Here is a 115,343-nt window from a genome sequence, read left to right on the forward strand (position 1 = left end):
CGGACCGTGCGCCGAGGGCGGCTGCGCGCAGTGGACGGGCGAGGCGTGCGGGGTGATCGACCGGGCGCTGGACGCCCCGGCGAGCGGTGCGGAGTGCGAGGTCCGGCCGGTCGGCGCGCTGGAGCGGCCGTTCCCCGACTGCGGCATCCGCGGCGACTGCCGGTGGTTCGCGCAGCGCGGGGCGGCGGCGTGCGGCGTCTGCCCGGGCATCGCGGGATGGCGGCCGGGCGACCCCGAGGTGGGGTGAGCCGGCGAGTGCGTCCCGGAACTCCCGCCCAGGCGGATCGGCGGTCGGCGGTCGGCGGTCAGCGGTCAGCGGTCAGCGGGAGCGTCGCGGAGGGCGGCGAGCAGCCGCTGCGGGGTCCAGTGGCCGCCGGCGCCGGGGCGGCCCGCGAGGTAGCCGGCGGCGCGCTCCGCGCTCCAGCCGTGGCTCTCGGCGAGGCCGGCGGCGAGGACACGGAGGTAGGCGGTGCTGGGGGCGTTGAGTTCGGCGTCCCGGAGGTCCCAGGGGGCCGTGAACCCGAGCACCGGGATGCCGTCGATCGCCCCCGCGCAGACCACCGTCTCGTACCGGCCCGGCCCGAGGCGCTGGCGCCCGGTGGCCAGGGCCGTGCTGAGGTCGAGGTCGGCGTACGGCTCGCGGTGCATCTCCTGCGCGGCGAGGTCGGCGAACTGCCCGGCGGTCAGCAGGTAGGCGCGGGCGGGCATCCGGCCCGCCTGCGCCGTGTCGTGGAACGCCATGCCGCCGCCCCAGACGTGCGAGGTCAGCGCGAAGTAGAGGGTGCCAGGCAGCAGCACCGGCAGCGAGCGCTCGGGAAGCCGCTTGTCCCGGCAGCCCGGGTAGACGTGGCCGCCGTTCGGCGCGCGGCCACCGCGGAGGTAGAGGGCGAGGCGGGCGGCGTGCATGTTGGAGCCGTACGCCGCGTACCAGACGTGCGAGGGGGGCGCGGCCCGGCTGCCGAGCGGCTCGGGGCGGAACGGCGCGCGGCCGGGGGCGGGCCGGTCGGCGTCCTGCGGCCGGTCGTCCATGCGTGGTGACGGTAGCCGCCGGGGCCGCGGATGTCGGCTGCGCGCCGGGCCGGCAGGCGCCGTTCGGGCGAACGGGATCACCCGGGCGGCGCCCCGCCGGACGGACCGGTCGGAGCTTGCGGTGTGTTGACGGGGCGTGCGGCGGGGCGGTCGGGATGCTGGGTCGGTGGACGGACCGCAGCGGGGCCGGCTCCGGATCGAGATCGTGCTGACGGTCCTGACGGTCACCACCGGGGCGGTCGACGCGCTGACCTTCCTGGGGTTGGGCCGGGCCTTCGCGGCGCTCGCCACCGGCAACGTCCTGCTGCTGAGTTTCGCCGTGGCGGGGGAGCCGTCCACGCCGGTCGCCCGGCCGGCCTTTGCGCTGCTGGCGTTCGTCCTCGGGGCGGCGGCCGCGTACCGGCTGATCACGGTGCTGGCCGAGCGGGGCCGTCGCTGGTTCGCACTCGCCATGGTGGTGGAGGCGACGCTGGTGGGCGCGGCCGGGATCTACTGCGTGGCGGTCGCCGGGACAGCGGATCCGACGGCGGACGAGGCGCTGGTGGTCATCGTGCTGGTGGCGCTCGCGATGGGCTGGCGCAACCGGGTCGGCCTGGAGGCCGGGGTGCCCGACATGCCGACCACGGTCGTCCAGATGGCGCTGGTCAAGCTGGCGGTCGACGTGCTCCCGTTCCGAACGGCGGAACCGGCGGCGCCGGTCGACGCCCGGCTGCGACGGCTGGGCACGGTGGCCGGGATGTTCGTCGGCGGCTGCCTCGGCGCGCTGCTGCTCGTCCTCGGCATCGGGGTCGGCCCGGGCCTGATCGGGGTCGCCGCATGCGCTGCGGTGGTCGCGCTCGGGTCGGCCCGGGACCCTCGCCTGCAACCGCTCGCCCGGTAGGACGGCTCTCGCACTACGGCCAGAAGCCCGGTCGCCCCGGGACCCCCGCCTGCAACCGCTTGCCCGTACCACCCTTCCTTCAGCCGCCACCGCCGCCGTCGGGCAGGCGGAACCGGCTCAGCACCTGCGCCGCGGTGTCCGGCTCCTCGCGCTGGAACGTCTCGAGAGCCCTGAGCTTCGCGGTCTCTTCGAGCGCCTGCCGCCGCATCTGCCATTCCGGGTGGAACGGCAGATGGTCCTGTTCCTGGCGCAGGTACTTCGAGTTGGCCCCGCCGAAGATGGTGTCTATCGCTGCCATGCCGTCACGGCGGTCGTCGAAGTAGTCCGCTCCGAGGACGAGGAAGCTCGGGACCAGGTGGATCGTCATGGTGTCGGCGAGGAACTCGTCGGTGCCTCCGGACTCGTCGATCACGCGCCGCTCGTAGACACGCACGTCCAGGATCGCTCCATCCCTGCACCGTTCTGGGTCGAGGTTGCGTACGGTGACGTCGGTGTGCCCGACGAACGGCTGGTCGGGGCTGGTGAGATCGGCGCTGAAGGAGACGTCGACCGCGAAGGCGACCGGACCCTGGCGTTCGTTGAGGAACAGTCGCTCGGGCTTGACGAAGGGCCAGCCGTGCACGAGCGCCAGCGCTTCCTTCGGGCCGATGACGTCGCCGCCCTCGAACTGGTCCTCGTCCCACGACGTGAAGATCTCCGACTGGTAGACGTCGTAGACCGTTCCCTCCGGGTGCTGGACCTCGACCGAGACCGGCTGGGTCGGGAAACGGTCCGCGTGACCCTCGGGGGGAGTCACCGAGTAGGTCGTCAGGGGGATGTTCTGCCCGTCGATCTCCATCCGGTAGCCGAGCTGGATGAGCGAGCGGTCGGTTCTCAGTGGCATGTCGAAGCGGAAGTGCTTCTCGAAGGTCTGCGTGTAGCGCAGCCCCTCGTACTTGCGGCCGGGATGCTTGCTGTACGTGCCGACGAAGCCGAGGTCGACGGTCTCCATCACCGGGGCCGGCCCTTGGAGGTCGACAAGCGTGAAGGTGGGATCGGGCAGGTTGACGAAGTCCGATCCGACCGAAGTCCAGGCCAGGAGGTCCTGGAGCCGGGCCCGCAGTTCCTTCAGACGACCGATGCCGCTGGCCGCCAGCGCGCCGCGGGTCAGCTGGGACTGGAGATCGACGGCGCGCGCGAGGGCGACCGCGGGGTCGGCAGCCTTTGTCTCGTCCGGCTGTCCCTTCGCGAGGATCGAGCCGTGCCATATCGTGGTGACGGGGAAACCGGCCCAATAGGGCTCGTAGAAGGCCACCCCGACGACGGGTTCGACGGCACCGACCACGATGCCGGGAGGCACGCGGTCCAGCGGGTTCAGTAGTTGCCGTCCGCCGTTGATGCCGACTACCGGATCCGCGACGATGATGGCGTTCTGCCAGCGGAGGATGAACTCCCCGAGCTTTGAGATCAGGTTTTTGATCTGGGTGAGGTCGTAGCCCGTCGACCGGAACGCCGGCTCCGTCGTGGCGAGGAGCATGAGTCGGTCGGTCAGGGAATTGAGGAGTACGTCGATGTAGTGGCCGGGGTCCCAGATCTCCGATCGGAGCTCCTGGGCGGGGTCCTTGTAGTTCAGCGGGGTGCCGTCCGTCAGCGTCATGTACGGCGAGGCGCAGCAGTCGATCCAGTGGGACGAGGCGGGGACATAGCCGTACGCGGCGCGCTGGAACGAGATGACGCCGTTCCCGGGGTCGAGCATCAACGCGAGATTGCCGTCGATCTCGCCCTTCAACCGTACGAGCTCGTCCAGGTTCGACGGTGACCGGGAGATCCTGGCGTTGTTGACGGCGTTGCGTACCTTGTCGAGCGTGCCGCGCCATTCCACGGCTTCCCGGTGCAGTCCCTGCCGTTCGGCATGAGCCAGGTAGCCGTAGATCTGGTCGACCCGCTCGCTGATGGATTCCAGCTGTTTCCTGGTGGTGTCCTCCTTGTCGCCGAACACCGTCTTGAGAACGCTGGCGACGGTGAGTACCGCACCCACGCCCCACACAATCCCGGTGGCGAAATTGATGACGGACCCGAGGATTTTGTGATATTTCACCACGTCTTCAGGGTCGAATTTGAGAACCTGTAACGAGGTGCTGAGGGCGGGATAGTCGTCGGCCGCCGGCTTGATGATGTCCAGGAGGTCCTTATCGGCCGGGTCGGCCGGTGGGCCGGCGACGAAAAAGGCAGGCGTCAGGGAGGGGGTCATCAGCGGCGTCGCCAGCCCGTCCTCGGCCAGGAGTAGATCGCCCGGCGTGTAGGTGTGGATCTGCCGAATTCCGGGAAACAGCTGAGCTTTCATGGCGAGGTCTTTCGTGGCGGAGATTCCTATGAGCGGCCGACCTTGCAGGCCACTTACCAGTCTTCGCCGTTGCCCGGACAGAATCAAGACCGTTCGCGGGTGGACGGCGTCGGGTGCAGGACGCCCGCCCCCCCGGGGGGAATTTGTTCGCCATTGCTGACCCAGGGTGGCCGTGGAATGTCGTCGCGGTCGACAGAGTGTCACGGAAGCCCTCGTGGTCGCCCGCGAGTCCGCTGTCGACAGCCGGACGCCGACAGCGGTGCTGCCGGCGGCGGGGAGACGCGACGGTGATGCCGCTGCCGGGTGTTTCGCGTGGATTCGCCGCTATTCGGTTCCGGTCGAAATGATCGCCCGCCGCGGACGTCCGCTGCCAGCATCGCAGGACCGCCGCAGGCCGGGCCGCCCAGCTCGTCCCCTGTTCCGGACTGTCGAAAACCGATCACCAAGGAGCCATCTCCATGAAGTACGCCACCTGGATCAAGGCGGCCGCTGCGGCCACGATCACCGTCACCACCCTGCTCGGCTTCAGCGCGACCACCGCCTCGGCCGTCTCCCGGCCCGCTGCGCCCGCAGGCATCGTGCACCCGGCCGACCTCTGCTGGCACAAGGAGTGCTGGATCCCGGACTGACGATCCCGCCGAGGCCGCCCATCGGGGAGGCCCCGGATCTCGCGCGGGCGCTCCCCGGCACCTCGTACGGGCCTGACGGCCTCGGGCGAGCCCGGACGAACGGCCTTGCCCTGCTCGGCCCTGTCACGGCAAAGCCACTGCCGGAACAGGGCCCGGCCGGCGCCGGGTGGTTCCGCGGCCGGCCTTGAGACAGGAGGCAGGCCGTGTCGTCCTCGTGAGTGCCGGCGAGGGTGAGATCTCCCGGCGCCATGCCCTTGGAGAGCCCACGGCGGCTGGCTACCCTGGCCGAGGTGCTGAACCGTCAGCACGCCACGGGGGAGCAGTGATGGACATCAACGACACTGGACCGGGACCTGAGCGGCCCCGGCTGCAGCCATGCCCGAGCTGTGGTCTCTCGGACCGGGTGACGGGCGTTCCGGCGGTGTACCTCGCCGGGCGGGACCAGGTCACGGAGGTGGTCCCCGCGCGGGGCGACGACCCCAGGAGAACCGTCACCCGCCAGGTGACCTCAGCACTGTCGGCCGCCCTGGCCCCGGCTCCGGCTCGTCGGACCTCACCGTTCTGGGCGCTGAGTGTGCTCGCCGGTCTGGTCTCGATCGCGACCTTCATCGGAGGAGCGGCCGGCGGCCACTGGTTCAGCGACGAGCAGCCGGCGCAGGGAGCCGAGGGGTACTGGACGACAGGGCCCGACGGAAACCCCATGCATGTGACGTACGGGGGTTTCGTCCACGACGCGGTTCAGGCCCGGCCGAACCTCGCCTTCCTCGGCTGGATATCAGCGCTCGCGCTGCTGACGGCGGTGGTGCTCATCGTCGCCGCCGCGCGGCGACGAGCGGAGTTCCAGGAGCTGATGACAGGCCGTCCGGCCGCTGAGCGCCTCTGGGCGCAGGGCTGGTACTGCGAGCGGTGCGGTACCGCCCACTTCCCGGCCGCCGCAGCCGGCGAGCCGTCACGGGCTCTCACCTTGCAGGAGTTCCGAGCGGTGGTCTGGGAGGCCGGAGGCTACGGCGACATGGCGCGACAGCAGCCGGTGGTGTGACAACGGACGTGCGCACGGCGTGACCCGCGGGACGGTGCATTGCCGGAACAACCCCGTTGCGCGAAGCGGTGTTTCGTGGCCTGTTCCGGAGGCGGGTACGGTCCGATCCATGGACTGGAGCTTTCGGACGGCCGAACAACTCGCGGCTGCTCTGCGTACGGGTGAAGTGACCTCGACGGAACTGACCGAGGAGGCGATCGCCAGAATCGAGCGGGACGACAAGACGATCAACGCGATCTGTGTACCGGACTTCGACCGTGCCCGGGCCACCGCGCGCGCGGCCGACCGGGCGCGTGCCGGCGGTGAGGACCGGCCGCTGCTCGGCATTCCGGTGACGGTCAAGGAGTCCTACGACATCGCCGGGCTGCCCACGACCTGGGGCATGCCGCCGCACCGGGACCACATACCGGTCGAGGACGCGGTGCAGGTGTCGCGGCTCAAGGCCGCAGGCGCGGTGGTGCTCGGCAAGACCAATGTGCCCGTGGGGCTGCAGGACGTGCAGAGCTTCAACGAGATCTACGGCACCACCAGGAACCCGTGGGACCACGCCCGCACGCCGGGTGGGTCCTCCGGCGGATCGGCGGCGGCCCTGGCGTCCGGATTCGGCGCGCTGTCCATCGGCTCCGACATCGGCGGTTCGCTGCGCACCCCCGCACACTTCTGCGGTGTCTACGCACACAAGCCGACACTCGGGCTGGCGGCGAGCCGCGGCATGGTCCCGCCGCCCGCGCCTGCCCTGCCGACCGAACTCGACCTCGCCGTCGTCGGCCCGATGGCCCGCAGTGCCCGCGACCTGACGCTGCTGCTCGACGTCATGGCCGGACCGGACCCGCTGACGTTCGGTGTGGCGTACGGCCTGGCGCTGCCTCCCTCGCGCCACGAGCGCCTCAGCGACTTCCGGGTCCTGGTCCTCGACGAGCATCCGCTCATCCCGACCGGAGCCGCCGTGCGGGCGGGTGTGAACCGGGTGGCCGACGCGCTCGTCGACGGCGGCGCCCGCGTCGAACGGCACAGTCCGCTGCTGCCCGACCTGACCGAAGCCGCCGTGCTCTACACGCAGCTGCTGTTCGCGAACTCCGCTGCACGTTTTCCCGCCGAAGCGTACGAGCAACTGCGGACCCGCGCCGCCGGACTGAGCGCAGAGGACCTGAGTCTCGGCGCGGCTCGGCTGCGCGGCATGGTGCTCAGCCACCGCGACTGGATCGGGGCGGACAACCGTCGCGAGCTCCACCGCGACGCCTGGCGGCGACTCTTCGCCGAGTACGACGCCGTGGTGTGTCCCATCACGCCCACTCCCGCGTTCCCGCACGACCACCATCCCGATTCGCTGGCGCGCCGGATCGACATCGACGGTGTTGCGTACCCGTACCTCGACCAGCTGGTCTGGGCCGGCGTGGCCACCATGCCCGGCCTGCCCGCCACCGCCGTACCTGCGGGCCGGTCCCCGGAGGGCCTGCCGGTGGGAGTGCAGCTCATCGGTCCGATGTTCGAGGACCGCACCCCGCTGCGGCTGGCCGAACTGCTCGAGCAGGCGATCGGCGGCTTCCAGGCGCCTGAGTAGCACCTCCTGACGGGTGTTCGGCGAGGACCGGGAGCCGTCCGGCGGCCACCGTCGCCCGCCGCCGATCCCGCCGCCGGTGCTATCGGGGCGGGATCGGGTGCACCGGGTGCTTGCTCAGGATGGACACGCGGTTGAAGGCGTTGATGGTGATCGCCACCCAGACCACCGCCGACAGCTGGTTGTCCGTCAGCACCGCGCGTGCGGCGGCGTACGCGTGCTCCTGGGCGGCGGCGTCCGCCGGACTGGTGGTCGCCTCGGCGAGGGCGAGGGCCGCACGCTCCTGCGACGTGAACAGTTCGGTGTCGCGCCACGCCGGGAGCGTACTCAGGCGCTGAACGGTCTCGCCGGCCCGCACCGCGGCCCTGGTGTGCACATCGAGGCAGTACGCACAGCCGTTGATCTGCGACACCCGCAGGTTGACCAGTTCCACCAGCCTGCGGTCCAGCCCGGCCTCCGCCGCGACCTTCCGGACCGCCTCGGCGGTCGCGAGCAGCGCCTGGTAGGCGTGGGGGCTCTGCTTGTCGACGAACACCCGCTGTTGTTCGTTGCCCGCTGTCGCGTCACTCATCCGAGGCCCTCCCGCAGAAGCACTGTCACCTGTCGCTGTCTCCATGCCATGATAGTTGAATCTAGAACCATTCTGCGAGCGGGGACACCACATCGTGAGCACCATCCAGGCAGATTCCGTCGCGCCGCACGGCGACACTCCGGCAGGCGGAGGGACCGGTCCGCAGGAACCGTACGTGGAGGTCCTGCCCGCACGGGACGTCCCGCTCGGCGGGCCGCGCGCGATGACGGTTCGGCGCACCCTGCCGCAGCGGACCCGGCCCTTGATCGGCGCCTGGTGTTTCGTCGACCACTACGGCCCGGACGACGTCGCCGAGACCGGCGGCATGGACGTCGCCCCGCACCCCCACACCGGACTGCAGACGGTCAGCTGGCTCTTCAGCGGCGAGATCGAGCACCGGGACAGCCTCGGGGTCCACGCCCTCGTCCGGCCCGGCGAGTTGAACATCATGACGGGCGGACACGGCATCAGCCACTCCGAGGTCTCCACCTCCGCGACCACCGTGCTGCACGGCGTCCAGCTCTGGGTGGCCCTGCCGGAGCAGCACCGCCACACCGCGCGCGACTTCCGGCACCATGTCCCGCAACCCGTACTGCTGGACGGCGGCGGCGAAGCACGGGTCTTCCTCGGCAGCCTCGCCGGCGACACCTCGCCCGTCCCCACCTTCACCCCCCTCCTCGGCGCCGAACTCACCCTTCGGCCGCACGCGACCACGACGCTCACCGTCGACCCCGCCTTCGAGCACGGCCTGCTCGTCGACCGCGGCGACATCCGGATGGCGGGGACGCCGCTCCGCTCCGCCGACCTCGGCTACCTCGCCCCCGGCGCCGCCAGCCTGACCCTCACCAATACCACCGACGCCCCGGCCCGGATGGTCCTGCTCGGCGGCCCGCCCTTCGAGGAGCGGATCGTCATGTGGTGGAACTTCATCGGCCGGACCCACCAGGACATCGTCGAAGCCCGTGAGGAGTGGCAGCGCAACTCCGACCGCTTCGGCACCGTCCCGGGCTACCCCGGCAACCGCCTTCCCGCCCCCACCCTCCCCGGCACCGCCCTCAAGCCGCGCGGAAACCCTCGACCGCACGGCACCGGCTGACAGCTCTCGACGCCGACCGAGGTCGACGGGCCGGCCAGTCGGCCAGTCGGTCAGTCGGCCGGTCGGGTGCCGGCGCCGGGCCGGCTGTCACGCTCCGGGTTCCTCGACGATCACCAGGGTGCCGTGGCTACCGGGCCGGACGGCGTGTGGTGCGCCGGCCGGCACCCGGTACATCTCGCCTGCCTGCACGGTGACTTCGGCGCCCGCTATCCGGAGCTCCAGCCGTCCGTCGAGCACCAGCAGAAGCTCGTCGGCCCCGTGGGACTCCTCCGGGACCGGGCTGTCGTCCATGCGGAGGACTTTCACACTGGCCGTTCCCACCCGCCCCAGGGTGCGGGAGTTCCACGCGTCGGGCAGGGCGGCCGCTGTCTTTGCGACGTCGATCGAAGTCATGACACACCTCCTGGCGGAACGCCGCGCGCCAAGGCACGAGCAGCCCGCCGTTCTCGTTCGGGGAATACCGCGAAGCTATCCGAGCCGGGACGGTCGTTGGTCGACCGTTTGGCAAAACCTCGCCCCGGTGCGCAACACGGGGGAAAGCGGCGGGTATGCGACCATTCGCGCCATGTCCAGCAGATATCCACCGGTTCAGGGCCCCGACGGCCCGGCCGACCCGCGGCGCCGCCTCCTGCTCGAACTCGGGGCGGGCCTGTTGAGCGGCGGCCTGCCCGTCCACGACGTGGAAGAGGAGTTGCGCCGGCTCGGACGGGCGCTGGCGGCGCCCGATGCGCGGATCGCCGCGCTGACCACCGGCCTGTTCGTCGCGCTGGACGCAGACGACGCGACGGTCTTCGAGCCCGTCGGCCCGGCGTTGCGGTTCGAGCAGACGGCCGACATCCTCGACCTGGTGCACCGGCTGCGCGCGGGTGGACTCGACGGGCACCGGGCGCTGCGCGACCTGGACTCGATCCGCCGGGCGCCGGCCCGGTGGCCCGCCTGGGTCGCGGACCTCGGGATGCTGCCGGTCGGGGTGGGGCTGTGTCTCTACCTGCAACCCGTGCTTGCGAACGTCGTCGCCGCCGCGATCGGCTCGCTGATCGTGATGGGCCTGACCATGACGGCGCGCCGGCTGCCGCTGCTGCGGCCGCTGCTGCCGGTCACCGCCGGGTTCCTCGTCTCCGTCGTGGTGCTGGGGGCCGCCCGGGCCTCGCTGCTGGACGGGCCGCTGCGCACCATCGTCGCCACTCTGGCCATTCTGCTGCCCGGTGGCCTTCTGGTGACCGGACTGTCGGAGATCGCCGCGGGTGCGGCCAGCGCCGGGACGGCCAGACTGGTGTCCGGCTCCGTCCAGCTGGCGCTCTTCCTCACCGGTGTGGTCGCTGCCGTCACCGCCACCGGATCTCCCCCCTCCGTACTGGCCAACACTGAGGTGGCAAAGCCGGGTTGGTGGGTCATCTGTCTGGGGCTGGCACTCGCCGTGGCCGGGGTCGTCATCAACGTCAACACCCCGCCGCCCGCCATCCCGTGGATCGTTGCGGTGATCACGGTGACGGCCGCCGTCCAGGTCACGGTCGCCGCGGCGAACGGCCCGGCGGTCGGCGGCCTGGCCGGCGCGGTCACCGCCGCCACCGCCGCCACCGTTGCGCACTGGGTGCGGCGCGGCTCGTCCTGGCAGGTGCTCTACCTCCCCGCGTTCTGGATCGTGGTGCCCGGCTCCTTCGGCCTCCTCAACACCGCCCAGATCGAGGTCGGGAACGGGGCGCAGGCCGTCCTCACCGCGGTGTCGGCCCTGTTCGGAGTCTCCGTCGGCACCCTGATCGGCTCGGTGATCAGCCGCATCCCGCGACCCGCGCTCCGGCCGCGCCGAGCCGGGGCACCCGAATAGCGACGGACCGGCACCGCGCCGACCGGACGACCTGCGGGCCGCCTGCCGTGGCCTGCGCCGCGCCGACACGCTCCGGACGGCCGACCCGCTGCTCATCCCGGGTGACCGCTGAGGTCGACTGCGAGCCTTCGTAGGAATGTTGACGCTCAGGCCAGGTCTCGCATGCGGCGGATCGGGCTGGCCAGGAGGATCGCGGGGCTCGCCACCGAGGCCAGGGCGAGCAGGAGGAGAGCTGTGCGGGGGCCGAACGCCGCGGCGGCGGCGCCCGCGGCGAGGGCGCCGACCGGGATGGTGCTCCAGGACACGAAGCGCGCGGTGGCCATCACCCGGGACAGCAGCTCCGGCGGGGTCCGGGTCTGGCGATGGGTGCGGGTGACGATGGCGGTGACCACGACGCCGCCGTAGAAGCCGGCGCTGCCGAGGGCGAAGACCAGCATCGCCCAGCCGGACCCGGCCAGGGGCAGGAGGAGGGCGAAGGCGCTGGCGACGACCGCCGACCAGCACAACGCGCGCCCGCTCCCGATCCGGGCCACCAGGCGCGGGGTGAGGGAGGCGCCGATGACGCTGCCGATGCCGCCGGTGGCCATCAGGGCGCCGACCACCGTGGCCGGAGCGTCGAGGGCGCGGACCAGGAAGACCGGGGTGAGCGGCATCAACCCGCCATAGACGATGTTCACGGCGGTGGCGCCGGCCACGCACGGCCTGATCACCGGATGCCGGGCGACGAACCGCCAGCCCTCGCCGACCTGCCCGAGGAGGCCAGGGCGTTGGGCGGCCGGCGACGGTTCGGCCTGCTCGGCGCGGGGCAGGCTGCGCAGCAGTGCGGCCGAGACGAGGTAGCTGACCGCGTCCAACAGCATCGCGGCCGATCCGCCCGCGAGTTGCACCAGCACGCCGCCCAACGACGGCCCCGCCAGCTCGGTCCCGGCGATGCTGCCGGAGATCAGGCTGTTGCGGGAGGTGAGCTGAGCCTTGGCGACGATCGAGGGCAGGAAGGTCGAGTTGCCCACGTCGAAGAGGACGTTCGCGAAGCCGACCAGCAGCGCCACGACGATCAGCTGCGCAAGCCCGAGCATCCCGAGGGCCGCCGCCAGCGGCACCGAGGCGACCGCGGCGCCGCGGACCAGGTCCGTCGTGACCTGGATGCCGCGCAGCGGCAGCCGCTGGACCAGGACGCCGGCGGGCAGTCCGAGCAGCAGCCAGGCGACATAGGCGGCGGCGGTGATCAGACCGACCTGGATCGCCGACGCGTGCAGGGTGACCACGGCGACCAGCGGCAGCGCCACGGCCGTCACCTGGTCGCCGAGGCGGCTGACCGTCGAGGCGGTCCAGTAGCGCCAGAACACCCCTGCGCGGCTGCCTCGTACCGCCGCCTCCGCCTCCGCCGCTTCCGCGGTCCGTGTCGACACATCCACCTCTCTACAAGTCAATGACGTGGGGAACGTGTGTACGTGGCAGCCGTCCGCACGCCGAAGCGGCTCGCTGCGTTCTCGTGCACGATGGTTCAGGCCACGAGAAGGCGCAGGCCGAGCTCCGCCGCGTCGAGGACGACGAGGTCGCGGTTGCGCTCGGCCCAGCGGCCGGAGGAGAGGTCGTCGCGGAGCATGTTCACCGCTCGCTGCTCGGCCTGCGGTCCGACCCTGGTCCAGACGGACACCGCGCGGCGCACGTGATCGTCCAGGTACGCCTCGGGGCGGCGCCAGTGGGCCTCGAAGAAGCCGTCGGCGCAGTCCCACGGGATGAGCACCGGCTCCGCACGGCCCCCGATCGCCTGGGCCATGTCGGCCAGCGAAGGCCACCCGACGAGAAGGTGGGCGAATTCCGGCAGGTAGTCACGGGTGAGCCAGAACCGCTGGAGCCAGCCGGTCGTACTGGCGTCGTACGTGAACACCACCACGCGCCGGGCCACCCGCTTGAGCTCGCGCAGCCCGGCGATCGGGTCCGGCCAGTGGTGAACGGTGCTGACCGCCATCGCGGCGTCGAAGGACTGGTCCGCGAACGGCAGGCGCTCCGCACTGGCGGCCACGCACGGCGCCGCGCCCGCAGGACGCTGTGCCCGCATGACGGCCGACGGTTCCACCGCCGTGACCTCGCGGTTCGGGGGTTCGTAGGAGCCGGTGCCGGCCCCGACGTTCAAGACTGTCCGGGCGTCCCCGAGCGCCTCCCAGATCCTCGCGGCGATCCGCGGCTCGGTGCGCCGCGTCACCGGGTAGGCGGACCCGATGGCTTCGTACAGCTGTGCGCCGAACACTTTGAGCTGCTCCTCCGGTGTCGGCCTGATCCCCATGGCCCGTGCCGACAGTTCGCGGTCGATGGCCGTCACCGTCGCGGCGGCGTGGTCGCGCCGATCCACCAGCAGACCGCGCAGCCGGTGCAGGTGCGCGACGGCGTCGGTGTTCGGGTCGTCGACCAGATCCGCGACCTCGCGCAGGCCGAAGCCCAGCCGCCGGTAGCCGAGCACCTCCCGCAACCGCTCGACGTCGTCGGGCGAGTAGGCCCGGTACCCGGACGCGGTCCGCGCCGACGGGTGCACGAGGCCGATTTCGTCGTAGTGATGCAGCGTGCGGACGCTCACGCCCGCCAGCTCGGCCACGCGTCCCACGGTCAGGTGCTCTTCCACGCCACCGACAATGCAGCATCACGCCGCGTGAGGGTCAAACAGATCCCGTCGTGGTCCACTGCCGCCTGGCGGTCAGGCACGGGGCCGGCACCGGGCGGTCGGTGGCGGCCGTCGGAGTGACACTCCGTCGAGTCGTGACGGAGTGTCGTCAACCGCGCGCCTAGCGTGACCGGCATGACAGCAGATCGTTCTCTCGGCGCCCCGGGCGGGCCGGGCCTCGCCGGGGCGCCCCGGCGAGGCGGGCTCGCGGCGCTCTTCGTCCTGGTCCTGGCCCTGTTCACCATCGCCGCGGCGATCACTCCGGCCGCAGCCGCCCGCCGAGTGGGCGGTACCGTGTCGGTGCAGTTCGAGAACAAGAGCGATCGCGACCTGACCGGCTTCGCCATCAACGTGCCCGAGGGGTGTGTGATCCCCTTCGCACCCGCGACGATCCAGGCCGGCACCACCGCCACCTGGACGGTGGGGCCGTGCAGCTCCACGTACGGCACGAAGGGGACGCTCGACTACACCGTCCAGGGAGAGAACGGCGCGACCACCCGGATCGGCTGGGACGTGCCCTTCACCGGGGCCAACGCCTACACCGAGTCCGCGCCCACCGGGTACGTGATCAGCCACACCGGCGGCACCGACCAGAACACCCCCGTCCGCTGGACCTTCGACTGCAACTCCAAGACCTGTGACGGCATCCCCGACGCCTGGAAGCTCAACGGCGTCACCCTCGACCCGGGCGACGGCAGCCCCGCCAAGTTCATCGACCTCAAGGCGATGGGCGCCGACGTCAACCGGCCGGACGTCTTCGTCCAGCTCGACTGGATGGCCAACACCGCCCACAGCCACGCGATCGACCCCGCCGCGATCAAGAAGGTCGTGGACGCCTTCAAGAACGCTCCGTACAACAAGCGCGGGCAGACCGGCACCGGCATCAACCTGCACATCGACGCCGGGCCCAACAGCATCATGGACTTCGCCACCAACACCACCTGGGGAACCCTCAGTCGGGCCAAGCAGCTCACCGAGACGACCAACCTCGGCACCAAGGTCAACGGCCTCTACCAGTGGGACGCCTTCACCGCGCTGAAGAACGCCACCGGCGGCTTCCGCAGCACCGCGCGAGGGCCGATCTTCCACTACGCGATCTCCGCGCACAACCTGGAGAGCGGCTCCCGCTCCAGCGGGATCTCCGCCGGCACGCCCGGCAGCGACCTCATCGTCAGCCTGGGCAGCTTCACCAACAGCGTCGGCACCGTCGACGAGCAGGCCGGCACCCTGATGCACGAGCTCGGCCACAACCTCGGCCTGCGGCACAGCGGCAACACCGACGTCCCGAACCACGAGCCGCAGTACTTCAGCGTGATGAACTACAGCTACCAGTTCGGCCTGACCGTGGGGACGACCAAGGGCCTCCTCGACTACTCGCGGCAGAACCTGTCGCTCAACGAGACCGCCCTGGACGAGCGGGTCTACCCGCCGACCACCCCGCTCTACGACGTCAGCCACTTCTGCCCCGGCGTCGACGGGACGGTCGGCAAGTTCGTCACCGTCCAGTCGAACAAGGCCGCCGTGGACTGGAACTGTGACGGCCGGATCTCCGACACCACGGTCGGCGTCGACATCAACGGCGACGGCTTCCAGACCTCGCTCGCCGGGCACGACGACTGGAACGCCCTCGTGCTGCGCGGCGGCGCGGTCGGTCACTCCGGCGGCGAGGCGGCCGGCGTCCCGGCGCCCACCCTCGAGAACGAGGCGACCCCGGAGGACGAGGCGATGGACCTCCCGGTGGACGTCACCCCGCCGGTCACCACCGCCCGGACGAGCGTCCACTCGCACCGGGACAGCGGCGGCCACCAGGGCGAGGGCGGCCACCAGGGCGAGGTGCGGGTCGTCCTTACCGCCACCGACGACCTCTCCGGCGTCGCCATGACCGAGTACAACCTCGACGGCACGGGCTGGCAGACCTACACCGGCCCGATCCCGGTGACCGGCGAGGGCAAGCACCGGCTGCTCTACCGTTCCGTCGACCACGCGCAGAACCAGGAGGCGGACAAGCTCCTCGTCCTGCGGTTCGACCGGAACTCCGAGTGGCACCAGGAGCCGCCCGCCGAGCACTGAGCCCACGCACCCACGACGCCCCGGGACGAGACCCCTCGACCCGGGGCGTCGGCGCGCCCGGGACGGGTTGGTCGACCGACCGGGTACCCGCCGGACGGGAGGCAGCAGCGCGGCACTGGAACGCCCATCTGCGTACCTGCTAACGGGCTCTGTCACTGATCTTGTGACGCGACGCTTCGTCGCTCGTTTCGGATGGGTGTGCGGTTCAGGGGGTTTGCGGGAGGTTCTGCCACATCTGGCGGACGTGGCAGTCGATTCGGTGCACCGGGATGCGGGCGTGGTCGTACTGCGGACCCGTTCCTGTACGCGGTCAGCGCGGTGTCCGGGGTGTGGGAGGCTCTCGGGCCGAATACACGGCCGGTACGTGCGGCGGCTCGGGGACGCGCCGTTGGGCGGGCTACCAGTGGTGATCGTCGTGCTGATGCGACGGTTCAAGTGCCTGACGGCCGAGTGCCCGGCGCGGTCACCTTCGCCGAGCAGACTCCAGGACTGACCCGGCCGCACGCCCGGCATACGCCCGTCCTGCGAGACCTCCTCGGCCGCGTCGCCCGGGCGCCGGCCGGACGGCCCGATACACGGCTCGCCCGAAGGCTGAGCATGACCGCAGCGAAGGACACCCTGCTGAGGTTGCTGCGGACCACCGCTGACCGAACCGGGGCCCGTCCGGGTCCTGGGGATCGACGACTTCGCCCTGCTCAAGGGCCATACCTACGCCACGCTGTCTGTCGACCTGGAGGCCCGCCGGCCCATCGACGTACTGCCCGGCCGCGAGGCCGCACCGGTGGCCCGCTGGCTGGCCGACCACCCCGAGGTCCAGATCATCTGCCGGGATCGCGCCTCCGCCTACGCGGAAGCCGCCAGGACAGCCGCCCCTCAGACCGTCCAGTTCGCCGACGCCTGGCACCTGTGGAACAACCTCGCCAAGGCCATGGAGAAGGCCGTCACCAGCCACTACGGATGCCTCCGCACAGCCCACCAGGCCACGCACCAGCCCGGAGAACCGCAGCACCGGCGGAACCGGACGGCATGCTCGACGACCGCGGCCGGCCCCGCCGAATCGTCGCCACCATCCGCGAACGCCACCGCGCTGTCCGGGAACTCCTTGCCCAGGGCCGGTCCCTTCGCAGGATCAGCCGTGACCTGGACCTCGACTACTACGCCGTCCGCCGATACGCCCGCACTGCCGACGTCGACGAGCCGCTGGTGAAGGTCACCCAGCGCCGGACCCTGCTGGACGACTACAAGCCCTACATCTACCAGCGCTTCACCCAGGGATGCCGCAACGCCGGCCAACTCCATCGGGAGGTACGCGACCAGGGCTTCCCAGGAGACCAGAGCGTGGTCAACTCCTACGTCCGTCTACTGAAGCAGGGCACCGTCACAGCACCACCGCCCCCGGCACTGCCGAAACCCAGGAGAGCCCTGCGCTGGATCATGAACCGCCCCGAGCGCCTTCGCCCCGACGAGGCCGTGGGCCTGAAGGAGATCCGGGCGGCCTGCCCCGAACTCGACGCCGCAGTCGAGCACGTCCGAGCCTTCGGCGCGCTCATGCACGAGCACCGCGGCGAAGACATCGAAGGATGGATCGAGCAGGTCAGACAGCACGATCTGCCCGCCCTGCGGCAGTTCGCCGACGGACTCCTCCACGACCGGGACGCGGTCGTCGCCGGCCTGTCCAGCCCCTGGAGTTCCGGCCAGGTCGAAGGTCAGGTGACCAGGGTCAAGCTTCTCAAACGCGCCGGCTATGGCCGGGCCAAGCTCGACCTCCTCCGCACCCGCATCCTCCTGGAGAACTGACCGGCCGTCCGTTGCCGGCGGGCGGGTCAGACCACGGAAGCGCGCTTGGAATCCACAGGGTCGATCTCGTGCTCGTCGAAGAGCTGCTCAAGTGCTTCGTGGCCGTGTTCGCGACGGAACGCGATCTCGTTCGCCGTCACGGGGAGAGTCCAGAGGATGCGTGCATGGCCGTTCGGCAAAGGGCAGCGTTCGAGGTCCGGCCCATGGAGGTAGGGCAGGCTGACGAGCAGGTGGTCGCAGGAGGACCCGGGGATCCACGGCTCGCCGATGGGCATGCTGTGTTCAAGGTCGAGATGGTGGCCAGCGTGGTAGTACGCGATCTTCGCGAGAAGGTCGACGAAGTGTTCGTCGCCCGCTGGAGCGGTCAGGGCGAACTCCAGTCCGTGTCCGTTCTTCTCAACTGCGGACCAGCAGCCGGCGGTGAGGTATGTCCAGAGGTTGCCGCGCGGGCCCGGGCTGGCCGCGATGATGCGGAGGCCCGGAACGGCCTCACGTCGACCAGGCCCAAGATCGTAGTCATGAGCCTGAACCTCGTGACCGGCGAAGAAGTTGCGGACGTGTGACTCGACGGCCGCAATAGCCCGCCCCCGGCGCTTGGCTTCGAACATGTCGGTGATCATCTCACGCGGTCAAAAGGACTGATGGGCTGACTGGCGGGTATCGAGCCTTGCGTCACAAGATCAGCGACAGAGCCTGCGAACGTCCCCGGCTGTCGGACCAGTTCGGTCTTTCGCGCTCCGGAGGCAGGCGGACCGGCTCCGCGAACAGATTGCCCACCTCATCGACCAGCTGACCGGGGCCGAGCGGGTCCGCGAGTGCCTGCAGATCACCCGCGAGACGCTGCTGGAGATCGCCGGCGAGGACGACCGGGCCTCCGACCTTCTCCCATCGGCCTATCGCCAGATCCTCGCCCTGTTCGCTACGCCGCACCAGTGAGGGAGTGCGTGATGGGCGGGCTGGGTGGGTGCTACTCAGCAGATCGTGTGCTCACCGATGATCTCGGCGCCCACCTGCGCGGCAACCCACACAGCGCGCTCCTCCCCGTCGACATGGACGAAGAGCGTGTGGTCTTCCGTCCATGGGCTGTCGAAGTCAGTGCCGTTGTGGTGCAGGCTCACCTGCAGAGCCGCGTACTTCCAGGTCCGATCCAGCCCGAGCTCCGGAACTTCCGGCCAGCAGAAGGCTTCCCAGTAGACCTCGATCCGATCGCGGACGCCGAGCGCGGCGCGGGCAGCGTTCGGTGCCCGTTCCGGGTCGGGGAGGTCCATGAAGAGCAGGTAGGGTCCGAACGGGAGAGGGGAGTCTCCCGGAGTCGCCGCGTCCTCCTTGGCCCCTTCACCGACCTCGGCCTCGGGAACCGCCTCCAGCAGCCGCCTGACCTCCGCCCGGCTCGACACCCTCGCCGAGATCTCGGTGTCACCCCGTGGGTCCGGCACCGAAAGTGCCAGGAGCCGGTCGGCGAGCGAGAAGATCGCATCAAGGTCGGTCGTCCTCAGCAGCGGAAACGCTGCGGTGTGTCCCATGAGCACCAGTAGTACCGCTCTTCCCCGCCCTGGCACTACCGGTTAACCCGGTTGTCCAGCCGCACCACTCCGATCGTGCGAATCGTAGGTGCGAGCTCTGACCGAGTGCCCATCGAAAGGCCCATCAAAGGCTCGCCAAACGAGGGCTCAGGGCACGTCCAAGACCACACCGGAAAGCTCCGGCATCTCCCGGAGGAAGTCCGGAACACGTGCGAGTTCGTCCAGGCGCAGTTCATATGCCGAGATCCTGCGCGCATAGTCGGCAGCCAGGTCATCGACCCGGTGCCGCAGATCGGCGCGCGACGCCACCATGACCGAGTCGTAGTAGTCGAAATCCGAACCGATCGTCAGGTCCACGAACACCCCTTCTTCCTGCAGGACTTCGGTCAGAGTAGGGGGAGTCGGGCCGCTCAGTGCGCTAACCAGACGCTGGAGACGCTCCGGTCCGGGGGCAACTGCGAACACCGTGGTCTCCGACGAGGCGTCGAAGAGCACCGCGTGCAGCGCGGATACCAGGTCGCGAGGTGTGGACAACCGGAACAAGCCCGCACGACCGGCGTTGCCCAGCTCCGCGGCGGTCGGCTCGGCCCGTAGGGGCTTTGCCGTGCGACCAGGTACGAAGCCCTTGTCCCGTGTGGTGGCAGTCGTCGCTCTGGCGTCGACCTCGTACTCCCAGCTCACCAGCATCGGCGTTTGCTTCAGATAACGCTCGGCGTCGTCGCAGTAGTACGTCGGGATCACATAGCGGTCCAGGCCGGCCGTAAGACGCCACACCAGGCCGACATAGACGGCGACTTCCTCCATGTTGTTGTTGTTCACCGCCCACTCGGTGTACCGCGTCCCCTCCTCAGGCCATTTCTGCCGCAGGCCAGGCCAGTGCCGAGTCACCGCCAGGTCATTGCCGGGGAGGTAGTGGAAGAGATGGACGCCGTCGTCTGTCGTGGCGGCCTCGAAACGGATCGGATGCACCGCGCCAACCTAGCTTTGGGCGGCTCGGCGACGCTCCACAATTTCGTGCCCGAGAGGCCAGACGGCCGGGATCAGCGATCCCGTGACCACGTCACTCCGCACTTGTCTCGATCGGGTGCTCACCGGTTTCGGGAACGCCGGCGACCACGGGGTCCGTGAGCGCCCGCTACCCGACCGACACGTCCGAGGCGGAGCGGGCGGTGGTGCGGCCGCACCCCGTGGTGTTCATCGCCCGCGGCGGCGGGCGTAGATGGGGATCGTGGCTGTCATGGCCCGAGGAAGAGGGGGAGGCGCGGGCGTCAGCGGAGGCAGCCGGTGATGTGGATGGGGATTTCGGTGTGGGTGGTGAGGCCGTTGGTGGGGTCGGTGGCGGTGAAGGTGAGCCGGTAGGTGCCGTCGGGGAGGAGGGGGACGGTGAAGTGGCCGGTGAGGCCGGAGCCGAGGGTGGTGGGGCCGTTGGGTCCGGTGAGCTGCCAGAGGGTGGACTGCGGGTCGGTGAGCGGTCGGTCGCCGGGGCGGGTGCGGGCGGTGGCGGTGAAGTCCTCCTGGCAGCCGCGCCGCAGGGTGCCGTTTGCGGACGGCTGGACGATGGAGACGGCGGGCGGTTGAGGCTGCGGCTGTGCGGAGGGGCTGGTGGAGGCTGAGGGGGACGGGGACGGCGGGCGGGAGCTGCTGCTGGAGGGTCGGGGCGAGGGCGAGGGTGCAATGGAGGGGGACGGCGAAGGCGTGGGGCCGGTGGTGGTGGTTGTGGTGGGTGGCAGGTCGAGGACCGGTGGCAGGTCCGGGTGGGGGAGGGAGGTGGTCGGAGCGGCGCCGGGCCGGGTCGGTTCGCCGTCGACGGTGGCGCACAGGGCGCTGCCGGTGAGTTGTTGGGCGGGCGGTACGGTGCTGCCGCGGAGCAGTTGGTCGTCGGCGCCGCGGGCGTGGGAGTCGAAGTAGCCGTTGCCGGTCAGCTCCTCGCGGCTGCTGTGCTCGATCCACACCGAGTCGACGTACTGGAGGCCGGCGGTCTCCTGGTTGCGTCCGGTCAGGTGCCAGTCCCTGAGCGGGCGTCCGCTGGGGCCGGGCGGCGGGCCGTCGGCCGAGGCGTAGAGCAGGCCGTCGGCGAGGTAGCGCTGCGGCGAGGTGCCGTCGGCGGCGAGCGGGGAGAAGCGGAAGCCGCCGCCGACCGCGAAGGTGCCGCGCGGGCAGTGCACCGTCAGCTCGGCGCTGCCGCCTGCCGGCACGGACACCCGGTCGCTGACCAGGGAGACGTTCTTGAGCTTGGCGCAGATCGCCCGTACCCCGATGTCGTAGTTGGCCTGCGGCGGTTGCGGGTCCTCGATCCGGGTCTGGCGTTCGGCGGCGTCGCTGGTGCGCAGCAGGTGCGGGTGGGGGCTGAGTTCGGTCCCGGCGTCGAGGGCGGCGGTCCACTCCGGGGTTGCGGCCGGGGCGGTGGGCGGGGCGAGGTGTTCCAGCGGGACGGGGGCGACCGGCTGTCCGGCGACGGCGCGGCCGGCCCGGAACTCCATGCCGGTCATGGTGTACCCGGGGATGCAGGTGTCGGTGCCGAGGTAGGCGCGGGAGAAGCCGACCCAGGGGCCGTGCGTGGTGAGGTCGTCGATCGTGCCGTCGTCCGCGGCGCGGTCCTTGTCGATGAATCGGTCGCGGAAGGCGTAGGCGTGCCGGGTGTACTCACCGCGGGGGGCGAACTCCACCGGCGCGTTGACGCAGACCGCGTACGCGGTGAGGGTGACCGAGGTGGACCCCGGGTTGTACGCGGCCGCCAGCCAGGCGGTGGAGCCGAGGAACTCGCTGGTGGTGGCGTACGCGGCGCCGTCGATCGCGTAGCCGCCGCCGAGCGCGGTCTCCCCGGCGGCGCAGCCCGCGACGGTGCTCTGCCGGCCGCCCGGGTCGACCACCACCTGGGTGTTGCGCTGGACCACCTGGAGTTGCGGCGCGCGGGTGGTCCACCAGACGCCCGCGCCCACCGCGCCGGTGACCAGCAGCGCCCCGCCTGCCACGGTGGCGGCCGTTTTTGTGCGGATGGTGCCGCCCACCCTCGAAGCCCGGCCCGTTGAAGCCATCGCCGCCGACCCCTTCCGCCCCCCGCGGCGAGCCGCCGGGGGCGGACCGCGCGTCCTCAGGACCTGCCGTGCGTGCGCACCGCGGCCGCCGAGCCGGACGCGGGTGCCGGGTCAGGGTAGCGGCGTGCGGCACGGCCGCCCAGGGGTCTCGCAGCAGCCGATTCGGTGGTGCGGTCAGTGGTTCTCGTACACGCCGCAGAGGGTGGCCCGGGCCAGCGCGTGGAAGCCCAGGGTGCCGCCGATCGCGGCGGCGGAGGTGTCCGCGTCGAGGCCCAGGCGCTCCACGCCGAGGGCGTGCACGGTGAAGACGTAGCGGTGCGGGCCGTGGCCCTTCGGCGGGGCGGCGCCGCCGAAGTCCCGGGTGCCGTAGTCGTTCCGGGCGTGGATCGCGCCCGCCGGCAGGCCGGGGAAGGCGCCGCTGCCGGCGCCGGCGGGCAGTTCGGTGACGGACGCCGGGAGGTCGAACAGCACCCAGTGCCACCAGCCGCTGCCGGTGGGGGCGTCCGGGTCGAAGCAGGTGACCGCGAAGCTCCGGGTGTCGGCCGGGAAACCGGACCAGCGCAGCTGCGGGGAGACGTTGCCGCCCTCGTACGCCTGGGCCGCAGCGAGCGTGCCGCCCTCGGTCACCTCGTCGCTGCTGACGGTGAACGGCGGTACAGGGCGCAGGAATTGGTGCGGCAGCGGGGGACGGTCCATGGGGGTGCTCCTGAATGTCGGTGGTGATCGGTGATCGATTGCCGTGCGGACACTAGTGGACTCCGCCGCGGACACGCCCACGCCTTTCCGTATACCCGTCGAACGGGTGCTCGGCCGGTAGAGTGTTCGGGCGGGATCTTTTCCGGCGCCCTCGCCGTTCGACTGACGAATGATCAGTTGTTCGATGGGGGAGCGAAGATGAATCGTCCGAACACACCCGCATTCAGCCGCCGGGCGCTGCTGGGCGCCACCGCCGCGGCGGGCGTCGGGGCAGTGGTGCCGAGCCCGGCCGAGGCCGAGGCCGAGGCCGCACACCACCGGCCGCTCGACCAGCACACGATCGACGCCGCCGTCCGCCCGCTGGCGGACGAGCTGGTGGCGCTGCGCCGGGCCCTGCACGAGCACCCCGAGACCTCCGGCCAGGAGCAGTGGACCTCGGCGACGGTCGCCGAGCGGCTGCGGGCGGCCGGCCTGAAGGTCACCACCGGGGTCGGCGGCACCGGCGTGGTCGGCGTGCTGACCGGCGCCCGGCCCGGCCGGACCGTGGCGTACCGGGCCGACATGGACGCGGTTCCGCCGGACGGGATCGTCACCGGCGGCACCGTGCCGGCGCACGTCTGCGGGCATGACCTGCACACCACGATCGGGGTGGGGGTGGCGCAGGTGCTGGCCCGGCTGCGCCACCGGCTCAGCGGGACGGTGGTGTTCCTGTTCCAGCCCGGTGAGGAGGCGCTGGCCGGGGCCCGGGCGATGATCGGGGCCGGGGTGCTGGACGGCACCTGGGCCTCGGCCGAGCCGCCGGCCGAGATCCACGCGCTGCACTGCGGTCCTTTCCCGGTCGGGCGGTTCGCGGTCACGCCCGGGGTCGGACTGCCCGGCCAGGACCAGGCACAGATCACCCTGACCGGCCCGGACGCGGCCGACCAGGCCAAGCGCCTGGTGGCGGACGTCTCCGCGCTGTCCACCGTCGCCTTCCCGCAGACGCCCGCGGACCTGGAGAAGATGGTCGCGGACGTGCAGACGCCCGACGGGCCGCTCGCCCGCTTCACCGTCACCCGGGCCCGGGCGAAGGACGCGGACGCCGAGGGACGGGTGGCCGTCCAGGTGTCGTTCCGGTGCTGGCCCGAGGAGCGGTACACCGAGGTGCGCGAGCAGATCCGCCGGCTGGCGCAGCCGTACCCGGGGGCGCAGACCGTCTTCCCCGGCGAGCCGTTCCCGGCGCTGGTGTGCCCGGCCGAGGACGCGGACGCGCTGGCGCGCCACCTGCGGCGGGCGATCGACCCGGCGGCGGTGACGGTGCTGCACGCGGCGTTCCCGTTCAACGGCGAGGACTTCGCGCTGTTCCTCGACCGGCTGCCGGGTACGTACACCTTCCTCGGCGTCCGCTCGCCCGGGGCCGGGATCACCAGCGCCTACCCGCACTTCGGGGACTTCCACCCCGACGAGCGGGCGATCGGGCTGGGCGTACGGGCGATGGCGGGCTGGCTGTCCGCCCGGACGGCGGCCTGAGCGGCGGGAGGCGGGGCGGCGGGGGTTCGCACTCGGCTCTGACCGGGTTCTGACCGGCCGGTGTTCCCCTGGTTCCACCGCACCGGCCGACCGGTCGGCGCGGAGGGAACACCAGGAGAGGAGGGACCTCATGTCGAAGGTCCTCAAGCTGCAGAAGATGGACACCGTCGAGGGCCACGGCCCGATCGACCAGGAGGCGATCAGCGTGAGCTCCTGCGACTCGCAGAGCTGCTGACCCACCCCTCCCCGGGGGCCCCGGCGGCATTCGTGCCGCCGGGGTCTTGTCGTCTCTCCTCGGCCCACCTCGTCCGGACGGGAACTGTCCATGCTCTCCTGGCAATCGCTCCAGTACTACCTGCAGTTCGACCGGCGCTGGTTCGAGACCGCCGACCGGCACGTGCCCGACCCCGGCCACCTCGCGGTGTTCCGGTCCCTGGTCCCGGACGGGTGGCGGACCCGGCGGCGCGGGCTGTGGTTCATGGCCGACCCGCCCGGTGCGGACACCCCGGCGCAGGGGTGGAAGCTGCACGTCACGGCGGAGTCCGGGCAGGGCGCCGAGGTGCTGCGGCTGGCGCTGCCGGTGCTGTTCGCGAGCGGGACGGCGTTCAAGTTCCTGATCGACCCGTACGCGGTCGACCTCACCAGCGGCAAGAACTTCTCCCGGACCGCGAGCGGCAAGTTCATCACCGTCTACCCGTCCGACGAGCAGGCCTTCCGCGCGATCGGCGCCGCACTGGCCGCCGTACTGGAGGGCCGCGGCGGACCGTACATCCTCTCCGACCGGCGCTGGCCCGGCTCGAAGGCCGTCTACTACCGGTACGGCGGGTTCACCGCGGTCAAGCGGCTGCGGCCGGACGGGATCAGCGACCTGATGATCACCGCGCCGGACGGCACCGCCGTACCGGACGTCCGCGCGCCGTACTACGAGGCGCCCGCCTGGGCGACCGACCCCTTCCCGGCCGAGGCCGAGGAGGAGGACGGCGCGCTGAACGGCCGGTACACCCCGCACACCGCGCTGGCCTTCGGCAACCGCGGCGGGGTCTACATCGCCACCGACGCCCGCACCGGCCGCGACGTGGTGCTCAAGGAAGCCCGGCCCGGCGTCCTGGTCGGGCGGCCCGGACGGCCGGTCACCGAGGTGCTGGAGAAGGAGTACCGGCTGCTCGGCGAACTCGCCGACACCGGCCACTTCGTGCGCCCGGTCGACTTCTTCCACGAGTGGGACCACGCCTTCCTGGTCGAGGAACTGCTGGACGGGCCGCACTACAGCCGGCACTGCATCGTCACCAACCCGGTCGTCCTCGGCCGCCTCGACCCCGAGTCGATCCGCGCCTACTACCTTGCCCAGCGCCCGCTCTGGCGGAAGGTCGCCGAGGCGGTCGCCGCGGCGCACGCCCGCGGGATCCTGCTCGGCGACCTCTCGTACACCAATGTGCACGTCACCGAGGACGGCACCTCGGTGGTGCTGCTCGACCTGGAGGCCGCCGTCCGCGAGGGCGAGGACCCGCACCTGGGCGTGCACACCGTCGGGCTGGCCAGCCCCCGGCTGCGCGCCACCAACCGGTACGACCGGGCGGGCGACTGGCACGCGTTCGGCTCGCTGATCCTCAGCTCGGTGATGGTGGTGAACAACACCACCGGCTTCCACCGGCCCGCCCTGCCCCGCTTCCTGGACGCGCTCGCCGACGACCTCGCCCTGCCCGGCGAGCTGGTCGCGCTGATCCGCGACCTGACCGAACCGGACGCGGTGGACGCCGACTTCGACCCGGCGGAGATCCTCAAGCGGATCGACGCGCTGCCCTTCGAGGACCCGGCGCAATGGTCCGCGCCCGTCCCGCTCGCCCGGCCCGCCACCGAGCGCTACCGGGACCCCGAGCAGGTGCCCGGCCTCGGCGACGCCGACCTGGCCGAGCTCACCGCCCGGGTCGCCGACGAGGTGGTGGCCGCCGCCGACCCGCAGCGCACCGACCGGCTCTTCCCGGCCAACCCGCTGGTGCACCAGACCAACCCGCTCTCCCTGGCGTACGGGGCGATGGGCGTGCTGCACGGCCTGCACCGGCTGCGCGGGGACGTCCCGGCGCCGCTGCTCGGCTGGGCCCTCTCCCGGGACGTCGACCCGGCCGCCTACCCGCCCGGCCTGTACCTCGGCCAGTCCGGCCTGGCCTGGGCGTTCGACGAACTCGGCCACGGCGAGGTGGCCGACGCCCTGATGGACCGCGCCCGGCAGCACCCGCTGCGCTTCGCCGTCTCCGGCGTCCTGCACGGCACGGCCGGCTACGGCCTGGCCTGCCTGCACCTGTGGCGGCGCCGGGCGGACGCCCGGCTGCTCGAGGACGCCCGGGCGGCCGGCGCGGCGCTCTCCGCCGGCGCCGTCCGCGACGCCGAGGGCGCCCGCTGGCCGGAGACCGCGCCCGGCGACGACCGGCCCCGGACCCGGATCGGCTACGGCCACGGCGCCGCCGGCGTCGCCCTGTTCCTGCTCTACCTGCACCTGGCCACCGGCGAGGAAGGCTGGTACCGGCTCGGCCGTGAGGCGCTCGCCTTCGATCTCGGGCAGCGCACCCGGCTGCCCGGCGGCACATGGGGCTTTCCCGGGTACGTCCGCGACGCCGACGACGAGGGCCGCCAGGTGCTGCGCAACTACTGGGACGAGGGCACCGCAGGCGTCACCACCACCGTCCTGCGCTACCTCGCGGCCCGGCCCGACGAGGAACTCGCCGACCTGGTGGAGGACCTGCTCACCGACTCGGCCCGCAAGTACGCCGTGTTCCCGCACCTCTTCCACGGCCTGGCCGGACTCGGCAACGTCCTGCTGGACGCCGGTGAACTGCTCGGCGACGAGCGCTGGTTCGCCGAGGCCCGGCGGGTCGCCGAGGGCATCCTGATCAGCCGGATCGAGCACCCCGGCGGGACCGGCTTCCCCGGCGAGCAGGCGCTGCGCGAGAGCTGCGACCTGGCCACCGGCTCGATCGGCATCGCACTCTTCCTCGACCGGCTGCGCCGGGCCCGGGTCGGCGGGCGGAGCAACTTCAACTTCACCGTCGACGGGCTGCTGCCGTGAGCCGCCTGCTCGCGCGGTTCCGGCTGGTCGGGGCCAATCCGATGTTCCGGCGGCTGTGGGTCGGCCAGTTCACCTCCGAACTCGGCAGCTCGATGACGGTCCTGGCGCTGCCGCTGCTCGCGGTCGCCGTCACCGGATCGCCCGGCCGGGCGAGCGTGCTGGCCACCCTCGGCTTCCTCACCACCTGGCTCACCGCCGTCCCGGCCGGCCAACTGGCCGACCGGGTGGCGCCGCGCCGCCTGATGCTCGCCTGCGACACCGTCCGGCTGGCCGCGGTGACCACGGTCGCGGCCGCCACCCTGCTGGGCGGCCCGCCGCTGTGGCTGCTGGGCGTCACCACCGTGGTCTCCGGCGCCGCGATGATGGCCTTCGGCCCGGCCGCCGCGAAGATGGTGCGCACCGTGGTGCCCGCCGAGCAGCTGCCGGAGGCGGTGTCGGCCAACCAGATCCGCGGCTACACCGCCTCGATCGTCGGCCCCTCGGCGGGCGGCGCCCTGTTCGCGCTCGGCCGGGCCGTGCCGTTCGCCGCGGACGCGGTCAGCTACCTGGTGTCCCTGCTGTGCGTGCGCGGCCTGCCCGCCGGCCGGGACGCCGAGGCCACCGCCCGCACCTGGCCCCGCCTGCGCGAGGGGCTGCGGGTGCTGCGCCGTACGCCGTTCCTGCTCGCCACCCTCGCCTACTCGGTACCGGCCAACCTCGCGGTCTCCATGCTGCTGTACGTCCTGCTGCTGCGGCCCGGGGCGGCGGGCGGCGGGATCGGCGCCTCGCTCAGCGCCGGCGCGGTCTGCGGGCTGCTCGGCTCCACCGTCGCGGCCGCCGCGCACCGGCGGTTCGGCCTGTGGCGGGTGATGGCCGCGACCGGCGCGGTGCGGGCGGCCGCCGCGCTGACCGCCGCCGCGGTCGGCGGACCGGTCGGGATCGGCCTCGCGCTCGCCGCCGTCCTGCTGCTGGCACCCGTGGTGGGGGCCGCGATCTCCACCACGACCCTGCTGGTGGTCGACTACGAGGTGTACGGGCGGGTCAGCGGCACCACCTCGTTCATCGCCGGTGCCCTGCAGCCGCTGGCCCCGGCCGCGGCCGGAGTGCTGCTGCAGACGGCGGGCGCCACCGCGGCACTCGCCGTGGTGGCCGCCCTGTTCGCGCTGTGCGTGCTCGCGGTGCTGGCCGGCCGGCGCGGCCTGGCCGTGACGGTGCCCGCCGCGCCGGACCCCGTACCGGCGTGACCGGACCGCGTACCGGTGTGACCGGACGCCGTCCCGGCGTGAGCGCGGGCCGGCCGCGGGATGCAGTGGTCAGCCCGCCGCGGCCGGCCAGCTGAGGGTGGGGTCGTGCGCCAGCACCCGCTCGGTGATCCGGGCGAGTTCCGGCCCGGGGGAGACCCCGAGCTCCTCGCGCAGCACCCGGCGGGCCGAACCCAGCACCGCCACCGCCTCCGCCTGCCGCCCGCACCGGTACAGCGCCTGCGCCCGCAGTGCCCACCCCGACTCGCGCAGCGGCGCCTCGGCGGTCAGCTCCGCGCTGTCGGCCAGCGTCAGGTGGTGGGCGCCCAGGTCGAGCAGCGCGGCGACCCGGATCTCCCGGGCGGTGGACCGCAGCTCCGCCAGCCGGGCCCGTTCGGCCTGCACGAAGCGCAGCCCGCCGAGGTCCGCGTACGCCGTGCCGCGCCACAGCCGCAGCGCCCGGTCCGCCGCGGCCACCGCCTCCTGCGGGCGGCCCTCGGCGCCGGCCCAGGCCGCCGCGCGGACCGATTCGGCGAACCGGTGGGCGTCCACCACGTCCTGGTCGAGCACCAGCCGGTAGCCGCCCGGGTGGCGGTGCAGCACCGAGGACTCCTGCCGGGCGCCGCGGCCCGGCTCCAGCGCCCGGCGCAGCCCGGCCACGTAGGTGTGCAGGGCCCGGTGCGGACGGTCGGGCAGGTCCTCCTCCCAGACCGCGTCGATGATCTGTTCCTCGGTCACCAGCTCGCCCCGGGCCAGCACCAGCGCGGCCAGCACCGCCCGCGGCCGGGGCCCGCCGAGGCGCGCGCCCGCTCCGTTCACGGTCGCCGTGATCGGCCCGAGCACCCGGACCTCGGTCGCTGTCATGGTCGTCTCCATGGTTCGAGCCTGACGCGGCGGCAGCCCGCATCCCATGGGGGAGCGCCCCCGATTTCCCGCCCCACCCGCACCGTTGCGGCAGGCCGGAGCAGGAATATGGGGGCGGGCCCCCATGTCCCGTCGCGGCCCGGATGGCATGCTCGGCGGCATGACACACCAGGGGGCGGGCGGCGGGGACGGACGGGCGGACGGAGCCTGGTGGGCCGGGGGGCTCAGCCTGGCCGACCGCCTGCCCGCCCCGCCCCCGCCCCCGTTCCGGTCCGAGACCAGCGGACCCGACGCCTCGGCGGTCCGCCGGCTCGACGACTGGCGGCAGGACCACACCGGGGCCGGCTCCGGCCGCCTCGCCGACCGGTTTGCCGACCGGTTCGCCGAACGCCTCGCCGACGCCGGACTGGACGAGTCCGGCCTGTACGCGCTGCTGGTCGAGTCGCCCGCCGCGCTCGCCGCCCGGGTCGGCGAACCGGCCTGGGCCGGGTACGTCCACGAGGCGCTGGCCGCCGCCCCCGCCAAGGGCCGCCCCGCGCGGCCCGGCACCGACTGGTCGGCCGGCTTCGCCGCCGTGCTGGCCCCGTTCACCGCGGTCGCCGTCCGGCGGCTGACCGCCGCGCCCGCCTGGGTCGCCGCCGCCCGGACGGCCGACCCGGACGCCCTGCGCGGCTGCTTCGCCACCGCGCTCGCCGCCGACCTGGTCCGCGCCGCCCGGCGCACCCTGGTCCTGGAACTCAACGTCCTGCGGGTCACCGGCTCCCTCGACGGCGCCACCGGCGAGGAGCGGTTCGCCGACTTCGTCCGCCAGGTCTCCGCCCGGCCCCGGCTCACCGTGCTCACCACCGAGTACCCCGTGCTGGCCCGGCTGCTCGCCCAGACCTGCCTGCACGCCGTCGACGCCTGGACCGAACTGCTCACCCGCTACAGCGAGGACCGCACCGCGCTCGTCGACGCCCTGTTCGACGGCCGCGACCCGGGCCGACTGGTCGAGGTCGAGGTCGGCGCCGGGGACCGGCACCAGCGCGGCCGGTCCGTCGCCGTGCTGCGCTTCGCCGACGGCCGCAGAGCCGTCCACAAACCCCGACCGCCCGCCGTCCACCGCCACTTCAACGACCTGGTCGAGCAGCTCAACACCCTGCTGCCCGGCACCGCCCTGCGCACCCTCGCCCTGCTGACCCGCCCGGCGTACGGCTGGGCCGAGTTCGCCGAGGCACGGCCCTGCGCCGACCGGGCGGCGCTCGACCGGTTCTACCACCGGCTCGGCGTGCTGCTCGCCCTGCTCCACCTCCTCGGCGGCACCGACATCCACTACGAGAACCTGGTCGCCTGCGGGGACCAGCCGGTGCTGGTCGACCTGGAGACCCTCTTCCACCCCGCCACCGGCGGCGCCGAGCAGGCCGGCGGCGACCCGGCGCTGCGGGTGCTCGCCGACTCGGTCCACCGGATCGCGCTGCTGCCCTTCCTGCTGGTCGGCGAGCACGGCGCGGTCGACCTCTCCGGGCTCGGCGGGGACCGGGACGCCGTCCTGCCCACCGACGTGGCCGCCTGGGAGGCCGCCGGCACCGACGAGATGCGCCTGGTCCGCGGCCCGGCCCGGCTGCGCGCCGCCGCCAACCGCCCCCGGGTCGGCGACACCGACGCCGTCCCCGAGGAGCACACCGAGGCCCTGGTCGCCGGGTTCCGGGCCGGCTACCGCGCCCTCGCCGAGCACGCCGCGGAACTCGCCGCCCCCGACGGGCCGCTGGCCCGCTTCGCCGCCGACCCCACCCGGGTGGTGGTCCGCCCCACCCGCCGGTACGCCGCCCTGCTGGAGGAGTCCACCCACCCCGACGCGCTGCGCGACGGCCTCGACCGAGACCGGCTGCTCGACCTGCTGTGGCGCGAGTCCGCCGACGACCCGGCTCGCCGGCCGCTGGTCGCGGCCGAACTGGCCGACCTGTGGGCCGGCGACGTCCCGCTGTTCACCACCACCCCCGCCGCCCGCACGCTCACCCTCGACGGCCGCCCGATCGGCCGGCCCTGGGACGACAGCGGCCTCGACCGGGCCCGGCAGCGGCTCACCGGGATGGACCGGACCGACCTCTACGACCAGGAGTGGATCATCCGGGCCGCGCTCGCCACCCGGCGCGAACGCCACCTGACCGGCCCCGCGGCCGGACCCATTGCCCCCCAGCCGCCCGCCGTCCCCGACCCCGAACGGCTGCTCGCCGCCGCCGGCGACATCGCGGACCGGATCCTCGCCCGCGCCCACGGCGACGGCGACGGCGACGGCGGAGGTGGCGGAGGTGGCGGCCGGGTCAACTGGCTCACCCTGGAACCGGTCACCGACCGCCGCTGGGCCCTGATGCCCCAGGGCGCCGCCCTCGACGGCGGGTACGCCGGCACCGCGCTCTTCCTCGCCCAGCTCGCCGCCCTCACCGGCACCGAGCGGTACGCCGAGGTGGCCCGTCGCGCCGTCCGCCCGCTCCCCGGGCTGCTCGCCGCCCTCGCCGACCACCCGGACCACCTCGCCGCCGTCGGCCCCGGCGCCTTCACCGGCCTCGCCGGTATCGCCTACACCCTCGCCCGGCTTGCCCCACTGCTCGACGACACCCGACTCCTCGACGGCGCGGCCGAGGCCGTCCGCCTCACCGCCCTCGCCGCCGAACAGCGGCCCGCCGTCCTGGACGCCGGCCCGGACGCCCAACTGCTCTCCGGCGACGCCGGCTGCCTGGCCGCCATGCTCGCCGTCCACCGGGCCACCGGCCTCGCAGGGGCGCTCACCACCGCCCACGGCTGCGCCCAGCGCCTCGCCCTCGACCCCGAGGACACCGACCCGCCGGGCACTGACCCGCCGGGCACCGGTGCTCCGGGCACTCCCGGCGCCCCCGGAACCGCGCACCGGGCCGCCGACGCGGCCCACCGCGGCTGGGCGCTGCGCCGCTACGCCGCCGCCACCGGCCGCGGAGCGTACGAACGCCCCGCGCTGCGCCACCTCTACGCCGCCCTCGCCGACCACCCCGAGCAGCTGTCCGGGCCGGCCGCCCTCACCCTCGCCGACAGCGGACTCCCGGCCGGCACCCTCTCCTACGCCCGCTTCCTCGACCGCACCGTCGAACGAGTCGTGGGCCACGGCCCCGCCGCCGACCACAGCCTGCTGCACGGCGAGGCCGGCCTGCTGGAACTCCTCGGCGCCGCCGCACCCTGCGCCACCGTCGCCACCCGGGCCGGCACGCTGCTCGCCGCCCTCGACCGGTACGGGCCGCGCTGCGCCACCCCCGTCCCCACCCCGGGCCTGCTCACCGGCCTGGCCGGCATCGGCTACACCCTGCTGCGCCTCGGATTCCCGTCCCGGACCCCGTCCGTCCTGCTGCTCGACCCACCGGCCACCTTGCCGGTGAACCCCCTGTCGGACCGTCAACCATCAGCCATCCGTGGAGACGCACTATGAACACTCCCACCCTGGTCGGCCTCTGGAAGGACCCCGCCTCCCGGGCGGGCTCCGCCGTACGCCACCCCGCCGGGGAGATCGACCTGCTCGGCGGCGCTCAGCACCCGCTCGCCCGGCGGGCCATGCTGCTCAGCGGCCACACCGCGCCGAGCCTTGGAGGCACCGTGCTGGAGACGGTCGACACCACCACCGTCGAGCAGACCTCCACCTCGCTGTCGTACCACTGACGGTCCGTCAGCGCCCGGGCCGCCCGGTCCGGGCGCCGGTCGGTGCCCCGCTTGTGGTGAGAACGTGTACAACGGGCTAGCCTCCGTGAATGCTCATCACATCGCCCTACGTCGTGGGCCGCGCCGGCGAGCTCGGCGCGCTCCGGACCGGCTTGGCCGCCGCCCGGCGCGGCGAGGGACGTGCCGTATTCCTCGGCGGCGAGGCCGGCATCGGCAAGTCCCGGCTGGCCGCCGACTGCGCGTACCAGGCGATCGCGGAGGGCATGGTGGTGCTGCGCGGCCGGGGCAGCACGGCCGGCGCGCCCGTCCCGTTCCGGCCGATCGCCGAGGCACTGCTCTCGCTGTTCCGGGTCGGCGGACCGCCGCAGGACCCCGGACTCGCGCCCTACCGGCCCGCACTGTCCGCCCTGGTGCCCGAATGGCGCGACCCGGCCGGGCTCGCCACCACCCCGTCCCTCACCGAGACCGCGGAGGCCGTGCTGCGGCTGCTCGCCGCAGTCGGCCGGGACGGCGCCGGCCCCCGCCCGCGAGGCTGCCTGGTGATCGTCGAGGACCTGCACGAGGCGGACGCCGAGACCCTGGCCGTCGTCGACTACCTGGTCGACAACCTCGCCGCCGTCCCCGTCCACCTGGTCTCCACCCTGCGCACCCAGGCCGGACCGGCCACCGACCTCGCCCACGCGGCCGTGGCCCGCCGCTCCGCCACCCTGATCGAACTGCTCCCGCTCGGGCCCGAGGACATCCGGTCACTGGCCGAGGCCTGCCTCTCCGCCCAGCCCGGCCAACTGCCCCAGCCCGTCACCGAACGGCTGGTCCGGGACGCCGCCGGCAACCCCTTCGTGGTCGAGGAACTGCTCAGCGGCATGGTCTCGGCCGGCGCCCTGCGGCGCGACGAGACCGCCGGCTGGCGGATCGGCGGCGACCTCGGCATCGAGGTGCCGACGACGGTGGTGCGCAGCGTCGCCCAGCGGGCTGCCCGGCTCGACCCGGCCGGCCGCGACCTGCTCAACGCCGCCGCGGTCCTCGGCCGCCGCTTCGCCCTGCCGGTGCTGAAGCTGGTGACCGGCCTGGACGACCGCAGCCTGCTGATCCACCTGCGGGCCGGCATCGACGCCCAGCTCATCTCGCCCAGCGGCCCGGTCGCCGACCGGTACGAGTTCCGGCACGCCCTGGTCACCGACGCGCTACTGGCCGGACTGCTGCCCGCCGAACGGGCCGCCATCGCCCGGCGGGCGGCGGAGGCCGTCGAGAAGGCGTACCCCGGCCTGCCCGGCGAGTGGCGCCAACTCGTCGCCGTCCTGCGGCAGACCGCCGGGGAGAGCGCCGCCGCCGGCCTGCTGTTCGCCGACGCGGGCCGGGCCGCCCTGGCCGGCGGCGCCGTTGACTCGGCGGTGTCGCTGCTGGAACGTGCGCACGAACTGGTCGCACCGCCCGCCGGGGCCGGACCGGGCACCGGCGACCCGGCCGGGCGGGGCTCCGGTGCAGCGGGCTTCGGTGTGGCGGGCTCGGGTGCGGTGGGCTCCGGTGCGGCGGGTTCCGGTGCGGCCGGTCTCGGCACCGGGACGGGGGCACCCGGGGACATCATGGCCGGGCTCGCCGACCGGACCGCAGGGGCGGCCGGCGCCGAGCAGGTGACGGCGGTGCTGGAGAGCCTGGTCTACGCCCTGATCGAGGGCGGCCGCCTCGACCGCGCCCTGGAACTGGTCGACACCTTCCCGCTCGGCGGACCCGGCGCGCTCGGCGACGCCCGCGCCGCCGCCCTGCACACCCGGCTCGCCTGGGCCGCCGTCTCCGCCGGCCGCTCCGCCGACGCCGCCGAGCAGGTCGCCCTGGTCCGCCGACTGCTGGACCGCTTCGACAGCGCCGCCCACCTGCCAGCCCTGGAAGTGGTCGAGGCCCACCTCGTCCTGGCCGGCGAGGAGGTGCCCGCCGCGGCCGCGACCGACGCCGCCGACTGCACCTGCGCCGGCGACCGTACCTTGGTCGACCGTGCCTGGGGCGACGACCGTACCGGCGTCGACGACCGTGTCTGCGCCGACGACCGCCGCTGCGTCGACGACCGCACGTGCGCCGCCGAACGGATCGCCCGACAGGCCGCCGAACAGGCCGAGCAGGCCGGCCTTCCGGTCGTCGCCTGCCAGGCCTGGCGGCTGCTGGCCATGGTCGAGCGGCGCCACGGCTTCGACCGCGCCGACCAGTGCCTGGAACGGATCCTCGCCATCGCCGGCCGCCACGAACTGCCCACCTGGCGCGTCGACGCCCTGCTGCGCCTCGGCGTCAACGAGTTCATGCGCCGCGGCCACTCCGCCCAACTGGAACGCGCCCACCGCGCCGCCCTCGACATGGGCGCCCTGGACCTCGCCCACACCGCCGAGGCCACCATGGCGATGCAGGCCGTGCTGTGCGGCGACTACGCGCGGGCCCGGGAACTGACCGACCGATGTCTGGAGGCCGCTGCCGGTCTGCGCAACGTCGACCACCGCCAGTTCGTCCTGCTCACCCGGGCCGCCATCGCCGCCCACCAGGGCCGCCGTCCCGAAATGGAACACGACCTCGCCGAGTTCCACCGCTGGGACGGCGCCCGCTCCCTCCAGCTCCCGCTCGCCTTCGGCAACTGCCGCGCCGTCTGCGCGCTGATGGAGGAGGAACGCGAGTCGGCCATCGAGGAACTCGACCACGCCCGCCGCTGGGAGGAGCGGAACCCGAGCGTCTTCTACCTCAACGGCCGCCACGGACTCGGCCCGCTGCTGCACGCCCTGGCCGGCCGGAACACCCCCGCCGAGCACGTGCGGATCGCCGCCGAGCACGCGGCCCAGCTCGCCTGGAACCGCCAGTTCGAGCGCCTCGCGCACGCCGTCCACGAAGGCCGGGCCGGCCGCCACGAGGAGGCCGCCCGCGCCGTCGAGCAGGCCCAGCACGCCGCCCGACCCTTCGCCATGGGCCGCCACCTGGGCCTGCGGCTGGTCGCCGAGGCCGCCCTCGTCGACGGCTGGGGCGAGCCCGTGACCTGGCTGCGCAGCGCCGAGGAGTACTTCCACGGCGCCTCCGTCCCCGCCGTCGCCAACGCCTGCCGCCGCCTGCTCCGCCAGGCCGGGGCGACCGTACCGCAACGCCGTACCGGCACCGACCTGATGCCCGCCGAACTGCGCCGCCAGGGCGTCACCGTGCGCGAGTACGAGGTGCTGCTGCTGGTCGCCCAGCGCCTGGGCAACCAGGAGATCGCCGCCCGGCTGAACATCTCGGCGCGCACCGTGGAGAAGCACGTGGGCAGCCTCCTCGGCAAGAGCGGGCAGGCGCACCGGGCGGCGCTGTCGGACTTCGCGGCGAGGGTGACGGCAGCCACCGCCCAGCCGGTCCAGGGGAAGGCGTCATGATCGTATGACCGGGCGCGGTGGATAGGATCCGGGCGTCCCTGCCGGCACGCCCCTTCCGGGTCGTCTCGCCGGCCCGTTCCTGCCGGTAGCCCCGGGAAGGAAGCATGATGACCGCACAGCCGACCTACCTCGTCCTGCCCGGCTACGAGGGCTCCGGGCCCGAGCACTGGCAGAGCCGCTGGGAGTCCGCCGACCCCGCCTTCCACCGGGTCGAACAGGCGGACTGGGACCACCCGGAGCTGTCCGCGTGGGTGGAGCGGCTGGACCGGGCGGTGGCCGCCGAGCGGGGCCCGGTGGTGCTGGTGGCCCACAGCCTCGGCTGCATCCTGGTGGCGCACTGGGCGGCCGCGGCCGCGGCAGCGGCTTCGGCTACGGCAGCGGGCGCGGGCACGGGCGTCGCGAAGGTGGCCGGGGCCCTGCTGGTGGCGCCCGCCGACATCGAGCGCGCGGGCGTGGCCGCCCTGGACGGCTTCTGCCCCGTCCCGCTGCAACCCCTGCCCTTCCCGGCCGTCGTGGTCGCCAGCACGGACGACCCGTGGTGCGCCCCGGACCGCTCACGCCACTTCGCCGACGCCTGGGGCGCGCGCCTGGTCGTCCCCGGAGCGTACGGCCACCTCAACACCGCGTCCGGGCTCGGCGACTGGCCGGACGGCCGGAAGGTGCTGGCGGACCTGACGGGCTGAGCCCTCGGGCCCTGAGCCCCCCTGAGCCCCCGCCCTGAGCCCGGCGGCGGTTCAGGAATGCGGGGCGATCAGAAGCAGACCACGTACAGGGCCGCGCCGGCCGCCAGCGCGGGGAGGACGGTCGGCCACAGCGCGGGGCGGGCGTGGGGCGGCTCGCTGCGACGGGTCGAGGCCGGGGCAGTGTCGATCTTGGCGAGCCGGACCTCGGCGGTCCACTCCGACCCGTCGGCGGGCACCACCCTGACGTGCCAGGGCCGCGCCGGGTCGTACTCGACCGGCACCGTGCGACCGGCCCGGAAGCGGTCCAGGTCCATCACGTTCACCCGGGCCGAGGTGTGCACCCGGTAGGCGGACTGACCGGCGGGCACGACGGTGAGGTCCAGGCGGACCTGGTGGTCCGGGCCCTCGCCGGTCGCCTTGGCCGACTCCACCCGGGCGACCGCCGGGGAGAGCGGACCGGTCGGCGTCAGCCCGGCCCGGCGGCGCCGGCCCGCGTGCACCAGCCCCCACGCGGCCATCGCCGTCCACGGCGCCAGGTTGATCCCGATCACGAAGCGGGCCACGCCCGATCCGCTGCCCAGCTCCACCGCCCCGGTCGCGACCGCCGCCAGCTCACCGCCGACCAGCACCCACAGCACCACGCCGATCCAGAACACCACGCCCCCCGACTCCTCGCGGCGCCCCGATCGGGCACGCGTCGGAGCGGATGGTACCGATCCGCGGCGGGTCGCCGTACGCCGGTCCCGTTCTAGGTCCAGGTCCAGGTCGTCCGAGGTGCAGGGGGCTTGCGTGCGGGGGGTGTAGCTGGGTGCACCTCGATTGGGTACCCAGCGGCAATGACCGGGGGAGCGGCGGCCGGGATCGTGGACGGTGTCGGAATCGGAGCCGTTGGATCGGGAGGGCAAGCGGTATGGGGACGTGGAAGGCGGAGGCCGGGGTGTTCGTCACCGTCGCGTTCGTGGCGGCGGGCGCGTGGGGAGCACTCCAACCCGCGACAGGCATACCACCGGAGGTGGTGCAGCTGACGCAGTTCGGGCCCGCCGTGGCGGTGGCGGTGGCGGCCCTGGTGTGGCCGACCAGGGTGCGGGGCCTGCTCGCCGGTGCCCTGCCAGCCCGGCGGCGGCCGGATGCCGCTGCGGGGCGCGGGCGAGGCCCGGCGCTGCTCCTCACCGCGCCGCTGATCGTTGCGTTGGCCGTGGCCGCGTACGCGGCCCTGGAGGGCACCGCCCGGATGACCGATCCGCAGTCGCTGTCGCACCCCTTCGCGCTGATCGTGGCGGCCCAGCTGGTCGGTGCCTGCGGAGAGGAGATCGGTTGGCGCTGCCTGCTCCAGCCGCTGCTGCGGCGGCGGTTCGGCCCGCTGGGCGCGTCGGTGGCGGTCGGTGCGGTGTGGGGCGGGTGGCACGTCCAGGTGTTCGCCCAGACGCCGCTGTACGCGGCCGGGTTCCTGCTGGCCACGGTGGCGATGTCGGTCGTCCTGGGGCTCGGCCTGGAGGGCGTGCGGTCCAACCGCCTGCTGCTGGCGGGCGGGTTCCACACCCTGGTCAACCTCGGCATGCTGCTGTTCCTGGACGAGGAGTCCGGCGCGGTGCTGCCCATGGTGCTGTTCGGTGCCGCGAGCCTGCTAGCCGCCCTGCCCTGGCTGCTGCGGGCACCGACTACGATCATGCCGGTCGCGTACGGGGCGCGCTGACGTGGGGGAACGACAGGTGGTCAGGTCCGAAGGGGGCGGGCGTTGGCCCGTCGGCGGTGCGCCGATCGGTGGTCCGGAGGCCGTCCGAGCACAGGCGAGCACGCAGCCGACCGACACGCGCCGGAGCGGTAGGTGGCGGGCCGGCGACTGGATCGCCGTCGCCCGGTGCCAACTCCTCTCGCTGGCGGCGCTCGCGGCCTGGGCCGTCGGTGCTCTCGTGGTCCTCGCGATCCTCCTGCTCCCGATCGGGGTCGGCTTCGCCCTGCTGCCGTCGTCCGCCGCCGCCCTGCGCCGACTCACCGACCGGCATCGGGCGTGGGCCGCCCGCTGGAGCGGCGTCCGGATCAGCCCGCCCGCGCCGCTCCCCGGCGAGGGCCTCACCCGCCGCCGGAGGGCGGTCGCCCTCCTGGGCGACGAAGGCTTCTGGCGGGACTTCGGTTGGGCGTGGCTGGAGCCGTGGACGGGCGGCCTGCTGGTGGCGGTCCCGCTCGCACTGGTCGAGTACGGGGTCTTCGGCGCCCTGGTGCAGCCGTTCATCTGGCGGCGCATCGACGACGGCAACTGGTACGCCTTCGTCCCCGTCCACTCCACCGCGACCATGCTCGCCGCCCTGCTCCTCGGCATCGCCTTTGTCGCGGCCGGGCTGCGCCTCGCCCCCGTCGTCCTGCGACTCCACACCCGTCTCGGCGGGCGCACGCTGTCCGCCCCGCGCGCCACCGAACTGGTCCGCAGGATCGAGGAGCTCACCGACACCAGGGCCGAGACGCTCGACACCCAGGCCGCCGAGCTCCGCCGCATCGAGCGCGACCTGCACGACGGCGCGCAGGCCCGCCTGGTCGCCCTCGGCCTGACCCTCGACCAGGCGACCCGCCTGCTGGACACCGATCCGCAAGCTGCCCGCGAGCTGCTGGCCGAGGTCCGGGCGACCTCCGGCCGGGCGTTGCAGGACCTGCGCGAGCTGGTCCACGGCATCCACCCGCCGGTCCTCGCCGACCGCGGTCTCGGCGACGCCGTCCGCTCACTCGCCCTCGACAGCTTCCTCGACGTCGTGGTCGCGGTGGAGCTGCCGGAGCGACTGCCCGCGCCAGTGGAGTCCGCCGGTTACTTCGCGGTCGCCGAGCTGCTGGCCAACGCGGGCAAGCACGCCGGTGCCCGCGAGGTGGCGATCCGGCTCGAACACGACCCCGCCCATGGCGCCCTGCGCATCACCGTCACCGACGACGGCCGCGGCGGCGCTGATCCCGCCCGGGGCAGCGGCCTGCGCGGCATCGAACGCCGCCTGTCGGCCTTCGACGGCACCCTCGCCCTGCACAGCCCGCCCGGCGGGCCGACCACCGCGACCCTGGAGATACCGTGCGCGTCGTCATCGCCGAAGACCTCTTCCTGCTCCGGGACGGGCTGACCCGTACCCTCCGGGAGCACGGCTGCGAGGTCGTGGCGGCCGTCGACAACGCCCCGGCCCTGCTGCGGGCCCTGCGCGACGAGGAACCGGACGTCGCCGTGGTCGACATCCGGCTGCCGCCGACGTTCACCGACGAAGGCCTGCAAGCCGCCCTGGAGGCCCGGCGCACCCGCCCCGGCCTGCCGATCCTGATCCTCTCCCAGTACGTCGACCAGCTCTACGCCCAGGAGCTGCTAGCCGGCGGCGAGGGCGCGATCGGTTACCTGCTCAAGGACCGGGTCACCCACACCGCACAGTTCGTCGACGCCGTCCGCACCGTCGCCGGCGGCGGCACGGTGATGGATCCGCAGGTCATCGCCAAGCTGCTCGCCCGCAGTGACGCCCGCGGCACCACCGCGGCGCTGAGCCCGCGCGAGCACGAGGTGCTGGAGCTGATGGCCGAGGGGCGGTCCAACGCCGCCATCATGAACGCCCTGCACATCGGTGAGAGCGCCGTTGCCAAGCACACCGCCGGGATCTTCGCCAAGCTGGGCATCGAGGCGTCCGCCGACGACAACCGCCGCGTTCTCGCGGTGCTGGCATATCTGAAGCGCTGAGCCAGCCCGCGCCAGTACGGCCGACCGCGGCGTCAGGCGTCCGGCATCGGGCGTCGGTCGGGCGAGGCGGAAGGACGGGAATCAGCCGTCGCTGTCGGCGGCGTCGTCGGCGATCGCGCGGAGGCGGGCCTCCTGTTCGGGGGAGAGGTCGGTCTCGATGAGTTCACCGTGCAGCGGGGCGAAGGCCGGCCGGACGCCCTCGAGCACGGCGTGCGAGGTGAGCAGGAACAGGGCCGAGGTCCCGGGGGTGACGCGCTCCCGGACCCGTGCGATGAACGCCGGATCCACCCCGGCACGGGCGAAGTGTCCGGCGGCGGCCCCGGCGGCCGCACCGACCGCCGTACCGACGACCGGCGCGAGGAAGAACGAACCGATCAGCAGACCCCAGAAACCGCCGCCCAGTGCACCCATTCCGGTGAGGCTGCTCGGTTCGCTGGTGGTGGGCTCGTCTGCGTGGGCCGGCCAACTCACCACCACCCCGTTCTCCACGACGATCTGCTTCCGCCGCTGGAGCTCCCGGAGAACGTGCAACGCCTCGGCCGCCCCGTCCGCGGTCGGGAAGCGCCAGACGGTCATCGTTGCCATCGAGGTCTCCGATCGGTTGGGAACAGCGTTGGGGGGACGCGGGACGGGACGGGACCACCCGCTCAGCCGGCGGCGCGGCTCGTCGTCCGCTTGGCGGCGGCCTTCTTGCCGGCCGCCGTCGCCGTCTTCTTGGCGGTCGTGGTCTTGCGGGCGGCCGGAGCCGTCGTCTTCTTGGCAGCGGCCGCGGTCTTCTTCGCCGTGACCGGCTTCGCGGCGACCTTCTTGGCGGTCGCCTTGGTCGCCGTCGCCTTCTTCGCGGCGGAGGTGGTCTTCTTGGCCACTGTCGCCGTGGTCTTCTTGGCGGTCACCTTCTTCGCGGTGACCGGGGCGGTGGTCTTCTTCGCGGTGGTCTTCCTGGCAGTCACCTTCTTCGCCGCCGCAGCCGGGGCGGCCGTTGCCGCGCTCGCGCGCTTGGCGGTGGTCTTCTTGGCGGCCGTCCGCTTGGTCGCTGACGTGGCGGCGGCGCCGGACGCGCCGGGAGTCAGCGAGCCCTTGGGGGCCTTCATGATGGACGGGCCCTCCTTGGGCATCTTCTTGGTGCCCGACACCAGGTCCTTGAAGCCCTGGCCGGGGCGGAAGCGCGGGACGGTGGACTTCTTCACCCGCACCCGCTCGCCGGTCTGCGGGTTGCGCGCGTACCGGGCCGAGCGCTGCACCTTCTCCAGCGTGCCGAAGCCGGTGACCGACACCCGCTCCCCGGCGACCACGGCGCGGACCATGACGTCGAGGACGGCGTCCACGGCGTCCTCCGCGGCGGCGCGGCTGCCGAGCTGTCCGGCGACCGCCTCGACGAGCTGTCCCTTGTTCATGACGATGTCTCCTTGACGAATCCGGGCGCGATATGTGCCATTTCGTCTTCAACGTAGGCTCCTGCGCCGTATCTCGCCTGTCGGCGCGGGCTGTTCGGGCGGGCAAAGGACAACTCGTCCCGCAGGCGTGACAACCATCCGCCCCCTCCCGGGCGTATAGGGACCGTGAGTCGATCAACGAGAGACGCCGACTACGCCGCCTTCGTCCGGGCGGCATGGCCCCGGCACCTGCGCACCGCCACCCTGCTCACCGGCGATCCGCACCGGGCCGAGGAACTGCTCCAGGACTGCCTGGTCAAGCTGTACGTCTGCTGGCCGCGGGTCTCCACCGCCGATCCGCACGCCTACCTGCGGCGGATGCTGGCCAACGGCCACGTCAGCTGGTGGCGTCGGATCCGCCGCGAAGTCCTCAGCGCCGACGCCTTCGAGGCCGCCGACCGGATCGCCGAGCCCACCGGGGCGCCGCGCGAACCCGACGACGAGCTGCGCCGGGCGCTGCTCGCCCTGCCGTACCGGCAGCGGGCGGTGGTCGTGCTGCGGCACATCGAGGACCTGAGCGAGAAGGAGACCGCAGCCGTGCTGGGTTGCACGGTCGGCTCCGTCAAGAGTCAGAACTTCAGGGCCATGGCGCGGTTGCGCGAGGCCCTCCGGGAGTACCAGGAGGCGGCACTGTGACCAGCGGACGCGGAACCGAGCGCGGGAACGGGCACGCAAGCGAGCCCGGAAACGAGGAAGAGTGCGGGCCGGAGCGGGGGGAGGAGGCGGCGGACGTCGTCGACGTGATCCGGACACTGGCCGACCGTCAGACCACGACGGCCCCGGCGCCGGTCGAGGAGCTGCTGCACCGCGGCCGCCGCGCGCGCCGAACGCGGGTGGCCCGACGGGTCGCGGTCGGCACCGGCACGTTGGCGCTGGTGGTCGCGGTGGCGGGCGTCCTCGCCCCGGCGCCCGCCGGGCGGCCCTCCGTCGTGGCACCGGCCTCCGCCACGCCAACGGCCGGGTCCGGCACCGGCTACCAGGTCACCCTCACCTACTCCGTGCAGAGCCAGGGTCGTCCGGAGGCCGACTACGTCGCGACCTACCGCGGTGAAGCCGATCCGACCCAGCACCGGGCCTACCTCACCTCGGACCTGACGCACGAGGAATGGCGGATCATCGACGACCAGGAGTTCCTCCACATCGGCACCGGGAAGTGGAGCAAGGGCCACCCGCCCGTCGGGCCGCTCGGCACCGTGGAGGTGAGCAAACTGATCGCGGTCACCCCCCAGGAACTCCTCGCCCACCTGCGCAGCCTCGGCAGTGTCACCAGGTCCGCCGACGGCGGGACGTACGTCTTCAGCTACGTCGCGAGCGACTCGGCCTACACCCTTGAACCGGCCACGCCGGGCAACACCGTGACCGGCACCGTGGTGCTGGACGGGGACAAATACCGGTCGATCACCCTGGAGACGGTCCTGGTCGCTGCGAGCGACGCCGGGGCCGACCACGACCCGGTCATCCGACGGATGGTCGTCGAGTTCTCCGGCTACGGCATCACGGTGCCGGTCGAGGTACCGGTGGTCGGCGCGCCGTGAGTGACGACCGCCGGATGCGCGGGGGTGGGCGCGGTACCCGTACCGGCGGAACACGCGCTCGGCCCGGCGGAACTGACCGCCGCGGCGCCCCCTCGGCGATACGATCGAAGCATGATCGGACGCGTACTCCCGGGTGGATCAGAGCTCTCGCTCTGGTCGAAGGACTCGTACCTGTCGATCGGCTCGGTCGGATCGGTGCTCTCCATCGGCTCGGTGGGGTCTGTGCTGTCGATCGGCTCGGTCGGCAGCACCCTGTCCGCCGCCTCGATCGGCAGCGCCCTGTCGGCGGTCTCGGCCGGGTCCTGGCTGAGCCTCGGTTCGCTGCTGTCGGCCCAGTCGTGCTGGTCGGTGCTCTCCTGGCGCGGCAATCGCGGCTTCCTGGCCACGGCGGCGACCGCCGGAACCGTGGCGGTGGCCGCCGCTGTGGCCGCGGCCGCGCTGACCGGCCGTCAGCCGGAGACGGGTCGGTCACGTCGGTGAGGGCAGGCGGGCCGGGCGGGCCAGGCCTGATCGGCCGGGCGGTGCGGCCCGGGCGCGCTACCAGAAGCGTGGCTGCCCGGGGATGGTCTCGAGGTCGCTGAGCAGCAGTTCGCGGTCGTCGTCCTCGGCGATGTCCTCGGCGGCGGCCAGTGCCTGCTCGGTCCACGTCCGGGCCTGTTCCCGGTCGCCGGCCACGGCGTGGGCGCGGGCCAGGGACTCGTACGCGTAGGCCAGGTCCCAGTCGCCGATGCCGTGCGCCCGGCAGATCTCCAGGCCGCGCCGGGCGTGGTGCAGGGCGGGTTCGGATCGTCCCAGCACGCTGTAGACGCGCGAGCACTGCCACTCGCCCCGGCTGAGGTTCACCGGCTGCCCGACCTGGCCCCAGTGGTGGCGCGAGGCGTGGGCCATGTGCAACATCCGGTCGTCGTCCTCGGGTGAGCGGTCCTCCCGTTCCAGCAGCCGCCACACGCCGTTGAACAGGTCGACGGCGGTGCGGCGCTCGTCCGCCGCGGTGTCGGCGGGGGAGGGGGCGGCGTCCTGGGCGGTCATGGTCGGGGCTCCGTTCTCGAGGAGGTGGTCGATGCGGTGCAGGTCGCCGCGGACCCGGTCCAGCCGGGCCTGCAGACGGCGGCGGTGGGCGGCCAGAACCTCGGCCAGCACCTGCTCGTCGTCCGGGGCGGCCAGGCAGGTACGGACCTGGTCGAGCGGCAGGTCGACCGAGCGCAACAGCTGCACCAGACGGGCGTGGGCGATCTGCTCGGTGCGGTAGAAGCGGTACCCGGTGTCCGGATCCACCACCGCGGGAGCCAGCAGCCCCACCCGGTCGTAGTGGCGCAGCGCCTTGGCGGTCAGACCGGCGAGGCGTGCCAGCTGACCGACCGTGAGCATGTTCGGGCCGTCGACCATGGCCCCGACCATAGAACTTTCCCGCGCGGGAACCTCAAATCGCCGCCCCGGCCGGTCGCGGTCGCGGGTCGCCCCCGTGGGCCGGCGGCCGCGGGACGGCCGAAAGCGGGTGCACGGATCCGGACACCTGGCGGCAGTTGGTACGGGAGTTGCCCGCGTGGGTACGCACGGCATTGGTTGGCGTGCTATCGGTTGACTCAGGCAACCGTTTCGACGTCGGCCGGGAGCCCGCGACCCGTGGGCACGTACTCCCCGCCCGCAGGCACGTGCTCCCGAGTTCCAGGCAAGTGCACCGCTGTCCAGGCAAGTGCTCCCGACCCCAGGCAACCCTGCCCGCCCCCGCCGGAGGTGCTCGATGAAGGTGACCGTCGACCAGGACCGCTGCTGCGGCTCGGGACAGTGCGTCCTGACCGCGCCCGAGGTCTTCGACCAGTCCGACGACGACGGCCTGGTCCGCCTGCTCCACCCCGGCCCGCCGCCGGAGCAGTACGCCTCCGTCCGGCTCGCCGCCGCCCTGTGCCCCGGCAACGCCATCACCGTCCACGACGCGTGACCACGACGCGTGACCACGACACGTGTCCACGACACGCGACCGCGACGCGTGTCCACGACGCGTGACCACGACGCCCTGCGTGGCAGCACCGGAAGACCCGGAAGGACCGGAATGACCACCGCCGCACACCGCGCCACCCCGACCGACCCCGCCGACCTGGCCGTCCCCGCCTCGCGCGGCGGCTGCCCCTTCGACCCCCCGCCCGCCTACGAACAGGCCCTCCACACCGCCCCCGTCACCCGCGCCGGACTGTGGGACGGCAGCTCCCTGTGGCTGGTCACCGGCCACGCCCAGGTCCGGGCCGTCCTCGCCGACCAGCGCTTCTCGGCCGACGCCCGCCACCCCGGCTTCCCCTTCCTCTCGCCCGGCCGCCGCGAACTGGTCACCCGGGCCACCCCCACCTTCCTGCGCCTCGACGGCGCCGAACACGCCCGGCAACGCCGGATGCTCACCGGTGACTTCATCGTCAAGCGGATCGAGGCCATGCGCCCCGAGATCCAGCGGATCGTCGACGACACCCTCGACCGGATGATCGCCGGCGGCTCGCCCGCCGACCTGGTCAGCGCCTTCGCCCTCCCCGTACCGTCCCTGGTCATCTGCCACCTGCTCGGCGTCCCGTACGAGGACCACACGTTCTTCCAGAGCCGCAGCACCGCCCTGCTCGACCTCGCCGCCCCCGCCGAGGACGTCGGCGTCGCCCAGCGCGAGCTCACCGACTACCTGCGCGAGCTGACCGGCCGCAAGCGCCGCCACCCCGACGAGAGCGTCCTCGGACGCCTCGCCGCCCGACCCGACATCACCCTCGAAGAGGCCGCCGCCATGGGCCTCCTGTTGCTGGTCGCGGGCCACGAGACCACCGCCAACATGACCGCCCTCGGCACCCTCGCCCTGCTCCGCAACCCCGAGCAGGCCGCCCGGCTGCGCGCCGAACCGGGCATCGCCAAGGGCGCCGTCGAGGAACTGCTGCGCTGGCTGAGTATCGTCCACCTCGGCGTTCCGCGCGTCGCCGTCGAGGACGTCGACCTCGACGGCACCCCGATCCGGGCCGGCGAAGGGGTGCTCTGCATGGTCTCCACGGCCAACCGCGACCCGGAGGTGTTCCCCGGCGGCGACCGGCTCGACATCGGCCGCGACGCCCGCCGCCACTTCGCCTTCGGCTTCGGCGTGCACCAGTGCCTCGGCCAGCCGCTCGCCCGTGCCGAGTTGCAGATCGCCCTGGAAACGCTGTTCCGGCGGCTGCCCGAGCTGCGGCTGGCCGTGCCGTACGAGTCGATCCGGTACCGGACCGACATGATCGTGTACGGGGTGCACGAGCTGCCCGTGGCCTGGTAGGACCCTGCCCCGGTGGCGGGATGCGCGGGCGCCGGTCCAGCAGTCAGGCCGGCCGGACCGTGCGCGGGCCGCACACCTCCGCACCGAGCGCGGTGACCCGGGCCCGCAGCCCGCGGTCCGCGGTCACCACCAGGCACTCGCGGTGCGGATGCGTACTCCTGGCGGCGGCGACGAGTTCGGTGATCCGGTCGTCGCCGCTGCCGGGAGCCGCCACCACCGCGACCCCCGTCCCGGGCAGCCCCTCCACCCCGCGGGCGGCGCCCTCCACGACGAGCACCACCTCCACCGGACCGGCCTGCGCCCACCGAGGCGCACCCGGACGGCCCGCCAACCCCCGCGCCGCGACCGGCACCAGCGCATCCCGCAGGCGTTCCGCCGCACCCCGGCGGTCCCGCCACCAGCCGTCCGGCACCGAACCCACCACATTGGCCGCGTCCACCACCAGCAACGGCGGCGGCACCTCAACACCGTCTCCCAGGCTCATGGACGGCAAGCCTGCCACGTCAGGCGGTGTGCGCCAGGTGGGGTCGGGCGGCGGGTGGGACGGCGGGGTGCCCGGTCGGTGGGAGGTCCCGGTCGTACGGCGCCCCGGACACCGCCGGGATCGCGTCAACTCGCGCCCGGGCGGCAGCACCCGAGCCACACCGCCGCGGGTTGTCGGCCCGGACTTCTACGATGATCGCTGCGCGACAGGAAGGAGCAGCGTGGACGAGACGACGGGCGGAGCGGACGGCGGAGCCTGCGGCGAGGTGCCGTACCGGACGGGCGACGTCCTGCGGATGGAGTGCCCGTTCACCAGCGCCACCGTCGCGGCCGTCGGCCGGTACCACGTCGCCGTCCGCTGGCCGTGGTGGGAGGTGGACACCGAGGCCCGAGGGATCGAGTGGAACGGCGACGTCGCACTGCCGACACCGGCCGACCACGGCTGGACGGACTCCTACTTCCGGACCGTGCCGCCCGAGGACCAATTGCGGGCCGGCGACCGGTGCCTGGTCGGGATCGCCCCGACCGTCGTGCACGTCCTGGCGGTGGACCACTTCGACCCGCCGCTGGAGACCGGCTGGCTGCCCCGACCCGCCGCGTACATCGAGTTCCTGCTCCAGGGGCAGTCCTTCGACCCCGAGCTGGAGGAACAGGGGCACACCGTCGACCCCGCGGGCGGTGAACCCGTCAGGTTCGCGCTGCTGTTCCGCCCCTACGCCTTCCTGGAGACCGGCGACGACCTCGTCGACCACGACGGCCGGGCCTGGCGCTTCGACGGCCCCTGGGACTGGCACCCGTACGACGGCGGTCCGGCCGACGCCCCCGCCTGGCCGCTCCACCTGCTCCACCGCGACGGCGACCCCGCCCCCGACGAGATCGCCGCCGTGGCCGCGGCCACCGCCACCGGCAGCCACGCGGACGTTGCGGCGCGGTGGGCCGAACTCACCCACGCGAGCCCGCTGCCGACCCGGAACTGACGGGTCAGGCCTCCTGCGCCGCGGCCGGGGCGAGGTCGGCCACCGGGGCAGCGGCGGCGGAGGGGTGCAGCGGGGACAGGCGGTAGACGACGTACCGCACCGCCGTGGTGAGGGGCTGGAGCCCCAGGTTCGCCACCAGCAGCGAGAGCTGGATGACGAGCGCTATGTTCCCGGAGCCGTCGACAGTGGCGATGACCACCTGCTGCAGCAGCGGGAAGCTCAGGGACGCGAGCAGGACCAGAGCCACCAGTGGTAGCACCACGCGGAGCCCGGTGTGGGACAGTCGCCACGCCCGGCGGATGCCCTGGCCCTCCACCAGGATCGCCATCGGCAGCAGGGATGCGCCGAACGACAGGTACAGAGAACAGAGCCCGACCACGATCGGCATGGGCGAGAACATGAAGTCGCCGAAGGTTCGGTCGTCCAGGACATAGACCAACAGTCCCGACTGGCCGGGCAGGCTCAGGAGGAGCGACCAGCCCCACAGACGTGTGATCCGCCGGACGTCCGGAAGCAGTGCGGTCATAAGGTCCGCGTCACCGTCGAGAATCCGCAGCTGTGTGGACCAGTTCCAGGCGGCGATGAGCCCATTGAGGGCGAGCAACAGCAGGTACCCGGTGGGCGGTGGCATCGTCCAGTCCACCACCGCCTGAAGCAGCCAGCCGGCCACGTACGCCACCGAGAACAGCAGCTGAACCACGAGCAGCCGCAACCAGCAGGCTGCCACCTTCGCCCGGAAGAGTCCCCACCACGGTGAGCCCGGCCTGTTCTCCGATTCGATCACCGGGGGACCCTAGCGCAGCGGTGATCACGACCGCACATCTATTCGGTCGGCGCCGGGCGGGTGAGCAGATCGGTGCCGTAGGTGGCGCACCACTCGCTGTCGCAGCTGGTGAGCGAGTTCGCCCGGCAGTGGGCGGTCGGCCAGTAGCGCGACTCGCACGGTCCGGGGTCGACCGGGCTGCCGTCGGCGGGCAGCGTCCGTACGCACCAGGTGCACACCACGGCGGCCTGCGCGCCGGCCTGCCGCAGGACTTCGGCGGCGCGGGTGGCCGTCTCGAGCGGGACGAGCTCGATGAGCGGCACCGGCGCGTTCGCCAGCGCGTCCTTGCTGCGCCAGAGGCTCAGCCCGGTCAGGGACCGTACCGCCTTGACCGCTTCCATACCGGCCCCGCCGGATCCGGTCAGTGACACAGTGAACTCCGGGTCCTCCACCGGCCCCTCCCTCGACATCCGTTCGCTCGGGCAGGTTCGAGTAGACCGTGCGGGAGCGCTGCCGGGCATCCGAGTTTCGTCCGCGCGCCGGCGCCCGTCGTAGGCTGGCGTGATGTTCGATCGGCTGCGTGTCGAGGTGGTGCCGGAAGGCCAGCGGTGGCCCGGCCAGGTGCGGATCGAGGTCAACGGGCGGGACGTGGCGGTCGAGTCCGTCGGCGAGGATGCCTGCGGGCTCTTCCTGGCGCACCTGTTCCCGGTCGGCGCGCCGAGCCCGTTGCGGGCGACCGTTGAGCCCCGGCGGGTGCGGATGGGCGAGCCGGACTGCACGGGTGGCTGCTGCGGCTACCTGTCGGTGGTCGTGCAGCGGATCGGCGGGATCGTGGAGTGGTCGGAGTGGCAGGTGCCGTACGAGGCGGCGCCGTTGCCGTGGTTCCACCTCGATGCCGACCGGTACGACGCCGTGGTACGGCGGGTGGAGGCGGAGCTGTCCGGGGTCGGCGCACCGGGCTCCTGAGGCCCGGGTCGGGCGCGGTGGGGCCAGAATGGGGCGAACAGGGCGGACAACGGTCGAGCGGGGTCGGGTGAGCCATGGCGGCGGTGCTGGACGGGAAGGTCGCGCTGGTCGCGGGAGCGACCCGCGGGGCGGGACGGGGGATCGCGGTCGAACTCGGCGCGGCCGGGGCGACGGTGTACGTGACCGGGCGGACCACCCGGGAGCGGCGCTCGGAGTACAACCGGCCCGAGACCATCGAGGACACCGCCGACCTGGTGACCGCGGCGGGCGGCCGCGGCATCGCCGTGCCGACCGACCACCTGGTCCCGGCCCAGGTCCAGGCGCTGGTGGAGCGGATCGACAGCGAGCAGGGCCGGTTGGACGTCCTCGTCAACGACGTCTGGGGCGGGGAGAACCTGTTCGGCTGGGACACCCCGGTGTGGGAGCACGACCTCGACAACGGGCTGCGGTTGCTCCGGCTCGGGGTGGACACCCATGCCATCACCAGCCACTTCGCCGTGCCGCTGCTGCTGGCGCACCCCGGCGGGCTGGTGGTCGAGATGACGGACGGCACCGCCGAGTACAACGGGGACCACTACCGCAACTCGCTCTTCTACGACCTCGCCAAGTCCTCCGTGCTGCGGATGGCGTTCGCGCTCGGCCATGAACTCGGCCCGCGCGGCGCCACCGCGGTGGCGCTGACCCCGGGCTGGCTGCGGTCGGAGATGATGCTCGACCACTTCGGCGTCACCGAGGCGAACTGGCGCGACGCACTCGCCCGCCAGCCGCACTTCGGCATCTCCGAGAGCCCCGCGTACGTCGGCCGCGCGGTCGCCGCCCTGGCCGCGGACCCGGGGGTCTCCCGGTGGAACGGCCGGTCGCTCTCCAGCGGCGCGCTCGCCCGGGAGTACGGCTTCACCGACCGCGACGGCAGCAGCCCCGACTGCTGGCGGTACCTGGTCGAGGTCCAGGAGGCCGGGAAGCCCGCCGACGCCACCGGCTACCGCTGAGAGCCGCCGCGTATCGCGGTGCCGCCGGAGCGCCGCGCGGCAGTCCCTGCCGGGGACGGGGCCGCCGAGGCGGTGACGAGGACGAGGAACCCGGAGACGGCGTAGAAGACGGCCGGTCCGGCGGTGAAGATGCGGGCCTGGCCCTTCAACGCCCGGCGGTACTCGCTCTCGGTGAGGTCGACCCGGACACTGTGCGGCGGCTGCGCCTGGCTGTCCCAGTGGCTGTAGAAGTAGCCCGAGGCGTCGGCCTGAGCGTCCTCGGCGCTGCCCGCTCCGGTGGCGAAGCCGAGTGCCGCGAGGCCGAGAACGAGTCCGTAGGCGACCTTGAGGGCGGGCGGCAGCAGCAGGACGTAGCGGAGCAGGAGGTAGCCGTTGCCCCGGCCCGGCAGGCGGGCCACAACGACGCCGCGGAACAGCGCGGTGGCGAAGACCGGGAACACCCCGATGAACAGGGTGGCGACGAGCCACATCGGCACGGTGAAGGCGCCGGGCAGCCAGGTTGACACCAGGCAGAGCAGCGTGGCCGCGCAGAGCACCGCCGCCACCACGAAGTGCACCCGATGGCTGCCGCGCAGCTCATCCATGTCGATTCCCCCCGACGGAACGTGATCAGCTGCACCCTAGACCCGGGCGGACCGCCGGGGAAGGCGATTCGGAGCGTTGTGCAACGGGTGCCCGCCGGGCCGCCGCGTGGCTACGCTGGCCGCATGATCGGTGTGGTGGGGGGACCGGAAGGCCCGGGCGAATGGATCATGATGTTCGCCCTGCTCTGGCCGTTGTACGGAACGTGGATCATGATCGCGCTGGGGATCGCCTGCGGCCGCGGCCCGCGCGGCCGGCGGGCCGCGCTGTACTGGACGCTGTCGTGGCTGCTGCCCGCCCTGCTGGGCTGGGTGCTGCTCGTGCCCAAGCCGTATGGCGGAGGTCCGCACCAACTGGACGACTTCCTGGGCATCCTCTGGTTCTTCTTCGGCCTGTTCGTCCTGCTGCCCTGGGGGACGGCCTTCCTGACGGCGCGTCGCCGCGCCCGGAAGCGCCGGACAACACCTTCGGCACATGCCTAGTGCCCCAAACCGCATAGGTACACCGGGTTGGCGGTGGCACTGTCCCGACCGGTTGGATGCGGGTGGCAATCCGAGATCCGGGGAAACACGGTGGCGGAGCCGGTCAAGGTTCGGAGACTTACCGACCAGGTGCCTGACCACTCAATCCGATGAATCGGTCGGATCAGGTGTCAGGTCCGACTGCAGAGCCGGGGCCGGGATCATGATCGCGGCGGCCGGCAGAAGGACGTCCGCCTCGGTGCCCGGGGCCTCGGAGACGACCACGCCCGCCGCTTCGACCTCGAAGCCGGCCGGCCTGGTGGTGAGGTCGCTCGCCAGCGCGCCTTCCAGTTTCGATCGCCGCAGGTCGGTACCGCTGAGGTCGCAGCCCCGGAGGTCGGCCGTGCGCAGGTCCGCGAACGAACACGGCCCCTGCGGCACGGGCTTTGCGCAAATTCGCCTCTCGTAGGTCAGCGCCGGAGAAGTTCGCTTCACGCAGGTCGGCTTTGAGTAGGCGTGCGCCGCGCAGATCGGCTTCGGTCAGGCGGGCCTGGTAGAGAATCGAGGTCCCGAGTTCGGCGTGGCGCATATTGGCCCTGATCAGCGACGCCCCGCGCAGGTTGACCTTGTACACGCTGTCGGCTCGACGAAGGTCGGTGCAGCTGACGTTGAGCCAACCTGCGTGACACTCCTGCCCGAGCACTCCGAGGCGGGTGAGCGCCACCTGGGCGTCCGCGGCGCGCGTCTGCAGCGGGCGCGCCGAGTTGATGGATGCGTCCGCCGCCGGGGCTCCCGGCTCCTGCGGCGGTCAGGGCAGGTGTGTTCTCAGGTACGGCGCCAACTAGGAGCGGTGAACCTATGTCAGAGCGCTGGCGAGGGGTCCTTCGGCCGGTCCCGCGCCAGGATGAGCATGGTCAGCTCGGCCGGGTGGTTCCCGGTGCGCACGTCCAGCGGCCCCCGGTGAGCGCCGCTACGAGCCCTCCGCCTCACCCGACGAGACTGGGCACTTCTCGATCGAGCAGTGCCTCATTCCAAGAGGTTCGCCCTTCTCATCCTGGCAAGAAGTGCGTTGAAGTCTGCCTTCAGGCCGGCCAGGTCCGCCGCTTGCGAGTCCACCTGGCTTTCCGCGCGCCGAGGAAGCGGTTCAATGACCCATGCATTTTCGGGAGCGTCCATGTCATAGATCGTCTGCCATTCCAGGTCCTTGTCGGGAGTCACGCCGCCGACGATCGGGTTCCAGTTCGGCTCCTGGTCGCCGGAGCGATTGTCCAGGGGGTAGGTCTGGCCGCCGGGGTAGGCGGTCAACCGATACAGGTGGCCGCGCCCGTTGGGATTCGCCGGCCTGATGACATCCCCGATGCGGTAGTGCTTCTGATGCGCCCAGGCGGCGTCTGCGGCGGCCGGTCGCATTCCGCACAGCGCCTTCACCGCCCACCCGATATCGGGTTGACGCTTCCCCTTCTCCGCAGGGACCGGGGTGGCATTGAGCATCAGATCGCCCGGGCTGTAGAAATCGACGCTGCTGCCGCCGTGCGGCACCGTGAAGGGAGATCCGGTGTAGACGACCCCGATCCTCCGCTCACCGAAGGCGTAGCTGCCGATCCAGGCATTGGGAAGCATCAGCCCGCCGGGAACCGGGCCGTTCTCGTACGAGTTCTGATCGTACGTGGGGCAGTCCACCCCGGCCGTGAGAGATGTTCGAATCCTGCCCTTGATCTGCGGCGTACGCGAGTCCGCCTGGGTGCGGAAGAAGGGGGTCTGGCTTCCGGTGTTCGGCTTGTCGTAGCCGTAGTCCTGAATGATCGTGGAGTCCGTATCACTTCCGAGGCAATTGAACGCCGAGACGTTGGGCCGGTACTCGCCCTCGCACAGCCACAGCAGGCCGTCGCGCTCTTCCAGCTTCGCGTCCGCCATCTTCGGGAAGGCGGGAATACCCTTCCTCTCAGGGGGCAGTCTATTCGACCCAAAAGTACGCCCGGCGTGAACTGCTCGATACACAAAGTTATTCCCCGGCGTCTGCCGCTCCCCCTCCTCGACATCGATCCCGTCGTCGGAGACCCAGTACTTGTGCACGTCGGAATGGTTGTTCCTGATGCGAAGGAAAGTAGATCCATTCCCGAGTGGACTGAAACCCCAGAACACCGAGTCGGAGGTATTGTCTATATCCCCTCCGACGACAGCAATATTTCTGCCCTGGAAAACCGATGGCGCATCGATCTCACCGTAGCAGCCGACGTACACAGAGGCCCTCGGAGTGCCCTCGCAGTTGAAGTTTCGACGTCGGTTCGCTGCCGTGTGGCACGAGACGAAGGTGGAACAAAGGAACGAGTGGTCATATATTCCATCACGCCCGTTCGACGTGGCATCAACGTCCACAACCAGCATGGCACTGGCGTTGACATTGTCCAGGCCGCCGATGTCCAGACCATTTCGACCGTTGCTGGTGAGGCGGCAGTCGCGTATCTGCACGAGGCCGACACTGACCACCGGCCTGACCTCGCTGGACGATATCGCTATTCCGTTGCGGCGGAAGCTCACAACGCTCATTCGCTCGATGCATACGCCGGTCGCCATGACACGTATGCCATCCATCTGTGGAGCCTGGTGGGTGGCGCCGGGATCTCCCTGGGCGGGGACCGAATGGAGGGCCAACTGGCGAAGCACGGCATAGTCCGAGCGGCCGCGAGGGGGCGTCATGGCCAATCCTGGCTCGAAGCCCACCAAGGCAATTGCGCAATAAACGGTCTCCCCGCCGACCTCGCCGATGTGAGTACTGGCGGACAGGTTGAAATTTCCGGATTCGACGTCCGCGATGATTCGACTGGTTTCGTCATGATAAGCCAGGCCGGCACCCTCCAGAATGCAACCGTTCGAGACGATGAGAGGCCTCTTGATCCGGTATTCACCAGGGGGCAGGTAGACGACACCACCGTCGGTGCTGCCGAGGCGCATCGCGCAGTCCAGGGCGCCCTGAATCGCGTCCGTGTCGTCGGCATTCTTGTCGGTAAGGCCGTTCCCCGCCGCTCCGAAGTCGAGCACATTCAGGCGCGTGTCACGGCGGGGGCGTATTGTCACCGTCCCCGAGGAATCGCAGTCACCGATCCAGTTCGGAGCGCTCACGCATTTGTCATTGATGTCCGCAGCAATGTCCGCAGCGCGGACAAGCTTTCCCGCACTGTTGACGCCGACCGCGCCGGGCCTGCCGGGGCCGATGCGGCCGGTGAAAGCACCGCTGATTTGAACCCTGACGTTCCCGGCAGTCACTGATTCCAGCGCCACCCCGAAGAACGGACTGGTGTGCAGGTTTCCCTTCTCAATGGCAGGGACGACGGTGCGTGATCCTGCAGTGCAGACCGCCTGGCCGGCCGCGACGGGCCGTGCGGCTCTCATGATTTCGACGTCCATCGAAACGCTCCTTCCGTCGAGGCTTCGTCGGTCGGACCGGTCGGCGTCAGCGCTGCCGAAGCGGGCGGCATCGGGCAGCGACTCGACATATTTCGAACGTGCCCGAATCACACTGTCACCTGGAGGCCCCTTGCACTGTCCCTCTTTCCACGCTAGGCACGACCATCGGCTTGCGCACCTCTCCAGGGCCCGACCACTGTCCCGGCTCCGGCTCCAGGATCAAGTGCATGATCACGAAGTCTCCGATTTCGTGATTCGCGTGAGCGATGCGACGCGCCGTCATGAGCGCGGCGACGAGGGCGAGTGGACGGGAACGGGAAGACGGGGCGAGGTCCGGGGGTTCGGCACCGGCGGCGTCGTGGGCTTTCGGTCAAGTTGCGACACCTTGTGCGGGCCGACGACCTCGCCCGTCGATAGCGCACCGTGTGGGTGCTGCCCCGGCGCACGATCGGTTGTAGCTACTGGCCCTCTCGTTCGGTCAGCCTCCTGATGTTGACCAACTCCGCCACCACGCCCCCAATCCCGTCGGATGTCTGTCTCATCCAACCGGTTCCGGCCCTGCCGCCGCCAACCCGGTAAACGTTCCCGGTCAGAGCACCAGGCGCGGCGGTGCGGCGGTGGCGGGATCGCGGCGCATGAAGACGTCCACCGGGTCCTCGGTCTCGAGGGTGAAGCCGAGGCGCTCGTAGAGGCGTCGGGCCGGGCTGCCCTGGAGGACGTTGAGCCGGACCGGGAGGCCGTCGCGGTCGCAGCGGTCGAGGAGTTCGCGCAGGACGGCGGTGCCGATGCCGCCGCCCTGGAGGTGCGGGGCGAGGTAGAAGTGCTCCAGCCAGTGGGCGTCCTCCGCCGGGCGGAGGGCGACGCAGCCGGCGACGGCGCCGTCCGACTCGATCACCCAGGTGTGCTCGGGAGCGAAGGCGTCCCGCAGCCGCTGGCGGACCAGGTGCCCGTCGTAACGTCCGAGCCGCTCCAGATCGGGTCGCATCACCACGGCCCGTACCTCGGCCACCGCCTCGACGTCCGCCGCCGCGGCCGGCCGGATCTCCCACTCCGCCATGATCACCAGCGTAGCGGGCGTCCGACCTGTGGGGTAAATGACGGAGGCAAGGAGGGAAAGCCGCTCCTTGCCACTCTCAACGTATAGCGCACAGGGGGCCTTGCGGCAAGGCCCCCGTCCTCCCGCACAATCGCTCACCGAGGCCGGGAGCTGCGAAACGGGAACGGCCTCAGAACGGAGCTGATGCGTGAACCCCCTGACCACTCGTGCGTTCGACCTGCCCGAGCACCTGGCGCCCAAGGACGACCCGGCGCTGATCGCGGGCGACGAGGAGCACTTCGCGGCCGTCGCGGACAGCCTCGACCGGGCGATCGCCGAGCTGTCCGACCGCCTCGACGCGGCCCGCCGCGCACCCGGCGGCGCCGGGCGGGAGGCGATGGACCGCGACCTGGAGGTCCACCGGCTGACCGCCCGGCTGCGCGCCCTGCGCCGCTACGGCCTCGACCTGTGCCTGGGTCGGATGGTCGGCGCGGACGACCCCGAGCCCGTCTACGTCGGGCGCCTGGGCCTCACCGACCCCGCCGGCCGTCGACTGCTGCTCGACTGGCGCGCGCCCGCGGCCGAGCCGTTCTTCGCCGCCACCCACGCCGACCCGATGGGTCTGGCCAGCCGCCGCCGGTACCGCTGGACCCGCGGCCGGATCACCGACTACTGGGACGAGGTGTTCACCCCGGACGCTCTCGAGGGGCACGCCGCGCTCGACGACCAGTCCGCGTTCATCGCCGGCCTCGGTGCCAGCCGGTCGGCCCGGATGCGGGACGTGCTCGCCACCATCCAGGCCGACCAGGACGCCGTCATCCGGGCCGACTCCCGCGGCGCCCTGGTGGTCGACGGCGGCCCGGGCACCGGCAAGACCGTGGTCGCCCTGCACCGCTCCGCCTACCTGCTGTACGCCGACCCGCGGCTCGGCCACCGCCGCGGTGGCGTGCTGTTCGTCGGCCCGCACCGGCCGTACCTCGACTACGTCGCCGACGTCCTGCCCAGCCTCGGCGAGGAGGGCGTGCAGACGTGCACCCTGCGCGACCTGGTGGACGAAGGCGCCGCGGCGGTCGTCGAGAGCGACCCGGAGGTGGCGCGGCTGAAGTCCTCCGCCGCGATGGTGAAGGCGATCGAGGCGGCGGTCCGGTTCTACGAGGAGCCGCCCGCCGAGGGGATGGCCGTCACCACCGACTGGGCCGACCTGTGGCTGAGCGCCGCCGACTGGGCCGAGGCGTTCGACGCGGCCGAGCCCGGCACCCCGCACAACGAGGCGCGCGAGCAGATCTGGGAGGAACTGGTCGCCATCCTGCTGGACAAGCTCGACGGCGAGGTGCCGGCCGAGGTGTTCGGACGCGCCCTTCGGCAGGACGAGGAACTGGTCACCACGCTCCGGCGGGCCTGGCCGATGCTTGACGCCGCCGACCTGGTCGCGGACCTCTGGTCGGTGCCCGCGTACCTGCGCAGGTGCGCACCCTGGCTCGACCCGGAGGACGTCCGCAGGCTGCGCCGGAAGAGCACCGAGGCTTGGACCGTCTCCGACCTGCCCCTGCTGGACGCCGCCCGGCAGCGGCTCGGCGACGCCGACGCGGACCGGCGCCTGCGCCGGAACAAGGCCGCCGTCGCCGCCCAGCGCGCGCAGATGGCCGAGGTCATCGACCACCTGGTCCGGGCGGACGCCGACGGCGAAGGGGTCGTCACCATGCTGCGCGGGCGCGACCTCCAGGACAGCCTGGTCGACCAATCCGGCCTCACCGCTGCCGACCCCGACCGGCTGGCCGGCCCGTTCGCCCACATCGTGGTTGACGAGGCGCAGGAACTGACCGACGCGGAGTGGCAGATGCTGCTGCTGCGCTGCCCCTCGCGCAGCTTCACCATCGTCGGCGACCGCGCCCAGGCCCGGCACGGCTTCACCGAGTCCTGGCAGGAGCGGCTCGCCCGGATCGGCCTCGACCGCGCCACGGTGACCTCACTGACCATCAACTACCGTACGCCCGAAGAGGTGATGGCGGAGGCCGAGCCGGTCATCCGCGCCGCGCTCCCGGACGCCAACGTGCCCGCCTCCATCCGCCGCAGCGGCATCCCGGTGCGGCACGGCTCGGTCACGGAGCTGGACGCGATCCTCGAGAGCTGGCTCGCCGAGCACGCCGACGGCACAGCCTGCGTCATCGGCGACCCCGCGTTCCGTGAGACCTCGCGCATCCGCTCGCTCACACCCGAACTGTCCAAGGGCCTCGAGTTCGACCTGGTCGTCCTGGTCGAGCCGGACGCCTTCGGCGAGGGTGTCGAGGGCGCGGTCGACCGCTACGTCGCGATGACCCGCGCCACCCGCCAGCTGGTGGTCCTCCGGAAGCCGTAGGGAACCCAGGGCCGCGCGGCAAAGTTGAACGCGTTCAATATGTCTGACACTGTGGCACCCACCAAGGAGAGGGGGAGCCGTGACGGCGTTGGACCGGTGGGTGTGGGCAGGCGTGCTGGGGTGGGTGGCCGCGGTCGGAGCAGGACCGTGGGTGCTGGGGTGGTCGGGCCCGCACGACCCGCCGATTCAGGAGTACCTGGCGGCCGTCGCCGCCTCGGCCCTGGTGCTGGGCGTGGTCCTCGGACGGATCCGGGCCTGGCGGCCGTGCGTGGCGGCCGGGATCGGCGGGGTGGCGGCCCTGGTGGCCGCCTCCGGCGCCTTCGGTCTGCCGATCCTGCTGTTCTTCGATCCGACGGGGTACCTGGAGGTGGTCGGCCTGCTGTTCGGCATGCTGGTGGTCGACCTGCCGATGCTGATGGGGGCCTTCGTCGGACACCTGCTGCGCCCGGTCGCGGACCCCTGTGCCGACCCCGACGTCGACTGAGGCGGCTCAGCCGGCCGTCCAGGGGGCCTTCGTCATCAGGGCCTTCACGTTGGCGACGTACGAGGGGTTGGGGATCACCGACACGCCGGTGGTGACGCCCGTCGCCGGGTCGGTGACCGGGTTGTAGTGCACATTGCCCGCGCCCGCGTTGTAGGCGGCGATCACCAGGTCCAGCAGCGGCGTCTTGCCGGTGGCCGGGTCGGGCGACAGGTCGTAGGTGCCGCCGAAGCAGGAGTCGCCGTAGTAGGCGACCAGCCAGTCGAGCAGCTGGGTGCCCAACTGCACGTTGCCCGCCAGCGTCTGGGCGTCGCTGGTGGTGCCGAACTTGGTGTTCATCATGGCGACGGTGCCGGGCATCACCTGCATGGTGCCGATGCCGCCGTCGCACGCCAGGATCGCGGACTGCCAGCCGCTCTCCTGCCACGCGATCGCCTTCACCAGGGCGGTCGGCAGCGGCGGCAGGGTCTCGCTGCCGCCCTTGCTGAGGGTGAAGGTCCGGCTCTTGGCAGCGGCCGCGGCCAGCGCCGCGTCCACGTCGGCGCGCGGCGCGTTGGTGCCGGTGTAGCTCGGCTTGCAGGAACTCTGCAGCGGCGGGGTGTGCGGCGTGGTGACCGGCGGCGGCGGAGGAGCGACCGGTCCGGCCTTGGCCACCGGGGCGGGCGCGGCGGTGGTCTTCGCGGCCGTCGGCGCGGCCGAGCGCTTCGCGGCCGACGCGCTCGCGGACGCACTGGCCGACGCGCTCGGGCTCGCGCCCGGCGAAGCGCTCCCGCTGGGGCTCGGACTCGGGCTCGGCGACGCCTCGGCGCTGGCGCTCGCCGCCGCGGCGACGGGCGTGGCGTCCGCGCTCGGGTGCTGGTCCGCCTTCTTGGCGCAGCCCGCGAGCGGCGCCGTCGCCACGACGGCGGACAGCAGGACGGTCGCCGCGCGCAGCGGTCGCTTGGTGGTCATGCGAGTTGTTCCCCCCGGTTCCCGGTGGCCGGTGCGTCATGCGGTGCCCGGCTCGGCAGGCCGCTCATCGTACACAGACCCGGCCGGGCCGCCGCGGGTGGGCCGGGTGCGGCGCATCCGTCACGCGCGTGCGCCCCACGGCAACCCCTCCTGCTCCGGCGCGCGAGCAGCAGATGCGAGGTCCCGCCGTCGCGGACCGTCATGCTGGGAGCGACCGACCGGCACGTGACCGCATCCCGGGGCCGTGCCCGTTCCCCCTGCTCCCGGATCGCAGAGGTACGGCCGATGGGCTACGCGACGTTCGACAGGTCCAAGCGCTGGCCGCAGGCCACGATCCCGTACGAAATCGACGCGTTGTCGTTCCCCCCGGATTCGACCGAGCGGGAGGCGGTCGACGACGCGCTCAAGGCCTGGAGCTCGACGACGGTCGTCTCGTTCGTCCCGCGCAACAGCGAGCCGGACTTCCTTCGACTCGTTCCCGACGAGGTCCGCTGCAACTCGCCCGTCGGGCGGGCGGGCGGCGGACAGAAGGTCGTCCTCGCCTTCTTCCCGGGCATCCCGGCCGGCGCGCCGGTCTCGGCGGTCAACCAGCAGGACGACCAGGTCGACTGCCTGTACGTGGACTCCGACGGCGCCGTCCGCGTCTCCTGGGTCACCGGTACGGGTACCTGGGACGGCCCCGTGGCCCTGACCCCGCCCAAGACCGCCTGGCCCGGCGGACAGGTGACCACCGCTGCGCAGTCCGACGACCAGGTGGACCTGTTCTTCGTCGACACCAACGGCGCGGTCAACGTCATGTGGGTCGGCAAGACGGAGCCCTGGAGCGGACCGGTCGCGCTGACCCCGCCCGGTACCGTTCCCGTCGTGGCCGCGCTCGCGGCCGCTCGGCAGTCCGACGAGCAGCTGGACCTGTTCTTCGTGGACAACACCGGCGCGGTCAACGTCATGTGGGTCGCCGCGACCGGGCCGTGGAGCGGACCGGTCGCGCTGACCCCGCCCGGTACCGCTTCCCCGGGTTCGTCGGTGGCCACGGGCAGGCAGACCGATGACCAGCTCGACCTCTTCTACGTCGGCATGGACGGCGTGATCCGGGTGATGTGGGTGGGCGGGACGGGCGCCTGGCAGGGCCCACTCGACCTCACCGGCCGCGGCGCGGCCTCCATCGTCTCCCCGCTCACCGCGGTCCGGCAGAGCGACGACCAACTCGACCTCTTCTACGTCGGTACGGACGGTGCCGTTCACCTCCTGTGGGTCGCCGGGACGGGGACCTGGACCGGCCCGGTCGACCTCACTCCACTCGGCACGACCCGTCCGGGCGGGCAACTCGCGGCCGCTCGGCAGTCCGACGACCAGCTGGACCTGTTCTTCGTCGACAACAACGGCATGGTGAACGTCATGTGGGTGGTCGGGACGGGTGGGTGGAACGGGCCCGTCGGACTCACCCCGGCCGACACCGCCCCCACCGGGGCCGCCCTCGCGTGCGCCCGGCAGAACGACGACCAGCTCGACCTGCTCTACGTCGGCAGCGACCTCGCACTGGCGGTGATGTGGGTGGGCGGCACCGGCAGTTGGAACGGACCGGTCGCGTTCCCTCCCGGGAAGTTCGAACCCGGCTCCATCATCCACGAACTGGGCCACGCGATCGGCCTGCGTCATGAGCACCAGCGGCCCGACGCATCCGCCTTCGTCACCATCAGCGGGGGAAAGCCGCCGGACTACGGCCCGGTGGCCCGTGCGGCGCCCGTCGGCCCGTACGACTGCGGCTCGATCATGCACTATCCCGAGCGCACCCAGCCGCCGACCTTGAAGGTCAACGACTCGGCCGCCTGCCAGGTCGGCCAGCGCGACGCGCCGAGCCCCGAGGACCGGGCGACCGTCGACTACATCTACGGCCGGGTGACCGCGCCGGGAGGGTCCCTCGCCGCCGAGCGCCAGTCGGACGAGCAGACCGACGTGCTCTTCGTCGACCGCTTCGGGACGCCCGCCGTGCTGTGGGCCGGCGCGGACGGGGTGTGGCAGGGCCCGGCCGAACTGGCCGCCACCGGGATCGCCTCGCCCGGGGCGCACCTCGTGGCGGCCCGGCAGTCCGACGAGCAGCTCGATGTCTTCTTCGTCGACAGCAAGGGCGCGGTGAACCTGATGTGGGTGGCCGAGACGGGAGGGTGGAACGGTCCGGTGGCGCTGATGCCGCCGGGCACCGCCCCGGCGGGGGCCGCGCTCGCGGCCGCCCGGCAGTCCGACGAGCAGCTCGACGTGTTCTTCGTCGACAGCAAGGGTGTGGTGAACGTGCTGTGGGTGGCCGAGACGGGCGGGTGGAACGGTCCCGCTGCTCTGACGCCGCCGGACATCGCTCCGGCGGGGGTCGCGCTCGCGGCCGCTCGGCAGTTCGACGACCAGCTCGACGTGTTCTTCGTCGACAACGACGGCGCGGTGAACGTGCTCTGGGTCGGCGAGACGGGTGGCTGGAACGGACCGAGTCGCTTGACGCCGCCGGGCACCGCCCCGGCCGGGGCCGCGCTCGCGGCTGCCCAGCAGTCCGACGAGCAGCTCGATGTCTTCTTCGTCGACACCAACGGTGCGGTGGGCCTCCTGTGGATCGGCGAGACGGGTGGGTGGAGCGGTCCGGCGGTTCTGACGCCGCCCGGTACCGTCCCGGCGCTGGCTGCCCTTGCGGTGGCGCGGCAGTCCGACGAGCAGCTCGACGTGTTCTTCGTCGACAGCAAGGGCGTGGTGAACGTCCTGTGGGTGGCGGAGACGGGTGGGTGGAGCGGTCCGGCGGCGCTGACGGCGCCGGGCACCGCCCCGGCCGGGGCCGCGCTCGCGGGCACCCGGCGGTGCGACGAGCAGCTCGACGTGTTCTACGTCGACACCAACGGTCAGGTGAACGTCCTGTGGGTCGGCGAGACGGGGGCCTGGAACGGACCCGGCGGTCTCTGACGACGCTGCCGCCGGGGACATCGCCGGTAGGGTGCCTCGTTGGTCCGCCACCGGGGACGATGTGCCCAGGGTGCGGGCGGTCGGCGGAGATCGGGGGAGAACGTGGTCGACAGCAGTCACGGGTTCGTCAGGGACCGGCGGGGGTGCCGGCACTGGGGGCCGTACGGGGCGGCGGGGTTGCTGGTGCGGCGCGGGCAGCGGCTGCTGCTGCAACGGCGGTCGTGGCGGGTGCACCACGGGCGTACGTGGAGCGTGCCCGGTGGGGCGCTGAGGGCGGGGGAGAGCCCGTGGGACGGGGCCTGCCGGGAGTTCGCGGAGGAGGTGGGGGAGGTGCCGCCGCTGCGGCACCTGCACACGCTCGTCGACGACCACGGCGGCTGGGCGTACCACACGGTGGTCGCGGACCTCGCCGGTCCGGAGGGCGGTCCGGACCGTGCGGAGCCGCCGCGGCGGCGCAGGGGTGACGGCGAGGGCAGTGCGTACCGCTGGTGCACGGTGGCGGAGGTCGGCGCGCTGCGGCTGCACCCCGGGTTCGCGGCGAGCTGGCCGGCCCTGGTCGCTGTGCTGGAGGGTACGGAGTGAGGGCGCCGCGCCGCCGGTTCAGCCGCGGGTGGTGGCGGGACGCCGGGTGCGGGGCGGGGTGATGCGGACGCGGGTGGTGGCGGGGGCGCTCTCCAGGTCGTGGAGCTGGGCGGTGACGGTGGCGCGCAGGTCGTCGTCGTCCTCGAAGCAGTGGTCGTTGAACAGGGTGTAGCCCGTCCACATCAGGTTGGCGCAGACCCGGGCGGGGACCTGCCCGGTGCTGGCGCCCATGCCGACCAGGGCGACGGAGGTGATGCTGCCGGGCGCCGCGAGGTTCTGCCGGTGGACGGCCTGGAAGGCGGCGGCGCAGGCGAGGGCCACGTTCAGGGTCTCGCTGACGTTCTGCGCGGACGCCTCCATGGTCGGCGCGGAGATCAGGAACCGCGGGGTGGTCGCGCCGGACGGGACGCAGACGGCGCTGCCGACCGGCAGCAGCCCGCCGTACTGGCTGCGGATCCGGCGCTGGACGCGCAGCTGGATGCCGGCGCCGAGGTGGCGCTTGATCGCCGCGTCGGTGCCGCCGTCCATCCGGCCGCGGGAGTTGGTGGGGGTGACCCAGGCGTCGACCTCCTGGTGGAGGATGGAGTCGGTGCGGATCTCGATTCCGGGGGAGTCGGCGAACGCCGCCCGCCAGGCCCGTACCACGGTGGCGTTGAGGTCGGTCAGTACCACCTTGAGGCGCGGCTGCACGCGGTCCACGGTCATGGCTGTCTCCTGTCGGTCGACTCGGTGAGTGGTGCCGACGCTACGGCGGGGGGCTGACAACGCGGGCGGCGCGGAATGTCAGCGGCGGCCGCTATCACTGGAGATCGTCACCGGCCTGACGCGCCCTCACGGGTACGTGTCGTCAGGACCCTTCCGCGCGATCCCCGGAGTTCCGTCCCCATGAGCGATGCCAGCACCCCCACCCCCGTCGACCCCGCTGACCCGCTGGCGCTCGCCGAGCTGTTCCGGGGCGGCGGCGAGCCGTGGCTGCCACTGCTGAAGCCGGTGATCGAGGCGCAGCCGGACGCCGCCTCGTTCATCGGCCCGGGCCGCGGCCCGGACGTGGTGCCCGTGCGCGAGCTGACCTTCCAGGCGCTGAAGCCGCACGCGCCGCACCGGTGGAAGGTGGTCGTCTTCGGCCAGAACCCGTACCCGAGGCCGGAGAGCGCGACCGGCATCGCCATGTTCGACAACACCTTCCACGACTGGAAGGACAGCCAGTTCGGCCGGGTGGTGAGCATCCGCTGCCTGATCAAGGCGGCGGCGATGTGGAAGTACGGCATCCCGAAGAAGACCCCGATCGCCGACGTCCGCGCGCTGCTGAAGAAGGAGGAGACCGTCCAGCCGCCGGAGTGGTTCCAGGCGATGCTGACCCAGGGCGTGCTGCTGCTGAACGCCGCACTCACGGCCAGCAGCGACGGGGCGATGGGGCCGGAGCGGCACACCGCGTTCTGGCGGCCGGTCGCCGAGCGGATCGTCGAGGAGATCCTGCGGGCCAAGCAGGAGGCCGGCGAGGAGGACCGCGGCGTGGTCTTCGCCTGGTGGGGAGCCCACGCGCGGAGCCTGCGCTCGGTGGTGATGCGGCTGCAGAAGAAGTACCCGGACGTCGAGGTGCGGCACATCGACCACGCCAATCCGGCGGCGCAGGGCGACATCTTCTGCGACGGCGACCACTTCCGGACGGTCAACGCGGCGCTCGCCTCGGTCGGCCTCGACCAGGTCGACTGGCTGCCCAGCACGGGCTGGAACGACGGCGCGGCCGCCGCCGACGGGTCGGACGACGGCGTCGCCGAGCGGATGGGCGCGTTCATCGCCTCCACCATGGAGCTGCACCAGCTGTACCTGGAGCGGCTGGCCAGCGTGAAGGACGAGGGCCTCGTTCTGCCGGAGATCACCGGCGTGTTCGACACGCCGCTGATGGCCTTCCGGGACGCGGTCGCACCGGTCGCCGCGCTGCTGCCCGGCCTGGCCCGGCACGTGGAGCGCTCGGACGAGTTCGGCCTCGCCCGGGCCGGGCGCGCCACGGCGGTCGGCGGGCTGTCCGCCGACGCGATCGCGGCCCTGCACCTGTACACCTGCGAGTCGGCGTTCTACCGCGAGATCAACGCGGTGCTGCGCTCGCCCGACCGGTCGCGGACCGTCCCGTACCTGGCGTACCTGCGGCTGCTGTTCTCCGCCGTGGAGCAGCTGCCGGTGCGCACCGGGCCGCTGTGGCGCGGGGTGCCGCTGGACCTGCGGGGCCAGTACCCGCTGGGGCGGACCGTCACCTGGTGGGGCGTGTCCTCCTGCACCTCCGAGCCCGGGGTGGCCCGGGCGTTCCTCGGCGGGCGCGGCCGGCGGACGCTGTTCGAGGTGCAGCCGCGGCGGGCGGCGGGCATCCGCGACTTCTCCGCGTTCACCGGCGAGGAGGAGTTCATCCTGCTGCCGGGCACGCAGCTGCAGGTGACGGGGGTCAAGGCCGAGCGCGGCGGCCTGTGCACCGTCACCCTGGCCGAGGTGGACGAGCCGCCGCTGGTGTCCTGACCGTCCTGACCGGGTGCCGCCCCCGACGCCCTACGCGGCGGCCCGGTCCTCGGCGAGGCGGGCGTTGAGGGCGGCGAGGTGGTGGAGCGAGTCGCGGACGTGGTCGTGGCCGACGCCGAAGTCGATCAGGCAGGCGATCTCGTCGACGCCGATCGCGGCGAGGCGGCGGGCGGTGCGCAGGCCGTCCTCGACGGTGCCGAAGAGGCCGGCGTTGGAGAAGAGGCGGTCGAAGGAGCGGGAGAGCAGGAACGCGCGGTCGCGCTCGGGGATGCGGTCGAGGCTGAAGCCGTCCGCGCCCACCTGGGCGGGGGCGGCGGCGATCAGGTCCATGGAGCTGCGCAGGTACTCGGTGAGGGGCTCGCGGACCAGGTCGCGCACGGTTTGGCGGTCCTCGCCGAGGAGGGTGTGCAGCATCAGGACCACGTGGCCGCGGGTGCCGGCCGGGTGCTCCTCGGCGAGGCCCTCCCGGTAGGTGGCGATGTTGCGATCCAGCGCGTCGTGCTCCTGGCCGAGCTGGTGGGTGAGGACGCCCGCGCCGAGCCGGCCGGCGATGCGGAAGGTCTGCGGGGAGCCGGCGGCCGTGATCCACAGCGGGAGGTCGGCCTGCACCGGGCGGGGCGTCAGCCGGATCGGACGCGGTTCGCCCTCGGGACCGTCGAAGGTGATCTCCTCGCCGCGCCACAGGCGTTGGACCGTCCGGGCGGTCTCGATCATGATGTTCTTGCGGTCCTTGTAGTTCTCCGGCTGCAGGACGAAGTCCCGGGCGTGCCAGCCGGAGGCGAACGAGACGCCGACCCGGCCGTTCGACAGGTTGTCGACGACCGACCACTCCTCGGCGATCCGGATCGGGTGGTGCAGCGGGGCGACCACGCTGCCCGCCCGGATCGCCACCCGTTCGGTGACGGCCGCCACCATGGCGCCGGTCAGCGCCGGGTTCGGGTACTGGCCGCCGAAGCTGTGGAAGTGCCGCTCGGGCGTCCACACCGCCCGCAGGCCGTGGGCGTCGGCGAAGCGGGCACTGTCCAGCAGCAGGCGGTAGCGGTCCCCGACGGTGGCGGTGTCGGCGGTGTCGGCGAAGAAGAACAGGCTGAGGTCCATCGATCCACTCCTCGGGGGCGGGGCGGGGCGGGCAGGTCGGCGAAAGAGAGGGCCTAGGCGGGGGGAAGGGCGACGGCCACGCACACCACCAGGCCGCCCTGGTGACTGAGCGACAGGTCGATCCGGCCGATCCCGGCCCGCTCGGCGACGCTCAGGGCGCCGCCGCCGAGGACGACCCGCGGCGCCCCGTGGGCATCGGCCAGGACCTCGATGTCGCGCCAGACCAGGCCCTGGCCGAGGCCGCGGCCGAGCGCCTTCGCGGTGGCCTCCTTGGCACAGAAGCGGCCGGCCAGGTACTCCTCCCGGCGCGGCTCGCCGAGCGCGTCGGCGTGGGCGAGTTCGGTGGCGGAGAACACGATCCGCCGCCCGGTCGGGTGGGCGGCGATCCGGCCGAACCGGGCGATCTCCAGCAGGTCGACGCCGATCCTCATCTCCGCCCCCCGGTCCGGCCGCGGACCTCGGCCCGGGCGACGTGCAGGCGCTGGATGTCGCTGGTGCCCTCCATGAACTCGAAGGCGCCGACGTCGCGGTACCACTTCTCCAGCAGCGGGTGGTCGACCAGCGCGGCGGGACCGAGCGAGCGCACCGCGAACCGGCACGCCGCGCGGGCCGCCGCCACCGCGGCGACCTTGGCCGCGCTGGAGAGCACCGCGTCGTCGCGGTCCCGGTCCAGGGCGGCGCCGGCCGCGTACACCAGCCGGCGGCAGGACTCCAGCCGGCCCGCGAGCTCGGCCAGGCCGGGGGCCTGCGGCCGTTCGGCGCGGACCAGGTCGAGGCAGGCCAGCCCGGTGCCGACGGCCAGCGCCGCCACCTGCGGCCGTACGGTGTTGAACACCCGGACCGCGCCCCACAGGCCGCGCCGGGTGGCCGGGAGATGACGGGCCAGCAGCCGGTCCTCGGGCACGGGGACGTCCCGCAGCTCGATCGCGCCGAGGGCGGCGCCGCGCAGGCCGACCATGTCCAGCTCCCGGGCGCGGAAGCCAGGGTCGGCGGCCTCGACCAGGGCCGCGCGCACCGACAGCGGCCCGCTGCCGGTGCGCGCGAAGACCACGCCGATCTCGCCGCGGGCGCCGTTGCCGATGAACCGCTTGGCGCCGTTGAGGAGGTGGATGTCGGCCGTGCGGTGCAGGGTGCTCTCCATCGCGCCGGCGTCGCTGCCGTGGCCCGGCTCGGTCACGGCGAAGAACGCCCAGACGGCGTCCCGGGCGACGGCGCGGTGGAAGTACTCCTGCTGCGCCTGGTCGCCGAGCTGGTCGAGCAGGATGCCGGCCAGGCTCGGGCCGGGCGCCGCCAGCACCATCCCGGCGTCCCCGTGGGCGAGTTCGGTCATCCACACCAGGGTCTCCAGGGACGACCCCGTGGTGAAGGCGTGGCGGCCGACCCGCAGCGGCTCGCCGCCGAAACGCTGCGGGGTGGTGCAGCGGCGGATCAGGTCGAAGGCGGCCACGCCGAGGTGCGGCTTGAGGTCGTGCGGGGCCGCGTCGAGTGCCGCCGCGTGGGCGCGCAGCTCGCCGGCGGTCTCGGCGGCGGCGCCGCGCAGCGCCCTGAGCCGTTCGTCGAGTTCGACCACGGTCAGCGCACTCCTTCCTCGGGATCGGCGGCCTCGGGATCGGCTGCCTCCGGACCGGGGCCGGCGGGGGCGAGCCACAGGTCCGCGGCCAGGGCGGACAGGTGGAGCGCGCGGACCGGGTGGTCGGTGAGGTAGCCCGCCGCGCCGAACAGCCGGGTGACCGTCCAGCCCGCCCCGGTCAGCCGCTCGTGCCGCGCCCGGACGGACCCGGCGGAGCCGTCGTCCGCCACGGATCCGGCCGCAGCTCCGGCCGCAGCTCCGGCCGAGGCTCCCGCCGAGACTCCCGCGACGGCGAGCTCGATCTCGATGACGGCGTCGGCGACGGCGGCGGAGACCAGCTGGTGATCGATCAGCGGTACGCCGCCGAAGCGCCGCTCCTTCAGCCGGTCGACGGCCAGGTCGAGCAGGTGGGAGAGCAGGCCGATCCGGACCGACTCCAGCGCGGCGGCCCGCCCGCCGGTCAGGCCCGGCCCACCGGTGGAGTGCGGGAAGCGGACCAGGGCGAGGCCCTCGAAGGCGGCGAACGGATGCGGGACCGGCACCGCCGCGGCGGCCGGGGAGCGGGATCCAGGGAGCAGCGCCACCGGCAGCAGCGCGACGCCCGCCGGCGCGGTGGCCGCCGGGTCGAGCCCGTCGAGCACCGCCACCAGGCCGGCGGCCAGGCCGCCGCTCCGGCCGAGTTCGCGCAGGTCCGCCGGCGCCGTCAGCCGGGCGCTCACAGCTCCGCTCCCGGGTGCAGGCCGGCCGTGAACAGGCGCCCGGCGTGCGGGTCCCAGTCGGCGACCAGCTGGTACCGCTCGGGCGTCCAGTGCTCGGCCAGTGCGGCCCAGGCACTGGTGCAGTGCAGGTCGCCCGCCCCCTCGACCAGCCGCTCGTCGGCGCGCAGCCGGGCGTCCAGCCGCTCGACGAGTTGCCGGCCGGCCGCCAGGCGGGCCTCCGGGTGCCGGTCGAGGAGGGCGCGCAGCGTCTCGCCGGGATCGGCGGTCCGCTCGTCGACGAAGTCCAGGTCGGCGCCCGGCTCGGTGCCCGCGCAGTCGGTGCGCACCAGCACCGCGCAGTCCCGGGGCGGGAGCGGGGTGCCGTCCACATCGGGGTCGCGGTAGGGGACGGTGGTCTGGTCGAGGACGAGGACGGCGCCCTCGGCGAGGTCGCCGCCGCGGCGGGTGGCGGAGAGGATCCGCAGCGCCGTGAACGGCGCCCCGACGCCCTGTCCGGCGACGGAGTACACCTCCGGGTCGCCCGGGCAGCGTTCGGCCAGGTAGCAGCCGGCCACCTCGACCACGCTGAGGTCCGGCAGGTGGTGGGCCAGCAGCAAGCGGTCGAGCGGCGGGAGCGGCCGCTCCAGGCCGTCGAGCAGGTCGCGGGCCATGTCGGTGAAGGTGTGGCCGCCGCCGCGCGCGTACCGCCCGTGGTCGGGCTCCTCGCCGAACGCGGCGAGGAAGTCCGTCATGAAGGCCAGCTCGATGCCGGCCAGCGGGGCCGGCCGCCGCCCGGGGAAGGTCCGGGCGGTCGGCCGGGCGAGCCGCAGGGTGCCGGGTGCGGCCGGTCGGACGGCGGGATGCGGTCGGGCGGCGGGGTGCGGCCGGTCGGTGGTGGTGGTCGGCATCGGTCAGTGCGCCGGCTCGGCGGCGTCCAGGCAGCCGTCGATGTACGCGGTGAGCGCGCCGACCGTCTCGAAGACGTCCGGGGTGAGCTCGTCCGGGTCGACGACCAGGCCGAGGGTGTCCTCCAGGGCCATCAGCAGTTCGATGACGCTGGTGGAGTCGAGCGCCAGGTCGCCGAACAGGCGGGTCTCGGGGGTGAGTTCGGGCAGGTCCTTCTTCAGGACCTCGGTCAGCGCTGCCTGCAGCGCGGCGACGGTGGTCGAGTCGGTCGCGGTGCCGTCCGTGTTCGCCATCGTGTCAGCTCCTCGGTGGGGGTGGGGTCAGTCCCGGCCGGTGGGCCGGCTCAGGTCGGGGTGGGTGGACTGGCGGCCGAGGATGTCCTCGACGGTGTCCCGGGCGCGGACCAGGTGGGCCCGGCCGTGCCGCAGGACGACCTCCGCCGGGTAGCCGTGGCTGAGGAAGTAGACCGGGGAGGCGGAGGGCCCGTACGCGCCGGAGCGCTCCACGCCGATCAGGTCGCCGGGGCGCAGCGCGGGCAGCACGGCGGCCTTGGCGATGGTGTCGTTGGGCGTGCAGAGCGGTCCGGCGATGTTCCACGGGCCGCTCTCCTCGTCCGGTTCGGGCGTGCGGGAGAGCAGGGCGACGGGGAAGTTGCGCTTGACGAAGGAGCCGATGCCGACCGCGGCCATGTGGTGGTGGGTGCCGCCGTCGGCGACGGCGAAGTCCTCGCCCATGGAGCGCTTGGTGTAGCGCACCCGCATCAGGTAGGTGCCGCCGAGCGCGGTCAGGTAGCGGCCGGACTCCATGATCAGCCGGGTGCCGGGGTGGGCGGCGGCGAAGGCGTCCAGCAGCGGGTTGAGGTCCTTGGCCAGGGCGGCGGTGTCGAGTTCGTGCTCGCCCTCGAAGTACGGGACGCCCAGGCCGCCGCCGATGTCCACCGCGTCCAGGCGGATGCCGGTGGCGGCGGCGATCCGGTCGGCGAGGTCGAGGATGTACGCGGTGTTCCTGACCACCACGTCGGCGTCCAGGATGCGGGTCCCCAGGTAGACCTGGATGCCGGCCACGTCGGCGTGCTCGTAGGCGGTCAGCGGGTGGGTGCCGGCCAGCAGTTCGGCCTCGTCGATGCCGAACTGGCGGGGCTTGCCGCCCATGGTGAGCCGCGAACCGGTCACCGAGAACGCCGGGTTGACCCGCAGCAGGACACGCTGGCGCACCCCGCGGTCGGCGGCGGCCAGGTCGATGGCGGCCAGCTCGGCGAAGGACTCGCAGACGATCGCGTAGATGCCCGCCCCGACGCACGCCTCGATCTCCGGCCCGCTCTTGCCCGGGCCGAGGAAGACCACGTCGGCCGGGTCGGTGCCCGCCTCCAGGACCACCCGCAGCTCGGCCAGCGAGGACACCTCGGCCCGCGCCCCGGCGGCGTGCAGCACGTCGTAGACGCCCCGGTTGGGGTTGGACTTGAGCGAGAAGAAGACCTCCAGCGCCGGGTGCAGCGCGGCGCGCAGCGCGGTGAGGTTGGCGGCGAGCCAGTCGCCGTCGTACACGTAGGTCGGGGTTCCGAACCGGGCGGCGATGCCGTCCCAGTCGACTTCTTGTGTCACGGCGTGGCCACCATTTCCGTCAGCAGGGTCTGCGCCCGGTCCCGGGTCCGCCGGACGTCCGCTTCGTCGTCGCCCACGCAGATCGCGTAGAGACGGCCGTAGGGCTTTCCGTCGGCCAGGACCGTGGCGTTGAGGGTCGCGAAGTTGTTGATCAAGACGCCGCGCGGTTCGCGGTCGCCGTCCGCACGGTCGCCGTCCGCACGGTCGAGCAGCAGGCCGCCGAGGGCGGCGCGCAGCTCGTCGAAGGAGTACGGCCGGCCCGGCTTCAGGTCGAAGGTGGTGGCCAGCGCGCAGCTTCCCGCGGGGACCAGGCGCTCGGCGATCCGGTTCTGGTAGGTCGCCATGTTGAACCGGGCGTTGATCTCCAGGCAGGGGTAGAGGGTGTCGTCGGCGGCGAGCAGCGCGTCCACGCCCACCAGGCCGAAGTACCCGGCCGCGGCCAGCTCCTTGCCGATCACCTCGGCGGCGCCGCGCAGCTCCTCGACCTGCTCGGGCCGCAGCGCCGGCGGGAAGAGGTGGCCGCGGTGGACGCCGTTCTCGGTCAGCGCGGTCTTCACCGTCTCGAACCCGACCGTGCCGTCCCGGCCCACCACGAACTGGTAGTTGAGGTCGGCCCGCTTGTCGATCCAGCGCTCGACCACCACCTGGACCGGCCCGTCCTCCGCGGTGCGGCGGGCCAGCATCCGCAGCAGCCGCTCGGCCCGCTGAGCGTCCTCCAGCACCACCATGCCGCGCCCGGAGACGCCGAGCGACTCCTTGACCACCACCGGGGAGCCCGGCGCGGGCGGGTGCTCGGCGAGCGCGGCCCGCAGCTCGGCCAGGGTGCGGCAGACCGTGCCGGGGACCTGGGTCAGCCCGGCGGCGTCGATCAGCTCCCGGCTGAAGACCTTGCCGTTCACCTGCTTGCAGATCGCCGCGCTCGGCCCGGCCAGCGGCAGGCCGGCCGCCTCGGCGAGCCGCTCCTCGTCCGCCGAGATGCCGAGCGGCATCAGGTGGGTGCGGCCGTCGGCGAGCTCCCGCAGGGCGGCCAGTAGCCGGGGCGAGTCCAGGGCGTCCAGGGTGACCGAGCGCCCGGGGTCGTTGCGGTCGACCGTCAGATGGCGGCCCTCGGCGGCGCCCAGGGCCCGGAGGTACGCGGCGTAGCCGGGGTCGACCGCGTCCTTGAGGACCACCGCGTCGTGCTCGTCGGCGAGCAGGACGCCGACCTCCTCGATCCGGTTGACCGTCGCGGAGGAGAAGGACAGCCCGGTCCCGGGCAGGCGCGGCTCGCCCTGCCCCCAGACCCGTTCCACCTCGAAGTTGTTGAGGTAGACGAAGCGGGCGGTCGGATCCCCGACCAGGGCGGTCTTCAGCCGGGCGGTGAACCCCCCGGCCGGCGCCGGGTGGTGTGCGGCAGCCATGTCACTCCTCACTGGTCGGGGTCGGGCCCTGCGGGCCGGTCCGGGCGACCGCGGCGGCGAAGGTGCCGCCCTGGCCGGCGGAGACCATCAGCACGGTGTCGCCCGGGTGCAGCACGCCCTCGGCGCGCGCGGTCGACAGGTTCAGGTACGGGTCGGCGCAGAAGCAGTGGCCGGTCTTCGGGACGTTCTCCAGGTAGACCCGCTCCAGCGGCAGGCCGAGGCGGCGGGCCGCGGTGCTCCACGAGTACCGGTTCACGTTGTGCGGCAGGACCTGGTCGATGTCGTCCAGCTCCAGGCCGGCCGCGTGCACCGCCTCCAGCATCACCGCGGTCAGCGCGGGCGTGTACGCCTGCCGGTAGCGGTGCTGCTCCTCCTCGGACATGTGCCGGGCCCGGTGGAACTCGCCGAGGGTGCGCTGCGCCACGCTCAGCAGCGCGTCGCCCGGCCCCTCCAGGGAGACCAGCAGGCCGGCGGTGGCGTCGCCGAGCACCGAGGTGCCGGGGATGTGCTGCATCACCGGCGACAGTGCCCGCTCGCCGACCAGGACCAGCGCGGTGGATCCGGGCTCCTCGTCGAGGAGCAGCGCCTCGGCCGCCTTGAGCGCGGTCAGGCCGATCACGCAGCCCTGGTGGGACATCGAGAACGCCCCAGCCCCGCCCAGGCCGAGCTTGTCGCGCAGCACGTCCATCCAGCGCAGGGCCGGCGGCGCGAGGTGCTGCACGGTGTGGGCGTGGATCAGCCGGCGCACCCGGCCGCGGTCCTCGCCGGCCAGCACCTCCTGGCCGAGGGCGAGCAGCATGTCGAGCGTCGTCATCCCCTCGGCGACGACGATCCGCTCCAGCCCCAGGAACCGGGTCAGCAGCCGGATCTCGGCCTCGGAGACGTCCAGCGACTCGCGCAGGTCGGCGACGGCCACACTGTGCCCGGGGACGAACGGGACGACCCTACGCAGGTACAGCACGGCACCACTCCAGGACCGCCATGGCGCTGTGCAGCTTGTTCTCGGCCTGCTGGAAGGCGATGCTCGCCGGGCCGTCGAGCACCCCGGCGGTGACCTCCTCACCGCGGTGGGCGGGCAGGTCGTGCAGGAACACCGCCTTCGGGGCGTGCTCCATCAGCCGCTCGTCCACCTGGAACGGCGCGAACACCCGCCGCCAGTCCGGGTCCGGCTTGCTGGTGCCGGTGGTCTGCCAGCGGGTCGTGTAGACCGCGTCGAGGTCGGCGGGCAGCTGAGCCAGGTCGTGCCGCTCCACCACGGTGGAGCCGTGCGCCCCGGCGAGGTGCCGGGCCCGCTCCAGCACACCGGCCGGCAGGCCGTACCCCGGCGGGGTGCGCAGCTCCAGCCGGACGCCCCGGTAGCGGGCGAGGCCGAGGGCGAGCGCCACGGCCGAGTTGTTGCCCTCGCCGACGTACAGCACAGCCAGGCCGTCCACCGCGCCGAACCGCTCGGTGAGGGTGGTCAGGTCGGCCAGCGCCTGGGTCGGGTGCTCCTCGGCGCTCATCGCGTTGACCACCGCCATCCGGTGCTGGGCCGCCCAGGCGCGCATCTCCTGCGGATCGCCGGCGGTGCGGGCGACCAGGACGTCGAGCATCCGGGCCATCACCCGGCCGGTGTCCTCGGTGCTCTCACCGGTGTTCAGCTGCAGGTCGTCCGGCCCGTAGGCGATCAGCCCGGCGCCCAGGCGCAGCGCGCCGGAGGAGAACGCGGTGCGGGTACGCGTCGAGGTCTTGCGGAAGTACACGCCGACCACGTCGCCGGCCAGCGGCGCGCCGTCGACCGCCTCGCCCGCCGCCGCCCGCCGGGCCAGCGCCGCGCCGCGCTCGACGATGTCCCGCAGCTCGGCGTCGGACAGGTCGTCGAGCGAGATCAGGTGCCTGCTGGTGCGCTTCGTCACGAAACTGCCTCCGTTCCCCTCGGGTGGTTGCCGGGTCCGACCTGCGCGGCGGGCCTCACCATCGCTCGACCTCGGCGAAGAAGTCCGGTACGTCCTGCACCTGGCCCCGGTCCCGGCCGATCCGCAGGACCTCCAGGCCGACCGCCAGGTCGAGCACGCCGAGGCCGAACGGCGAGAAGATCCGCGGCCGGTCCGACCCCAGCCGGACCTCGCCCAGCAGCAGCCCGGCGAGCGTGCCGTCGATGAAGTCGCGGTGCCCGTACCGCTCCACCGCCAGGTGCGGCGAGGTGCCGGCGGTCAGGCAGTGCTCCACGTCGTCCAGGACGTTGTGGGATGCGGCGATCAGCTCCGGGCCGAGGTCGCGCAGCGAGATGTTGAGCACCGTCTGCCCGGCGGAGAAGGTGTCCGGCGCGGTGAGGTACGGGGTCGCGGCGGTGGTGGCCAGCAGCACCAGGTCGGCGCCGTCCAGCGCACCGTCCAGGCTGCCGCTCGCCGTGGCCCGGTAGCCGAGCGCCTGCGCGTGGTCCGCCGACTTCTTCGCGTACTCGGCCACCGTGTCGTGGACCGCGATCTCGCCGAACGTCCAGTCCAGCGCCCGGAAGAACTCCAGCACGTTGCGCGAGATGACGCCCGCGCCGACCACCGCGAGCCGGGCCGCCCCGCGCGAGCCGTGCAGCTGCTCGGCGCCGAGCACCGCGGAGGCGGCCGTCCGGGCGGCGGAGATCTGGGCCGCCTCCAGACAGGCGAACGGGTAGCCGGTCTCCAGGTCGTTGAGCAGCAGCACGGCCGAGGCGCGCGGGATGTTGCGCGCCAGGTTGCCCGGGAAGCTGCCGATCCACTTGAGACCGGCCACCCCGCTCCCGCCGGCCACGCCCCCGCCGTCACCGTCCGGTCGCAGCGCCGCCGGCAGGGCGATGATCCGCGCCTCCGGCCGGTCGGGGAAGCGCAGGAAGTAGCTGTTCGGGTTGACCGTGGCGCCCCGGTGGTGCGCCAGGTAGGTCTCCCGGACACGCGCGAAGATCTCCGGCCGACCGGCCTCGATGATCGCTCGGACGGGCTTGCCGCCCATCACCTGGAAGGAGAACATCGCTCAGTTCCTCACCGTCGTCAGCTCGGACAGGTGCTCGGCCGGCTCCTTGAGGCAGCCCGGGCCGAACTTGTCGGCCACCCAGTCGTCGTTGTAGATCGTCCGCACGTAGCGCTCGCCCAGGTCCGGCGCGATCGCCACCACCCGGGAGCCGCTGGGCAGTTCGGGCGCGCGGCTGAGCACCGCGTGCACCACCGAGCCGGTCGAGCCGCCGGCGAACAGCCCGTACCGGCGTGCCAGCCAGCGGCAGGTCCGCACGGTGTCGGCCTCGGCGACCAGTACCACGTCGTCCACCAGCTCGGGGCGGAAGATCTCCGGCCGCCGGCTGGTCCCGATCCCGGGGATGTAGCGCGGCTCCGGCGCGGCGCCGAAGGTGACCGAGCCGACCGCGTCCACCGCGATGATCCGGGTGGCCGGGGAGTGCCGGCGGAAGTGGTTGATGCAGCCCATCAGCGTGCCCGAGGTGCCGGTGCCGACGAACAGCACGTCCACGTCCGGGAACTCGGCGGTGATCGCCGCCGCCGTGCAGCGGTCGTGCACCGCCCAGTTGGCCGGGTTGGCGTACTGGTTGAGCCAGACCAGGCCCGCGTCGTCCGCCAGGAGCCGGTGGATGAAGGCGATCCGGCTGCCCAGGTAGCCCCCGCTGGCGTCCGGCCGGTCCACCTGGACCACCTCGGAGCCCATGGCCCGGATCACGTCCACGCTGAGCGCCGGCGTGTTCGGGTCGGTGACGCACAGGAAGCGGTAGCCCTTGGCCGCGGCGACCATCGCCAGAGCGATCCCCAGACTGCCCGAGGACGACTCCACGATCCGGCACCCCGGACCCACCACCCCGCGCCGCTCGGCGTCCTCGACCATGCTCAGTGCGGTCTTCAGCTTGATCGACCCGGCGGGATTGAGGCCCTCCATCTTGAGATAGAGGTCGATATTCTGTGCCGCGCCACCGAGATGCAGGAATACGTCGTCCTGGATCATCTCGTATGCGTTCTCATATATCAATTCTCGTCAACCCCAAATCGGAGAATTCAAGGCCGATCATCACGAGCCCCAGCGTAGGAGCCGCCCCCGGGCCGGGGACAGGCAAATGCCCGGCAGCTTCCGACAGGCAGGAAAGTTGCCCCTGAGGATTCCTTGTCGCACCGCGCGGCGCCGTGCCGTACTTGACGCATGATTCGGAGGAATTCCGCACCCGCGACCGACGGCGAGCCGACGGTCGGTCAGGAGGCGCTCTGGCTGCTCCAGAATCTCGCACCGGACTGCGCCGCCTACAACGTGACCGCCGCCCTGCGGCTGCACTTCCCGGTCGACGCCGACCTGCTGGAGGCGGCCGTCCGCGCGACGGCGAGCGGCCACCGGCTGCTCGACGCGGTCTTCGCCTGCGACCCGGACGGCCGGCTGCGCCGGCGCCCCGGGAACGCGGCCACCGCACCCGGCCTGTTCGAACGGCACGAGCCCGGCCTCGACGACGGCCCGGAGCTGCGCGCCTACGCCCTGGAGCTGACCCGGCGTCCGTTCCGGCTCGACCGTGAGCCGCCGATCCGGGCGGCGCTGCTGCGCCCCCGCACCGGCCCGGACATCCTGCTCGCCCAGGCCCACCACATCGTCGCCGACAACATCTCCCAGCTGCTGATCTGCCAGGAGATCCTCTCCCACTACGCGGCCCTGGCCGACGGCCGGCGCCACCCCACCCGGGACGACGGCGCGGCCTTCGACGCCTTCGCCCGGCGCGCTCGCGAACACCTCGCCTCGCCGCGGGCCGAGCGCTCCGGCACCTACTGGCGGCGCGAACTGGCCGGCCTCACCGAGCACACCGCGCTCCCCGCCGACCTGCCGCGCCCGCCGCACTACCGCTACCAGGGCGCCGAACTCGACGTCGAGCTGGAGCCGGAGCTGACGGCCGACCTCGCCGAGGCGGTCGCGAGCCGCAACGTCACCACCTTCGCCTACCTGCTCGCCGTTTTCGCCCTGCTGCTCCACCGGCACGGCGGGCAGCAGGACTTCCTGGTCGGCTACCCCGTCACCCAGCGCCGCGGCGAGGAGTTGCGCGAGGCGGTCGGCTACTTCGTCAACACCCTGCCGCTGCGGGTCCGGATCGGGCCCGAGGACTCCTTCGACACCCTGCTGGACACCGTGGCGGCCGGCCTGTGGCGCGCCCTGCTGCACCGCGAGCACCCGTTCGCGCTGCTGTCCCGGCAGACCGACCTGCCCCGCGACCCGGCCCGGCCCGGACCGCTGCCGGCGCTGTTCGTGTTCAACGAACCCGCCGAGGACGACCCGCTCGCGGCCGCCCTCGAACCCGGCCGCCGGATCGAGTACGCCGGCCTCACCGCCGAGGAGTACTACCTGCCGCAGCAGCAGGGCCAGTTCGAGCTGACCCTGCAGGTGACCCGGCGGTCCGCCACCACCCGGGCCACGCTGAAGTACAACACCTCGCTGTTCAGCCCGCACGCCGCGGCCCGCCTGGCCGAGGACTACCGCGCGCTGCTGCGCGCGGCGGTCGGCAACACCCTTCCCCCCACCTGTGCCGATCTCAGGAAGTGAGAGTGGAGCGATGGACACCACCGGCTTGGACACCACCGGCTTGGACACCACCGTCTTGAACACCACCGGCGTCGACACCGACCGGGCCGCCCGCACCGCGCAGATCCGCGACGTCGCGGCCACCGTGTTCTCCGCCGACCCGGCCGCGATCGAGGCGGCCGGCGACTTCGAGCACGACCTGGACGCCGACTCGCTGCTCGCGGTCGAGTTCGTCGTGGAGCTGGAGAAGCTCTTCGGCGTCCCCCTGCACGTCAACCAGATCCCGCGGCTGATGGCCGGCCTGGACAGCGCCTACGAGGTGCTGGCCGAGACCGCCGGCTGGTGAGCCGCGTTCCACCCTCCCGCCCGTCCCACTCGCAAGGAGCGTGACTGCCACATGTCCATCCCCAAGGCCGGCTGGGTGCTGCCCACCGGGGTCCCCGGGTTGATGAGCTTCACCCCGAAGTTCGAGTCGGTGCTGGCAGACCTCCAGCGCGTGCTGGGGGCCGCCGACCCGGCGGGCTCGCCCGGACCGACCTGGTACGCCCCGGTCGTCCCGCGCGCCGCCATCGACCGCGCCCAGTACGCCGACTCCTTCCCGCAGCTGCTCGGCACCGTGCACGCGATGCCGACCGACCCGGCCGCCGAGGCGCCGGAGCCGGGCGAGCGCAGCGAGACCGACGTGGTGCTGGCCCCGGCGGTCTGCTACGGCGTCTATCCGCAGATCGCCGACCGCACCATCGAGCACGCGCTGCAGTTCGACGCCGTCGGCCACTGCTACCGGCACGAGGCGACCAGCGAGTGGGGCCGCTTCCGGTCCTTCCGGATGCGCGAGTTCGTGGTGGTCGGCGGCGCCGACGAGGTCTGGCAGTGGCGGGACGGCTGGATCGCCCGGACCGAGGAGCTGTTCGCGCGGCTCGGCCTGAAGGTCTCCGTGGTGCCGGCCAGCGACCCGTTCTTCGGCCCCGGCGACCGGTTCATGCGCACCAGCCAGCTCCAGCAGAGCCTGAAGTTCGAGTTCGTCGCCCCGCTGTACGAGGGCGACCCCGGCACGGCGATCGCCTCCGCCAACTGCCACAAGGAGCACCTGGGCGAGCGGTTCGGGATCGACTTCGCCGGCCGGGGCCCGGCGCACAGCTCCTGCACGGCCTTCGGCCTGGAGCGGACCGTCGCCGCCCTGATCCACGCCCATGGCGACGACCTCGCCGACTGGCCGGCGTTCGACTGAGAACGACCGACCGGAAGGGCCGGGCCCGGCGCCCCAGCGGAGGATCCCGCTCAGGCGCCGGGCCCCGGTGTCGTGGGGGCGGTGCGCAGTCGGCGCACCACGTCCGCCACGAACGGGGCGAGCCGGTAGTGGTAGTGGTGGGCCGGGTCGGGCAGCAGCAGCGAGGTGTCCAGCAGGTCGGAGACCAGGGTCAGCGGGTTCGGTGCGCTGCCGCGTCCCAGCCGGTCGTACTCGGCGGTGATCTCGTCCAGCACGAAGCGGCGTGAGGGCAGTGCCGCGATCCGCTCCAGCAGCAGCCGGTGGTCGGCGCTGAGCAGTTCCACGCTCCACAGGATCGAGTCGCTCACCGAGCGCTGGTGGCGCAGCAGCGCGTGGTCGTTGGACCACAGCATCTCCGGCGTCGGCCCGTAACTGAGCATCAGCCGGATCGGGATGGCCCGCAGGCACTCGGCGGCGAACTCGATGTAGCGCGGCAGTCCGCCGAGCCGCCGGCACAGCTCGGCGACCAGGGGCAGGTCCTTCTCCAGCTCGGCCGCGGCCGGGCAGTCGGCGCCGACGTGGCGCAGGAACAGCGCCACCGCGGGCGAGGCGGCGGCCGGTTCGCCCGCGGCGGCGTCCAGGGGCAGCGGCTGGATCTCCCGGTTGGCGCCGATCCGCTCGGTCAGCCGGCGGCGCGCGGTGACCAGGACGTGCAGGCCGGGGAAGCCGGCGTGCAGCTCCCGGACGGCCGCCATCGCCCCGGCCGGTAGGTGCTCGGCGTTGTCGAGCACCAGCAGCAGGTGCAGGTCGGCGCCGTCCCCGCCGGGCCGGTCCGCGGTGCGGCCGCGGCCCAGCTGCCGGTGCACCCGCTGCAGGACGGCGGCGGTCTGCTCCGTCCCGGTGTCGCGTTCGGCGGGCAGGTCGCCGAGTTCAACCACCTCCACGCCGTCGCGGAAGAAGTGGCCGACCTCGGCGGCGACGCTGAGCGCCATCCGGGTCTTGCCGACCCCGCCGGGGCCCAGGAAGGTGGTCAGCCGGTTGGTGCGGACGGTCTGGACGAGCTGCTGGTGGAAGGAGGGGCTGCCCATCAGGGCGCTGGTGGGGGCCGGGACACCGCGCCAGGGCGGCTGGTCGGGTCTCTCCCCGCCGCCCCGCGGCCCCTCCGCCACCCCGAGCGCGCTGACCAGCAGGTCCACCGAGGAGCGCCGCGGGTTCTGCACCCGGCCGAGCTCCAGGTTGCGGATGGTGCGCACGCTCAGGCCGGAGTACTCGGCGAGCTCCTCCTGGGTCCAGCCGCGCTGGATGCGCAGGGCGGCGATCCGCCGGGAGCTCCAGGCGGGCGGCGGCCCGCCGAGCAGGGCGTGCGCGTCGGTGTAGTCGAGCGTCATCGGTACCCCCTGGATTGAAGTTCGAACAGCTCGGCGTAGAGCCCGCCCGCGGCCATCAGGTCCTGGTGGCTGCCCTGCTCCCTGATCCGGCCGCCGTCCAGCACGATGATCAGGTCGGCCATGCCCACGGTGGAGAACCGGTGGGAGACCAGGAGGGTGACGGTGCTGCGCTGCCGGCCGGTGCGGGCGGCGGCGGCGAAGCGCTCGAACAACGCGTTCTCGGTGTGGGCGTCCAGTGCGGCGGTCGGCTCGTCGAAGACGGTGAGCAGCGGCTCGGTGCGCATCAGACCGCGGGCCAGCGCCAGGCGCTGCCACTGCCCGCCGGAGAGTTCCGCGCCGTCGTCCCAGCGGGCGCCGAGCCGGGTGTCCAGGCCGTCGGGGAGCTTGTCGACCACGCCGGCGGCGTCCCCCCGCTCCAGCGCGGCGCCCACGGCCGCCCGGTCCGCCAGGTGCGGCAGGTCGCCCACGCCGACGGTCTCCAGCACCGAGAACTCCAGCCGGGCGTGGTCCTGGAAGGCGCCCGAACAGCGGGCCCGCCACTGCTCGGTGTCGCACTCCGCGAGGTCCACCCCGTCGACCAGGATCCGGCCGGCGGTGGGGCGGTAGAAGCCGCAGAGCAGCTTGATCAGGGTGGTCTTGCCGGCGCCGTTGTCGCCGACCAGGGCGACCACCGCGCCCGGCGGCAGGTGCAGGTCGACGCCGTCCAGCACGCCGCGGCCGTCCTCCGCGCCCGGGTAGCCGAAGCCGACGCCGCGCAGCTCGATGCCCTTCGCCAGGGCGGCGGGCAGGACGGCCGGCCGCTCCGGGGTACGGCGCTCACCGGCCACGTACTCCTGCAGCCACACCAGCCGGCGGCCGACCTTCAGCACCGTCAGGAAGTAGGTGCCGTACCGGACCGCGGTGCCGACGGTGGAACTCAGCTGGGCGGCCAGGCCCAGCACCAGGACGACGTCGCCGGCGGTGGCCTGGTGGTGCACCGCGCGCAGCAGGACCAGGGCGATCGCGGCCAGGTACCCGCCGGCGGTGACCACCGCGTCGACCGCCTGGAGGGCGGCGCCGCGGCGGCTGGCGCGGTTGCGCCGCCCGACCACCGCGCCGGCCGCCGTACGGTGCCGGTCGCCGATCAGCCCGGTGAGGCCGTAGACGCGCAGCTCGCCCGCGGCCGCGGTGGAGGTGCCCAGCTCGAACAGGTGCCGGCGCAGCCGCTCGGGCTCGCTGGTGGCCTCCTGGGCCCGGACCGCGACGTCGCGGCTGAGCTTGCCGAGCCAGAACGAGACCACGGCGAGCACCGGCAGGCAGAGCAGCAGCGGGTCGACCCGGGCCAGCAGGACGGCGGTCACCGCCAGGGTCGCGCCGACCCGCAGCACACCGGCGGTCGCGTTCACCATGCCGGAGAGCTGGCCCTGCTGCTCGCGGATCCGCTGCACCTGGTCCAGGTACTCGGGGTGCTCGTAGTGGGTGAGCCCCTCGGCGCCGCCGATCAGGCGCATCAGCCGGCGGCCGGCCGCCGCCTGGGCCCGCTCCTGGACGGTGAACAGGCAGTGCACGTAGTAGAAGACGGAGGCCAGCGCGGCGCCGACGGTCAGGCCGAGCAGCACGGCCGAGCCGAGCCCGATCCGCAGGTCGCCGGAGACCGCCGCGTCCACGATCAGCTTGGCGCCGAGGCCGCCGATCGGCACCGAGATCTCGAACATGATCCCGGTGAGGAACTGCATGGTGGCGTGCCAGGGGGCCGCGCCGAAGCCGATCCGCATCAGCTCCCGGAACGCCTGGAAGGTCTTACGCATGGCCCGCCTCCGCAGCAGCCCGAAGTCCCGCGCCCGCCGCCGACCCCTGCCGGGGTTCGACGAAGCGGGCCGCCTGAAGGTCGAACATCTCCGCGTACCGGCCGCGCCGGGCCAGCAGCTCCTCGTGCCCGCCGTCCTCGACCACCGCGCCGTCCTCCAGCACGACGATGCGCTCGGCCCGGCGGACCGTGGAGAAGCGGTGCGAGATCAGGATGGTGGTCAGCCCCGCGGTCAACTCCAGGAAGCGGTCGTAGATCTCCGCCTCGGCCCGGACATCGAGCGCCGCGGTCGGCTCGTCCAGGATCAGCACCCGGGCGCCGGCGTCCACCGCGAACAGGGCCCGGGCCAGCGCGATCCGCTGCCACTGGCCGCCGGACAGGTCGGTGCCGCCGGTGTACTCCGGTGACAGCACGGTGTCCCAGCCGTCGGCCAGGCCCTCGATCAGCGGCAGCGCGCCCGCCCGGTGGGCCGCCTCGCGCAGCCGCTCCCGGTCGCCGGCGTACCGCGGCGCGCCCATCGCGATGTTCTCCGCCGCGCTCAGGTGGTAGCGGGCGAAGTCCTGGAAGAGCACGCCGATCCGCTCGCGCCAGGCGGCCTGGTCGAGGCCGGCGAGGTCGTGCCCGTCCACCCGGATGGTGCCCGCGGTCGGGACGTGCAGGCCGCACACCAGCTTGACCAGCGAGCTCTTGCCGGCGCCGTTCTCGCCCACGATGGCGAGCGAGCGGCCGGCCTCGATGGTCAGGTCCACCCCGCGCAGCGCCTCGCGCTCCGTCCCGGGGTAGCGGAAGCGGACCTGCTCCAGGGTGATCCGCCCGGCCGGGAAGGCGGCCGGCAGCTCGGCCGGCAGCTCGGCCGGGGGACCGGCGGGCCGCGCGGTCACCGAACCCTCCAGGTGCGCGTCCAGGCCGAGGACCCGGGGGACGGCCGCGCCGGCGAAGGACAGGTAGGCGTTGTTGTCGTCGAACGCCGTGTAGTTGTTGGCCAGCGCCAGCGCCTGGGTGTAGACCGCGACCCAGCCGAGGCCGATGTCGTGGTGCACGGCGGCCCAGGCGAGCGCCGCGTACGAGACCAGGTTGACCAGGGCGACCGAGCCGGTGGCGCCGAGCACGACCCGCACCCGCGGCCGGCGCTCGCGCCAGACTGGTTCGGTCGCCTCCCGCCAGGCCCCGTCGAAGCGGCCGAGCAGCCAGTCCAGCAGGCCCCAGAGGCGGACCTCCTTGGCCGCGCCGCGGGTCAGCACCAGGTCGCGCAGGTACTCGGCGTGCCGCAGCGCGCCGCCGCGGCCCTGGCCGACCTCGCCGACCCGGAAGTACTCGCGCTGCATGAAGTGCACCACCACCGGCCAGGTGAGCAGCCACAGCAGCCCCACCCACCAGTGGAAGGCGAGCAGGGCGAGCGCCGCCGCGACGGCGCGCAGCCAGGCCGGCAGCACCGCCGCGAGGGCGGCGACCGCCTGGCTCGGCCGGTCGGTCTCGGTCATGCCGAGGCCGCGTACCACCCGCAGGGCGTCGAGCACCTCGGGATCGGTCAGGTGGGCGGTGCCCTCGGGGCGGCCGACGGCCGCCATCACCCGCTGCTGGAGCTCGCGGTCCACCTCGCGGCCGAGGGTCTCGCCGAGCATCGCCAGGACGGGGGAGAGGGTCTGCTGGGCCATCACCAGCACGCCGGCCACGGCCAGCAGGGTCAGGGTGCGGTGCCCGGCCGGGGAGGCCAGGCCCGCGTCGAGGGTCGCCCGGATCGAGCCGATCAGCAGGCCGGCGACCACGGCGACGCCCACCGGCAGCACCGCAGCCGCCAGGACGCCGCTCAGGCCGAGGACGGTCTTGGTCCGGCTGACCTGCGGGAGCAGGCGCAGCAGACTGAGGATCCCCTGGAGCGTCGGCGAGATTTTCGGCCGTCGGCTCAGGGGGACACGCAGGAGGGGCATGGGTGGGCACTCTTCCTGTGACGGAGGATTGTCTCGCCGCTGTATCCAGCCCCGAAGCTAGGATCGTCCGGTTCGGAGTCGGTATGCCGGCGGTATGGTTCCGCTTGTCTCCGACGCCGGGCCGCCGGTTCCGACGGCTGCCGTCAGGTCAGGACGGGCCCGTCGCCGGGGCGGTGGCCGCGGCTGCGGCGGTGGTCCAGGTGGACGAAGACCCGGTGCAGCCAGCGGTCGGTGCCGTCGTAGCGCGGCGAGAAGGCCACCCGGCCGTGCACCACCAGCCGGTTGTCGACGAAGATCATGTCCCCGGGCCGGAGCACCACGTCCTGGCGGACCGCGCTCAGCGCCTCGCGCAGCTCCACCAGGGCCTTCTCGGCGGTGTTGTCCAGGGCGCGGGTGGCGTGGAAGTCCACGCAGATGTCCGGGTCCTCGGGGGCGCCGGTGAGCACCGGCAGCGGGCTGGACAGCTCGGCGGTGCGGAAGGACGGTGGCGCCTCGGTGACGAAGCGGTCCTCCTGGAGGACCGTCAGGGTGGCCGCATCGAGCAGCGGGCGGGCCCGCCGGATCGAGGCGACCTGGGTGCCGACCTGGTCCTCGTGCGCGGGGCGCAGGCACAGCAGCCCGACGAAGTCCGGCCGGTGCGGGTGGAAGGCGTTCTCGGTGTGGAACTCCAGCTGCACCGAGCCGCCGTTGCTCTGCGAACCGGCGAGCGTCGGCACCGGGACGACGTTCTGCACCAGCGCGCCGTGCTTCTCGTCCCGGTAGGCGATCACCGTCCCCAGCTCGCAGCCGAGCAGCACCGCCAGCGCGGCCGGCACCGTCGCCCCGCGCTCCACCGAGTCCGGCACGGTCGGGGTGGCCGGCAGCAGCTCGGGCGCCACCGGAAGGTTGGTCACGGTCAGGGTGCCGTCGGGGCCCGCGTCGTGGCGGAACGCCCGGACCGTACGGCTCAGCCGGGCGGGCAGCCGACAGCTCTCCGCCCGGGCCCGGGCCTGCCAGCCGGTGTCGTCCACCAGGCCCGCGCCGGCGCGGGTCAGGGTGCGGGCCAGGGCCTCCAGTTCGCCCCGTTCCCGCCCGTCGAGTTCGAGTACGGAGATTCCTCCGGCGTGGTCGGTTTTCGTGCTCGCCATCGTTGAGGTCACGCCTGCCACTCCTCGTCCGAAATGCTCGTGGCGATTGCGCGAATCGCCGTCACGACCGGTGGCGATTCTTTCCGTAGGCCAGGCAAACCTTCCAGGCAGCGGACCGGCAACTGCCGCCGGACAACTTGCCTGCCGGATGCCTGTCCCGCGGGAGGCCCCGGAATCCAAGCTTTCCGACAAGCGCGATTCAAGGGACGGAGCCACGGCGTTGGACGCGACTTTTCCGAATCGAACACCGCTCACCTGCGGCACGGTCGAACGCCTGCTGTGCGAGCTCTGGGAGGAGCATTTCGGCCGGCCGGTGTCGCCGTACGACGACTTCTACGAGCTCGGCGGCGACTCGCTGAGCGTGGTGGAGATCGTCACCGCCGCCCGGCGGCGCGGACTGGCCGTGCGCAGTTCGGCGGCCCTGCGGTACCCGACGCCCGCCCGGCTCGCCGAGCACCTCACCCCGCCGGACCCCGCCGTCCGGCCCGCCGCGCTGCTCGCCGCCGGGGAGCCCCCGCCCGCGGACACCGCGCCCGGGCCGGTGCCGATCACCGACGGCCGGGCCGCCTTCGACGAGGCCGAACCGCTGTACGTGGTGCACTCCGACCGGCACACCCGGGCCGAACGCGAGGCGGTGGCCGGCTGGACCGACGGCCGGGCCGCCTTCGGCCTGGCGCTGCCCGCCGCCGGGACCGCCGGCGTCGAGGCCGTCGCCGAGCACCTGCTCGCCGCGGTGCGCGCCCACCGGCCCCGCGGCCCGTACCGGCTGGCCGGCTTCGACCAGGGCGCCGTGGTCGCCCTCGAACTGGCCCGCCGACTGGCCGAGTCGGGCGAGGAGGTCGCCCTGCTGGCGATGGTCGCCCCGCCGCCCGCGGCGCAGCCGGCCACCGTCGAGGACCTCCTCGACGCCCGGCTCGCCGAACTCGCCGGGCGCCTCGCGCTCACCGGCGACGAGAGCGCGGCGGAGATCCGCGACCGCGCCCTCGCCGACCACTGGTACGACGAGCGGCTGCGCCCCGAGGAACTGCCGGCGCGCCAGCGCGCCTGGGCCCACCTGGCCCGCTCCGTCCAGCAGTACCCGTACCCGGCCTACGCGGGCCGGGCCGTCCTGTTCACGGACGGCGAGCACGCCCACCCGGCCGAACGCGCCTGGACCGGCGCCGGGCGGACACCCGACGTCCACCGGCTCGACCACGGCCTGCGCTCCCCGCTGGGCGTCATCCGCGACCCGCTGGTGGCCGAGACGACGAGGAAGGCACTCAAGGAATGAACGGCGCCGCACCGACCGCAGCCGCCCGCCCGCCCGCGAGCCGGTGGATCGCCCGGCTGCGCCCCGTCGAGGACGCCCGGCTGCGGCTGCTCTGCTTCCCGCACGTCGGCGCCGGGGCCGCGGCCTTCCGCCCCTGGCTCGACCACCTGCCGCCCGGCGTCGAGCTGTGCGCGGTCCGCCCGCCCGGCCGGGAGAACCGGCTGCAGGAGGAGCTGATCACCGACGGGCACGCCCTGCTCGACGCACTGGAGCCGCACGCCGCGCCGCTGCTCGACGTGCCGTTCCTGGTGGTCGGCCACTGCTCCGGCAGCGTGCCCGCCACCGAGTTCGTCCGCCGCCTGCTCGCCGCCGGCGGCCCGCGGCCGGCCGCCCTGGTGGTCTCCTCCGCCGAGGGGCCCCGGGTGCGCGCCGTCGAGGACCCGCCGCTGCACCGGCTGCCCCGCGCCGAACTGCTCGCCCGGGTGGTCAAGTACGGCGGCACCGCCGCAGCCGTCCTCGACGACCCCGACCTGATGGCCGTCCTGGAGCGGATCCTGCGCGCCGACTACCAGCTGGTCGAAACCCTCGCCTACACCCGCGGCGCACCGCTGCCGCTGCCGCTCACCGTCATCGGCGGCCGCCGGGACGAGTTCGTCGGCGCCGAGGCGATGGCCGCCTGGAGCACCGAGACCGACCGGGAGTTCGCCCTGCACCTGCTGGACGCGGGCCACTACATCCTGGCCGAGGCCGGCCCGCTGATCGGGCGGATCGCCCGGCAGCTGCTGGAGCCGGAGGCGGACCGGTGACCGGGGAGGACTTCCGCCTGCCGAGCGCCTGGCGCCGCACCGACCCCGACCAGCGCCCCGGCGGCCGCACCGAGGTCCACTACGCCGACCTCGCCGCCGCCCTGGAGCTGCTCGGCGACCCGCTCGCCGTCGCCGCGGCCGCCCACGCCAGGGTGCTGAACACCCTGGTCGAGGAGTCCGCCTTCCGCACCGACCTGCTGCTCGGCGCCGCGCCCGGCGACATCCGCGCGCTCGACCTGGCCCCCGGCACCGCCCGCACCTGGCGCGCCCTGGTCGCCCACGCCCGCCGCGCCCTGGACGCCCCGGCCCCGCCCGCGGCCGAGCGCGACCCCGCCCTGCTCGCCGACCGGGTGCTGTTCGCCGCCGAGGCCGCCGTGCTCGACAAGCCGGACACCGCCCGCGGCCACGGGCTGCGGGTCGGCCTCGCGGACGGCGCGCTCGTCCTGGTCGCCGGCGGCTTCCTCGCCGCCGCCGAACTCGACCGGCTCGCCGCCCTGTACCGCCGGGTGCTGGAGCGGATGGCCGCCGCGCCCGACGGCGACGCGCTCGCCGCCGTCCTCACCGAGGGCGAGCTCCACGCCGTGCTCCGCCGCTGGGCACTCGGCCGGAGCGTCACCCGGGAGAGCGCCGACGTCCTCGAACTCTTCCGCCGCCAGGCCGCCCGTACCCCCGACGCCCCCGCCGTCCGCGCCGAGGGCCGCACCACCAGCTACCGCGAACTCGACGAGCGCTCCACCCGGATCGCCCACCACCTGCTCGCCCGCGGCGCCCGCCCCGAACAGCCCGTCGGCGTCTGCCTGCGCCGCGGCCCCGACCTGCTGCCCGTCCTGCTCGGCGTCTGGAAGAGCGGCGCGCCCTACCTCCCGCTCGACGCCGACCTGCCCACCGCCCGGCTGCGCCACATGGTCGAGCGGGCCGGCAGCGCGCTGGTCGTCACCCACACCGAACACCTGCCGGCCCTCGGCGCGTTCGACGGCGTCGGGTACGTCCTGCTGGACCGCGACGGGCCGGCGATCGACGCGCGGCCCACCGCTCCCGTACAGGTCGAGGTCGGCCCCGCCCACCTGGCGTACGTCATCTACACCTCCGGCTCCACCGGCGAGCCCAAGGGCGTCATGGTGCACCACGCGGGCCTGGCCAACTACGTGCTGTGGACGGCGCTGGAGTACGCCGCCCGGGGGACCGGCGGCTCCCCGCACTTCAGCTCGATCGGCTTCGACCTCGGCGTGCCCAGCCTGTTCACCCCGCTGGTGGTCGGCCAGCGCGTCGACCTGCTGCCCGACCCGCTGGACCCGGCCGACCTCGGGGCGCTGCTCGCCGAGGGCGGGCCGTACAGCTTCGTCAAGATGACGCCCGGCCACCTCAACATGCTCAGCACCGACCTCGAACCGGAGGAGGCGCACGGCCTGGCCGGCCTGGTGATCGCGGCCGGCGACGCCTTCCCCGCCGAACTCGCCCGGCGCTGGGGCGACCTGGCCGGCCCCGGCGGCACCCCCGTGGCCACCGAGTACGGCCCGACCGAGATCACCGTCGGCAACTCCGGACAGGTCATCACCCGGCTGCCCGACGACGGGCTGATCCCGCTCGGCCTGCCCATCCCCAACACCACCATGTACGTCCTCGACCACCGCCTGGAACCCGTCCCGGACGGCGTGCCCGGCGAGGTGTACGTCGGCGGGACCGGCGTCGCCCGCGGCTACCTCGGCGCGCCCGAACTCACCGCCGAGCGCTTCCGGCCCGACCCGTACGGTGTGCCCGGCGCGCGGCTGTACCGCACCGGCGACCGCGGCCGCTGGCGCGGCGGGCAGCTGGAGTTCCTCGGCCGCACCGACCACCAGGTGAAGATCCGCGGCTACCGGGTGGAGCCCGGCGAGGTCCGCGGAGCCCTCCAGCGGCGGCCCCAGATCGGCGAGGCCGTGGTGTTCGCCTACCCCGGCCCGGGCGGCGCGCAGCGCCTCGCCGCGTTCGTCGTACCGGCCCCCGGCCACACCGTCGACCCCGCCGCGGTCCGCGCCGACCTCGCCCGGGACCTGCCCGCCTACCTGGTCCCGGCGGACCTCCTCGTGGTGGACGAGATCCCGCTGACGGCCAACGGAAAGGTCGACACCCGCGGGCTGCGCGCCCGCATCCCCAGCACCCAGGAGAGCAGGAACCGGTGAGCGAGACGGACACGGACACGGCGTACCACGTCGTCGTCAACGACGAGGAGCAGTACTCGATCTGGGAGGCGGACCGGGAGCCCCCGGCCGGCTGGCGCACCGTCGGACCGGCCGCCGGCCGGCCCCAGTGCCTGGCGCGGATCGCCGCCCTGTGGACCGACATGCGGCCCGCCTCCGTCCGGGGTGAGCGATGAACGCCCTGCTGCCCGACCTGTTCCTGCAGCGCGTCCGGGAGCACCCCGAGGCGCCCGCCGTGGTCTTCGCCGGCGGCGAGGTCAGCTACCGCGAACTGGAGCGCTCGGCGCGGCGGATCGCCGGCGCGCTGGCCGCCCGCGGCGTCCGGCGCGAATCGGTGGTCGCCGTCCGGGTGGCCCCCGGGCCCGACCTGGTGGCCACCCTGCTCGGCATCTGGCTCGCCGGCGGCTGCTACCTGCCGCTCGACCCGCACGCCCCCGCCGCCCGGCAGCGCCAGGTCCTCGCCGCGGCCGGCGCCCGGCTGGCCGTGGTGGACACCGACGCCGACCTCGGCCCGGACACGGCGGCCCACACCACCGCCCACACCGTCACCGGACTGCTCGCGGCCGGAGACCCGGCCACCCCCGCCGTCGCCGCCGGCGAGCGGCAGGCCGCCTACCTGATCTTCACCTCCGGCTCCACCGGCACCCCCAAGGGCGTGGTCATCGAGCACGCCGGCATCGCCAACCGGGTGCGCTGGGGCGTCCGCGCCCTGTGGCTGACCCCCGAGGACCGGGTCCTGCAGAAGACCCCGCTGACCTTCGACGCGGCCGGCTGGGAGATCTTCGGCCCGCTGATCTGCGGGGCGCCGGTCACCTTCGGCCGACCCGACGCCGGACGCGACGCCGCCGAGCTGATCGCCTCGATCCGCGAGCAGCAGGCCACCGTCGTCCAGGTGGTGCCCACCATGCTGCGGCTGCTGGTCGCCGAACCCGACCTCGCCTCCTGCAAGACCCTGCGTACCGTCTGCTCGGCGGGCGAACCCCTCCACGCCGAACTGTGCCGGAGCGTGCTGGACCGGCTCGACGTCGAGATCTGGAACACCTACGGGCCCACCGAGTGCTCCATCGACGCCCTCGCCCACCGCCACGACCCGGCCCAGCTCACCGGCGCCGTCCCGATCGGCCGGCCCGTCGACGGCGCCCGCGTCCGCACCCTGCCCACCGCGGACGGCGGCGAGGAGCTGTGCCTGGCCGGCCCGCAGGTCGCCCGCGGCTACCACGGCGACCCCGTTCGCACCGCCGAACGTTTCGTCCCCGACCCCGACGGGCCGCCCGGTTCCCGGATGTACCGCACCGGCGACCTGGTCACCCGCGGCCCCGGCGGGACGCTGGAGTACCTCGGCCGGGCCGACGCCCAGGTCAAGGTCAACGGCGTCCGGATCGAACCCGGCGAGGTCGAGGCCGCCCTGACGGCACACCCCGAGGTGGTCGAGGCCGCCGTCAAGGCCGTCCACGGCCCGGACGGGCCCGACGGACCCGACGGCACGCGGCGGCTGGCGGCCTGGGTGGTCACCACCCGGCCCGGCGCGGCCGACGCACTCACCGCCCACCTGCGCGAGCTCCTCCCGCCCGCGCTCGTCCCCGCCCTGGTCACCGAGGTCGCCACCCTGCCCCGCACCAGCAGCGGCAAGACCGACCGCAACCGGCTCCCCGAACCCGACTGGTCGGTGGCACCGAGCGCTGCCTCCGAGGCACACGGCCCCGAGCAGCGGATCGTGCTCGCCGCCTGGCGCCACCTGCTCGACGCCGAGGAGATCGGCCTCGACGACGACTTCTTCCGCCTCGGCGGCCACTCCCTGATGCTGACCCGCCTCGCCGCCGCCCTCACCCGGGCCTCCGGCCTGGAGGTCTCCCTCGGCGACCTCAACTCCGCCACCACCGCCCGGGAGCAGGCCCGCGTCCTCGCCCGCGCCTCGGCCGCCCGCCCGATCGATCCGCTCCCCGCCGGCGCACGTCTGCCGCTCTCCCACGCCCAGGAGCGGTTCTGGGTCCTCGACCGGGTCGACCCGCGCAGCCGCGAGTACCTGCTGCCGATCCTGGTGTGGCTGCCCGCCGACACCGCCCCGGCCGTGGTCGAACGGGCACTCGCCCGCCTGGTGGCCCGCCACGACGTGCTGCGCAGCCGGTACGTGATGGACGGCCAAGGGCTCGCCGCCGTCGTCGAGCCCACCGACCGCGTCGCCGTCCCGCTGCACACCGTCGACACCACCCCCGACCGGGTCGCCGACATCCTCGCCGAACAGCTCGGCGAGGGCTTCGACCTGGCCGCCGCGCCGCTGCTGCGCGCCGCCCTGGTCCGCGACGGCGGCAGCGAACAGCTGCTGGTCCTGGTCTGCCACCACATCGTCGGCGACGGCTGGTCCTCCCACCTGATCGAGGAGGAGCTGCGCGCGGACGTGGCCGCCCTCGGCGCAGGCCGCGAGCCCGAGCGCCCGGCCGTGCCCCTGCGCTACGCCGACGCCGCCGCCTGGCAGCGCGCCGAGCTCACCGAGGAGCTGCTGGCCGACCAGCTCGCCTACTGGCGCGAGACCCTGGCCGGGCTGCCCGGACTCGACCTCCCCGGCATCCGCGAGCGCGCCCCGCAGCGGCGCATCGACGGCGCCGGCGTCGTGGTCGACCTGCCCGCACCGGCCGTCGGCGCACTGATCGCCCTCGGCCGCCGCACCGGCGCCACCCCGTACGTGGTGCTGCTCACCCTGTGGACCGTCGCCCTCGCCCGGGCCGCCGGGCAGTGGGACTTCGGCGTCGGCTCCCCGCACGCCGGCCGGACCCGGCCCGAACTGCACGGCCTGGTCGGCCTCTTCCTCAACACCGTGGTGCTGCGGCCCCGGCTCACGCCGGAGCTGACCTTCACCGAGGCGGTCGCCGCCGTGGAGCAGACCTGCCGGGAGGCCTTCGCCCGGCACGCCGCCCCCTTCGAAGCGGTGGCCGAGGCGGTCGCCCCGGCCCGCGACCTCTCCCGCACCCCGCTGTTCCAGAACCTGTTCGCGCTGACCGGCGACGACACCATCGGCCAGGTCCCGAGCGAACGCGACCTGGAACTGCTCGGCCGGGCCTGGCGGGTCGCCCGCACCGACCTCGCCCTCACCCTGTGGCCGGAGCCGGACGGCGGCTACCGCGGCGCCCTGGAGTACGCCACCGCGCTCTACGGCGAGGAGACCGCCCGCATGCTTGCCCAGCACCTGCACACCCTGGCCGAACACTTCGCCGCCGAGCCGGAGTCGGCGATCGGCGAGCCGGTCGACGTCGCGGAGGAGAACGGTGCCGGTGAACGGCTGGAGACCGTTCTCGGCTTCGTCCGCGAGCTGCTGGAACAGCCCGAACTAGGCCCCGACGACGACTTCATGGCCCGCGGCGGCAGCTCCCTGCTGGCCGCCCGCCTGCTGTGGAACGTCCAGACCGCCCTCGGGGTGGAGGTGTCGATGCGCTCCTTCTTCGACGCGCCGACCGCCGCCCACCTCGCCCGCGAGGTCGAGGACCTGCTGCGCGCCGAACCCGCCGCCACCGCCCCGCACCCCGAACCGACCGGGAAGGACGCCTGATGGTGACCGCACCGCCGAACCCGCCGCGCACGCCCGCCCGGGCGGACCGCAGCGCACCGCTGCCGCTCTCCTCCGGCCAGCAGCAGATGTGGCTGCTCCACCAGCTCGCCCCGGGCGGCCGCGCCTACCTGATGAGCTGGACGCTCCGGCTGACCGGCGCGCTCGACGTCGAGGCGCTGCGCCGGGCCTGGGAGCGGATCACCGAGCGGCACGAGATCCTGCGCACCCGCTACGAGCAGCCCGGCGACATACCCCGCCAACTCGTCGACCCGCCGGGCCCGTTCGCCCTGCGGATGATCGACCTCGGCGGCGAGCCCGCCGAGCGGCGCGAGCAGCGGGCCGAGCAGGTCGCCGACTGGGAGCGCCGCCGCCCCTTCGACCTCACCCGCCACCACCCGGTCCGGGTCAGCCTCATCCGGACCGGCCCCGAGCAGCACCTGATGGTGGTCACCGTCCACCACATCGCCTGCGACGACGACTCCTACCGGATCATCGCCGCCGAACTGGCGGCGTGCTACGCCGAGGCGCTCACCGGCACCCCGGCCGCTCTCGCCGAACCTGCCGTCCAGTACGCCGACTTCGCCGCCGTCGAGCACGCCCGCAGCACCGGCGGCGCGCTCCGCGCCCACCTCGACCACTGGCGCGACACGCTCGCCGACGCGCCCGAGGTCCCGCTCCCGCTGGACCGGCCGCACGGCGCCGCCGCCCGCCCCGAGCGGCGGGCCGGCCTGGTCGAACTCACCATCCGGCCGGAGACCGCCGAGGGCGTCCTCGCCCTCGCCGCCGCCCACCGGGCGACCCCGTTCATGGTGCTGCTCGCCGCCTACCACGTGATGATCGGCCGCCTCACCGGCAACCGCGACGTCACCATCGGCATGCCGGTCTCCACCCGTACCCCCGACCTGGACGGACTGCTCGGCTACCTGGTCAATACCGTCGTCGTCCGCTCCCGGCGGGCTGACGGCGACAGCTTCGCCGACCTGGTCGGGCAGATCCGCGGCGGCGTCCTGGACGCCTTCGACCACCGCTTCGTCCCCTTCGAGCGGGTCGTCGACGAGGTCCGGCCGGCCCGCGGGCCGGGCGCCAATCCGCTGTTCCAGGCCGCCTTCGACATGGAACAGGCCGACGAGGACGGCGCCTTCGAGCTGACCGGCCTGCGGATCGAACGGCTCGGCCCGACCGTCGCCCCGGACGCCAAGTTCGACCTCAACCTGCACGTCGCCGCGGCCGCCGGCCGCGGGCTGTTCGCCCGGCTCGAGTACGACACCGCCGTCATCGACGAGGCGAGCGCGCGGACCTGGGCCGCCGAGTGGGCCGAACTGCTGGACGACCTGATCCGGCACCCCGGCGCGCCGATCGCCGACGGCGCCCCGCGGGCCGCCGCGCCGGCGGCCGACCAGGTGCCGCACCAGCGGACGGCCGGCGCCTCGCCCGCCGCCGACCTCACCGGGGCGATGCACGACATCTGGGCCGAGGTCCTGGAACTCGACCGGATCGGCCACCAGGAGAACTTCTTCGACGTCGGCGGCGACTCGCTGCGCGCCGTCGCCCTGGCCGCCCGGCTGCGGGTGGAGGGCCTGGAGGTGTCGGCCGCCGACGTCTTCGCCCACCAGAGCATCGAGGAACTGGCTGCGTGGTGCGCCGAGCAGACCGCCGCCCCTGGCGCGGCCGAACTGCCCGCCGCCGTCGCCCCGTACGCGCTGATCGACGACCGGGACCGCGCCGCCCTGCCCGAGGACGTGGTCGACGCCTACCCGCTGACCGCGACCCAACTCGGCATGATCATCGAGCTGAGGGCCAGGCCCGACGTCAACACCTACCAGGACACCACCTCCTACCTGGTCCGCGACGAGGAACCGGTGGACGCCGCCGCCCTCCAGCAGGCCACCCAGCTGGTCGTCGACCGGCACGAGGTGCTGCGCACCAGCTTCGACCTCAACCGGTACTCCGTGCCGCTGCAACTGGTCCACCGGGCCGCCCCGATCACCGTCGGGGTGAGCGCCCACGGCGTCCTCGGCGCCGGGGGCTGGCGGCCCGCCCTGGAGGAGTACGCCGCCCACGAGCGCCGCAACCCGATGGCCATCACCGGCGCCCCGCTGATCCGGGTCCACGCGCACACCGCCGAGGACGCCAAGGAGTGGTGGATCACCATCACCGAGTGCCACCCGATCCTCGAGGGCTTCAGCTTCCACACCATGCTGATGGAAATCCTCACCGGCTACCGGGAACTGCGCGCCGGCCGCACGCCCGCCGAACCCGAGCCCGTCCCCTTCCGGTACGCCGACTACGTCGCCGCCGAGGCGGCCGCCCGCGAGTCCCAGGAGGACCGCGCGTACTGGCGCGGCGTCGTCCAGGGCCGCAGCGACACCACCCTGCCCGCCTCCTGGCAGGGCGACCGGACCCTCGCCCGCGAGCGCTACCAGCACATGCTGGACTTCCGCGACCTGGAGGACGACCTGCGCCGGCTCGCCAGCGAGACCGGTACCTCGATGAAGGCCGTCCTGCTGGCCGCGCACCTGAAGGTGATGAGCGCGGTCGTCGCCGGCGAGGACTTCTACACCGGCCTGGTCTGCGACGCCCGCCCCGAGGCCGTCGGCGCCGACCGCGTCCTCGGCATGTACCTCAACACCCTGCCGTTCGCCATGCCCACCGGCGCCCGCACCTGGGGCGAGCTGGTCAGGGCGGTCTACGACGGCCTGACCGAGCTGTGGCCGCACCGGGTCTTCCCGATGCAGGTCGTCCAGCAGGAGTTCGGCCCCGGCGGGCGGCTGCTGGACGTGTTCTTCAACTACCTCGACTTCCGGCAGGTCGACCAGAGCTGGTTCGACTGGGACGCCACGTACAACGACAACGACAACGAGTTCGCGCTGCACGTCTTCACCATCTCCGGCATCCTCAAGGTCAACACCACCAGCCACCGCCTCGGCCGGGAGGCCGCCGACCGGCTCACCGCGCTCTACCGGGCCGTCCTGGAACAGCTGGCGCTCGGCCCGGACGGCGACGCCACCGCCGCCTGCCTGCCCGCGGCCGAACGCGACCTCCTCGGCCTGCTCGACCGCACCGGCGAGCCGGGCGGCGAGGTCGAGACCGTGCTGGAAGCCTTCGCCCGGACCGTGGCCGAACAGCCCGAGGCGGTCGCGGTCCGGTGCGGCGCGGAGGTGCTGGACTTCCGTGAACTCTCCGCCCGGGTCCGGGAGATCGCGGTCGAGCTGCGGGCGGACGGCGTCCGGCCCGGCAGCCCGGTGACGCTTGCCCCCGAGCACGGCATCGCCCCGCTCGCCCGGCTGCTGGCGGCCTGGCGGGTGGGCGCGGCGGTCACCGAGGACGACACCGACGAAACCCACCCGGCCGACACCGCGTACCTGCTCCCCACAACCGCCGTCACCCACCGCCGGATCGCCGAGGCCGTCCACCGGGTACGCGAGGAACTCGCCGCCCGCGGCGCCGCCACCGGCCCCGGCTCGACCTGGCTCTGCGCCCAGCCGCCGACCTCCGCCGCCGGGCTGGTCGACGTCCTCGCGGCGCTCACCTCCGGGGCGGCCGTGCACCTCACCACCGCCCCGCCGGCCGAGGCGCTCGACGAGCTGCGGACGCTGGTCGCCGCGGGCGGCGTGACGCACCTGCCGGCCACCGCGCCCGTCGCGGACCGGGTCCTCGGGCCGGACCCGGCTGCGGTCACCGTCCTGCTCACCGGTGACGGCCAGGACGGCCCGGCCGCCGTCGCCGCGCTGCGCACCCGGGCGACCGTGGTCGAGGCGCTGACCGCCGACGGCCGCCTCGGCCACGTGGCGTACGACGGCAGGCCCGCCCGGGGTCTCGCCCTGCGGGTCCAGGACACCCACGGCCGGCCGCTGCCCCGGGGCGTGGTCGGGGAGCTGTGGGCCGAGGACGCCGACGGCCCCCGCCCCACCGGCCGGCTCGCCCGGACCGCGGCCGACGGCCGCGTGGTGCCGCTCGGCCCGCCCGGGCCCTACCGCACCCGGGAACTGCTCGGCCTGCACCCCGCCGTCCTGGACAGCCGGGTGGTCGAACTCCGGGACGAAGGGCGGCCGGTCCTGGTCGGCCACGTCCGGACCGTCCCCGGAGCGGACTTCGCCCCCGACGAGATCCGCCGCGCCCTCGCCGAACGCCGGCTCCCGCGCCACCTCATCCCCGACACCCTGCTCGCCGTCGACCACTGGCCGCTCACCCCGGCCGGCCAGGTCGACCCCGACCGCCTGCCCACCGCCGCCGACCCGGCCGAGGCCGCCCCCGAACAGGACGCCAGGCCCTGGGACGACGGCTTCGAGGACCTCCTGCGCGGCGTCCTGGCCGAGGCGTCCTGGGAGGGCGGGCTCGACCCCGACGTCCCGCTCGCCGACATCGGCCTCAGCTCGATGGCCACCGTCGGCCTGATGGTCGCGATCGAGCAGCTCTACGACATCGTCATCCCGGACGACTTCCAGATCGTCGACATGTTCCGCACGCCCCGGATGCTCTGGGAGAAGATCACCGAGTTCCGCGACGACGCCTGACGGACCGGCAGAGCGGGGGCGCCCCTCACCGAGGGGTGCCCCCGTCGGCGTCCGGTCGTCCGTTCACGCTACGTTGACGCCGTGACGGACACGACCGACGACATACGCGAGACCGACGAGCGGCTCAGTGCCCCGAGCCTGTGGCGGCAGCGCGACTTCCTGCTGCTGTGGGGCGGCCAGACGGTCAGTGAGATGGGATCGGCGGTCACCCAGGTGGCGCTGCCGCTGCTCGCGGTCGTCGCGCTGCAGGCGAGCACCTTCCAGGTCGGCCTGCTGACCGCGGCCGGCACGGCGGCGTTCGCCCTGATCGCCCTGCCCGCGGGCGCCCTGGTCGACCGGGGCTCGAAGCGCACCATCATGATCGTCTGCGATCTGCTGCGCCTGCTGCTCATCGGCTCGCTCCCGCTGGCCGCCGCCCTCGGCGGGCTGACGATGGCCCAGCTCTACCTGGTCGCCCTGGCCGCCGGCGTGTGCACGGTGTTCTTCGACGTCTCCTACCAGAGCTACCTGCCCTCGCTGGTGCGCACCGAGCAGCTGATGGACGCCAACGGCAAGCTCGGCACCACCGGCGCCTTCTCCCAGCTCGCCGGACCCAGCTTGGGCGCCGGGCTGGTCGGGGTGTTCGGCGCGGCGGGCGCGATGACGGCCGACGCGCTGTCCTACCTGGTCTCGGTCGCCTCGGTGTTCGGCATCCGCAGCCGCGAGGAGCCGCCGCGCGCGCCGCGGGCCGGCGAGACGCTGCGCGGCCAGGTCGCCGAGGGCCTGCGGTTCGTGGTCCGGCACCCGATCCTGCGGAAGGTCGTGGCGTGCACGGCCACCGCCAACCTGTTCAGCAGCATGACGACGGCGCTGACCATGGTCTTCCTGGTCCGGGTGCTGCACGTGCCGCCCGCGCTCACCGGACTGGTCCTGGCGGGCGGGGCGATCGGCGGCATCGCCGGCGGGATGGTGGCCGGCCGGCTGGCCAAGCGGTTCGGCTCGGCCCGGATCATCTGGCTGTCGATCCTGGTGTTCGGCGCGCCGCAGGCCGTCCTGGCGGCCGCCCGGCCCGGCTGGGGCGTACTGCTGGTGCCGCTCGGCTGGAGCGCCGGGTACTTCGCGGCGATGGTGTACAACGTCGCCCAGGTGAGCTACCGCCAGGCGGTGACGCCGCCGGAGCTGATGGGCCGGATGAACGCGGCGGTCCGCTGGATCGTCTGGGGCACCATGCCGGTCGGCGGGATCCTGGGCGGGCTGCTCGGTACGGCGGTCGGGGTGCGGCCCGCGCTCTGGGTGGCGGTGGTCGGATTCTGGGCGGCCGGCTGGTGGGTGTACTTCTCCCCGCTGCGCCACCTGCGCGACGTCCCCGCGGACGCGACGGTGCCTGCGACGGCGTGATGCGCGGCGCCCCGCGCCCGAGGGGTCGGGGCGCGGGGCACCGGTGGTGCGGGCGGCGGTCGGCTCAGTCGGTGCTGATGCGGACGGTCGCCGCGGCGGTCAGGGCGGTGGCGGCGGCCTCGGTGCGGTCGGCGCCGACGGCGACGACCTCCCCGGCGCGGGACCAGGAGCTGGTGACGGGGTCGAGGGTGTGGCCCTCCTCGACGGACATCCAGACGTCGACGACGCCCGGCAGGGCGCGGGCCTCGTCCAGGCCGTCGATCGTGCGGACGGTGCCGGGGGCGGCGTCGAGGAACCGGACCGCGGAGCCGCCCACGGAGGCCTCCGCCATGGTGGGCGCGCGGCCCTCGAGGACGTCGAGGAAGCCGCGGACCAGGTCGCTGTTCCAGGCGAGCGCGATCAGCAGCGGGAGGTAGTCGCCGGGGAGCCGGGCGGCGCACTCGAGCAGGTGCGGTTCGCCGTCGCGGACGATCCACTCCGCGTGCAGGATGCCGCTGCGGAACCCGGTCGCGGCGACCAGCGCGGCCATCGCCCGCCCGGGGGCGTCTCCGCGGTCCTCGCCGGGGACGACGTGGCCGCGCTCGACGGGGTGGCGGCCGGGGTAGAGCTGGGTGTCGGTGGTGTTGAGGAAGGCGATGCGGCCCTCGTGGACCAGCGCCTCGACGGAGAACTCGGGCCCGTGCAGCCACTCCTCGACCAGGTAGCCGGGGCGGCCGGCGTGACCGGTGCGCAGGTGGGCCTCGTCCGCGGTCTCGGTGTGCTTCCACGCCTGGTCGAGGTCGTCGTCGGGGCCGAGCAGCTGGATGCCGACGGTGCCCTGCAGATGGACGGGCTTGAGGACGCACTCGCCGCCGTGCTCCGCCCGGAACCGGGCCACCTCCTGCGGCCCGTCGACCCGCCGCCAGTCGGGCTGGGCGAGGCCGTGCCCGGTGACGGTCTCGCGCAGCAGCGCCTTGTCGCGGAAGGCCCGGACGGCGTGCAGCCCGCCGTTCGGCAGCCCCCAGGCGTCGGCGAGTTCGGCGGCCGCGACCACGGTGTACTCCAGGCCGGGCAGGACGGCGAGGACACCGGCGGGGCGGTCGATCCGCTCGGCGAGCAGGGCGGCATTGGCGTCGTCCTGGACGGGCGCCTCGACGAGCCCGGCGACGCAGCGGAAGCGGGCCAGCTGCCCGGCCACGTCCCGGCTCGCGCAGATCGCGGGCTCCTCGACGACCAGGACGGAGCCGGCGGGCAGCACCCGCTCCAGCTGCTGGAGGAGTCCGATGCTGTATCCGGTGACGACGTGGGTGACCTCGGGCACGGCCATGGCCGGGTTCACGACCTCTCGGTAGGGGTGAGGGAGACGCTGATCCGGCGGGCCGCCTCGTCGAGGACGGCCTCGCACGCGGCGCCGTCGGGGCCGGTGGCGACGACGGCGGCCAGCCGGGGCACCACGCCGCGCGGCGGGAGCAGCAACTGCTGCCCGGGTGCGGCCAGTTGGACCACCCGTTCGACGCCCGGCACCGCGCGCGCGGCGTCCAGGCCGTCGATCGCGGCGACGGTGCCGTCCCGCTCCGGGTAGCAGAAACGGACGGCGGCGCAGGTCTGCCACCGGGGCTCCAGGTCGGGGAGGATCCCGAGCGAGGCGTCCATGGCGGCCGCGGTGAGGTCGATGCCGGTCGCGAGCCGGCCGAGCAGCGGGATGAAGTCGCCGCCGAGCCGCCCGTTCAGCTCGACCAGACGCGGCCCGCGGGCGGTGAGCCGCAGTTCGGCGTGGGTGACGCCGGCGGTCACGCCGAGCGCGGAGTGGATCCGGGTGACCAGGTCGACCACCTCCTCGGCCCACGGCTCGTCGCGCCAGGGGGAGACCAGGTGCCCGACCTCCTCGAAGAACGGCGGGTAGCCGATCCGCTTGCGGGCCAGGTTGACGCAGTGCACCCGGCCGGCGACGACCACACTGTCCAGGCTGATCTCCGGGCCGTCCAGGTACTCCTCGATCAGGAGGCCGTCGAGCGGGTCGAGTCCGGTGAACGCGGCGTCGTCCGCGTGCCGGTGGACCTCCCGCAGTTCGGCCGCGGAGCGGGCCAGCACCACGCCGCTGCTGCCCGCCAGGGCGCGCGGCTTGAGCACCACCGGGTAGCCGATCCCGGCGGCCGCTTTCTCTGCCTCGGCGAGGCCGTGGGCGACGGCGTGCCGGGCGGACGGGATCCCGGCCTGCTCCAGCAGGCGGCGGGTGCGCAGCTTGTCGCGGCAGTTGCGGACGGCCTGCGGGCTCATGTGCACCAGCCCGAGGGCGGCGGCGGCCTCGGCGGTGCGCTCCAGCAGCACCTCGCTCCAGGTCAGCAGTCCGGCCGGGCCGTCCGCGCCGGCGAGCGCCTCGGCGGCGGCCCGGGCGATGGCGGCGGCGTCGTCGGTGTCGGCGGTGCGGTGGTCCACCAGGTAGGGCAGCTCCCAGTCGGCCGGCCGGTCGTTGACGGTGGCGACCTGCCCGTGCGCGGCGGCGTCGGCGAGCGCGTACTCCCGGTAGGCGCGGCCGCCGGTGCCGACCACCACGACCCGCGGCGGGGCGGCGGGGTCGAGCGGCGCGCAGCGGTAGTCGAAGCGGTCGAGGGTCCGGGCGATCGCCTGCCGCACCTCGGCGGAGCTGCGCCCGCGGAAGCGGAAGCGGGCGCCGGAGTGCTCGTACCCGGGCAGGTCGGCGAGGTGCCGTCCGGGCTCGGGGAGGCGTTCGGCGTACGGGCCGTCGGGGTGGCCGGTCTGCGGGGTGGCCGCGAGCACCCGGCACGGGCGGGCGGCGGGGGTTGGGACCAGCAGCCAGCCGCCGTACCCGCCGGGGCTCTCGGTGGGGTCGACGGGCAGCGGGGCGGCGGGCAGCGGCCGGCCGAGCTGGACGTCGACGGCGGCGGCCATCAGGTCGACGCCGTGCACCTCGCGCCAGACGAACGGCACCTCGGCGCCGCCCGGGCGGGCGCCCACCTCCAGGACGTGCAGCACCGGGTCGGTGGAGTCGTCGGAGGCGAACAGCTCCAGGTGGAACACCCACGGGCCGGTGGACATGGCCGCCACCGCGGCGTGGGTGAACTCGCCGACGGCCTTCAGCAGCACCGGGTCGTCGAGCTCGACCGAGCCGAGCGCCTCGCCCCGGGTGAAGTCCAGACAGGTGTTGACGTACCGGGAGGCGCGCCAGACCCGCAGCTCGCCGCCGTCGGCGAGGCCGTCGACGTGCAGCACCGCGTGCGGCAGGTACGCCTGCACCATCAGCGGGAGGTCGGCGGGGAAGGTGTGGCGGGCCAGGTCGGCGGGCCCGTCGAGCCGGGCGACGTGCGCGCTGGCGGTGCCGCGCACCGGCTTGAGGATCACCGGCCAGCCGTGCTCGGCGGCGAAGGCGGCGACCGCCGCGCGGTCGGGGGCCTCGGCCGCGGCGGGCACCGCGACGCTCTGCCCGGCCAGCCGCCGGGCCATGGCCAGCTTGTCGCGGAAGGGGTCCAGCTCGGCCGGGGTGTCGCCGGGCACCTTCAGGTCCTCGCGCAGCTCGGCGGCGACGTCGAGGTCCACCTCGTGCAGGGCGACGATCCGCTCGGGCGGGCCGAGTTCGGCGGCCAGCGCGTCCACCGCCGCCCGGACCGCGGCGCGGTCCTCGGTGCTGGGCACGATCGCCACGGCGGCGGCCGCGTCGGGCAGGGCCGCCCGGGCCCGGGCGGTGGTCACGTAGCTGACCCGCAGGGCGGTGTGGTCGAGGTAGGACGCGTAGTCGGCGTAGGAGTCGGTCCAACGGTGGAGGACGATCACATGGGCGGGCACGGGCGACTCCCAGAGGGACGGAAGACGGAGGGTCGGTTCACGAAGCGGGGTCGGTCAGCCGGGCGACGGTGGCGGCGAGGACGTCGCGGGTGAGCAGGTCCGTGGCGCCCATGGTGCGCAGCCGCAGCTCCAGGCTCCCGCCCGCCTCCTCGGTGGCCCGCAGGTAGCAGGGGTGCCCGATCCGGGAGAACGGGACCTCGGGGACCAGGGCCTCCTCGCGGTCGGCGGCGTCGGCCGGGGGCCGGCCGCCGGTGAGGAAGTTGTAGCCGCAGGACGCCTGGTACGGTTCGCGGCCGGCCCTGACCCGGTCGCGCAGCGCGTCCACCTCGTCGACGTCGTACATGCCGTGCCGGTAGGCCAGCAGGCTCCGGGTGTGGACGTGGGCGACGAACGGCGCGAACTCCTCGGGGGCGAGGGTGAGCGAGGCCGCCGTCCACTGGTTCATCGAGCTGACCACGGTGTTCCACGGCGGGACGAAGCGGTTGGAGGACATCAGCTGGGCGACCAGGGCGCCCGGCGCGGCCGCGCGGGCCACGCTCCACGCGAACGCGGCCAGCACCACGCTGGAGAGCGGGACGGACAGCCGCTCGGCGAGCGCCCTGGCGCCCGCGTGGGCGCGGTGCGAACGCACCGAGTACTGGACCGCCGCGTCGGGCTCGTCCATCGGCAGCCGGGCGGGGGAGAGGTCGAAGATCCGCTCCCAGTAGCCGAGCAGCGCGTCCCGGCGGTTGCGGCGGCCGTCCGAGCGCTGCCAGTCGGCCAGCCGGCGCGGCGTCACCTCCGGCGCCGCGCCGAGCCCCGGACCGAGGGCGGTCCGGAAGTCCGTCTCCAGCACGCCGTTGCTCCAGCCGTCCGCGGTGATGTGGTGCTGCACCAGCACCACCGCCCGGGGCCGGCCGCCGGCGGTGACCACCCGGGCCCGCCAGCTCCGGCCGGTGCGCAGGTCGAACGGCTCCGCCGCCAGGGCGTCCACCAGCGGGTCGAACCCGTCCGGCTCGCACGCGACGACCGCCGCGTCCGGCGCGGGCGCCCGCTCCAGCACCCGCTGGGCCGGCGCGAGCGGGTCCGCCAGGTCGTACGCCGTGCGCAGCGACTCGTGCCGCTCGGCCAGCGCCAGCACGGCGGCGCGGACCTCGGCGGCGTTGTACGGCGCCGCGTCGTCCAGCAGCCAGACCGTGCGGGTGTTGGCTTCCTGCCAGCGGCCCCGGTCCAGCCCCCGCACGTCGCGCCAGACGGAGAGCTGACCGTAGGACAGGGGGGCGGGCTCAGGCACGGAGGGCTCCGTTCGGTCGATCGGCACTCACACCTCGGCGCCCACCCCGCCCGGCGGCCGAGGGTGACGCCAGGTCAGCGTAGGAACGCCCGCACACCGCGGAACAGGCAAGAGGGCGGCAGCTTGCCCGGCCCGCGCGGCAGGCAGCGAAATTGCCTGCCGCTTTCCTGGACCCCCGCCCGCACCGCCCCAACGCTGGTGCGGTGCCCCGAACCGCCCGGCCGACGACGAGAGGTGATGTGCGTGGCCGACGATGCACCGGACCTGCGGCTGTTCACGACGGTCCCGCCGCCGGCGGATCCCGGCGACTACCGGGAGACGGTCCGCCGCGCCGCCCGGCTCGCCGAGGCGGCCGGGTTCACCGGGGCCCTGGTCTACTCCGACAACAACACCGTCGACCCCTGGGTGGTCGCCCAGGACGTGCTGGAGGCCACCGGGCACCTCGTCCCGCTGGTCGCCCTGCAGCCCGTCTACCAGCACCCGTACGCCGTCGCCAAGCGGATCGCCACCCTCGGCGCGGTGCACGGGCGGCGGATCGCGCTCAACCTGGTGGCCGGCGCCGCCGTCGGCGACCTCGCCGCCCTCGGCGACGAGACCGCGCACGACGAGCGCTACGAGCGGCTCACCGAGTACGCGCGGCTGGTCGGCGAGCTGCTGGCCGGCCGCGGCCCGGTCACCTTCGAGGGCCGCCACTACCGGGTCCGCGCCCTGCCGCTGACTCCCGCGATGCCCGCCCACCTGCTGCCCGAGCTGTACATCTCCGGCTCCTCCGAGGCCGGCCGCCGGGCCGGCCGGGAGCTCGGCGCCGTCCCGGTCCGCTACCCCGAACCGCCCGGCGCCACCGGGCCCGACGGGTACGCGCAGCTGCGCGGCGGCGGCGTCCGGATCGGCATCATCGCCCGCGACACCGAGCGCGAGGCGTGGGAGACCGCCCACCGCCGCTTCCCCGCCAGCCGGGCCGGCCGGATCGCCCAGCTGATGGCCCGTAACGCCTCCGACTCGCACTGGGTGGCCCGGCTCTCCGCCGCCGAGGAGTTCCCCGGCGGCCCGGACAGCCCGTACTGGATGGGCCCGTTCCGCAGCTACGCGACCTTCTGCCCCTACCTGGTCGGCAGCCACGCCAAGGTCGACCGGGAGGTCGCCCGCTACCTCGACGCCGGCTGCCGCACCTTCATCATGGACACCGCCCGGGAGGACGCCGACTACGCCGCCACGGCCGCCGTCTTCGACCGCCTGCTGCGCCGCCGTACTGCCGCCGACACCCAGCCGGTGACCCCGTGAGCCCCGGCGCCGAGCCCGCCGTCGGCACCCCGCAGACGCTCGAGGCGGCCGCCCTGCGCCGGGTCTTCGCCGCCTTCCCCACCGGCGTCACCGCACTGGCCGCCCTGCTCGACGGCGAACCGGTCGGCATGACCGCCTCCTCCTTCGTCTCCGTCTCCCTCGACCCGCCGCTGGTCTCGGTCTGCGCCGCGCACTCCTCGCTCACCTGGCCCCGGCTGCGCCGGGTGCCCCGGCTCGGGGTCAGCGTGCTCAGCGGGGCGCAGGAGCCGGTCAGCCGCCGGCTCGCCGCCCCCGGCGGGGAGCGGTTCGCCGGCCTCGACTGGTGGCGCAGCCCCGGCGGGGCGGTGCTGTTCAGCGGCGCCGGGGCCTGGCTCGACTGCTCGGTCGAGCGGGAGATCGCCGCCGGGGACCACGTCATCGTGCTGCTGCGGGTCCACGCCACCGGCGTCGACCCGCACGTGGCGCCGCTGGTCTTCCACGGCAGCCGCTACCGCCGCCTCGCCGGATAGCCGCCGGGCCGGGCCCCGTACGTGCCCACCGGATCCCCCCACACCGTCCCCCGGATCCCCGCGCGCCGTCCGCCGGATCCCCCCAGGTCCGGCGCCGGATCCCGCACAAGGGGGCGGTGCCCCCATCTTTCGCTCCCCGCCGCCCGCCGGTGCCCCGGGCGGCCGGTCGCATCCGGTCGCGCACACAGCTCCGGCCGCACCCCGACTTCGCATGTACGGGAACGAGTGGACGACCCGTCGAACGACACACCGACGGGCGCGGCGGTAGGCCGGCGACCACGACACGGTCCGGATTCAGTGCGCGGCCTCCGGCTGACGCCGGTGCGATGAGCATCCGAATATGGGTGGCACGCCCCGATGCCCGGCCTCCCCGCAGGTCGGGACCATCGCCGTGGAGCGAGCACCGGCCACCATGGAGGAGCGTTGGACGAGCAGGGACCAGGCACAGTGCGATTCGCCGTTCTCGGCCGACTGCAGGTCGACGTCGGCGGCCGTCCGGTGCCGCTCGGAGCGTTCAAACGGCGACTGGTCCTCGCCATGCTGCTGGTCGGCGCCAACCGACCGGTCTCGTTGGACCTGCTCACCGAGGTCGTCTGGCAGGGCGAACCACCGCGCACCGCCCGCAAGAACCTCCAGGTCCACGTCTCCGCCCTGCGCAAACTGCTCGGCGACGACGGCGGCGAGGACGAACGGTCCAGGATCGTCCACGACTGCGGCGGCTACCGGCTGCGGGTCGAACGCGCCGAACTCGACGTCCTGCGCTTCCACGACCTCGCCCGGGCCGGCCGCGCCGCCACCACCGCCGGCGAACCCGGCACCGCCGCCCGCCTGCTCAGACAGGCGCTCGACCTCTGGCGCGGCGACCCCTTCGCCGACCTGCACGGCGCACCGCTGATCCGCGCCGAGGCCGAACGCCTCGAGGAACGCTGCCTCGGCAGCTACGAGGACTGGGCCGAAGCCGAACTCGAACCCGGCGGCACCCCCGCAGCCGTCGCCGAGACCGTCGCCGACCTCGTCGAACGCCACCCCCTGCGCGAACGGCTCCAAGCCGCCCGGATGAAGGCCCTGCACCTGATGGGCCGCCAGGCCGAAGCCCTCGCCGGCTACGACGCCTACCGCCAGCGGATGGCCCGCGAACTCGGCCTCGCCCCCAGCCCCGCCCTCGAAGCGCACTACCGCGCCATCCTCGCCGCCGGCCGCCTCCGGCCCACCACCACCGCCGCCGCCGACCGCACCGTCCTGCCGCCCGACACCCCCGACTTCACCGGCCGCACCCACGAAGTCCGCGAACTGACCCGCCTGCTCGGCCACGGCGGAAACGGCAGTCAGGGCGGCCACGGCGGCGACGGCAGCCACGGCGGCCGCGTCGCCGTCCTCACCGGCCCCACCGGCATCGGCAAGACCACCCTCGCCGTCCGCGTCGCCCACCTGCTGCGCTCCCACTTCCCCGACGGCCGCGTCCTCACCCGCCCGCGCACCGCCGACGGCTCACCCTGGCCCTGGGAGACCGCCATCGCCGAACTCGTCCGCCTCGCCGGCCTGCCCGGACCACCCGCCGACGACCCCCGCCAGAACCTCGCCCGCTGGCACGCCTGGCTCGGCCGCCGCCGCGTCCTGCTGATCCTCGACGACGTCCCCGACGAAGCCCTCGCCCGCGTCCTGCTCCCCGCCGAAGGCGGCAGCGCCGCCCTCGTCACCTCCCGCACCCACCTGGCCGGCCTCGCCCCCGTCCACCGGATCGAACTGCCGCCCTACACCCCCGCCGAAGCACTCGACCTGCTCGGCCGGATCATCGGACCCGAACCCGCCCGGCGCGACCCCCGCGCCGCCCAGGAGCTCGTCGCCGCCTGCGGACACCTGCCCCTCGCCGTCCGCGCCGGCGGCCTCAAGCTCGCCGCGCTTCGCCACCTCACCCTGCGCGAATTCGCCGACCGGCTCGCCGACCCCGCCGCCGTCCTCGACGAACTCGCCGCAGGCGACATCACCGTCCGCGCCGCGCTCGCCCTCGGCTGGCGCGACCTGCCGCCCACCGGCCGCACCGCCGTACGCCGCCTCGCCCGCCACCCCCTCGGCCGGCCGTTCGGCCTCCGCGAGGCCGCCCGGCTGCTCGGCTGCCAGGCACCCACCGCCCTGCGCCAGTTGGAGGCCCTGATCGGCGCAGGCCTGATCACCTCCCCCCGTCCCGAAACCCCCGGCGAGACCCCCCTCTACCACCTGCCGCGCCTGCTCCACCTCTACGCCCGCGAACACCCGGCACCCGCCCGCGCCCGCGCCGCCCGCCCGGCCCGCCGCACACCCCCCGTCACCGAAGCGAGCACACCGGCCGCCTGGGCCCTGAACTGATCGGGTTGTTGAGTAGGAGTACTCATGCGCGGCGGTCCGAGCGGCGGGCAGGGTGGGGGCGTCGGGCAGCCGCCCGCGTCCCGCCAGGCCGTCCGACCCGAGGTGATCACGTGAACGCTCCGACCGGCTACGGCCCGCCGCCCGCGTACGGCCCGCCGCCGCGCCGTCCTTCGGAGATCGCGTTCGGAGTCGTCTCGGGGCTGCTCATCCTCGGCGCGGGTGTGGTCAACGCGGGCCTGCTGTTCGTGATGTGCTTCCTCCCCGACGGCTGCGGGTCCTCCTCCACGACGCTGAGCAAGCGCTTCTGCGACGGGACCGGCTACCTGGAGGTGCTCGCGGCCCCCTGGATCTCGCTGGTCACCGCCCTGCTGGTGGCCGGGCTCGTCGCCCTGCCCGCCCGCCGCCACGGCCGGACGCCATGGTCGGCCCTGCTCCCCGCCGTGCTCATCCACGCGGCCGGCCTCGCCTTCGTCTACTTCTTCATCGCCGGATAGGCCGACGAAGGCCAGGTGGGGAGCTGGGCGGCCGTGGTGGGAGCGTCAGTGGTGCGGCGGCGTCGGTTGCTGCCCGGGTCGGGCCGAGAGGGTGTGCGGGACCTGGCTCTCGGTGCCCGGCTCGACGATCACGAACTGGCCCATCATCCCCGCGTCCTCGTGGCGCAGGATGTGGCAGTGGTACATGTACGGCGAGGACGGGTCGGTGTCCCGGCCGAACTGCACGGCGAGCCGCACCTTGGACCGGACCGGTACGTAGACCGTGTCCTTGTGGCCGCTCGCGTGCGCCGGAGGCGCCGCGCCGTTCACGTCCAGGACCTGGAAGGCCACCTCGTGGATGTGGAAGTTGTGGGCGAAGCCGCTCCCGTCCACCTCCCAGATCTCGACGGCGCCCGCCGGGACGACCTCGTCGATCCGGTCCATGTCCATCGGCCGGCCGTTGATCGAGTCCCGGCCGCCGAGCGCGAAGGTGCGCAGCCGGGCGCCGGCCGGCGGGACGATCGCCGGGAGCGTCGCCGGGTGCGCGGGCAGCGCAGGTGACGGCTTGAGCCCCGTCGCGGCGACGAACCGCACCAGGTCGAAGTCGCCCTTGGCGAGGTCCACCCCGTTGTCGAGTGTGCGCAGCACGACATCGTCGCCGGGTGCGAACCCCACCACCACCTCGGCCCGCTCACCCGGCGTCAGCACCAGCTGATCGACCTCCACCGGCGCGCCGAGCAGCCCGCCGTCGTTGCCGACCACGTGGAAGCGGCGCCGGTCCGCGAAGGTCAGATTGAACATCCGGGCCTGGGCGCCGTTGAGGATCCGCAGCCGGACCCGCTGGGTGGTCACGTCGAAGCGGGGGTTCCAGACGCCGTTGACCAGCATGTGGTCGCCCAGGATGCCGTAGATCCCCCGCAGCGGATCGCCGCTGAACGAGCCGTCGGCGGCGAACTCCTTGTCCTGCAGCACCAGTGGCACGTCGTCGACCCCGTACGCCGCCGGCAGCCCGTGGTCCTCGGCGTCGTCCACGATGAACAGCCCGGCCAGGCCGCGGTAGACGTGCTGGGCGGTAGTGCCGTGCGGGTGCGGGTGGTACCAGGCGGTGGTCGCCGGCTGGTCGAGCGTCCAGGCGGGGTTCCAGACGGCGCCCGGCTGGATCAGCTGGTGCGGCCCGCCGTCCATCGCGGCCGGTACGCGGATCCCGTGCCAGTGCACGGTGCTGGCCTCAGGCAGCCCGTTGCGGACCGTCATCCGGATCACGTCGCCGCGACCCGCCCGCAGGGTCGGGCCGAGGAAGGCGCCGTTGAAGCCCCAGGTGGGCGTCTGCTGCCCGGGCAGGATCATGGTGCGGCCGGTCTGCATGGCGAGCTCGAAGTGCCGCGCACCGTCACCGTCCAGCGGGGGAGCCAGCAGCGGCGGCACGAACAGCGGAGTGGCCATAACGGCGCCGGGCGGCGGCTCCAGCCGCTCGCCGGAGCGGGAGCCGCAGGCCGCGGCTACGCCGGAGAGCGCCGCGAGGGAGAGGAAGTTCCGTCGGTTCACCATCGCTGACTGTAGCGGCACGGTGGCCGTGAGTGGCTGAATGGCAGGGCCGGTTTCGCGCGCGTGCCGCGGGGGTGGCACGGGGGTGGCACGAGGCGGCCGCCCTCCGCCGTGCGGGACGGGGAGGGCGGCCGGCCGGGGGTCAGGTCAGCGGTGCTGGGCGGACGGGGACGGCGTCGGGGACGGCGAGGCGGAGGTGCTCGGGGAGGGGGAGGGGCAGCCCAGCGTCGGCGAGCCGGACGGGCTCGGGGAGGGCGAGGCGGTAGCGGCCGACGGCGAGGGCGAAGCCGCCGCGCTCGGCGTGGCCGTCGGGGAGGCCGAACCGCTCGGCGCCGCCGACGGTGTGGCCGTCGGGGAGGGGCAGCCGGACGGCGTACCGCTCGGCGTCGGGGACGGCGACGGCGTGGGGTGGGTCGGCGAGGCGGAGGCCGAGGGGGACGGGGTCGTCGCGCCGGTACCGGCGGTCGGACTCGGCGAGGGCTTCGGCGCGGGCGCCGGGGCGGACGGCGAGGGCGACGGCGAGGGAGAGGGCGAGGCCGGGCGCGCGACCGCGTCGGCGACGGCCGACGTACCGGTCTGGAAGTGCACCATCCAGGACCGGACCGTGCGCAGGTACTCGGTGGAGTTGTTGTACCCGAGGACGGCCCGGTCGAGCTGCGCCGGCACGGACAGGTCCCGGCCGCCCGCGCAGAGGTAGCGGCCGGCGGCCAGCGCGGCGTCCCAGATGTTGTTCGGGTCGTTGCGGCCGTCGCCGTTGCCGTCCGCGCCCCACACCGCCCAGGTGGAGGGGATGAACTGCATCGGGCCGACGGCCCGGTCCCACACCGCGCTGCCGTCGTACCGGCCGCCGTCGGTGTCGGCGATGGCGGCGAACCCGTTCCCGTCCAGCACCGGCCCGAGGATCGGCGTGTACGTGGTGCCGGCGGCGTCCACCCGTCCGCCGTCGGCCTGGCCGGACTCCACTTGGCCGATCCCGGCGAGCAGCTGCCACGGCAGGTGGCAGCCGGGGGTCGACGCGGCGAGGGCGGCCTCCGCCTTGCGGTAGGCGTCGAACACGGTGGACGGCAGCCGAGCCCCGCCGGTCGCCTGGAGGACGGACGATTCCGCGCCGGGGCCGGGGGTCGAGACCGCCGTCACGGGCGGCTGCGCGAGCTCCTTGGCGCCTCCGCCGTCCAGCGGAGTCCCGCCGTACGGCAGGGCGGTCGCAGCCGCGGGGTCCTCCGCGTAGGAGGTCAACCCGTCGGCGTCCGGTGCCGGCGACGCCAGGGGCGCCGTCGGCGCCGTCACGGCGGCCAGCGTCACCATCACCCCTGCCGCCTGCAGCAGCACTCGCTTACCTATTCGCCCCACCGTTCGGGCTCCCTTCAGTGGATCTTGCGGCCAGTCCTTGGACGAACGGACGGCGGTTCAGGTTCCACTGTGGGGACGTCGATTCGGGAGGCGGCCGAAGTCGACGTCGGGGTGGTGGAGTTGACACGGCATTCGGTCCGGCTCCACCCGCCCCGGTCTGTCAGCTGTTGTCCCCGGAGCGGGCCTTGGTGTCGATCTCGGCGATCAGGCCCTCGATCAGGCCCTTGATCTCGTCGCGGATCGGGCGGACGGCCTCGACGCCCTGGCCGGCCGGGTCGTCCAGCTTCCAGTCGAGGTACGTCTTGCCGGGGAAGTACGGGCAGGCGTCGCCGCAGCCCATGGTGATCACGTAGTCGGACGCCTGGACGGCCTCGGTGGTGAGGATCTTCGGCTTCTGGTCGGAGATGTCGATGCCGAGCTCGGCCATGGCGGCGACGGCGGAGGGGTTGACCTGGTCGCCGGGCATGGAGCCGGCGGAGCGGACCTCGACGCGGTCGCCGGCGAGGTGGGTGAGGAAGCCCGCGGCCATCTGGGAGCGGCCGGCGTTGTGGATGCAGACGAACAGCACGGAGGCGAGCGGCGCGGTCATGCGGGGTGTCCTTCGGTGGGCAGGGCGGGCGCGGGCTGGTGCCCGGCGGCACAGGGCGGGTAACGTATCACTCCATGGTGACGTCAGTCGACAGTGATGTGTTGAAGGCCCTCTCCGATCCCCTGCGGATGCAGATCGTCCGGCTCCTCGCCCGCGAGGCGCTGTGCACGACCCATCTGGTGGAGGAGACCGGGGCCAGACAGACCAACCTGTCGAACCACCTCAAGGCGCTGAGGGACGCCGGGCTCGTGGACACCGAGCCGTGCGGGCGCTTCACCTACTACTCGCTCCGACCGGAGGCCGTCGAGGCCCTGGCCGGAGAACTCGCGAAGCTGGCCGCCACCGCCCGTGAGGCAGCAGGCCGCAAGCGGTCCTGCTGAGACCCACCCAGCCCCCGACGGCGGCCTCACCCCGCCCTGCAAGAGGAGTGTCCTTGACCGCCATCGACGAGGCGAGATCCGAGACTGTGCCCGTGAACCATGTGGACGAGCCCCTGGCGGCCGAGCCTCCCGCCGTCCCGCTGCCGAACCGGGTGGCGGCCGAGCTGGTCGGCACCGCGGTGCTGGTCGCCGTGGTCGTCGGCTCCGGCATCCAGGCCACCGAGCTCACCCAGGACGTCGGCCTGCAGCTGCTCGCCAACTCCCTGGCCACCGTGTTCGGCCTCGGCATTCTGATCCTGCTGCTCGGCCCGGTCTCCGGCGCGCACTTCAACCCCGTCGTCACGCTGGCCGAGTGGTGGTCCGGCCGCAAGGACCCCAAGGGCCTGGGTCCGCGGGAGGTCGCCGCGTACGTCCCGGCTCAGATCGTCGGGGCGATCGCGGGCGCGATCCTGGCGGACGCCATGTTCGGCGAGCCGCTGGTGAAGTGGTCCACCCACGACCGCTCCGCCGGGCACCTGCTGCTCGGCGAGGTCGTCGCCACTGCCGGCCTGGTGCTGCTGATCTTCGGCCTGGCCAAGAGCGACCTGCTGCGGTTCGCGCCGGTCGCGGTCGCCTCCTACATCGGCGCCGCGTACTGGTTCACCTCGTCCACGTCTTTCGCGAATCCGGCGGTGACGATCGGCCGGGCGTTCACCGACACCTTCGCCGGCATCGCCCCGAGCTCGGTACCGGGCTTCATCGGCATGCAGCTGATCGGCGGCGTGGTGGGCCTGGCCCTGGTCGTGCTGATCTTCACCCACCGCCGTCCGGCCGGGTCGAAGTGAGCGCGGTCCGGCGCGTCCAGGTCCTGGTCGTCGGCGCGGGCCAGGCCGGCCTCGCCGCCGGCTACTACCTGCGGCGCGCCGGACTCGACTTCGCCCTCCTCGACGCCTCGCCGGCCCCCGGCGGCGCCTGGCAGCACTACTGGGACAGCCTCCGCCTGTTCTCCCCGGCCGCGTACGCCTCCCTGCCCGGCCGCCCGATGCCGGCCCAGGCCGGACAGGCGTACCCGGATGCCGGTCACGTCGCCCGGTACCTGGCCGAGTACGAGAAGCGGTACGAGCTGCCCGTCCACCGCCCCGTCCAGGTCCAGACGGTTGGGGACGCCGGCGACGGGGGTCTGCTGGTCCCCACCGACGACGGCAGCTGGCACGCCCGGGCGCTGATCAGCGCCACCGGCACCTGGTCACGCCCCTTCGTCCCGGCCGTCCTGGGCCGGGACGTCTTCGCCGGGCGGCAGCTCCACACCCACGGCTACCGGCGGGCGGAGGACTTCGCCGGGCAGCGCGTGGTGGTCGTGGGCGGCGGCAACTCCGGCGCCCAGATCGCCGCCGACCTCACCTCCCACGCGAGCGAGGTCCGCTGGGTCACCCGTCGCCCGGCGCGCTTCCTGCCCGA

Annotated in this window: 99 protein-coding genes and 2 pseudogenes (1 of these 101 running past the window's edge); 52 read left to right on the forward strand and 49 right to left on the reverse strand. The window is 73.7% G+C overall.

From position 1 onward, the window contains the following. Positions 1–247: pseudogene (locus FHR36_RS37250) on the forward strand (hypothetical protein); the annotation flags it as partial. Between the two features lie 65 nt (positions 248–312). Here the strand turns inward: FHR36_RS37250 and FHR36_RS37255 are convergent. Next, positions 313–1,029, reverse strand: a complete 717-nt coding sequence (locus tag FHR36_RS37255; RefSeq protein ID WP_253804621.1) for a histone deacetylase — start codon at positions 1,027–1,029, stop codon at positions 313–315. Between the two features lie 166 nt (positions 1,030–1,195). On the opposite strand from FHR36_RS37255, the gene FHR36_RS37260 reads away from it, so the two are divergent. Then, the gene (locus FHR36_RS37260; RefSeq protein WP_253804622.1) at positions 1,196–1,909 is read left to right on the forward strand and encodes a YoaK family protein; all 714 of its coding nucleotides are present in this window, start codon (positions 1,196–1,198) and stop codon (positions 1,907–1,909) included. Between the two features lie 79 nt (positions 1,910–1,988). Here FHR36_RS37260 and FHR36_RS37265 read toward each other — a convergent pair whose 3' ends face one another. Beyond that, positions 1,989–4,232 carry a hypothetical protein gene (locus FHR36_RS37265; RefSeq protein WP_253804623.1) on the reverse strand — a complete coding sequence of 748 codons (2,244 nt, stop codon included), beginning with the start codon at positions 4,230–4,232 and terminating at the stop codon, positions 1,989–1,991. Between the two features lie 458 nt (positions 4,233–4,690). Between FHR36_RS37265 and FHR36_RS37270 the strand changes: the two genes are divergently transcribed. The 3 genes from FHR36_RS37270 to FHR36_RS37280 all read left to right on the forward strand — a co-directional run bounded on the left by FHR36_RS37270 (position 4,691) and on the right by FHR36_RS37280 (position 7,461). Next, entirely contained in the window at positions 4,691–4,861 is a 171-nt protein-coding gene (locus FHR36_RS37270; RefSeq protein WP_253804624.1) for a hypothetical protein, read from the forward strand. 502 nt (positions 4,862–5,363) lie between these two features. Continuing rightward, the gene (locus FHR36_RS37275; protein ID WP_253804625.1) at positions 5,364–5,900 is read left to right on the forward strand and encodes a hypothetical protein; all 537 of its coding nucleotides are present in this window, start codon (positions 5,364–5,366) and stop codon (positions 5,898–5,900) included. Between the two features lie 109 nt (positions 5,901–6,009). Beyond that, complete coding sequence (locus FHR36_RS37280; protein WP_253804626.1) at positions 6,010–7,461, forward strand: amidase; 1,452 nt, start codon at positions 6,010–6,012, stop codon at positions 7,459–7,461. A gap of 79 nt (positions 7,462–7,540) precedes the next feature. Here the strand turns inward: FHR36_RS37280 and FHR36_RS37285 are convergent, their stop codons facing one another. Then, a complete protein-coding gene (locus FHR36_RS37285) occupies positions 7,541–8,029 on the reverse strand; it encodes a carboxymuconolactone decarboxylase family protein (protein WP_253804627.1) in 489 nt (162 codons plus the stop codon). A 175-nt stretch (positions 8,030–8,204) separates the two neighbouring features. Here FHR36_RS37285 and FHR36_RS37290 point away from each other — a divergent pair, with 175 nt between their 5' ends. Beyond that, the gene (locus FHR36_RS37290) at positions 8,205–9,125 is read left to right on the forward strand and encodes a pirin family protein (RefSeq protein WP_253805012.1); all 921 of its coding nucleotides are present in this window, start codon (positions 8,205–8,207) and stop codon (positions 9,123–9,125) included. A gap of 87 nt (positions 9,126–9,212) precedes the next feature. Here the strand turns inward: FHR36_RS37290 and FHR36_RS37295 are convergent, their stop codons facing one another. Next, a complete protein-coding gene (locus FHR36_RS37295; RefSeq protein ID WP_253804628.1) occupies positions 9,213–9,518 on the reverse strand; it encodes a cupin domain-containing protein in 306 nt (101 codons plus the stop codon). Positions 9,519–9,690: 172 nt separating this feature from the next. On the opposite strand from FHR36_RS37295, the gene FHR36_RS37300 reads away from it, so the two are divergent. After that, positions 9,691–10,950 (forward strand): threonine/serine exporter family protein, encoded by a 1,260-nt coding sequence (locus FHR36_RS37300; RefSeq protein WP_253804629.1) that lies wholly within the window; start codon positions 9,691–9,693, stop codon positions 10,948–10,950. A 146-nt stretch (positions 10,951–11,096) separates the two neighbouring features. Here FHR36_RS37300 and FHR36_RS37305 read toward each other — a convergent pair whose 3' ends face one another. Together FHR36_RS37305 and FHR36_RS37310 are read right to left on the reverse strand one after the other, a co-directional pair. Next, on the reverse strand, positions 11,097–12,359 hold the full coding sequence (locus FHR36_RS37305; protein ID WP_253804630.1) for an MFS transporter: 1,263 nt from the start codon (positions 12,357–12,359) through the stop codon (positions 11,097–11,099). Positions 12,360–12,454: 95 nt separating this feature from the next. Continuing rightward, positions 12,455–13,570, reverse strand: coding sequence for a MerR family transcriptional regulator (locus FHR36_RS37310; protein ID WP_253804631.1), 1,116 nt, complete (start codon positions 13,568–13,570; stop codon positions 12,455–12,457). Between the two features lie 174 nt (positions 13,571–13,744). On the opposite strand from FHR36_RS37310, the gene FHR36_RS37315 reads away from it, so the two are divergent. The 4 genes from FHR36_RS37315 (at position 13,745) to FHR36_RS40450 (ending at position 17,476) form a co-directional block, all read left to right on the forward strand. Continuing rightward, positions 13,745–15,679: an OmpL47-type beta-barrel domain-containing protein gene (locus FHR36_RS37315; protein WP_253804632.1), complete on the forward strand. Its 1,935-nt coding sequence runs from the start codon at positions 13,745–13,747 to the stop codon at positions 15,677–15,679. Between the two features lie 277 nt (positions 15,680–15,956). Then, positions 15,957–16,172 (forward strand): transposase family protein, encoded by a 216-nt coding sequence (locus FHR36_RS40440; RefSeq protein ID WP_407660903.1) that lies wholly within the window; start codon positions 15,957–15,959, stop codon positions 16,170–16,172. A 183-nt stretch (positions 16,173–16,355) separates the two neighbouring features. Further along, the gene (locus FHR36_RS40445) at positions 16,356–16,886 is read left to right on the forward strand and encodes a transposase (RefSeq protein ID WP_407660904.1); all 531 of its coding nucleotides are present in this window, start codon (positions 16,356–16,358) and stop codon (positions 16,884–16,886) included. Positions 16,887–17,017: 131 nt separating this feature from the next. Next, a complete protein-coding gene (locus FHR36_RS40450; protein WP_407660905.1) occupies positions 17,018–17,476 on the forward strand; it encodes a transposase in 459 nt (152 codons plus the stop codon). A gap of 26 nt (positions 17,477–17,502) precedes the next feature. Here the strand turns inward: FHR36_RS40450 and FHR36_RS37325 are convergent, their stop codons facing one another. The 6 genes from FHR36_RS37325 to FHR36_RS37350 form a co-directional block, all read right to left on the reverse strand. After that, positions 17,503–18,096, reverse strand: a complete 594-nt coding sequence (locus FHR36_RS37325) for a suppressor of fused domain protein (protein ID WP_253804634.1) — start codon at positions 18,094–18,096, stop codon at positions 17,503–17,505. Positions 18,097–18,148: 52 nt separating this feature from the next. Further along, complete coding sequence (locus FHR36_RS37330; protein WP_253804635.1) at positions 18,149–18,406, reverse strand: hypothetical protein; 258 nt, start codon at positions 18,404–18,406, stop codon at positions 18,149–18,151. 41 nt (positions 18,407–18,447) lie between these two features. Further along, positions 18,448–18,999, reverse strand: coding sequence for a hypothetical protein (locus FHR36_RS37335; protein WP_253804636.1), 552 nt, complete (start codon positions 18,997–18,999; stop codon positions 18,448–18,450). 147 nt (positions 19,000–19,146) lie between these two features. After that, positions 19,147–19,968, reverse strand: coding sequence for a hypothetical protein (locus FHR36_RS37340; RefSeq protein ID WP_253804637.1), 822 nt, complete (start codon positions 19,966–19,968; stop codon positions 19,147–19,149). Positions 19,969–20,267: 299 nt separating this feature from the next. After that, positions 20,268–22,034, reverse strand: a complete 1,767-nt coding sequence (locus FHR36_RS39740; RefSeq protein WP_301331221.1) for a hypothetical protein — start codon at positions 22,032–22,034, stop codon at positions 20,268–20,270. Positions 22,035–22,208: 174 nt separating this feature from the next. Next, a complete protein-coding gene (locus FHR36_RS37350) occupies positions 22,209–22,730 on the reverse strand; it encodes a YbhB/YbcL family Raf kinase inhibitor-like protein (protein WP_253804638.1) in 522 nt (173 codons plus the stop codon). Between the two features lie 198 nt (positions 22,731–22,928). Here FHR36_RS37350 and FHR36_RS37355 point away from each other — a divergent pair, with 198 nt between their 5' ends. From FHR36_RS37355 to FHR36_RS37365, 3 genes are all read left to right on the forward strand, one after another. Beyond that, positions 22,929–24,239 (forward strand): M20 metallopeptidase family protein, encoded by a 1,311-nt coding sequence (locus FHR36_RS37355; RefSeq protein ID WP_253804639.1) that lies wholly within the window; start codon positions 22,929–22,931, stop codon positions 24,237–24,239. A gap of 325 nt (positions 24,240–24,564) precedes the next feature. Beyond that, on the forward strand, positions 24,565–27,300 hold the full coding sequence (gene lanKC / locus FHR36_RS37360; RefSeq protein ID WP_253804640.1) for a class III lanthionine synthetase LanKC: 2,736 nt from the start codon (positions 24,565–24,567) through the stop codon (positions 27,298–27,300). Further along, positions 27,297–28,523, forward strand: coding sequence for an MFS transporter (locus FHR36_RS37365; protein WP_253804641.1), 1,227 nt, complete (start codon positions 27,297–27,299; stop codon positions 28,521–28,523). Before lanKC ends, FHR36_RS37365 begins: the two co-directional genes overlap by 4 nt. A 69-nt stretch (positions 28,524–28,592) precedes the next feature. Here FHR36_RS37365 and FHR36_RS37370 read toward each other — a convergent pair whose 3' ends face one another. After that, entirely contained in the window at positions 28,593–29,384 is a 792-nt protein-coding gene (locus FHR36_RS37370) for an AfsR/SARP family transcriptional regulator (RefSeq protein WP_253804642.1), read from the reverse strand. Positions 29,385–29,544: 160 nt separating this feature from the next. Between FHR36_RS37370 and FHR36_RS37375 the strand changes: the two genes are divergently transcribed. The 4 genes from FHR36_RS37375 to FHR36_RS37390 all read left to right on the forward strand — a co-directional run bounded on the left by FHR36_RS37375 (position 29,545) and on the right by FHR36_RS37390 (position 37,101). Continuing rightward, a complete protein-coding gene (locus FHR36_RS37375; RefSeq protein WP_253804643.1) occupies positions 29,545–32,817 on the forward strand; it encodes a type 2 lanthipeptide synthetase LanM family protein in 3,273 nt (1,090 codons plus the stop codon). Then, complete coding sequence (locus tag FHR36_RS37380) at positions 32,814–33,044, forward strand: hypothetical protein (RefSeq protein WP_253804644.1); 231 nt, start codon at positions 32,814–32,816, stop codon at positions 33,042–33,044. The genes FHR36_RS37375 and FHR36_RS37380 overlap by 4 nt, the downstream gene beginning before the upstream one ends. An 89-nt stretch (positions 33,045–33,133) precedes the next feature. Further along, positions 33,134–36,418 (forward strand): helix-turn-helix transcriptional regulator, encoded by a 3,285-nt coding sequence (locus tag FHR36_RS37385; protein ID WP_253804645.1) that lies wholly within the window; start codon positions 33,134–33,136, stop codon positions 36,416–36,418. Between the two features lie 104 nt (positions 36,419–36,522). Beyond that, positions 36,523–37,101, forward strand: coding sequence for an RBBP9/YdeN family alpha/beta hydrolase (locus FHR36_RS37390; RefSeq protein ID WP_253804646.1), 579 nt, complete (start codon positions 36,523–36,525; stop codon positions 37,099–37,101). 68 nt (positions 37,102–37,169) lie between these two features. On the opposite strand, the gene FHR36_RS37395 is transcribed toward FHR36_RS37390, so the two are convergent. Continuing rightward, positions 37,170–37,760 (reverse strand): hypothetical protein, encoded by a 591-nt coding sequence (locus tag FHR36_RS37395; protein WP_253804647.1) that lies wholly within the window; start codon positions 37,758–37,760, stop codon positions 37,170–37,172. 251 nt (positions 37,761–38,011) lie between these two features. Here FHR36_RS37395 and FHR36_RS37400 point away from each other — a divergent pair, with 251 nt between their 5' ends. From FHR36_RS37400 to FHR36_RS37410, 3 genes are all read left to right on the forward strand, one after another. Beyond that, on the forward strand, positions 38,012–38,794 hold the full coding sequence (locus FHR36_RS37400; RefSeq protein WP_253804648.1) for a CPBP family intramembrane glutamic endopeptidase: 783 nt from the start codon (positions 38,012–38,014) through the stop codon (positions 38,792–38,794). 181 nt (positions 38,795–38,975) lie between these two features. Beyond that, positions 38,976–40,196 (forward strand): sensor histidine kinase, encoded by a 1,221-nt coding sequence (locus tag FHR36_RS37405; protein ID WP_301331236.1) that lies wholly within the window; start codon positions 38,976–38,978, stop codon positions 40,194–40,196. Beyond that, positions 40,148–40,792 carry a response regulator transcription factor gene (locus tag FHR36_RS37410; protein WP_253804650.1) on the forward strand — a complete coding sequence of 215 codons (645 nt, stop codon included), beginning with the start codon at positions 40,148–40,150 and terminating at the stop codon, positions 40,790–40,792. The genes FHR36_RS37405 and FHR36_RS37410 overlap by 49 nt, the downstream gene beginning before the upstream one ends. A gap of 81 nt (positions 40,793–40,873) precedes the next feature. Here the strand turns inward: FHR36_RS37410 and FHR36_RS37415 are convergent, their stop codons facing one another. Next, positions 40,874–41,377 carry a DUF1269 domain-containing protein gene (locus FHR36_RS37415; RefSeq protein ID WP_253804651.1) on the reverse strand — a complete coding sequence of 168 codons (504 nt, stop codon included), beginning with the start codon at positions 41,375–41,377 and terminating at the stop codon, positions 40,874–40,876. A gap of 62 nt (positions 41,378–41,439) precedes the next feature. After that, positions 41,440–42,186 carry an HU family DNA-binding protein gene (locus tag FHR36_RS37420; protein WP_253804652.1) on the reverse strand — a complete coding sequence of 249 codons (747 nt, stop codon included), beginning with the start codon at positions 42,184–42,186 and terminating at the stop codon, positions 41,440–41,442. A 165-nt stretch (positions 42,187–42,351) separates the two neighbouring features. Between FHR36_RS37420 and FHR36_RS37425 the strand changes: the two genes are divergently transcribed. The 3 genes from FHR36_RS37425 (at position 42,352) to FHR36_RS37435 (ending at position 44,240) form a co-directional block, all read left to right on the forward strand. Continuing rightward, entirely contained in the window at positions 42,352–42,861 is a 510-nt protein-coding gene (locus FHR36_RS37425) for a SigE family RNA polymerase sigma factor (protein ID WP_253804653.1), read from the forward strand. Continuing rightward, positions 42,858–43,760 (forward strand): hypothetical protein, encoded by a 903-nt coding sequence (locus tag FHR36_RS37430; protein WP_253804654.1) that lies wholly within the window; start codon positions 42,858–42,860, stop codon positions 43,758–43,760. Before FHR36_RS37425 ends, FHR36_RS37430 begins: the two co-directional genes overlap by 4 nt. A gap of 111 nt (positions 43,761–43,871) precedes the next feature. After that, positions 43,872–44,240, forward strand: coding sequence for a hypothetical protein (locus FHR36_RS37435; RefSeq protein WP_253804655.1), 369 nt, complete (start codon positions 43,872–43,874; stop codon positions 44,238–44,240). 57 nt (positions 44,241–44,297) lie between these two features. On the opposite strand, the gene FHR36_RS37440 is transcribed toward FHR36_RS37435, so the two are convergent. After that, positions 44,298–45,146: a MerR family transcriptional regulator gene (locus FHR36_RS37440; RefSeq protein ID WP_253804656.1), complete on the reverse strand. Its 849-nt coding sequence runs from the start codon at positions 45,144–45,146 to the stop codon at positions 44,298–44,300. 355 nt (positions 45,147–45,501) lie between these two features. On the opposite strand from FHR36_RS37440, the gene FHR36_RS37445 reads away from it, so the two are divergent. Both FHR36_RS37445 and FHR36_RS37450 read left to right on the forward strand, forming a co-directional pair. Further along, positions 45,502–45,699, forward strand: a complete 198-nt coding sequence (locus FHR36_RS37445; protein WP_253804657.1) for a ferredoxin — start codon at positions 45,502–45,504, stop codon at positions 45,697–45,699. Between the two features lie 111 nt (positions 45,700–45,810). After that, positions 45,811–47,031 (forward strand): cytochrome P450, encoded by a 1,221-nt coding sequence (locus FHR36_RS37450; protein WP_253804658.1) that lies wholly within the window; start codon positions 45,811–45,813, stop codon positions 47,029–47,031. A 43-nt stretch (positions 47,032–47,074) separates the two neighbouring features. On the opposite strand, the gene FHR36_RS37455 is transcribed toward FHR36_RS37450, so the two are convergent. Continuing rightward, entirely contained in the window at positions 47,075–47,515 is a 441-nt protein-coding gene (locus FHR36_RS37455) for an NTP pyrophosphohydrolase (protein WP_253804659.1), read from the reverse strand. Positions 47,516–47,735: 220 nt separating this feature from the next. On the opposite strand from FHR36_RS37455, the gene FHR36_RS37460 reads away from it, so the two are divergent. Then, a complete protein-coding gene (locus FHR36_RS37460) occupies positions 47,736–48,491 on the forward strand; it encodes a hypothetical protein (RefSeq protein WP_253804660.1) in 756 nt (251 codons plus the stop codon). Positions 48,492–48,495: 4 nt separating this feature from the next. Here FHR36_RS37460 and FHR36_RS37465 read toward each other — a convergent pair whose 3' ends face one another. Both FHR36_RS37465 and FHR36_RS37470 read right to left on the reverse strand, forming a co-directional pair. After that, entirely contained in the window at positions 48,496–49,275 is a 780-nt protein-coding gene (locus FHR36_RS37465) for a hypothetical protein (RefSeq protein WP_253804661.1), read from the reverse strand. 38 nt (positions 49,276–49,313) lie between these two features. After that, positions 49,314–49,775: a ribosomal protein L7/L12 gene (locus tag FHR36_RS37470; RefSeq protein WP_308199732.1), complete on the reverse strand. Its 462-nt coding sequence runs from the start codon at positions 49,773–49,775 to the stop codon at positions 49,314–49,316. 43 nt (positions 49,776–49,818) lie between these two features. On the opposite strand from FHR36_RS37470, the gene FHR36_RS37475 reads away from it, so the two are divergent. Beyond that, the gene (locus FHR36_RS37475) at positions 49,819–50,220 is read left to right on the forward strand and encodes a hypothetical protein (protein ID WP_253804663.1); all 402 of its coding nucleotides are present in this window, start codon (positions 49,819–49,821) and stop codon (positions 50,218–50,220) included. A gap of 74 nt (positions 50,221–50,294) precedes the next feature. After that, on the forward strand, positions 50,295–51,209 hold the full coding sequence (locus FHR36_RS37480; RefSeq protein WP_253804664.1) for an SDR family oxidoreductase: 915 nt from the start codon (positions 50,295–50,297) through the stop codon (positions 51,207–51,209). Here FHR36_RS37480 and FHR36_RS37485 read toward each other — a convergent pair. After that, positions 51,200–51,793 carry a hypothetical protein gene (locus FHR36_RS37485; protein ID WP_253804665.1) on the reverse strand — a complete coding sequence of 198 codons (594 nt, stop codon included), beginning with the start codon at positions 51,791–51,793 and terminating at the stop codon, positions 51,200–51,202. The two genes, FHR36_RS37480 and FHR36_RS37485, sit on opposite strands and share 10 nt — an antisense overlap. Before the next feature lie 123 nt (positions 51,794–51,916). Between FHR36_RS37485 and FHR36_RS37490 the strand changes: the two genes are divergently transcribed. Next, positions 51,917–52,273, forward strand: a complete 357-nt coding sequence (locus tag FHR36_RS37490) for a hypothetical protein (RefSeq protein WP_253804666.1) — start codon at positions 51,917–51,919, stop codon at positions 52,271–52,273. A 141-nt stretch (positions 52,274–52,414) separates the two neighbouring features. Here the strand turns inward: FHR36_RS37490 and FHR36_RS37495 are convergent, their stop codons facing one another. From FHR36_RS37495 to FHR36_RS37505, 4 genes and pseudogenes are all read right to left on the reverse strand, one after another. Beyond that, a complete protein-coding gene (locus FHR36_RS37495; protein WP_253804667.1) occupies positions 52,415–52,747 on the reverse strand; it encodes a pentapeptide repeat-containing protein in 333 nt (110 codons plus the stop codon). 7 nt (positions 52,748–52,754) lie between these two features. Beyond that, a pseudogene (locus FHR36_RS40455) lies at positions 52,755–52,841 on the reverse strand (hypothetical protein); the annotation flags it as partial. Positions 52,842–53,278: 437 nt separating this feature from the next. Then, entirely contained in the window at positions 53,279–55,657 is a 2,379-nt protein-coding gene (locus FHR36_RS37500) for a glycoside hydrolase family 55 protein (protein ID WP_253804668.1), read from the reverse strand. A 589-nt stretch (positions 55,658–56,246) separates the two neighbouring features. Continuing rightward, positions 56,247–56,714 (reverse strand): GNAT family N-acetyltransferase, encoded by a 468-nt coding sequence (locus tag FHR36_RS37505; protein ID WP_253804669.1) that lies wholly within the window; start codon positions 56,712–56,714, stop codon positions 56,247–56,249. A gap of 187 nt (positions 56,715–56,901) precedes the next feature. Here FHR36_RS37505 and helR point away from each other — a divergent pair, with 187 nt between their 5' ends. After that, positions 56,902–59,049 (forward strand): RNA polymerase recycling motor ATPase HelR, encoded by a 2,148-nt coding sequence (gene helR, locus FHR36_RS37510; protein ID WP_253804670.1) that lies wholly within the window; start codon positions 56,902–56,904, stop codon positions 59,047–59,049. 79 nt (positions 59,050–59,128) lie between these two features. Continuing rightward, positions 59,129–59,533, forward strand: a complete 405-nt coding sequence (locus FHR36_RS37515; RefSeq protein ID WP_253804671.1) for a hypothetical protein — start codon at positions 59,129–59,131, stop codon at positions 59,531–59,533. A 6-nt stretch (positions 59,534–59,539) separates the two neighbouring features. Here FHR36_RS37515 and FHR36_RS37520 read toward each other — a convergent pair whose 3' ends face one another. Then, entirely contained in the window at positions 59,540–60,481 is a 942-nt protein-coding gene (locus FHR36_RS37520; RefSeq protein ID WP_253804672.1) for a lytic transglycosylase domain-containing protein, read from the reverse strand. A gap of 285 nt (positions 60,482–60,766) precedes the next feature. Here FHR36_RS37520 and FHR36_RS37525 point away from each other — a divergent pair, with 285 nt between their 5' ends. Further along, positions 60,767–63,418: a beta propeller lectin gene (locus tag FHR36_RS37525; protein ID WP_253804673.1), complete on the forward strand. Its 2,652-nt coding sequence runs from the start codon at positions 60,767–60,769 to the stop codon at positions 63,416–63,418. Between the two features lie 102 nt (positions 63,419–63,520). Continuing rightward, the gene (locus FHR36_RS37530; RefSeq protein WP_253804674.1) at positions 63,521–64,000 is read left to right on the forward strand and encodes an NUDIX domain-containing protein; all 480 of its coding nucleotides are present in this window, start codon (positions 63,521–63,523) and stop codon (positions 63,998–64,000) included. Positions 64,001–64,018: 18 nt separating this feature from the next. Here FHR36_RS37530 and FHR36_RS37535 read toward each other — a convergent pair whose 3' ends face one another. Next, positions 64,019–64,705 (reverse strand): macro domain-containing protein, encoded by a 687-nt coding sequence (locus FHR36_RS37535; protein ID WP_253804675.1) that lies wholly within the window; start codon positions 64,703–64,705, stop codon positions 64,019–64,021. Between the two features lie 180 nt (positions 64,706–64,885). Between FHR36_RS37535 and FHR36_RS37540 the strand changes: the two genes are divergently transcribed. Next, complete coding sequence (locus FHR36_RS37540) at positions 64,886–66,508, forward strand: ADP-ribosyltransferase domain-containing protein (protein WP_253804676.1); 1,623 nt, start codon at positions 64,886–64,888, stop codon at positions 66,506–66,508. A gap of 30 nt (positions 66,509–66,538) precedes the next feature. On the opposite strand, the gene FHR36_RS37545 is transcribed toward FHR36_RS37540, so the two are convergent. Genes FHR36_RS37545 through sbnA form a run of 12 tightly spaced genes read right to left on the reverse strand, consistent with a single transcriptional unit; the run spans position 66,539 to position 77,738 of the window. Continuing rightward, positions 66,539–67,606: a MupA/Atu3671 family FMN-dependent luciferase-like monooxygenase gene (locus FHR36_RS37545; protein WP_253804677.1), complete on the reverse strand. Its 1,068-nt coding sequence runs from the start codon at positions 67,604–67,606 to the stop codon at positions 66,539–66,541. Positions 67,607–67,659: 53 nt separating this feature from the next. Further along, positions 67,660–68,037: a holo-ACP synthase gene (gene acpS, locus FHR36_RS37550; RefSeq protein ID WP_253804678.1), complete on the reverse strand. Its 378-nt coding sequence runs from the start codon at positions 68,035–68,037 to the stop codon at positions 67,660–67,662. After that, positions 68,034–69,176 carry an acyl-CoA dehydrogenase family protein gene (locus tag FHR36_RS37555; RefSeq protein WP_253804679.1) on the reverse strand — a complete coding sequence of 381 codons (1,143 nt, stop codon included), beginning with the start codon at positions 69,174–69,176 and terminating at the stop codon, positions 68,034–68,036. Before FHR36_RS37555 ends, acpS begins: the two co-directional genes overlap by 4 nt. Before the next feature lie 2 nt (positions 69,177–69,178). Next, positions 69,179–69,895, reverse strand: coding sequence for an acyl-CoA dehydrogenase family protein (locus FHR36_RS40185; protein ID WP_253804680.1), 717 nt, complete (start codon positions 69,893–69,895; stop codon positions 69,179–69,181). Further along, a complete protein-coding gene (locus FHR36_RS37565; RefSeq protein ID WP_253804681.1) occupies positions 69,892–70,782 on the reverse strand; it encodes a hypothetical protein in 891 nt (296 codons plus the stop codon). Before FHR36_RS37565 ends, FHR36_RS40185 begins: the two co-directional genes overlap by 4 nt. Positions 70,783–70,785: 3 nt before the next feature. Further along, on the reverse strand, positions 70,786–71,073 hold the full coding sequence (locus FHR36_RS37570; RefSeq protein WP_253804682.1) for an acyl carrier protein: 288 nt from the start codon (positions 71,071–71,073) through the stop codon (positions 70,786–70,788). A gap of 27 nt (positions 71,074–71,100) precedes the next feature. After that, positions 71,101–72,381, reverse strand: coding sequence for a type III PLP-dependent enzyme domain-containing protein (locus FHR36_RS37575; RefSeq protein WP_253804683.1), 1,281 nt, complete (start codon positions 72,379–72,381; stop codon positions 71,101–71,103). Further along, positions 72,378–73,781 (reverse strand): preATP grasp domain-containing protein, encoded by a 1,404-nt coding sequence (locus tag FHR36_RS37580; RefSeq protein ID WP_253804684.1) that lies wholly within the window; start codon positions 73,779–73,781, stop codon positions 72,378–72,380. Before FHR36_RS37580 ends, FHR36_RS37575 begins: the two co-directional genes overlap by 4 nt. Before the next feature lies 1 nt (position 73,782). Continuing rightward, positions 73,783–74,742, reverse strand: a complete 960-nt coding sequence (locus FHR36_RS37585; RefSeq protein ID WP_253804685.1) for a 3-oxoacyl-[acyl-carrier-protein] synthase III C-terminal domain-containing protein — start codon at positions 74,740–74,742, stop codon at positions 73,783–73,785. After that, the gene (locus FHR36_RS37590) at positions 74,726–75,676 is read right to left on the reverse strand and encodes an ornithine carbamoyltransferase (RefSeq protein ID WP_253804686.1); all 951 of its coding nucleotides are present in this window, start codon (positions 75,674–75,676) and stop codon (positions 74,726–74,728) included. Before FHR36_RS37590 ends, FHR36_RS37585 begins: the two co-directional genes overlap by 17 nt. A gap of 55 nt (positions 75,677–75,731) precedes the next feature. After that, a complete protein-coding gene (gene sbnB / locus FHR36_RS37595; RefSeq protein WP_253804687.1) occupies positions 75,732–76,763 on the reverse strand; it encodes a 2,3-diaminopropionate biosynthesis protein SbnB in 1,032 nt (343 codons plus the stop codon). Between the two features lie 3 nt (positions 76,764–76,766). Beyond that, positions 76,767–77,738, reverse strand: a complete 972-nt coding sequence (sbnA, locus tag FHR36_RS37600) for a 2,3-diaminopropionate biosynthesis protein SbnA (protein ID WP_253804688.1) — start codon at positions 77,736–77,738, stop codon at positions 76,767–76,769. Between the two features lie 192 nt (positions 77,739–77,930). Here sbnA and FHR36_RS37605 point away from each other — a divergent pair, with 192 nt between their 5' ends. Genes FHR36_RS37605 through FHR36_RS37615 form a run of 3 tightly spaced genes read left to right on the forward strand, consistent with a single transcriptional unit; the run spans position 77,931 to position 80,511 of the window. After that, on the forward strand, positions 77,931–79,304 hold the full coding sequence (locus FHR36_RS37605; protein ID WP_253804689.1) for a condensation domain-containing protein: 1,374 nt from the start codon (positions 77,931–77,933) through the stop codon (positions 79,302–79,304). A 10-nt stretch (positions 79,305–79,314) separates the two neighbouring features. After that, positions 79,315–79,629 (forward strand): acyl carrier protein, encoded by a 315-nt coding sequence (locus tag FHR36_RS37610; protein WP_253804690.1) that lies wholly within the window; start codon positions 79,315–79,317, stop codon positions 79,627–79,629. A 51-nt stretch (positions 79,630–79,680) separates the two neighbouring features. Beyond that, on the forward strand, positions 79,681–80,511 hold the full coding sequence (locus tag FHR36_RS37615) for an aminoacyl--tRNA ligase-related protein (RefSeq protein ID WP_253804691.1): 831 nt from the start codon (positions 79,681–79,683) through the stop codon (positions 80,509–80,511). A 50-nt stretch (positions 80,512–80,561) separates the two neighbouring features. Here the strand turns inward: FHR36_RS37615 and FHR36_RS37620 are convergent, their stop codons facing one another. From FHR36_RS37620 to FHR36_RS37635, 4 genes are all read right to left on the reverse strand, one after another. Next, the gene (locus tag FHR36_RS37620; RefSeq protein ID WP_253804692.1) at positions 80,562–81,878 is read right to left on the reverse strand and encodes a helix-turn-helix domain-containing protein; all 1,317 of its coding nucleotides are present in this window, start codon (positions 81,876–81,878) and stop codon (positions 80,562–80,564) included. Continuing rightward, entirely contained in the window at positions 81,875–83,665 is a 1,791-nt protein-coding gene (locus FHR36_RS37625) for an ABC transporter ATP-binding protein (protein ID WP_253804693.1), read from the reverse strand. Before FHR36_RS37625 ends, FHR36_RS37620 begins: the two co-directional genes overlap by 4 nt. After that, entirely contained in the window at positions 83,658–85,592 is a 1,935-nt protein-coding gene (locus FHR36_RS37630) for an ABC transporter ATP-binding protein (RefSeq protein ID WP_253804694.1), read from the reverse strand. The genes FHR36_RS37625 and FHR36_RS37630 overlap by 8 nt, the downstream gene beginning before the upstream one ends. 143 nt (positions 85,593–85,735) lie before the next feature. After that, positions 85,736–86,731, reverse strand: a complete 996-nt coding sequence (locus FHR36_RS37635; protein WP_253804695.1) for a TauD/TfdA family dioxygenase — start codon at positions 86,729–86,731, stop codon at positions 85,736–85,738. 208 nt (positions 86,732–86,939) lie between these two features. Between FHR36_RS37635 and FHR36_RS37640 the strand changes: the two genes are divergently transcribed. The 7 genes from FHR36_RS37640 (at position 86,940) to FHR36_RS37675 (ending at position 100,383) form a co-directional block, all read left to right on the forward strand. Then, a complete protein-coding gene (locus FHR36_RS37640; protein ID WP_253804696.1) occupies positions 86,940–87,989 on the forward strand; it encodes a thioesterase domain-containing protein in 1,050 nt (349 codons plus the stop codon). Further along, a complete protein-coding gene (locus FHR36_RS37645; protein ID WP_253804697.1) occupies positions 87,986–88,774 on the forward strand; it encodes a thioesterase II family protein in 789 nt (262 codons plus the stop codon). Before FHR36_RS37640 ends, FHR36_RS37645 begins: the two co-directional genes overlap by 4 nt. After that, positions 88,771–90,933: an amino acid adenylation domain-containing protein gene (locus tag FHR36_RS37650; protein WP_253804698.1), complete on the forward strand. Its 2,163-nt coding sequence runs from the start codon at positions 88,771–88,773 to the stop codon at positions 90,931–90,933. Before FHR36_RS37645 ends, FHR36_RS37650 begins: the two co-directional genes overlap by 4 nt. Next, positions 90,930–91,127, forward strand: coding sequence for an MbtH family protein (locus tag FHR36_RS37655; RefSeq protein WP_253804699.1), 198 nt, complete (start codon positions 90,930–90,932; stop codon positions 91,125–91,127). Before FHR36_RS37650 ends, FHR36_RS37655 begins: the two co-directional genes overlap by 4 nt. Beyond that, the gene (locus FHR36_RS37660) at positions 91,124–94,492 is read left to right on the forward strand and encodes an amino acid adenylation domain-containing protein (protein ID WP_253804700.1); all 3,369 of its coding nucleotides are present in this window, start codon (positions 91,124–91,126) and stop codon (positions 94,490–94,492) included. The genes FHR36_RS37655 and FHR36_RS37660 overlap by 4 nt, the downstream gene beginning before the upstream one ends. Then, a complete protein-coding gene (locus FHR36_RS39750) occupies positions 94,492–99,006 on the forward strand; it encodes a condensation domain-containing protein (protein ID WP_301331223.1) in 4,515 nt (1,504 codons plus the stop codon). The genes FHR36_RS37660 and FHR36_RS39750 overlap by 1 nt, the downstream gene beginning before the upstream one ends. 81 nt (positions 99,007–99,087) lie before the next feature. Further along, a complete protein-coding gene (locus FHR36_RS37675; protein ID WP_253804701.1) occupies positions 99,088–100,383 on the forward strand; it encodes an MFS transporter in 1,296 nt (431 codons plus the stop codon). Positions 100,384–100,447: 64 nt separating this feature from the next. Here FHR36_RS37675 and FHR36_RS37680 read toward each other — a convergent pair whose 3' ends face one another. From FHR36_RS37680 to FHR36_RS37690, 3 genes are read right to left on the reverse strand one after another with little or no spacing between them, the layout of a single operon-like run. Continuing rightward, on the reverse strand, positions 100,448–101,701 hold the full coding sequence (locus tag FHR36_RS37680) for an ATP-grasp domain-containing protein (RefSeq protein WP_253804702.1): 1,254 nt from the start codon (positions 101,699–101,701) through the stop codon (positions 100,448–100,450). Continuing rightward, a complete protein-coding gene (locus tag FHR36_RS40190; RefSeq protein WP_253804703.1) occupies positions 101,698–104,163 on the reverse strand; it encodes an ATP-grasp domain-containing protein in 2,466 nt (821 codons plus the stop codon). Before FHR36_RS40190 ends, FHR36_RS37680 begins: the two co-directional genes overlap by 4 nt. A gap of 37 nt (positions 104,164–104,200) precedes the next feature. Next, positions 104,201–105,436 carry a condensation domain-containing protein gene (locus tag FHR36_RS37690; protein WP_253804704.1) on the reverse strand — a complete coding sequence of 412 codons (1,236 nt, stop codon included), beginning with the start codon at positions 105,434–105,436 and terminating at the stop codon, positions 104,201–104,203. Positions 105,437–105,679: 243 nt separating this feature from the next. On the opposite strand from FHR36_RS37690, the gene FHR36_RS37695 reads away from it, so the two are divergent. The 4 genes from FHR36_RS37695 to FHR36_RS37715 all read left to right on the forward strand — a co-directional run bounded on the left by FHR36_RS37695 (position 105,680) and on the right by FHR36_RS37715 (position 110,063). Further along, positions 105,680–106,717: an LLM class flavin-dependent oxidoreductase gene (locus tag FHR36_RS37695; protein ID WP_253804705.1), complete on the forward strand. Its 1,038-nt coding sequence runs from the start codon at positions 105,680–105,682 to the stop codon at positions 106,715–106,717. Further along, complete coding sequence (locus FHR36_RS37700; protein ID WP_253804706.1) at positions 106,714–107,226, forward strand: flavin reductase family protein; 513 nt, start codon at positions 106,714–106,716, stop codon at positions 107,224–107,226. The genes FHR36_RS37695 and FHR36_RS37700 overlap by 4 nt, the downstream gene beginning before the upstream one ends. A gap of 447 nt (positions 107,227–107,673) precedes the next feature. Continuing rightward, positions 107,674–109,569 (forward strand): AfsR/SARP family transcriptional regulator, encoded by a 1,896-nt coding sequence (locus FHR36_RS39760; RefSeq protein WP_308199733.1) that lies wholly within the window; start codon positions 107,674–107,676, stop codon positions 109,567–109,569. Positions 109,570–109,679: 110 nt separating this feature from the next. Beyond that, positions 109,680–110,063: a hypothetical protein gene (locus FHR36_RS37715; RefSeq protein ID WP_253804707.1), complete on the forward strand. Its 384-nt coding sequence runs from the start codon at positions 109,680–109,682 to the stop codon at positions 110,061–110,063. A 45-nt stretch (positions 110,064–110,108) separates the two neighbouring features. Here FHR36_RS37715 and FHR36_RS37720 read toward each other — a convergent pair whose 3' ends face one another. From FHR36_RS37720 to FHR36_RS37730, 3 genes are all read right to left on the reverse strand, one after another. Further along, a complete protein-coding gene (locus tag FHR36_RS37720) occupies positions 110,109–111,590 on the reverse strand; it encodes a multicopper oxidase family protein (protein ID WP_253804708.1) in 1,482 nt (493 codons plus the stop codon). A 144-nt stretch (positions 111,591–111,734) separates the two neighbouring features. After that, positions 111,735–112,916 (reverse strand): lytic transglycosylase domain-containing protein, encoded by a 1,182-nt coding sequence (locus tag FHR36_RS37725; RefSeq protein ID WP_253804709.1) that lies wholly within the window; start codon positions 112,914–112,916, stop codon positions 111,735–111,737. Between the two features lie 181 nt (positions 112,917–113,097). Beyond that, on the reverse strand, positions 113,098–113,526 hold the full coding sequence (locus FHR36_RS37730; protein ID WP_253804710.1) for an arsenate reductase ArsC: 429 nt from the start codon (positions 113,524–113,526) through the stop codon (positions 113,098–113,100). A gap of 74 nt (positions 113,527–113,600) precedes the next feature. On the opposite strand from FHR36_RS37730, the gene FHR36_RS37735 reads away from it, so the two are divergent. From FHR36_RS37735 to FHR36_RS37745, 3 genes are all read left to right on the forward strand, one after another. Next, positions 113,601–113,906 carry an ArsR/SmtB family transcription factor gene (locus tag FHR36_RS37735; protein WP_253804711.1) on the forward strand — a complete coding sequence of 102 codons (306 nt, stop codon included), beginning with the start codon at positions 113,601–113,603 and terminating at the stop codon, positions 113,904–113,906. 92 nt (positions 113,907–113,998) lie between these two features. Beyond that, positions 113,999–114,730 carry an aquaporin gene (locus FHR36_RS37740; protein ID WP_407660893.1) on the forward strand — a complete coding sequence of 244 codons (732 nt, stop codon included), beginning with the start codon at positions 113,999–114,001 and terminating at the stop codon, positions 114,728–114,730. Continuing rightward, on the forward strand, positions 114,727–115,343 hold the 5' portion of the coding sequence (locus FHR36_RS37745) for an ArsO family NAD(P)H-dependent flavin-containing monooxygenase (protein WP_253804712.1). Its footprint extends 442 nt past the window's final position; the window shows 617 of its 1,059 coding nt (coding positions 1–617); it begins with the start codon at positions 114,727–114,729; the stop codon falls past the right edge of the window. Before FHR36_RS37740 ends, FHR36_RS37745 begins: the two co-directional genes overlap by 4 nt.

Origin of the sequence: Kitasatospora cinereorecta (assembly GCF_024172095.1) — a bacterium.
Classification (GTDB): domain Bacteria; phylum Actinomycetota; class Actinomycetes; order Streptomycetales; family Streptomycetaceae; genus Kitasatospora; species Kitasatospora cinereorecta.

Coding starts and splice junctions, on each gene's coding strand:
- FHR36_RS37255 (WP_253804621.1), bottom strand. CDS start 1,029: ATGGACGACCGGCCGCAGGACGCCGACCGGCCCGCCCCCGGCCGCGCG.
- FHR36_RS37265 (WP_253804623.1), bottom strand. CDS start 4,232: ATGAAAGCTCAGCTGTTTCCCGGAATTCGGCAGATCCACACCTACACG.
- FHR36_RS37270 (WP_253804624.1), top strand. CDS start 4,691: ATGAAGTACGCCACCTGGATCAAGGCGGCCGCTGCGGCCACGATCACC.
- FHR36_RS37280 (WP_253804626.1), top strand. CDS start 6,010: ATGGACTGGAGCTTTCGGACGGCCGAACAACTCGCGGCTGCTCTGCGT.
- FHR36_RS37285 (WP_253804627.1), bottom strand. CDS start 8,029: ATGAGTGACGCGACAGCGGGCAACGAACAACAGCGGGTGTTCGTCGAC.
- FHR36_RS37295 (WP_253804628.1), bottom strand. CDS start 9,518: ATGACTTCGATCGACGTCGCAAAGACAGCGGCCGCCCTGCCCGACGCG.
- FHR36_RS37300 (WP_253804629.1), top strand. CDS start 9,691: ATGTCCAGCAGATATCCACCGGTTCAGGGCCCCGACGGCCCGGCCGAC.
- FHR36_RS37315 (WP_253804632.1), top strand. CDS start 13,745: ATGACAGCAGATCGTTCTCTCGGCGCCCCGGGCGGGCCGGGCCTCGCC.
- FHR36_RS37325 (WP_253804634.1), bottom strand. CDS start 18,096: ATGATCACCGACATGTTCGAAGCCAAGCGCCGGGGGCGGGCTATTGCG.
- FHR36_RS37335 (WP_253804636.1), bottom strand. CDS start 18,999: ATGGGACACACCGCAGCGTTTCCGCTGCTGAGGACGACCGACCTTGAT.
- FHR36_RS39740 (WP_301331221.1), bottom strand. CDS start 22,034: ATGGCTTCAACGGGCCGGGCTTCGAGGGTGGGCGGCACCATCCGCACA.
- FHR36_RS37350 (WP_253804638.1), bottom strand. CDS start 22,730: ATGGACCGTCCCCCGCTGCCGCACCAATTCCTGCGCCCTGTACCGCCG.
- FHR36_RS37355 (WP_253804639.1), top strand. CDS start 22,929: ATGAATCGTCCGAACACACCCGCATTCAGCCGCCGGGCGCTGCTGGGC.
- lanKC (WP_253804640.1), top strand. CDS start 24,565: ATGCTCTCCTGGCAATCGCTCCAGTACTACCTGCAGTTCGACCGGCGC.
- FHR36_RS37370 (WP_253804642.1), bottom strand. CDS start 29,384: ATGACAGCGACCGAGGTCCGGGTGCTCGGGCCGATCACGGCGACCGTG.
- FHR36_RS37375 (WP_253804643.1), top strand. CDS start 29,545: ATGACACACCAGGGGGCGGGCGGCGGGGACGGACGGGCGGACGGAGCC.
- FHR36_RS37380 (WP_253804644.1), top strand. CDS start 32,814: ATGAACACTCCCACCCTGGTCGGCCTCTGGAAGGACCCCGCCTCCCGG.
- FHR36_RS37385 (WP_253804645.1), top strand. CDS start 33,134: ATGCTCATCACATCGCCCTACGTCGTGGGCCGCGCCGGCGAGCTCGGC.
- FHR36_RS37390 (WP_253804646.1), top strand. CDS start 36,523: ATGATGACCGCACAGCCGACCTACCTCGTCCTGCCCGGCTACGAGGGC.
- FHR36_RS37400 (WP_253804648.1), top strand. CDS start 38,012: ATGGGGACGTGGAAGGCGGAGGCCGGGGTGTTCGTCACCGTCGCGTTC.
- FHR36_RS37415 (WP_253804651.1), bottom strand. CDS start 41,377: ATGGCAACGATGACCGTCTGGCGCTTCCCGACCGCGGACGGGGCGGCC.
- FHR36_RS37420 (WP_253804652.1), bottom strand. CDS start 42,186: ATGAACAAGGGACAGCTCGTCGAGGCGGTCGCCGGACAGCTCGGCAGC.
- FHR36_RS37435 (WP_253804655.1), top strand. CDS start 43,872: ATGATCGGACGCGTACTCCCGGGTGGATCAGAGCTCTCGCTCTGGTCG.
- FHR36_RS37440 (WP_253804656.1), bottom strand. CDS start 45,146: ATGGTCGACGGCCCGAACATGCTCACGGTCGGTCAGCTGGCACGCCTC.
- FHR36_RS37445 (WP_253804657.1), top strand. CDS start 45,502: ATGAAGGTGACCGTCGACCAGGACCGCTGCTGCGGCTCGGGACAGTGC.
- FHR36_RS37450 (WP_253804658.1), top strand. CDS start 45,811: ATGACCACCGCCGCACACCGCGCCACCCCGACCGACCCCGCCGACCTG.
- FHR36_RS37455 (WP_253804659.1), bottom strand. CDS start 47,515: ATGAGCCTGGGAGACGGTGTTGAGGTGCCGCCGCCGTTGCTGGTGGTG.
- FHR36_RS37470 (WP_308199732.1), bottom strand. CDS start 49,775: ATGCCCGGCAGCGCTCCCGCACGGTCTACTCGAACCTGCCCGAGCGAA.
- FHR36_RS37475 (WP_253804663.1), top strand. CDS start 49,819: ATGTTCGATCGGCTGCGTGTCGAGGTGGTGCCGGAAGGCCAGCGGTGG.
- FHR36_RS37480 (WP_253804664.1), top strand. CDS start 50,295: ATGGCGGCGGTGCTGGACGGGAAGGTCGCGCTGGTCGCGGGAGCGACC.
- FHR36_RS37485 (WP_253804665.1), bottom strand. CDS start 51,793: ATGGATGAGCTGCGCGGCAGCCATCGGGTGCACTTCGTGGTGGCGGCG.
- FHR36_RS37490 (WP_253804666.1), top strand. CDS start 51,917: ATGATCGGTGTGGTGGGGGGACCGGAAGGCCCGGGCGAATGGATCATG.
- FHR36_RS37500 (WP_253804668.1), bottom strand. CDS start 55,657: ATGGACGTCGAAATCATGAGAGCCGCACGGCCCGTCGCGGCCGGCCAG.
- FHR36_RS37505 (WP_253804669.1), bottom strand. CDS start 56,714: ATGGCGGAGTGGGAGATCCGGCCGGCCGCGGCGGCGGACGTCGAGGCG.
- FHR36_RS37520 (WP_253804672.1), bottom strand. CDS start 60,481: ATGACCACCAAGCGACCGCTGCGCGCGGCGACCGTCCTGCTGTCCGCC.
- FHR36_RS37525 (WP_253804673.1), top strand. CDS start 60,767: ATGGGCTACGCGACGTTCGACAGGTCCAAGCGCTGGCCGCAGGCCACG.
- FHR36_RS37535 (WP_253804675.1), bottom strand. CDS start 64,705: ATGACCGTGGACCGCGTGCAGCCGCGCCTCAAGGTGGTACTGACCGAC.
- FHR36_RS37540 (WP_253804676.1), top strand. CDS start 64,886: ATGAGCGATGCCAGCACCCCCACCCCCGTCGACCCCGCTGACCCGCTG.
- FHR36_RS37545 (WP_253804677.1), bottom strand. CDS start 67,606: ATGGACCTCAGCCTGTTCTTCTTCGCCGACACCGCCGACACCGCCACC.
- acpS (WP_253804678.1), bottom strand. CDS start 68,037: ATGAGGATCGGCGTCGACCTGCTGGAGATCGCCCGGTTCGGCCGGATC.
- FHR36_RS37565 (WP_253804681.1), bottom strand. CDS start 70,782: ATGCCGACCACCACCACCGACCGGCCGCACCCCGCCGCCCGACCGCAT.
- FHR36_RS37570 (WP_253804682.1), bottom strand. CDS start 71,073: ATGGCGAACACGGACGGCACCGCGACCGACTCGACCACCGTCGCCGCG.
- FHR36_RS37580 (WP_253804684.1), bottom strand. CDS start 73,781: ATGGCTGCCGCACACCACCCGGCGCCGGCCGGGGGGTTCACCGCCCGG.
- sbnB (WP_253804687.1), bottom strand. CDS start 76,763: ATGTTCTCCTTCCAGGTGATGGGCGGCAAGCCCGTCCGAGCGATCATC.
- sbnA (WP_253804688.1), bottom strand. CDS start 77,738: ATGATCCAGGACGACGTATTCCTGCATCTCGGTGGCGCGGCACAGAAT.
- FHR36_RS37605 (WP_253804689.1), top strand. CDS start 77,931: ATGATTCGGAGGAATTCCGCACCCGCGACCGACGGCGAGCCGACGGTC.
- FHR36_RS37610 (WP_253804690.1), top strand. CDS start 79,315: ATGGACACCACCGGCTTGGACACCACCGGCTTGGACACCACCGTCTTG.
- FHR36_RS37615 (WP_253804691.1), top strand. CDS start 79,681: ATGTCCATCCCCAAGGCCGGCTGGGTGCTGCCCACCGGGGTCCCCGGG.
- FHR36_RS37620 (WP_253804692.1), bottom strand. CDS start 81,878: ATGACGCTCGACTACACCGACGCGCACGCCCTGCTCGGCGGGCCGCCG.
- FHR36_RS37625 (WP_253804693.1), bottom strand. CDS start 83,665: ATGCGTAAGACCTTCCAGGCGTTCCGGGAGCTGATGCGGATCGGCTTC.
- FHR36_RS37630 (WP_253804694.1), bottom strand. CDS start 85,592: ATGCCCCTCCTGCGTGTCCCCCTGAGCCGACGGCCGAAAATCTCGCCG.
- FHR36_RS37645 (WP_253804697.1), top strand. CDS start 87,986: ATGAACGGCGCCGCACCGACCGCAGCCGCCCGCCCGCCCGCGAGCCGG.
- FHR36_RS37660 (WP_253804700.1), top strand. CDS start 91,124: ATGAACGCCCTGCTGCCCGACCTGTTCCTGCAGCGCGTCCGGGAGCAC.
- FHR36_RS39750 (WP_301331223.1), top strand. CDS start 94,492: ATGGTGACCGCACCGCCGAACCCGCCGCGCACGCCCGCCCGGGCGGAC.
- FHR36_RS37720 (WP_253804708.1), bottom strand. CDS start 111,590: ATGGTGAACCGACGGAACTTCCTCTCCCTCGCGGCGCTCTCCGGCGTA.
- FHR36_RS37730 (WP_253804710.1), bottom strand. CDS start 113,526: ATGACCGCGCCGCTCGCCTCCGTGCTGTTCGTCTGCATCCACAACGCC.
- FHR36_RS37735 (WP_253804711.1), top strand. CDS start 113,601: ATGGTGACGTCAGTCGACAGTGATGTGTTGAAGGCCCTCTCCGATCCC.